Below are 114,932 nucleotides of genomic sequence, written 5' to 3'. Positions count from 1 at the left end.
TAACTTACCGGCGACAGCTGATTATGTGGATATTGTTAGACTGAATCTTTATGGTGTAGCGTCCAAAATGGGATTTTCTTATGAGGACATTGAGGACATGAAAGTTGCTGTATCCGAAGCTTGTAACAACTCTGTATTGTATGCCTACTCACACGAAGGCGGTATGGTTGAGGTTGTTTTTGAAGTGGACAACGAAACATTGGCTATTACAGTCAAGGACGAGGGTGCAAGCTTCGAAAACGTCAACCCGGCAGTATCACGCGCAGGCCTTCATGACACTGAGCTGACAGATGCCCAAATCGGTGGACTTGGATTCTATCTGATGCAGGCCCTGATGGATGATGTCAGTGTTGAAAGTGAGACGGGCAAAGGTACGAAAGTCGTACTCGTAAAACGTCTTGCAAGAAGTGAGGAGAAAGTATGAACGAAAAAGTGACTCCCCCAGAGTCCATGTCTGAATCCGTAGGTTTGATCTGGGAATACCAGCAGACCAAGGATAACGAAATCGCAACAGTTCTTATCCGCAAATATGAACCGATGGTGAAGATGGCAGCAGGCAAGATTGCCCGGAATCGTCCGGATCTGTATGAAGATCTATATCAGACTGGCCAAATGGCTCTGATTCGCCTTCTACAGCAGTACGATATTAACCTAGGCATTCCGTTCGAACCTTATGCCATGAAAAGTATGATCGGTCATATGAAAAACTACCTCCGGGACAAATCCTGGTATATTCAGGTACCTCGACGCATCAAGGAAAAAGGCGCATTAGTTCAGCATGCCATTGATGAATTGACGGTAAAGTTTGAACGCTCACCAAGTGTGGATGAGATTGCTGAATACCTTGACCTGACCCCAGAGGAAACCATCGAAGTATTAGCTGGTCGGGAATGTTACCACTACGTCTCACTGGATTCTCCACTATCTCAGGATGAAAGTGCAGCAACGCTTGGTGAACTCATCAGTGCAGACGTAAACGACTTTGATTCGGTGGAGAAACGGATGGACTTGCAGCAGGCATTGGGACAGTTGAAGGAACAGGAGCAGAAGGTGCTGATTTTGGCCTTCCAGGATGGTCAGTCTCAACGGGCAATAGCTCAAAAATTGGGTGTATCCCAGATGAGTGTGTCCCGAATTCAGAAGAGAGCTACTGAAAAACTGAAACAGATCATGTCTAATGCTTCAATGTTATGAGATGTAAATCGCTGATGTTGTTAAGTACGGCCTAAGAAGGACACGTGATTCCACTGGAATACATACGTGTCCTTTTTTGAAATTTGTTTTGGATGTGCTGTATATTATGAATCCAGGAGTGATGTTGTGACGGTGGATCGGGTCAAGCTTGCAGCCAGGCGTGACAAATTATCATTTTCGGAGCAGTGGGATTGGTGGGACTGGGTTGCACCAGAAGATGAGGAGATGGCCAAAGTAATAGAGGGTCTCACTGAAGAGTTTCCAGAGATGCAATACTTTCTTCGCAAGATCCCAGAGGTGCATTCCAATTACCTGTCTGTACGATATATGAACGGGACAGATCCGGTTATATTTGGTTCACTTCTATATGCAGTCAAAAATGAGAAAGATAGTACACGCAAAGATAATCAGATGTTTTTTTATGTCGACCAAAAAAGTTTGGTAACGATCAATTTGGATGATAACACCAGAGGTATTATGAATACAGGAGAACGTTCGGCCATGCTGCACCAGTGTGACACTGCCCGTGATGGGATGTTTGTTCTGTTCAGGGCCATATTGCATTATTATCATGTGGGCATGGATCAGTTCGAGATGCATTTGCGTGAACTGGAACGGAAGATGGAATCGCGTAATGCTCGGACATTGATGGACCAAATTCTCGAAGCTCGGTTTGAGCTTTTGTATTGGAGCAACCTGTTTATCCCTTATTCTGAATTAATGGCTGCAGCGCGGGAGGCCTATCTGGATGATATTGAGGACAGTCGTTTCTTCAAGCAGCTGCAGCATCGGATTGAGCGGATGGAACGTCTTTTTCAGCACTATGAAAAAGAAATCGATACACTCATTTCTATAGATAATGCGACTTCCGGTGTGCGTGGTAACGAGATTATGAAGACACTAACCATCGTTACTTCAGTCTGTACGCCCGCAACGGCTGCCGGTGCAATCTGGGGAATGAACTTCGAGAACCTGCCTTTGATAGACAAGACATGGGGGGTTGTATTGGTCATCGCACTCATCCTCGCCAGCATGGCTAGCATGTATGTATGGATGATGATGAAAGGCTGGACCGGAGATCTGTTGAAGTTGAAACCCACGCAGCGACCGGCTGATGACCCCGGGAAACGGGGCAATTCCGTGCGGAAGGGATGAAGGCTCTTCGCCTAACTTTTGTAATCGTCAATATATCCGAGCAGATCTGCAATGTATTGCCCCACAATCGGCATGTTTACAAATTGACTGAGTATAAGACCTAAAAGACCAAGGACAACAAAGGTTCCGAGGGTAAGTCCAAGTCCTCTCGCCATACCTGCAGTAAAATTGGTGATGATCCGTTTTTTGGGACTGGTGTAATTCTCGATAATATCCTTGATCTGTGCCTTTTCCAAACTGTCCGCAAGCTGATCCAGGCGTGTGTTCAACTTTTTGACTTCGTGGCGCAATTCAAAAGGATGCTCTGCCGTATCATACTGCTGCGATGGTTTGCTTCCAGTAACGGGGGTATTTCCGTTTAATGTGACTTTGCTCATGTGAGTCCTCCTCCTATTACAATGGATGAAAAATAGCCAGCTGAAACTCAGCTGGCTATTGACCATTCGCTCAAGCCCTTACAGGCTGGTCGAATTCAGCTCTTTTCGTGCATCTTCCTTGGCTTCCTCAGAAGCGGAAGCAACCTCGCTAGTTGCTTTAGTTGCTTCATCCGCTACATCCGCGGACGCTTTTCTTACCGATTCCATGACGTCGTTACGGCCTTGGTTCACCGTTTTTGCGATATCGGCAGTTTTCGTAGAAACAGTTTTAGCGAGTTCGGTAGCCTTGTCACTGACAACGGCAGCAACTTCTTTGGTGCGGTCGGTAACCATACCAACCTTCTCGGTAAGGTCGCCGCGAAGTTCGCGTCCTGGTTTAGGGGCGAAGAGCAATGCTGCTGCTGCTCCCAGCAAGCCACCGATGAAAATGCCTTTTGCGAAAGTCGAACCGCTTTGTACAGGATATTGATCTTCTGCTTTATTCATGTCTAATCACTCCTTCTTTGAATTAAAAAACGTTTACGAAACAACGAACACCTTGTTGACCGATCAGGCAGCCTGTCTGAACAGCCTGGACACAAGCCCCAGCAAAAAGACAAAGAGTGCTGTACCGATAATGGCAGGGATCACGGCGAAATTACCGATAACGGGTCCCCAATTACCAAGCAGCAGTGCACCCAGCCAGGCTCCCACAAAACCGGCAACCATGGCTCCAATGACGCCTCCAGGCATATTGTGACCGGCAAGTGCATCTCCGATGAGGCCAATGATAACTGCCAAGATGATGCTGAGAATAATGCCCCACATAACAACCGCCTCCTTTACACTTGATGCAGGATGTTGTCTGTTCGCGTTTGCTTACTTCGTATATAAACGTCGTGCATCAAGCTGAAACAACTGAAGCAGATATGGGCATCCTGGAATTTGGAGGAAGTTCAGATCATTCGTTTGATTGCACCAATCATGCACACAAGCCAGGCCAGTCCGGCAACGAATCCGGCAAATACATCTGTAGGATAGTGCACGCCGAGCATAATTCGGCTAATTCCGATGAGACCGATAAACCCTACACCGCACAGAATAGGCAGCATAATGGAGGCAGACTGCGTTTGTCGTTCAATGGCCCAAATGACAAAAAACATGCCGTAAAATCCCATGGAAATCATGGCATGACCGCTGGGGAAACTATATCCATGAACCACCATTAAATGATCAAGTTCAGGCCGGCTTCGACGGAAAATTTCCTTCAATCCTATGTTAAGCAGCCACATGACTGCAAAGCTGCCCAGAACTACATAGCCATAGATGGAGTATCGTGAATTACGGTGTATAAAGAAGAGGGCCGCTGCACAGACTGCGGCTAATGCCGAGATCTTGAAAGAACCAATAGCAGTAATGAAGGTAATGACAGGCAGAAGGGCAAGGCGAGATTCAGAATGGAGATAAAACCAATGTTGAATTCGATCATCTAATTGAATAATAAAATGAGTCCCCAGCCAGGCACCTAATATGGCCAAAACAATGACTAGAGCAGAACTAAACAAAACGCCTAGCCCACTCCAGACAAATAGGGAGCGCCAAGGTAAACGCGGAGAATTTCTGAACAAAGAGGAATTGCTTTCACGCAGCATAAATGATATCTCCTTCAAGATAAGTTTGGTTAAACATTCCAGATTGCTATAGACTTACCCGAAAATCATGTCGAAAAAACTGAAAAAACATTGCATTTGTACTATAATTTAAAGATATCCCATGCGGCGTATTGACGCAAAGCAGAGATGAGACTGGGAGCATAAAGGAGAGAACTCGCATGGAGAGTGCGTTGTTAGTTAAAGAATATCGTGCAGGCGTGATGGAATGCGCCCACTTTGGACACATAAGCATCACGAATGAAAACGGAGATGTTGTTTATTCGGCAGGAAATCCACATTTCAGAGCATTTACCCGCTCATCTGCCAAGCCTTTTCAGGCCATTCCAGGCATTCGTGCAGGCATTGCCGCACACTATGGGTTAACCTCCCAAGAAATTGCGATTATGGCATCTTCCCATCGTTCGGAGCCAGAGCATATTAAAGTGCTGGAGAAATTATCGGCCAAACTTGGATTGGGTGAAGAGTGCCTGATTTGCGCGGCAAGTTATCCATTGAATGATGATAGCCGAAATCAATGGCTGCGCAATCAAGGAGAGAAGCGAAGAATACTGCATAATTGTTCGGGGAAACACCTTGGCATTCTGGGTTACAGTCAGATGAAAAACTTCGATCTGGACAGTTACGCGGAGCGGGAGCATCCGGTGCAGCGTGAAATTCTGAAAACGATGGCTGACATGGCTGGAATTGAGCAGAAGGAAATTGAACTCGGGACGGATGGCTGCGGCTTTCCGGTATTTTCGTTGCCTTTATCGGCGTTGTCGAATGCATACCTGAAGCTGGCTTGCCCGGATTTAATTGAAGATGAACCGACACGCTCGGCAGTGGAAACCATTACGTCTGCCATGAATGATCAGCCTCTTATGGTTGGCGGAACCGGACGGGTGGATTCGGTGCTTCTGGAAGACAGCAATATTGTTGCTAAAGGCGGCTTCAAGGGTGTATTCGGTTTTGCACTGAAAAAGGAAAGGCTCGGGATCACCTTTAAAGTGCTCGACGGATCAGAAGATGAATGGGCATGGATTGCTAAATCAATCCTTGAGCAGATTGGATATTCCAATCGGACAACCATTGAACGACTGGCGCAAGTGTTCCCTCCTGAGATTCGCAATGATGCCGGAAATATGGTGGGACATGCCGATTGTGAATTCGTGCTTCACTCACCTGAAGAAAGCGTATAACCATAAGCTAGGGGCGTGATTAGAATCCCCGGACCCCGGGTAAAGATGAGATACCAACAGGTATTTATCTAAGCATTCATATACACGCAAGACCTGCTGTCAGATGTAGATAGCAGCTCTAAACCCTTGGAGGTGGATGAACATGATTAAAGTAGTGACATCGGAAGAAAGGCACACGTCGGATCGAGGTTGGATACACAGTGAGTTCAGCTTTTCTTTTGCAGATTATGACGATCCAAGCAATGCGCATTTTGGTTGCCTGCTGGCTCATAATGACAACACGCTGATGCCGCAGGAAGGCTTTAAACGACATCCACATCATGACCTGGAAATTGTAAGTTATGTAATATCCGGTAGGCTTAAGCATACAGACAGCATGGGAACGGAACAGATACTTGAGCCGGGAACGGTACAGGTGATGAGTGCAGGCACCGGTGTGGAACATTCGGAGACCAATCCGTCCGAGGATGAACCGGTACGTTTCCTGCAAATGTGGTTCCTGCCATCCCAGCGCATGCTGAAACCATCGTATACGAATCGGCAATTTGATCCGCAGGAGCAGCTGAATCGACTGTGCCCTGTTGTATCCGGACAGGGAGTGGAGGGAGCCGAAGGCGCACTTCCAATTGCACAGGATGTGACCTGTTACCTGACCCAACTGGAGTCCGGTAAAAAAATCATGTATCCACAGCATGAAGACAGACGTACACATCTTTTTCTAATCAGTGGTCATGTGGATATCACCTGTGCGGATGGGAATTTCAATCTGAAGCCAGGGGATGCGGCCCGTATTCGGAAAAGCTGCGATCTGCAGATTACGAGTACAGGCAGCGAAGTAGCGGAATTCGTACTGGTAGACTTGCCTTAACTTGCTTAAATGACAAGTCATGCTAAGTAAATGAGGGTATCAACGTAACACAAATAAAAAGGACCTGTGCTCCATGTGGTGGTCAAGACCCCATTTTGTAGACATTGAAAAAAGACCCTAGGCGGCAAACTGACGTCGGTACTCTACCGGCGTCAGTTTTTTTAGTTTCCGTTGTGGCCGCCTTCTGTTATAAAAACGGATGTATTTTTCGATTTTGCTTTGTGCTTCGGTAAGCGTTCGGATATGATAAGGGTAGAGTCCTTCCGTTTTGAGATGCGAGAAGAAACTCTCCATAGAGGCATTGTCATAACAATTTCCTCGGCGAGACATGCTGATTCGGGCGCCAACCTTTGGCAGCATGTCGTGATAAGCATGAGACGTGTACTGGAACCCTTGGTCGCTGTGAACGACCAGTCCGGTCACGTCTTTTTGCTTCGCAAACGCTTTTCTGAATGTACTGAGCACCAGTTCATTGTCGTTGCGTTCGCCTATTTCGTAAGCCACAATTTCGTTATTATACAAATCTTTTATGGCTGAAAGATATACCCAGTGCTCGCCTACACGATACTGGGTAATGTCAGTTACCCATTTCTGATTGGGTTTTTCTGCACTGAAGTCCCGCTTCAAGTGATTCTCTGCTACGCGCTGAGCAGGTGCATACGAACTGCTGGAGCGCCGTTTACGACGAATTCGAGATTGGATACCGAGCATTTGCATGAGGCGGAGCACCTTCTTGTGGTTCATCCAAATGCCTTGATCTTGCCAAAGGAACAACTGGAGCTGTCGATAGCCATATTTGCCTTCATATCGTTGATACGTTTGAAGGACCTGTCTCTTTGCCTTTGCATCGCGATCGAATCGTTTACGTTTTACATAGGCATAAAATCCACTCCGAGACACGCCAAACACATGGCAGAGTTTCTGGATGTCACCGTATCGGGCTACCTTTTCCATGATTTGAAATTTTTCTTGTTTGCTTCCTCCTTCCAGATGACCAAGCACTTTTTTAGCAACTCATTCTCCCGTTTCAGTTGTTGCACATAGCGATCTTGATCCAAGTATTCTTTCCGTCGACCTCGCTGATCCATCAGTCCAAACTCGCCTTGTTCCCGGTGTTTTCGCATCCAGCGCTTCATTCGTCCTGGGTCATGAATTCCCAAATGTTCATTGATCTTTCGGTAAGTCCACCCCTCAACCGTATGCAGACGAATAGCTTCTTTTTTAATCTTGTCCGAATACGTTTTATACTTTTGCCCTTTAATCGCCATAAAAAATGCACCCCCTAGAATTTCATCGGCTAAACCCAGGGGTTTTTCCAATGTCTATTCTAAGGGGTGCGCTTCATGTGGTGGAGGCAGGCCCTTTTTATTTGTGCGAATGAAGATGGGTGCTTTTAAGCTTTACGCAGGTTCCCCAGTTCGGAAGCAACAGCTTCCACTTCGGAAATACTGAGATGCTCCTTGCTCATCACCATCTCATACAGATCATGCAGATCCTCGTATTTGTCGAGGGGGAATGCCGAAGCCTGCATAGCCGCACCGCTGGCCATACGCAGCTTGGTTTTGATCGCTTCAATCATATATTCCATGTTGGCCGCGTTCGGTTGTGTCAAATCCATCGTTATGTCCATCCCTTCCGTATCGGAAACTGTTGTCATTGTATCATGATTGGACAGGCACAGGCTAATGTTTTGCGGGAATCCCCCTGTATCGGATAAAATGTAAAAAAACAATATTCATTCACATCGCTTCTGTGCGTGTAAAGGAGGGAGAAAGATTGGCAGCATATAAGCGTGAGATGGTGCGCCACCAGAGTCGGGGAACTCCAAAAGGTGTGCCTGGAGAAGACCTGGTTTTATTTTTCAAACACATTTATGAGCAGCATTCACCTGATGAAATAACATTTGTCTGCATTGGAACGGATCGTTCATCGGGAGATGCACTCGGGCCTTTGACAGGAAGTCTGCTGGAGGAGCACGGAGTGGGTCATGTGGTAGGAACGCTGGCTGCACCTTGCGATGCAGATACACTGGAGAAACGGATGTCTCAGATCCCGGCACATCATGCCATTGTTGCGATTGATGCCTGTCTGGGTCCAAAGCATGCCACAGGTACATATTATCTTTCGCATCACGCGTTGAATCCGGCACAGTCCGTAGGGGGGAAGCTGCAGCCTGTTGGACATTATAGTGTGGCAGCTGTAGTAAACGTCAATGGTCCCAGGCCTTATTCCATCCTGCAGATGACTTCGCTTCACCTCGTCATGAACATGTCCCGAACGATCGCTGACGCAGCGTTTGCGGCGAGGAAAATGAGATAAACGTTTCATTCATGAGATGAAAGCTTAATAATATACAACTTGAATGACAAGAAGTTGGTTATATACAATGAATATAATCATTTCAATTCGCGCAGAGAGAGGGATTCATTATGGAAAAAGTGATATGTGATGGAACGACGATATGTTACGCCGAACAAGGCAAGGGAGAAGCACTTATTTTGCTTCACGGCTACTGCGGCAGTTCATCCTATTGGGATGAAGTTGTGCCGGAGCTTGCACGTCATTATCGCTGCATCGTACCCGATCTGCGTGGACACGGTAAGACGGACGCTCCTATGGGAACATACACTATAGATCAAATGGGCAATGATGTACTGCAATTAATGGATGAGCTGAAGGTAGACAAGGCTGTGCTGCTTGGACACTCCATGGGAGGATATATCGCCCTTTCCATCGCTCAGCGTCATCCGGAACGACTAAAAGCCTTTGGTTTGATCCATTCTACCGCCTATCCGGATAGCGAAGAGGGCAAGGAAAAGCGTCTTCGTGCAGTATCGGCTATTCAGACGGATGGTATTGTAAGCTTTGTGGATGGATTGGTTCCAGGATTGTTTGCTCCTGAACATGTAGAGCAGTTATCTGCAAAAGTATCACGTGTCAAGGAAATCGGGTACCAGACCGCACCTCAAGGTGCAGCTGGAGCCGCACTGGCTATGCGGGAACGTCCGGATCGCCGTGATGTTTTATCGGCTACACCATTACCGGTTTTGCTGGTCGCAGGTGAAAAAGACCCTGTGATCCCGCCGGAACGCACATTTACGAGCGATAAACCGCATATTGTACAAGCGGTTATTGCCGGGGCGGGTCACATGAGTATGTATGAAGCACCCGAACAATTGATTCAGATCATTACTCAATTCATGAACGGTTTACCGAAGGCGTAAATCTCGAAATTCATTATTTTCAGCAAAGTCCATCATTCAGCATATATCGTTAGCCTAGGAAACCCCCGAGACGTCTCTACAAGACGACGGGGTTTTTTTGGCATCCTGGAATTCAAGAGGAGGTCCTTTTTTGGCTTTTTGTTAGGGCATGAATTAAACTAGCAATAATGGATGATGATCCGAATGAGCGAATGAGGGGGCATATTGGATGTTCAGAAAAGACTATCTGCTCCGCATGATGGAGGAAATGACCGAGGCGATTGGCAAAGCATTTACACTCAGACAACAGCGGAAACATACGGAGGCACTTTCGGAATTGGACGAGCTGCTTCGCAGGCAGTTTGGCATGAATTTGTCTTTGCTGAATTCTCTCCCTGCAGAGGATGTCATTGAAATGTTTCGTTTTCGCGGAGTCATTGAAGTGGACAATCTGCAGCAAGCCGCGCGTCTGATCGAAGAGGAAGCTTATATTTATGGAGAGAAGGCCAGAGTGGAAGGCATTGATGACCAGGAGAAGCAGGATTCAGAGGATGAAGGACTCATCCGGTTAATGAAATCATTACACTTTTATCTGTATGCCCTGAATCATGGTGCCAACCCGAAGCTGCTGGATGCACCGGAACGCGTGCAATCCATATTGGAACAAACGAAAGAATATGAACTTCCTGCCCGTACGGAGAAACAGCTTGCACTGTATCAAGAACAGCATGGGCGATATGATCTGGCCGAGAACAGCTGGTACCGCGTTCTGCGGGTAGGCGAGGGGCAGCTCGTGAATTATCGCGAAGATGTGAAGGCCTTTTACGAACGATTGAGCAAGCTTGAAGATGGGCAACTGGAACAGGGCGGCCTGCCACGTCAGGAAGTGGAGGAAGGTCTGGCTGAACTCATCCGCTAAGCGGAGAACCAAACAGGACATAAATGAATAAGGCTTGTTAGGTGTCTTCACTTGGAGCGGCACCGGAATTGTGGTATGGTTACGGTTGACCAAACCAAATCGAAAGTGAGATGTACCCCGTGGATTCATTGCGAAAGCTTATACAAGACATCTTTGAGCAGAATTCGCTGATTACAGCGACCTGGAGCCAGCTGCGCAGACGGGACAATGTCTCGTATACCAAAGTGCAAGTCAAGCCGGTAACGCTGAAGAATCAGCTGCATTATCAATTCGCATTTCATTATAACAATAAAGTGCTGCACGAGAATTTGACTCCGGCTGAAGCGATAGAACGCATGACTGTGCTGTGCGAAGAGACGTTTCGTCAAGGGCTCCTCTGTACGACAGAGGCAGATTATCAAATTTTGATCAGCAAAAAATATAAAGTATCCATTCTGACCAAATCTCCATCCAAGACGTCAGTGGATCTCTCGCATAACCGTAAGAAGCAATATGTGCTGGAAGAGGGAGTCCCTGTCTCGTTCCTGGTTGAGCTGGGCATTATGAATGAAGAAGGCCGGGTATTGGCCCGCAAGTACGATAAATTCAGACAGATCAATCGTTTTCTTGAAATGGTACAGGATGTCATTCCGTATCTGCCTGAGGGACGTCCGCTTACCATCGTTGATTTTGGCTGCGGGAAGTCCTATCTGACCTTTGCCCTCTATCACTACTTGTCGGTACAACAGCGCAGATCACTGAAGATCATCGGTCTTGACCTGAAAGCGGATGTCATTGAACATTGCAACGCTCTTGCACAAAGGCTGCACTATGGTGATCTGAAGTTCCTGGTTGGTGATATTGCTGACTACGACGAACTGAATGAAGTGGATATGGTCGTGACACTGCATGCCTGTGATACGGCTACCGATGCGGCATTGGAGAAAGCTGTCCGCTGGGGCGCTTCAGTCATACTGTCCGTACCGTGCTGTCAGCATGAGCTGTTTGACCAGATTGAATCTCCGGTAATGAATCCGCTATTGTCCCATGGAATTCTGAAGGAACGCTTCTCCGCCCTGGCAACAGATGCCATTCGTGCGAAGCTTCTGGATCTGATGGGTTACAAAACACAGCTGCTGGAATTCATTGATATGGAGCATACACCCAAAAATATTCTGATTCGTGCTGTGCGTGGACAGGCGGGTCAAACGGCTGATATGTGGAAGGAATACACGGAGTTCCGTGATTTCATACATGCAGATCCCTACTTGGAACGGGCTTGTGCAGACCTGCTGCCAGGTGGTGCCAATCCGATTGAAGCAGCAGAGGGCGATGTAACGGAACTTAATTCAGATCGTTCAAACGGGAAATCGACAGCCAGCCTAGATTCTTGTGACCACTGCTAATGTCGCAAAGCGCTAACCCTAGCTCGCGGATGGTCTGCCATGTCCAGGAATGGACATACTGGTAGGAGGGTCCCGTTATGGAAACGAATAAACGATTGTGCTTAGATGAATGAAAAGGATGACGGCGAGACATAAGACAGGAGACCCTATGAGGGTCTTCTGTCTTTTTTTGTATGTCATGCGTGCTACGTGCGAATGAAATGCAGCATGAGATTTGCAGTGTTTGTTCGATCAAAGAAGATGGGAAGGAGGTAGGCAGTTGCAGCAGCAGCGAAACGGTGATCACATGATTGAGCATCAGCAGGGTAAGAATCCAGCGGAAATAAATATGAATGTATGTGGCGCTGTGCCGATATCCGGTACGGATGCAGGAGATCTGAACTTGAGTTGTGAGTTTAAACAAGCAAAGAAAAAGACGTTTGGCTTGGATACATCGGTAGTAACGATGATATTGGGCGTGATCGGTACGATTATGTTGTTGGCTGCATGTCTGGGTCGGGGGCTATATTTTCCTTCCGATGTATACAGGATTATTTTGCTCTCTTCGGGGAGCCTTCTCATGGGAGTGATCATGCTTCTTCTGTTATATATACTGCGGAGTAAGAAAAATAACGCACTGAAAAATGGCTTAAGTTACGATATTTACAGTAATGAAGAAATGAAAATAGGATATTGGCATATGAATCTTAATGGCTGGATCATCTGGCCCATCCTCATGATGGTTTGTTATGGCCTGCATGCCTGGTTGGGTTCTGTAAGCACACAGGGCAGCATGGATGAAATGCAACGGTGGAGTTTGCTGGCTATCTTTGCCCTGCTCGCAGGGATGCTGGCTTCGTGTGCACACGGCGTGCGATGGTTCGCTGCCGGATGGCAGGCTGCAGGCAGCCTGCTTGTGTTCAGCGGCCTGCTTGCGGTGTGCGGCGTGCTGCCGCTGCCTTTCGCGGTCATGCGAACCGCTGACCCCGAGATCAGCTCCGCCGGTGCGAGGCTCGGCGGACTGCTGCAGTACCCCAATGCGTACGGCGCCGTTGTCGGCATGTACGCCTTGGAGCGGCTCGCTGCAGTCGCGCGTGCCATGGCCCGTCCCGTGACGGCCTGGCGCCTTATCGCGGCAGCGCTGCCGCTTATGCCCGCGCAAGCCGCGCTCCTGCTGAGCGAGTCGCGCGGCGCCTGGCTGGCGACAGGCATCGCCGCCGCCAGCGCTTTCGTTTGGCAGCGGCGCGGAGACCGCCTGCCGCTGCTGCTGGCCATGGCCGCGCCCCTGGCGAGCGCGGCCTGGCTGTACCGCCAGCTGGCTGCTGCCCAGCTGGCGCCTGCACCCGTGCCCGGCCTGCTGGCCCTGGCCGGGGCATGGGCAGCTGCGCTGCTCGGCACGCTGCTGCTGTGCCGCCTGTGGCACAGCGGCGCCAGGGCACGCGCCGCTGCCTTGACGGCCATGGCACTGGCGGTTACCACCGCCGCCATGCTGGCCGTGGCCTCCACCGCCGAACGACTCGCGGCAGGTGTCGGCACAGGGCTGTCCCGCCTCCGGATGTGGCGGGACGCCCTGGAGATCTGGTCCGGGGCCGCATGGCTTGGCCACGGAGGAGATACATGGCGCAGCATGTTCCGCGCCATTCAATCCTCGCCTTATGTCGGAGGCGAGGTCCACAACGGCCTGATCGATATTGCCCTTGATACGGGCCTGATCGGCCTAATCATGATCGGCGCCTGGTTTGCTTTTACCATTCGGAATACCGTGAAATACGCAGCAGGCTTAATGCCCTCCGTGCTTGTTTTTGTTTTGCATGGGGCCATGGATTTTGACTGGAGCTTCACATTGGTATGGATGCTCTTTATCTGGCTGGGAGCATGGTCATACGCATATACTAATGAACAGCGTACAGCCGCAGCGGACGAGCATGCCGTAATCCAGGCAAGACAGGGACCAGCAGTTATTACGAACGAACGCACAGTACAACCATCGCTTCTGTCCAACGAGTTTTCATATCAGGCGATCCGAACAATGCGGACCATACCATGGTTGACTTCCCTGGCCATCCTGATTTGGTTTGGGGGGACTGTCTGGCTTGCGGGGCGTAATGTCTTGGCGGAAGTAGAGTATCGTTTGGCTGGATCTGCACCACAAGAAATGATTCAGCATAAGACAGAATTAGAAGCTGCATTTCACGCAAATCCATACCGACCGGAGATCGCCATCTCTCTTTCCCGTACCCTTTCAGCCCATGATGCAGAGAAACTGCTGCTGAGCAGCTTGTCCCACTCCCCGGCAGAGCCGCGGCTCTACCAGGAGCTGGGGAAACGAGCAGCCCAAGCAGGGCAGGGAGCACAGACTGGCAAGTACTTTGAACAAGCAATTGCATTGAATCGATATGATACCCATATTCAGTCCGCAGCGTTGTACTGGATGATTCATGCATCCCGTCAGGAATGGGCTGCCGGTTACACGGACCGAGCCAGGCAGACTGCCGCTGCAGGTGTGCGAATGTATGAGCTTTACGAACAGTTGAGTGCCACAGTGGCTGCAGGAAAGGCACGTAATGATCGCCAGTTTATCTTAGATGACGATGCTGCCGTTTACATCACTCATTTACGTATACTTGCATCGACTGCCGTTCCTCAGCAATCGATCAGACAGACCAACAAACCACCTGGGTAACACCTGCTTCTAGCTTCTCTTGAACGTGAATAATGGCGGGTTGCTCAAGGAACGTTTCCTTGTTTTTGTGCGTGCATGTTCCTGTAGGAAATGCTCTGAATCCTCTGTGTTCTACAGACGATATCCGCCAAACGCCTGCTGGAATGCTGCCTGAAGCGGTTCAATGTCCGCATTCCATAGAGAAGCTATATCCGCACTGACGTCATTGTTCCACCACTCGCATAATTTCTTTCGATTGTCCCGGTTTTCACCGATCCAGAGCAGATTGGCAATCACCTTTCCATAATAGAGTTCTTCCGCCTGTTTCATCTGATCGGGAGAAATGTAGACTTTCAGCCGTTTCGCTGTCCGGTACAGCTCCTTGCTGCAAGCTCTGCGGATCCCTCTCGCGGAAGGTAACTTCTGGCTAGGATTGCTATGTTTGACCGGGGGAGTACCGGGTGTTGATTTGGGTGACATCTTCTCACGCTCCTCTCCCGATACCATATGCGAAGGATGACTTGCAGGACACTAACCCGGGTCGATGAAGTAGCAACAAACTGTAGCCCTGTGCTAAAATAGGGACGAACATCCATGGTGCTGCGGAGCACCGCCAATCAGGATGAAGAAAGAGGGTCGAGATGGACGTTATTCATAACATTGTCGGTCAATTGTTCGAATGGATTCAGAGCCTTGGATACTTTGGAATTATGCTGGGATTAATGCTCGAAGTCATCCCCAGTGAAATTGTACTGGCATATGGAGGGTTTCTCGTTTCACAGGGCAATATCAATTTCTTAGGTGCAATGATATTCGGTACCGTGGGCGGTGTAGTAGCCCAGCTCTTTATTTACTGGATTGGCCGTTATGGCGGCAGACCTGTGCTGGAACGTTACGGAAAATACATACTGATCCAGAAAAAACACATCGACCATTCCGAGGAGTGGTTTCGCAAGTATGGAACAGGTGTCATTTTCACGGCGCGTTTTGTCCCGGTTGTGCGTCATGCCATCTCGATACCTGCAGGCATATCTAAAATGCATACAGGCAGGTTCATACTGCTGACAACACTTGCTGTTATACCTTGGACTGCATTGTTTATATATTTAGGGATGGTACTCGGAGACCAATGGGAACATATTAACGAAAAAGCAGCACCTTACATTATGCCGATTCTGCTCGTTGCACTCGCACTTATGATTATTTATGTACTTATTAAATGGATGAATGTTCGAAAAAAGAGAGGAAGTGTCTAGTGATGGGTAAACCAAACTTGTCTCACAAATTCGGTAAGGGTCTGCCGCCGAAGGACTTCATTGAGAGCATGACCAAGAACCAAAGTGAATTTCAAAAGAACTATGACAGCTTCTCCTGGCCAAGCGAAGAGGATCGCGAGTTTTTCGAGAGCTTGAACCACCGCGATGATCTGCGCGTTTTGATTTTGGCTGCTGACTGGTGTGGGGATGTTGTTCGCAACATACCTGTGGTATTCCAGGCGCTGGAGATCTCGGGCATTCCAACCGAAGTTTTGATTATGGAAAATCATCCTGAAGTGATGGATGAATTCCTTACGATGGGCGGCCGTTCCGTACCTATCGTTATTTTTGCCGATACAGGCGGACATGTGCTGGGTCAATGGGGACCACGCCCTCAGCATGTACAGGAAGTGATGGTTGAATTTAAACGCGAGAACCCGGATCGTGATGCAGCTGATTATCAGGAGAAGATGGCTGTCGTACGTCAGGAGATCGGTAAACGCTATGGGGAAGGAACGGAGTCGCATGCAGTCATTATTCGTGAGCTGCGTGAACTGATTTCGGGTTACTAATAGAGGATGCTGAACATTCGTACATTTACACTCGGTCCGCTCCAGACGAATGCATATCTGCTGCAAGGGGAAGATCCGGGGAAAGCTGTTATCATTGATCCGGGCATGAACCCGGGCCCGCTGCTCAAAGCCATTCAAGACTTGGAGATTGAAGCGATTTTGCTGACACATGCGCATTTTGATCATATGGGCGGTGTGGACGAAATTCGCAAATTGAAGGGCTGTCCAGTCTATTTGCATGATTTGGAGAGTGACTGGCTCACCTCTCCGAAACTGAATGGATCGTTGAACTGGCCGCAGGCTTCACCGCCTCTTTCGACTGATCCTGCAGAATATGCGATGGATGAAGGACAGACCCTCGAGTTTGTTGGGCATACATTTAAGGTATATCATACACCTGGACATTCCCCAGGCAGCGTAAGCCTGCTGTGCGGTAATGATTTGTTTGCAGGAGACGTTCTGTTCCGCATGGGCGTAGGGAGAACAGATCTGACGGGTGGACGGGAACGAGACTTGATCGATTCGATTCAAAACAAGCTGTATACCTTTGCTGATGAAGTGAAGGTATACCCCGGTCATGGCCCTAAAACAACCATCGGTTATGAGAAGCAGAATAATCCTTACGTTTCCGCAAGATAATCGACATTTAAGTGAAGAAAGTCTGGACAAGTGACAATTTTTTCATTAGAATAGCAATTAGTTGTTACAAGCGTTAAGGCATCATCTAACTAAAGCTTTAAATAGCAGTACCCTAACTTGCGAAGCACGCAGACTGTGGTCTATACCCGGTTTGCGTTCTTTTTTTGTTTTCAGCAATATTGGCAAGGGAAGAGTCATCGAGATACAACTTACATAAGGAAAGTATTGTAATGCAGACAGCTTAGAATCTGAATAGCAAGTACATGGAACGGAACCCTAGAACGTAGTATTTAATTGGTGAAGCATGAGGAACAAGAGAGCGGGGAGAAGAAGTGGAGAAAAAGCGCGTTATACCTTTTGAACGCCGTGCCAAGTATTCAGCAATGGAAGAGACTCGCCGGGTGATGGATACTGGCAAGCTTGAGTTAGCAACGGATCGTCCTCAACTACATAGCTACAGAAGCAAGGCAATGAATGAACCTTTGGAACAGCAGCAAAATATATGGAGAAGTCGAGTTTTGAGCAGCGGAGCCCGCAACCAGCCCTGGTTCGACAAGCTGCAGGAATACCGGAATGAAGTCTGATTGCCCGGGAAATTGTCGGCTTCAGATTTTTTTGTAATTCATTTGAACGTTTATGCAGAGACTGTCGTATTAACACAAGAATGAACGGGAAGCAGAGGTGAAGAACCAGATGGAAGCAGCCGAACTGGAAGAGGTCCGCAGGGCAGCAGCAGGAGATGATGCTGCGCTGGCGGCGCTGCTTCAACGTCATTATGCTTTCGTGTACAAATACTTGGTCAAGGTTACGATGGATCCTAACGCTGCTGAGGAAACCGTTCAGGATACGATGATTCGATGTATGGAAAATATTCATCGTTATGACGGTTCGTCTGCCTTTTCATCCTGGATGATTACCATTGCTACACGCATCTATATTGACAAGACAAGGCGTAAGAAAAGAGAAAATGGCTGGTTGGATATGATCCGTAGTGAGGCCGTTAGACGATTTCGATGGCAGTTTGAGAGCCGGGATGAAGAATGGACGGACGTCATGGATGCCATGACCAGGTTAACACCGGAACACCGTGTTGCTGTACTGTTGAAGCACTATTATGGCTATGGTTATGATGAGATTGGAGAAATGCTCGGTATTCCAGCCGGAACGGCGAAATCACGAACGGCCTATGGCCTTCGTCAATTGAGAAAGGAGTTGGGATAAGCATGAGCAGGACGGATGAACAAGATGAGCAAGAGCTCCTCGAACGACTGCAGCAGCAGATGAAAGTGCTGGATGACGCATATGAGCCAGTGAGTGTACCTTCATTAGCCTCGCTGGAAGTGCAGGTCAGAGAACGTAGACGAATCAAACGCCGCAAGAATCTGATCGAGATGATTTTGTTCTGGGTGATCGGGCTGATGGTCATTGCTTCCGGGGCGCTGCTGTTCCTGTCTGCTCCAGCTCTTTATGTGGGTATCCAGGCTGTTGGGGTAGCGGCAGCAGTGACAGCAGCAATCGTTTGGGCGGGCAAACATCGGAAGGAGGAGGCTTCTCATGAATAATATGCATTATTCATTGAATGAGATCTCTCCAATCTGGATGATATTGATTGCAATCCTTTTGTTCGTGCAAGGAACATGGATTTTTCAGGATGCACGTAAACGTGGGCGTTTCCCCTGGTTATGGGGATTATGGGGAATCACCGGATTCCCGACACCACTTATTGTATATTGGTTCGTAGTTATTCGTTCAGGTCGCAGACGGTCTTAACCTATAGGATAGACGATTGATAATCTGGTGATAAAAAAGATTTTGCACAAATATGTTGTTTAATTCTAGTAATCGTAGACATCGTTATTCTTTTCTAGTAGACTATAAAAATAAATATGAAAGATAGACTACCAGGAGGTTAGACGATGCTGCGATTAGGAGAAAAGGTTGTCATCGTCGCGGATGCGTTTGAGCAGAATCTTCCTGTGGGGGAATATGGTTACATCATCGCTTATGACCGGAATCCGGACAATGCGTTCGATTACGTGCTTCGAGTGCCGCAGGTGAACCGGAACTTTTTTGTTCCATCCGGCGACGTCGATCTGGAAGAGGTTCTGCTGAAGCAGGAAGCTGAGCGGGTCGAGCGAGAAGCGTTGATAGATTACGCCCTTGCGACACACAACGAGAAACTGTTTCATCACCTGATGAACGGAGATATTCAAGCTGTGGAAGAGGAAGAGGAAACCGCGAACGATGTTATGTCACAGGCGGATTTTATAAAGCAGGTTAATCTGCGTGCATGGATTTAAGATCTAGAGAGTCGGCTGATGCCGGCTCTTTTTTGATGATTGCATGGACTCCGATGATTGGGGTTATTTTGCTTATTAGACAAGTCAGGTCATTTGCATTGAATTGTCGAACCATCTCCCCTATAATGAAAAAAGTTATCTTGGGACTTTAGCCCGTTAAACGAGCGATTCGTTTCAGGCAGTTTCGGGAAGGTGAACGAAATGAAGGAGGCATCCGGAAATGAGTATTTCGAATAATGACGTTCAGCATGTGGCCAAGCTGGCCCGGCTCAATTTGACTTCTGAAGAAGAACAGACGCTTACAGGACAGCTGAACGCAATTTTAAAATATGCAGAGAAGCTGAATGAGCTGGATACTGAGAACATTGAGCCAACGACTCACGTTCTGCATGTCAGCAATGTGATGCGTGAGGATGAAACGAAGGAAAGCCTGCCAATCGAACAGGTGATGCGCAATGCACCGGAAGAAGAAGACGGGCAGTTTAAAGTGCCTGCTGTAATGGAATAACGGATAACCGGAAGGAGGACGAAATACCGTGAGTTTATTTGAACAATCGTTGCCTGAGTTACATAACAAGCTGCACGCCAAGGAATTGTCGGTCAGCGACCTGGTGGACCAAGCATATCAGAACATTAGTGCACGTGAAGACAAAGTTAAAGCATATCTTGCGCTGGATGAGGAACAGGCTCGTTCCCGTGCGCGTCAGCTGGATGACCGGCTCGTCAGTGGCGAGGAGAAAGGTTTGCTCTTTGGATTACCGGTAGGTATTAAGGATAATATCGTTACGAACGGACTGCGCACGACGTGCGGCAGCCAGTTTTTGCGCAACTTCGACCCGGTGTATGATGCAACGGTTGTCGAAAAGCTGAGAGCTGCAGATACAGTGACAATCGGTAAACTGAACATGGATGAATTCGCCATGGGCGGCTCGAATGAAAATTCAAGTTTCTATCCTGTACGCAACCCATGGGCGCTGGATCGTGTTCCAGGTGGCTCAAGTGGTGGTTCTGCGGCTGCAGTGGCTGCAGGCGAAGCGTACTTCACGCTTGGATCAGACACGGGCGGTTCCATTAGACAACCTGCTTCGTATTGCGGCGTTGTCGGCATGAAGCCGACTTATGGACTCGTTTCGCGTTTTGGATTGGTTGCATTTGCTTCCTCATTGGATCAGATCGGACCTCTGACGAAAAACGTTGAAGATTCTGCTTATGTACTGCAAGCAATTGCTGGCTATGATGCCAAAGATTCGACATCTGCAAAAGTGGAGATCCCGGACTACTTGAGCGGACTGACAGGTGATGTCAAAGGACTGCGCATTGCCGTACCGAAGGAGTACATTGGAGAAGGTGTTGATCCGCAAGTGAAAGAGACCATTCTCTCTGCCTTGAAAGTGCTTGAGGGACTCGGTGCTACTTGGGAAGAGGTATCCCTTCCGCATACCGAATATGCGGTGGCTACGTATTATTTGCTCGCTTCTTCTGAAGCTTCTTCCAATCTGGCCCGGTTTGACGGCGTGCGTTATGGCGTACGTGCAGATAACCCGGACAACCTGCTTGATCTGTATCACCAATCCCGCAGCCAAGGCTTTGGTCCGGAAGTGAAGCGTCGTATCATGCTTGGTACGTATGCGCTCAGCTCGGGTTACTATGATGCCTACTACCTGAAAGCTCAAAAAGTGCGGACATTGATCAAACAGGATTTCGATGACGTATTTGCCAAATATGATGTCATTATTGGACCTACTGCGCCTACAACCGCATTTAAACTGGGTTCCCAGGTGGATGATCCACTTACCATGTATCTCAATGACATCCTGACCATTCCGGTCAGTCTGGCCGGCGTACCTGCAGTGAGCATCCCGTGCGGCTTCTCGGATGGATTGCCTGTTGGCATGCAGATTATCGGTAAAGCCTTTGATGAAACGACTGTACTGCGCGTTGCGCATGCGTTTGAACAAAATACAGAATTCCACAAGCAGCGTCCGCAGCTGTAGACTGCCCGGAACGGAGGAATATTGAAATGTCTGCATCTAAATATGAAACGGTCATTGGACTTGAGGTCCATGTGGAGTTGCATACCAACTCCAAAATCTTTTGCGGCTGTTCTACGGCCTTTGGAGCACCACCAAACACCCATACTTGTCCCGTCTGTCTCGGACATCCGGGCGTATTGCCTGTACTGAACCGTCAGGCTGTGGATTATGCCATGAAAGCAGCGATGGCCCTTAACTGTACCATTGCTGATGTCAGCAAATTCGATCGTAAAAACTATTTCTACCCGGATTCACCAAAAGCCTACCAGATCTCACAATTCGATCAACCGATCGGTGAGAACGGGTGGATTGATATTGAAGTAAACGGAGAAACGAAACGAATTGGCATTACCCGTCTTCATCTGGAAGAGGATGCAGGTAAGCTTACTCACGTGGATGGCGGCTATGCTTCATTGGTTGACTTCAACCGTGTGGGTACACCTCTCGTGGAGATTGTATCCGAACCGGAAATTTCTTCGCCGGAGGAAGCACGTGCATATCTGGAAAAATTGCGTGCGATCATGCAGTACTGCGATGTGTCGGACGTGAAAATGGAAGAAGGCTCCCTCCGTTGTGACGCCAACATCAGTTTGCGTCCGCATGGGCAGGAGAAGCTGGGAACAAGAGCTGAACTGAAAAACATGAACTCTTTCCGTGGCGTTCAGCGCGGTTTGGAATATGAGCAGTTCCGTCAGGCTGAAATATTGGATGACGGCGGCGAAGTGGTTCAGGAGACACGTCGCTGGGATGAAGCGCAAGGGAAAACGCTGACGATGCGTGGCAAAGAGCAGGCGCACGATTATCGCTATTTCCCGGATCCGGATCTGGTCAAGCTGCATATTGATGCAGCCTGGAAAGAGCGAATCAAGGCTTCGATACCGGAGCTCCCTGACGAGCGCAAAGCACGTTATACGGCTGATTACGGATTGCCTAATTATGATGCAGAGGTGATCACCTCATCCAAAGCGGTTGCTGATCTTTTTGAAGACAGCCTGAAATATACGCAGGATGCCAAAGCCGTATCCAACTGGATTATGGGCGACCTGCTTGGTTATCTGAACAACAGCAACCTGGAATTGTCTCAGGTGCCTCTGACGGGTCAGGGACTTGGTGAGATGATCGGATTGCTGGAGAAGGGCACGATTAGCAGCAAAATTGCCAAAACCGTCTTTAAGGAAATGCTGGAGAGCGGCAAGCTTCCACAGCAGATCGTTGAGGAAAAAGGTCTTGTGCAAATCAGTGACGAAGGTGCCATTCTTGCCATTGTAGAGCAGGTTGTTGCGAACAACCCTCAATCCGTGGAGGATTACAAGGCAGGCAAACAGAAAGCGATCGGCTTCCTGGTAGGACAGGTTATGAAAGAAAGTAAAGGCAAGGCTAATCCGGGTCTGGTTAATCAACTGCTTGCAGATGTACTGAACCGCTAATCCATCCGGTAAGGCCGGACAGAAAGAGGCTCGTCCCTGTGACAGCCTCTTTTCTTATTTTTATAAGGCAAACACATGTGGTAAATAATCATGTACAGGTGTAATCGAATTCAGTTGCGTACGAAGGAGATGAGGGCGAGAATGAAGATTCAATTACTGTCGCTGAATGATCTGGAGACCACAGGACAGCTATGGCGGCTTCAGCATGTAGCCTATCGACTCGAAGCGGAGATGATTGGTTTTCAGGATATTCCGCCTTTGATGGATACGATCGAATCTCTGCAGAGCTGCGGGGAGACCTTTTACGGCTGCCTGGATGATGAAGAAGAACTCCTGGGTGCTGTTGCAGTGGCGGAGGAAGAGAAGGGCACATTGACGATCACACGTATGATGGTGCACCCTGAGCATTTTCGCAAAGGTATCGCAGCCGCATTAATGAGGCATGTATTCGAGCAGTACCCGGATCTTCCGCGGTATATCGTATCAACAGGTACATTGAACCAACCCGCTGTCAATTTATATACCAAATTCGGTTTCATACCTGTAGAGGTTACGTCGATTGCACCAGGTGTGGAATTAACGACATTTCATAAGAATAAACATTAATTATGTGAATTTTTTGAAGGAGGAATACCAGTTTTGGGCAATCCTTGGTTTATCGATGAGTGGCACATTTTATTGCGATTATTACTAGCCATGCTGCTTGGAGGACTTGTAGGTCTGGAGCGTGAACGTTCCAATCATGCTGCTGGTCTGCGTACCCACATTCTGGTCTGTCTCGGGTCTGCACTGATCATGATGTTGTCTGTTTATGGTTTTAAGGATTTTGCCAATGAATTAAATGTGCGGATTGATCCGGCTCGTCTGGCTACAGCGGTTATTACGGGTGTCGGCTTCCTGGGAGCGGGTACGATCCTGTTTACAGGAAAGTCCATTACAGGACTTACCACCGCCGCTTCGATCTGGGTTGTAGCAGCCATTGGGCTGGCAGCAGGTGCGGGATTCTTTTTCGCCTCCATCGTATCAACGGTACTGGTACTGCTTAATCTGTGGGTGTTCAACAAGCTGGAGCTCAGGTATATACGAGGAAACAAGCTGCATGTCGTCACCCTGCATACGTTGTCTGAACCCGGCTTCTTGGAGCAGGTGTCTTCATTCATGGAGCAGGAGAAAATTAAAATTCGCAAAATTACAGTCAATGAGCAGGATTTGGCTTTTGCCGAAGTCATTTCGGTTGAACGAAAGATTGAGATTGTCCTCCACGTACATGTACCACATGAACTCAATACAGTGCAGCTGGTAACTAAGCTAAGGCAGTGGGAGCATGTGACCAAAGTATCCATTGAATAAATCGTGAAACCCTCCTTAGGCCTGTTGTGCCGGAGGGTTTTTAATCATATCCATATTTCTTCCAGTTACTCTCCGCGCTCTTTAGGGTACTATCTAACCAAATGCATGTAGAGCGGGAATGCTATTTTATAAGAAAGGAGTATGTCATGAAAAGTAAACATCCGTCCGGAAAAAGGAGACAAACGGCCAAAACCAAGCCGCTCCGAAATCGGACACATAAATTTATTGCCGGATTGCTCAGTGCAATCATTCCTGGCCTGGGTCATATTTATTTGCGGCTGTATATGAGAGGTCTGACGTTTATGCTGCTTGTCTTACTCGACCTGTCAGCGCTTTTGTATTTTTCATCTATTGGCATACAGATTAATGTGCCCCTGTTAATTTTGCTCGCTTTGTTCATTCCAGTGATCTACTTTTATAATGTATTCGATGTACTGCAATCTGCGGATTGGGTCATGATGCGGAGGCGCAGAGCTGCAACGCATGGAAATACGGACAAGCCACTAATGAACGAGCGGGCTGTTGGTGAGGCCTTTATGGCATGGGAGCGAGGCATTTCGTTTGGACTGCTGCTTATTGTTGGTGGCGGGTTGATGGTGCTCTTCTTCCGCAAACCTCGCTGGTTTCAGGAGATGCTTGCTCTGTATGGTGGATATGTTTTTGCCGGTGTACTCATTATTGTAGGGCTGATCCTGTTCGGCCGTGAGATCTGGGTCATGCTGCGCAAGAAAAAAGGTTAGATTCGGAGAATGGAGGAGGGAAAATAATGAACCGTAAAGTCCGGGTCGGTCGCTATACGGCTGCCGCCTTAATCGTAGCGGTCGGTGTGCTGTTGATTTTGGATAAACGGTGGGGAACTGACTACGTATATGAAATGGTTGACTGGTGGCCATTGCTGCTAATCGCATTGGGTGTGGAATACATACTGTTGTTCCTGTGGACGCGCAGCAAGAAAAAGACATCCGCTGATGAGCTGCAGGATGAGAAAGTGAAGATGCGCTTCAGACCGGATGCCAAAGGCATCTTGGCTTCACTTGTGCTAACGGCTGCGGTATTTATTGTGACAGAACAGGACCACTATATGCACTTATGGAACAGGGTGAGCCTTAATTTGGGAGCAGCCTCCATGGACTATAGCCAGGCAGCAGGGTACATGCAGGACAAGGGGACGATCCGCGTACCTGTCGGTATGGATACTTCCGATCTTGTCGTGCAGGGGGTTAATGGAGATATTTCGGTACAGCGCGGAGATACGGAAGAGATAGAGGTGCGCACCGTAGTATGGGTAGATAAGACATCCGAGGTAGAGGCAAAAGCTGTGGCAGATGCATCGTTTGTTGAAACAGACGGCACCAAGGTTATTCATATTACCGCAACGGGCAAGACTTATGGAGATAACGATAAAACACAGCCTCGCATGAATATGACGATTACGATCCCGGATGACCGGCGTTTTAATCTGGACATTCGTACTTCCAATGGAGCCATTTTGTTAAATCGGCCGGAGGCAATTAGCACTATTGTTGCTGAAACGGGGAATGGACGTATCCGGATTACGAATGCGGTAGGTGACATTACGGGCAAAACGTTAAATGGCGATGTGATTGTGGCCAATGCGATGGGGAATGTTGATCTGGATAGCAACCGGGGAGATATGAAGGCCCGCGGAGTTTCAGGAGATGTAGATTTGACCACACAGGTGGGGAGCATTAGCATTACGGATTCAATTGGTGATTTTACCGCTGAAACACGGAACGGAAATATTACGCTGGATGGCGCAAATCTCGCAATCAGGGCTCAGTCGCTGAATGGCAGCATTAGCATCGTTTCCTCCAAAATAGGTGGGGATTGGGATGTATACAGTGCGGTTGGTGCAATCAGCATTTTGTTGCCTCATCAGGGTGATTACAGTCTGAGCGGCTCCAGCAGTTACGGTGATCTGAAGACTGACCTGCCATTTACAGTGCAAAATAAAACGATTGAAGGCCAGCTTGGTGAAGGGGAATACACCGTTAAAATTGAAGGGAATAGCGACCTTACCATTAATCGCAACCCGGATGTGCCTTCGGCTGATACGAACAGTTCAAATCCGGAAGACATGGATGGCGATTTGGAGCAGAGCGAAGATAACGGGGAGAATTCCCAGGATAATACCTCTGAAGTTCCGTAACTGCCGCGTTGACAATAAACTTACAATCGCCGTACAATAAAATAATAAAGGCAAGGTTACATGGAAGGAAAGATTAAACGTCCTGTTCTTTGTCAAGAATCAACTCTGATGGATAAGATGGTATTGGATCTTGTTTATTCAGGAGAATGAAAGGTAAGGCGGTGGGTTTTATGGCAACACGTGTCCAACATGCGTTGGAGCATCTGAAGACGACCGGTGTCCGTATTACACCCCAGCGCCATGCCATATTGAATTATCTGATGGAATCCATGGGGCATCCGACTGCCGATGAAATTTACCGTGCGCTTGAACCCCAATTTCCCAGTATGAGCGTGGCGACTGTATATAACAATCTGAAGATGTTTCTGGAGGCCGGCATGGTTCGGGAATTGACATACGGAGATAACTCCAGCCGCTTCGATGCCAATGTGACGGATCATTACCATGTCATTTGTGATAAATGCGGTAAAATTGAAGACTTCAGTTATCCTTCGCTCAAAAGCGTTGAGCTCCAGGCGGAATCAAGTACCGGATTTGAAGTCCACGGACACCGATTGGAAGTTTATGGTGTTTGTAAAAGTTGCAGGGATTAAGAGAGATGAATTACAATATTAACGTGCAGAATTCAGTTTGAATTCTACACGTTTTTTGTTTTTTTAATCAAAGATTACATGTATGATTTTTACGCGGCAATGATATCTTCATGATTCAGCATGATTAACGGAGGTAGGCGTTTGAGTAGAAAAAGAAAAAGCAGATATACAAGGCAGAAGAAGAGGCGTTCGTTCTGGCCTGGTTTTTTGGGAGCTTGTCTTATTGCAGGCGGTGCTTACTGGTTTATAACGAATGTATGGCTGAACCAGGTTCACGAGGACCCCGATTGGATCGGAATGAATCAGCCTATTTTTGTGGATGGTCAATTGATGGATGGTGAAGCTTCAGGAACGGGGGAGGAGCTTAAACTGCCAGTGAACGTACTGCAGGAGGCAATTGATCCTGGTATACGTTACGAAGCGGACACAGGCGATATCATTATTGCGATTCCGCAGCGTGTGCTTCATATGAAGGAAGGCAGCACCAAGGCCGAGCTCAATCATAAGGACTATCCAATGTCAGTTGAGCCTGAGGTCATCGGAGGAGAGGCATACATTCCTCTTAAGCCCTTGAAGGAAGTTTACGGGATTGCCGTACAGGAAGATACATCTACGGGTGCAGTTATATTGATGCGTGGAGGAGACACCATTCAATATGCGGAGATTGATACCTTGTCATCCAAAGCGGATAAAACCATTCCTTTGTACAAACGTGGAGGAGAGTCTTCCCCGATTATTGCGGATATGGAACAGAACGCCCGGGTACGGGTATGGCAGACAGGTGATGCGCAGAGTTTTGTTCAGCTGGATAACGGCTATGCCGGTTATGTGGATAATAAGTACGTTTCCCTGACAGAGAAAAAGGAGCTGGACAAGCCCAAATTCACTCTGACGGCTGCTGAGAAGAAGTGGCAGAATAAAACGGTAAATCTGGTGTGGGAGGCGGTATACAACCGTCAGCCTGACGTCAGTTCCATAGGCAAGATGCCGGGTGTGAATGTGGTCAGTCCAACGTGGTTCCATATTACGGACGGCCAGGGCAATGTGAAGAGCAAAGCCGATAAAGCGTATGTTAACTGGGCTCACCGTTCCGGAATGGAAGTATGGGGACTGATGGATAACAGTTTCGACCCGGATATTACAAAAGAGGCCGTAGCCTCATACGAGACCCGTACGCATATCATCGAACAGATGCTGGAATACGCGCAGACCTATCAATTGGATGGCATCAATATTGATTTCGAGAACGTATATACCGATGATGGACCCAACCTTACTCAATTTGTTCGTGAGATTAAAGCGATGGCACGCATCCACGGACTCATGCTCTCCATTGATGTAACTCCAAAATCCAATAGTGAAATGTGGTCCGCTTTTCTGGATCGACGTTCACTTGGTTCCTTTGTCGATTACATGATGGTTATGGCGTACGATGAGCACTGGGCTGCCAGTCCGAAGGCTGGTTCTGTCGCTTCGCTGCCTTGGACGGAGGCCGCTATGAGAAAAATTCTTGAAGAAGATGAAGTGCCTTCTAACAAATTGATTATGTCTGTTCCGCTGTATACACGAATCTGGACAGAGGAAGCAGACGAACAGGGAGAGATTAAAGTATCTTCCAAAGCAGTCGGAATGGATACTGTTGCTGATCTGATCAAGGAGAAGAAGCTCAAACCTGCGTTGGACTCTCAAACTGGACAGAATTATGTGGAATTTACTGAGGATGGGGCGACCAAGAAAATCTGGATAGAAGATGCCGTTTCTTTACAGGCTCGTGTAGAACTCATAGAATCACTCAAACTGGGTGGTGTAGCTGCCTGGAATCGCAGTTTTGCTAACGCATCAGCATGGAAGACATTACAACAGGTAAGTCGTTAGAGATAAACGGTTACTGAACTTATCTTTTTTATATGATTCGAATCCATTCATTTTTTGAAAAAAACGCAAAAAAGGCTCGGTCTAGATACCGGGCCTTTTTTGTTGTTTACTCGTTCATCTTAGATGTGAAGTGAATGAGTGATACTAGCCTTTTGGACTAATACGGTGATCCGTATCAGAAATAGATGGAGAAGGCGCTTTCAGATGAGGACGGTTTGTGTTCGCTTGATTAGGATCCAGAGTGAGGATGGTATGGCAGAACATACAACGATCCGTCTTGCCGAGCATTTTGGTCATTTTACCGCATTCAGGGCAATCCACTTGAACAGCGCTTGTAGACAACATTCCAGCCCAGAAGTAGATGGCCAGACTGGCCATCATGGCAACGAGTCCGATGACGAGTCCCACGGCTGCAAACACTTTGCCTGCATGTCCCCAAAACACAATTCCGGCAGTTCCCAGTACCATTAGCCCCATGCCTAGCATGGTGAGTAACAATCCCCAAGTGCGAAAAGCATTAATTTTAGCTGATTTAAAAATCATGAAAAATGCTCCTATCGTATGAGTAGTATCGGACCTGGAAAAGAAGGAAACTTTAGTCTGCATGTAGAATTACATTATAACTGACTTGGCGTTGAACTGCCATGAATTGTATGGAGGGAATCGTGGAATTAATGAACCTAGCTTTTTTATCCGGACAGTCGGAAGAGTCGGGGGCAGTTGGGGCTATCGCTTATTCCCATCCGGGTGAGCGATTCCACGGCTCCCTGATTCAGGATTTCGAATTGCTTGTTCTCATTGTCTGTGATACGGATCAAAGTATGTCGGACGTTGGTCATTACCGCTATGGGGACTTGCGCTATCAAATCATCTACGCGGGCCGTAACCAACTGCAGAGCAGCGTAATTACGGGGGATAATAACAATCTCATGCAATGCTTGATTGAGGGCGAGATCATATGGGAATCAGAAGGCGCCTTGAGTGCCCTGAGGGAAGAGCTATCCGCCTTTGGATTGGAGCTGCGGGAACAAAAGCTGCTGCATGAATTCGCAAGTTTTTTGAGAATGTATGTGGAGGCCAAGCGGCACATTCAGGAAGGACACGTCGTTGATGCTTATTACAGTGTACTGGAGGCTTTGGGTAACTGGGCCAGAATTGTATTGATAGAACATGGAGTATACCCTGATCACGCTGTTTGGACACATGTGCAGAGTATGGATCGAGCGCTTTGGAAGCTCTATCAGGAGCTTACGGTAAGCTCGGAGACGTTGGAACAGCGGGTGGAACTTGTTCTTCTTGCCTGTGAATTTTCGGTCATGTCCAAAATGGGTGATTGTTCGGAATTGCTTCTGCGGGTAATTAGAAGCCGAAAAGAAGCATGGAGCGTGGACGAGCTGGTCCATCATCCTCAATTAAGATTTGTAGGAGAAGATCTCCCTTTAATTCTGCGAAAACTAGTTCTTCGTTCTATTGTAAAGGAATCGGCTGGCTGGCCATCCCTGATAGGAGGCGAAGGGCGGGAGATTCGATATTGGATCGAAGCCTGAACAAGGCCGTATAGTTGAATGAATTGGTTTGGCAAAAGGAGGGGAAACCTTCCTTTTTTGTTTGTCATATAAATTATTAAAAACAGGTTGACTCGTACTTATGGAATGTGATACATTATATTTCGTTCCCCAAACGGGCTTTTAGAAAAAAACCTATGAGGGACATGTTGAGAACGTAATGATTTGAAAAAGAATCAAAAAAACTTCTTGACGAAAAGATACTGAATGTGATACATTATTTAAGTCGCCGCCGAAAACGCGGTTGACAAAAAAAGATGAATCACAAACAACGTTTGATCTTTGAAAACTGAACAACGAGTGAGTAACGATCTTACTTTGTAAGATCGATGCTGAGAAATTGGTACAAGTCATCTGACTGTATGATTTTGAAGCGAAAATGAGATTTTTAATCTCGTCAGATTCAAAATGAGCTAATCGCTCTTTTCAATACTTTATTGGAGAGTTTGATCCTGGCTCAGGACGAACGCTGGCGGCATGCCTAATACATGCAAGTCGAGCGGAGTTGATAGGAAGCTTGCTTCCTTGATGCTTAGCGGCGGACGGGTGAGTAACACGTAGGCAACCTGCCCTCAAGCTTGGGACAACTACCGGAAACGGTAGCTAATACCGAATACTTGCTTTCTTCGCCTGAAGGAAGCTGGAAAGACGGAGCAATCTGTCACTTGAGGATGGGCCTGCGGCGCATTAGCTAGTTGGTGAGGTAACGGCTCACCAAGGCGACGATGCGTAGCCGACCTGAGAGGGTGATCGGCCACACTGGGACTGAGACACGGCCCAGACTCCTACGGGAGGCAGCAGTAGGGAATCTTCCGCAATGGGCGAAAGCCTGACGGAGCAATGCCGCGTGAGTGATGAAGGTTTTCGGATCGTAAAGCTCTGTTGCCAGGGAAGAACGTCCTTGAGAGTAACTGCTCAAGGAGTGACGGTACCTGAGAAGAAAGCCCCGGCTAACTACGTGCCAGCAGCCGCGGTAATACGTAGGGGGCAAGCGTTGTCCGGAATTATTGGGCGTAAAGCGCGCGCAGGCGGTCATTTAAGTCTGGTGTTTAATCCCGGGGCTCAACCCCGGATCGCACTGGAAACTGGATGACTTGAGTGCAGAAGAGGAGAGTGGAATTCCACGTGTAGCGGTGAAATGCGTAGAGATGTGGAGGAACACCAGTGGCGAAGGCGACTCTCTGGGCTGTAACTGACGCTGAGGCGCGAAAGCGTGGGGAGCAAACAGGATTAGATACCCTGGTAGTCCACGCCGTAAACGATGAATGCTAGGTGTTAGGGGTTTCGATACCCTTGGTGCCGAAGTTAACACATTAAGCATTCCGCCTGGGGAGTACGGTCGCAAGACTGAAACTCAAAGGAATTGACGGGGACCCGCACAAGCAGTGGAGTATGTGGTTTAATTCGAAGCAACGCGAAGAACCTTACCAGGTCTTGACATCCCTCTGACCGTCCTAGAGATAGGGCTTTCCTTCGGGACAGAGGAGACAGGTGGTGCATGGTTGTCGTCAGCTCGTGTCGTGAGATGTTGGGTTAAGTCCCGCAACGAGCGCAACCCTTGATCTTAGTTGCCAGCACTTCGGGTGGGCACTCTAAGGTGACTGCCGGTGACAAACCGGAGGAAGGTGGGGATGACGTCAAATCATCATGCCCCTTATGACCTGGGCTACACACGTACTACAATGGCCGGTACAACGGGCTGTGAAGCCGCGAGGTGGAACGAATCCTAAAAAGCCGGTCTCAGTTCGGATTGCAGGCTGCAACTCGCCTGCATGAAGTCGGAATTGCTAGTAATCGCGGATCAGCATGCCGCGGTGAATACGTTCCCGGGTCTTGTACACACCGCCCGTCACACCACGAGAGTTTATAACACCCGAAGTCGGTGGGGTAACCGCAAGGAGCCAGCCGCCGAAGGTGGGATAGATGATTGGGGTGAAGTCGTAACAAGGTAGCCGTATCGGAAGGTGCGGCTGGATCACCTCCTTTCTATGGAGAATCGTTTCCCGTAGCGGAAACATTCAAATATGCAGCTTAGCTGCAAAACTTACTCACTCGTTGCTCAGTTTTGAGAGCTCAAACTCTCAAAACAGCTTGCTTTTGCATGGAGCTTGTTCTTTGAAAACTAGATAACGAAACGAAAATTGCGAATTAGAACATTCCTTTTAGCTGAACTTGTGTTAAACAAGTTTCAAATAATAGTGATAACTGCATTGCTCAATTTGAGCAGTTGGTTAAGCTACTAAGAGCACACGGAGGATGCCTAGGCGCTAGGAGCCGATGAAGGACGTGGCGAACAACGATACTGCCTCGGGGAGCTGTAAGCAAGCTTTGATCCGGGGATGTCCGAATGGGGAAACCCAGCTGGGGTAATATCCAGTTACTCATAACTGAATAAATAGGTTATGTAGAGGCATACCAGGGGAACTGAAACATCTAAGTACCTTGAGGAAGAGAAAACAATAGTGATTCCGTCAGTAGCGGCGAGCGAACGCGGAACAGCCCAAACCAGGGAGCTTGCTCTCTGGGGTTGTGGGACGTCTCACATGGAGTTACAAAGGAGCCGGTTAAACGAAGAGGTCTGGAAAGGCCCGCCAAAGAAGGTAAAAGCCCTGTAATTGAAAGTCTGTTCCCTCCGAGACGGATCCCGAGTAGTGCGGGGCACGTGAAACCCCGTATGAATCCGGCAGGACCATCTGCCAAGGCTAAATACTTCCTAGCGACCGATAGTGAAGCAGTACCGTGAGGGAAAGGTGAAAAGCACCCCGGAAGGGGAGTGAAATAGAACCTGAAACCGTGTGCTTACAAGAAGTCAGAGCCCATTTTAGGGGTGATGGCGTGCCTTTTGTAGAATGAACCGGCGAGTTACGTTCCCGTGCAAGGTTAAGGTGAAGAGCCGGAGCCGCAGCGAAAGCGAGTCTGAATAGGGCGATGTAGTACGTGGACGTAGACCCGAAACCGGGTGATCTACCCCTGTCCAGGGTGAAGGTGCGGTAACACGCACTGGAGGCCCGAACCCACGCACGTTGAAAAGTGCGGGGATGAGGTGGGGGTAGCGGAGAAATTCCAATCGAACTCGGAGATAGCTGGTTCTCCCCGAAATAGCTTTAGGGCTAGCCTCGGAAAACAGAGTCGTGGAGGTAGAGCACTGATTGGGTGCGGGGCCCGCAAGGGTTACCAAGCTCAGTCAAACTCCGAATGCCATAGACTTACTTCCGGGAGTCAGACAGTGAGTGCTAAGATCCATTGTCAAAAGGGAAACAGCCCAGACCATCAGCTAAGGTCCCCAAGTGTGTGTTAAGTGGGAAAGGATGTGGAGTTGCACAGACAACCAGGATGTTGGCTTAGAAGCAGCCACCATTGAAAGAGTGCGTAATAGCTCACTGGTCGAGTGACTCTGCGCCGAAAATGTAACGGGGCTAAACACACCACCGAAGCTATGGCTTGATCGTATGATCAGGGGTAGGGGAGCGTTGTATAAGGGTTGAAGGTGTACCGTAAGGAGCGCTGGACATTATACAAGTGAGAATGCCGGTATGAGTAACGAAAAGATCAGTGAGAATCTGATCCGCCGAAAGCCTAAGGGTTCCTGAGGAAGGCTCGTCCGCTCAGGGTAAGTCGGGACCTAAGGCGAGGCCGAAAGGCGTAGTCGAAGGACAACAGGTCGAAATTCCTGTACCACCGTAAATCGTTACGAGCGATGGGGGGACGCAGTAGGGTAGTGACGCAGGCTGATGGATGCCTGTCCAAGCAGTAAGGCTGATGTGTAGGCAAATCCGCACATCGTAAGGCTGAGCTGTGATGGGGAGTGAAAATTACAGTAGCGAAGGTCATGATCTCACACTGCCAAGAAAAGCCTCTAGCCAGATGAAGGTGCCCGTACCGCAAACCGACACAGGTAGGCGAGAAGAGAATTCTAAGGCGCGCGGAAGAACTCTCGTTAAGGAACTCGGCAAAATGACCCCGTAACTTCGGGAGAAGGGGTGCCCCGGTAGTGTGAATAGCACGAGGGGGCCGCAGTGAAAAGGCCCAAGCGACTGTTTAGCAAAAACACAGGTCTGTGCGAAGCCGTAAGGCGAAGTATACGGGCTGACGCCTGCCCGGTGCTGGAAGGTTAAGGGGAGCGGTTAGGAGCAATCCGAAGCTGTGAACCGAAGCCCCAGTAAACGGCGGCCGTAACTATAACGGTCCTAAGGTAGCGAAATTCCTTGTCAGGTAAATTCTGACCCGCACGAATGGCGTAACGACTTGGGCGCTGTCTCAACGAGAGATCCGGTGAAATTTTAATACCTGTGAAGATGCAGGTTACCCGCGACAAGACGGAAAGACCCCATGGAGCTTTACTGCAGCTTGATATTGAATTTGGGTACGATCTGTACAGGATAGGTGGGAGCCTTTGAAGCGTGAGCGCCAGCTTACGTGGAGGCACCGTTGGGATACCACCCTGATCGTATCTAGGTTCTAACCTGGTGCCCTTAGCGGGTACGGGGACAGTGTCAGGTGGGCAGTTTGACTGGGGCGGTCGCCTCCTAAAGAGTAACGGAGGCGCCCAAAGGTTCCCTCAGAATGGTTGGAAATCATTCGAAGAGTGCAAAGGCATAAGGGAGCTTGACTGCGAGACCTACAAGTCGAGCAGGGACGAAAGTCGGGCTTAGTGATCCGGTGGTACCGCATGGAAGGGCCATCGCTCAACGGATAAAAGCTACCCTGGGGATAACAGGCTTATCTCCCCCAAGAGTCCACATCGACGGGGAGGTTTGGCACCTCGATGTCGGCTCATCGCATCCTGGGGCTGAAGTAGGTCCCAAGGGTTGGGCTGTTCGCCCATTAAAGCGGTACGCGAGCTGGGTTCAGAACGTCGTGAGACAGTTCGGTCCCTATCTGTCGTGGGCGTAGGAAATTTGAGAGGAGCTGTCCTTAGTACGAGAGGACCGGGATGGACGTACCGCTGGTGTACCAGTTGTTCCGCCAGGAGCACCGCTGGGTAGCTATGTACGGACGGGATAAGCGCTGAAAGCATCTAAGCGTGAAGCCCCCCTCAAGATGAGATTTCCCAGTATGTAAGACCCCTTGAAGACGACGAGGTAGATAGGCTGGGGGTGGAAGTGCAGTAATGCATGGAGCTGACCAGTACTAATCGGTCGAGGGCTTATCCAAATTGCAGGTTCTAGTCGCAAGTTTCGTTTCGGATCTAGTTTTCAGAGAATAATCTCTGAACAATATTCCCTGATAGCTCAGTTGGTAGAGCACTCGACTGTTAATCGAGTTGTCACAGGTTCGAGTCCTGTTCGGGGAGCCATATGGAGAGGTGTCCGAGTTGGCCGAAGGAGCACGATTGGAAATCGTGTAGGCGCCACAAGCGTCTCGAGGGTTCGAATCCCTCTCTCTCCGCCATAGTAAGGCCCGTTGGTCAAGGGGTTAAGACACCTCCCTTTCACGGAGGTAACAGGGGTTCGAATCCCCTACGGGTCATAGCTTTACTTTTTAAAGCATCAAGGGGATGAGAATCCCAAAGGTTCGTCGGAGGATAAGCTTCGTTAGCAATTGCTACGCAGTCTCGAACGAAGTGAGAGTATCCCCTACGGGTCATTATTTTCACCTCAAAAAAGAGGTTGATTTTAACAACAGTTTTATGTTAAGATCATAAATGTGTTGTTCGGAGGCTTAGCTCAGCTGGGAGAGCATCTGCCTTACAAGCAGAGGGTCGGGGGTTCGAGCCCCTCAGCCTCCACCATATAATTTTATAACGACGCGGGGTGGAGCAGCCCGGTAGCTCGTCGGGCTCATAACCCGAAGGCCGCAGGTTCAAATCCTGCCCCCGCAATTATACTTTCTTTACAGAAAGTGATCTGGAACCGTGGTGTAGTTGGCCTAACATGCCTGCCTGTCACGCAGGAGATCGCGGGTTCGAATCCCGTCGGTTCCGCCATTTTTACCTACATGAGGAATCTGTTCACTAAGTCTGTTATATGGCACCGACGCCCTGGATAAAGTGCAACATTCATGATTAGACTTTATTATGGCTCGGTAGCTCAGTCGGTAGAGCAGAGGACTGAAAATCCTCGTGTCGGCGGTTCGATTCCGTCCCGAGCCACCATTATCACTACAATTTAATACGCCGGTGTAGCTCAACTGGTAGAGCAACTGACTTGTAATCAGTAGGTTGGGGGTTCAAGTCCTCTCGCCGGCACCACTATGGAGGATTAGCGAAGTGGCCAAACGCATCAGACTGTAAATCTGCTCCCTTACGGGTTCGGTGGTTCGAATCCATCATCCTCCACCAGTTTTTAGGGGCATAGTTTAAAGGTAGAACAACGGTCTCCAAAACCGTTGGTGTGGGTTCAATTCCTGCTGCCCCTGCCAATTAATTTTCTAAGTAAATAATGAACATGGCGATTGTGGCGAAGTGGTTAACGCACCGGTTTGTGGATCCGGCATTCGGGGGTTCAATTCCCCTCAATCGCCCCATTATTTTTGGGGATTAGCCAAGCGGTAAGGCAACGGACTTTGACTCCGTCATGCATAGGTTCAAATCCTATATCCCCAGCCATTTGCGGACGTGGCTCAGCGGTAGAGCATCGCCTTGCCAAGGCGAGGGTCGCGGGTTCGATTCCCGTCGTCCGCTCCAAAAATATGGCGCCATAGCCAAGTGGTAAGGCACAGCTCTGCAAAAGCTTTATCCCCAGTTCGAATCTGGGTGGCGCCTCCAGTATATTTTAAGAAAATATACTATAACATGATATGCCGGCGTGGCGGAATGGCAGACGCGCTCGACTCAAAATCGAGTGGGAAACCGTGGAGGTTCGAGTCCTCTCGCCGGTATAACGCATAACCCTGTGGATTGCTTAGACAATTCACAGGGTTATTTTTATGATTTTGGTGGTTTTCGCAATTGATGAATAGATCAATATATGAGGTTGACGTTTGTATAAATTAAATATATTGTAGATAAATAAAGTCTATAATCTGGAACGGTATGGACTATTGCGATATCACTACACGGTATTATTGAGATACTTCTGTTTGTTTACAAGAGAAGATCCTTTCTGGTGAACTTTTGATTTTATTACATAGAACGGAGTGAAACGTAATGCTTGAGCAAAAAGTGTCTGAGGAGAACAATTCAGTTAATTATTCAGAACTATTATTTGATCTATCGATCTGGGAAGAGGCATGGAAGCAGCGGCCAAGAAGTCCAAAATATAAGAAGAAGAGTGCACCATTCGAAACGGAAGAAGCATTTGAACGCTGGGCACGTGACTATCACCGTCAATCCTTTACAGAAGAAGGTAAGCAGCGTTCCGAGCGCATCATGAGCTGGATTGAGAATCAGGGTGTAGATTTTAGTGAATTATCCATATTGGACATTGGTGCGGCTTCAGGCATTTTTACAATTCCTTTTGCAGAAAAGGGGGCTACTGTCACTGCAGTCGAACCTTCTGAACTGCTTATTTCTTTGATGAAAGAGACGATACCGAGCACATTAGCGTCCAAAATCGAGATTGTTCCTGAACGCTTTGAAGAAATATCGATTCAGGAGAAAGGCTGGGAACAGAAATATGACTTTGCCTTTGCATCCATGTGCCCCGCAATGTCTGATTGGGAAACCGTTGAACAGGCAATTCAAAGTGCACGCAAATACGTTTATATCAGTGCCATGGCCGGTCCGAGAGTGCATACGTTAATAGACGAGTTAAAAGAGGTACTTCATGTTAATCCGCCTTACCGTTCGGGAGATATGGGATACATACAGCAGCTGCTATTCTTGAAAGGTTACGCGTATACGTCTTTAATAACAAATGAAGTCAACAGCATTGAGATGCCTGTTCAGCAAGTTGTAGATCATCTACAGGAATGGCTAAACACCTATGGATTGCCTACGGATACAGACTCACTATACAAGGCTGAGCACTATATCCGAAGTGCCTATCCAGATGGCGTGGTTAACTTCCTACGTGGTGGCAGGTTCGGAAAAATACTAATTCAGCTGGACCAGCAGAATATGAAGATTGTTCGTAAGAAGGAAGCTAAGAAATAAAACAAGAAATAAAACAAGAAATAAAACAAGAAATAAAACCGAGCGTGAATCATTAAAAGGAGCAGATCATCTGCTCCTTTTTCATTTATCATTACAATCAATTATTTCATGGAAGAGCGAAGAGGCTTCTGTCTACGTTCCCGGTACTGACCTGGAGTAATTCCCTCCCATTTTCGAAACGAACGGATAAAGTTCTGCGGGTTATTGTAACGAAGCCGAGCAGCAATATCCTTAATGGTTAGCTCGGTTTCATCCAACCACTTTCGGGCCATCTTGAACCGATACTGTGACAAATATTCACTGAATGCGTAGCCTGTTTCTTTGCTAAACACAGTACTCAAATAGCTCGCATTATAATGGAGCCGACAAGCACACTCTTCGAGTGTTAGATCGGTATCGTATTCCTGATGGATGATGGCAATCATTCTTTCCGAGATCTGCTGATGCTGTGCATATTGCCTTTCTCTGAAAATGCCAACACCCGGCCTAATAATACGATGAATAAACCATTGCTCGATATCGGCAGCCGTTTGCAGAGCGAGCAGTTCGTTGATCAATGGGCTGTGCCCTGAAGAGATCTGTGCAAGTCGTATACCGGACTCCTGCATCATTTGTAATATATGCATCAATAATCGTGTTAAAGCAACCTGGTATTCTTCCTCGGTCCATTCCATATGATATACACGCTGAAGCAATTGTTGTAATAGTACGGAAGCTTCTGCCTCATCTGCAGATTGAATGGATTGCATAAGACGATATTCGAGTGACTCAGGGTAAGGTAGCGTCCACAAGGAAGAATAAATTGAAGCTTCTTCATTTTGTTTGACGCTAGCTCCTGGTATGGTCTGCTGCTGCAACATTTTCATAGCTTCAATATAAGCCAGGTGTATTTCTGAAAAGGAAGAGTATGGTTGACTGAAACGGATATTCAGCTGAAGATTCAAAACTTCACTCACTCGATGATGCAGCAGCTCAGTCATTTCGTAAAGTTCATTTGAAAATACAGAGTTGTCCATTTTGATAGAACCTATTACGGTTACTACAGTCTGTTCCACAATGATCGGAAGGAGTTGTCGATCCTTATCGATGGACTCCTCCACTATATTTTGAACGGCAAATAACAGGAGATCGAGATCGTGATGATCATATTTCGTTTGACTTGCCAAATCGGTCTTTAGGGTCAATACGGCTATTTGTTGCCACTGAATAAGATGATCTTTGTAACCTAGTTCGATCAAGTTTTGGTGCAGCATGCCGGGCGAGCACTTACCTAGAAATATATCTATCATATACTGAGTGCGTGTCTGCAAAACGTATTGATTTAATTTATACTCCATCTGGGACCGAGAAGCTGACAGCTGGTTAATATGGGTCTTGATCTGCTCGAATTCATTTTGAAGCGAAAAAAGGGATTGTGGCAGTTTCTTATTCGATAAAACTCTGTCAGTAATTCCTAGCTGCGATAGCAGGTTCCGTATGGGGATATGCAAACGCCTTGAACCTAACCATACGAAGAATATGGAGAGTAGAAGGAGTATTACGCCTACAGACAAAGTGTACAGTCCAATCTTGACATACTCTTGGGATAGGACATTCATGGGTGTAATTAAAATATAAGTCCAGCCCTTTAACGGTGTCTTGGCGAAGGTTAAGGAATATTCCGTATCAGCCATTCGAACCTCGTGGTATTCCTTTGAAGCAGCAGACGTATTCGGAGAGAGCAATTCGCTCAGGTCCATTTTAGATTCAATGTCTTCTATGTTCATTGCTGATAAGGGTTGTCCAATATACATAGGATCGGGGTGAACAAGAATGCGCTGTTCCCGGTTCACAATAATCAATTCTGAAGAAGACATATCCAGGTCAACGGATTCAGATACAATAGAATGATGCAATGAGCATGCAGGAATTCCACCAATTAAAGCTGAGTCAGCGGATGCATTCATAAGTGAGATGGATCTGCCGAGCACGATATGATAATTACATCCGGACGGGAAATCCTGTTCATTATGCTTAAATACAGATGATGGAATCAGCTGCCAGCCAGAGGTCAGGGTTTTGGACAACAAATCTCGCATGGGAAGAGCCAAAGGGAAGTCCGTGTTAAGATATAACCCCACATGATCGACCAGCCAATCCTGAGCTTCGTTAACTAGCGTAATATCCATTAAGGGCTCCCAGGATCGCATATGTTGAAATTCGGATTGAAGCTGGTTTGCTGTCGTTAATGTACCTGGAAGTGTGGCTGAAAGGGACTGAAGTGTAAGAGGAGACCGAGTCGCCTGATCCAGCATATAACTGATGGTGTTAAGCTTATGCTCGACGCTCGTCTGCATGTGTAAAAGAAGTTGTTTATTCGTTTGCATGCGATGCAGCTCCGTTTGATTCATGGAATACAGAATTGCCGCTATTCCGGCCAGCAGAATAGGCAAGGTACTGAGCAGAATGCCAAACAAAATCATTTTATGAAGATAACTGATGGACCGCACAGCCCCCACTCCTAACTTAAGAATTAGGATCAATACTGCTTCTATTTTAGTAAACGCTTACATTAATAACAACATTAATTTGTTTATATGGATAAAAAAGTATTTATGTTTGGGGTTTAGAAGAGCTTCTCATTCAACCGTACATCATTCGGGGGAAACGAAATCCTTTTGTAAACGTACATAAGGCTTAAGGGAAGATCATATCAATGGCGATTGCAAGCTCAGATGAGGTTATGTCTCTCTAGTCGGATAAGGGGATATGAGGCATCCCAATCTCAAGCTCATTGTATGTCGACAGAGGTCTGATGTAAGGACAGACGGAGGTCCAACACCATCCCCGACCTGAGTCTAGGATGAAAAACCGTCCGCGGTCTGTTTTGAAAAGTCCCCGTTTCCCCTAGAATAAAGACATAAGGTTGAACAAGAAACAACAAACACAAACGAGCAAATAAACAAATCAAAATACAAACCGAAAGGGTGGTGAAAAAATTATGAGATGGAATAAGGGGAATGGCTGGGCGATTGTCCTGATTGCGCTGGGAGCTCTAATCCTTTTCGGAAAGTTAACTCCGCTTCTTGGACACCTGATGGGGTATCTGATTCCGATTCTGATGATTGCACTTGGTTACTACGGGGTTAAACGAGGAAATGTAATGCTGGGGTGGATCGTCTTGATCATCGGTATCTTGTCACTGATGGGTAAACTGGCTTGGTTGATCGGACCAATCATCGCCATCGGATTAATCATCTTCGGTGTCTCGATGCTCAGCAACAATCGCAGTCGTCGTGGCCGCTACTAAATGATCACGATCTTGAAAAGGAGGACAGAACATAATGAGTGTATTTCGTCGAATGCGGGATATTACCGTAGCTACATTAAATGAACATCTGGAGCAAAGTCAGGATCCAGTCAAACTGATTGATCAGTTTCTGGTCTCGACCCGCCAAGACATTGGCGAAGCCGAGAAGCTTCGTCATCAATATGCAAGCCATACTAGACAGATGAAGCAGCAAGCCGACCAGGCAGCAAGTATGGTGCACAAACGTGAAGAGCAGGCTTCAATGGCTCTGAAAGCAGGAGAAGAGCATCTTGCGAAACTTGCCCTGCAGGAGAAAATTCTCCATGAAGAAAAGATGGAACAATACAATGAACTGTATGCCCAGAGCAATGCAGCATTACAGGAACTTGATGAACAGATTGACCAGCTGAAAGTGGAGTATCAGAATGTGTACAGCAAACGTCAATATTACTACGCTCGTATGCAAACCATTCAATTGCAGCAACGAATGAATCAAAGAGGTCACTACAATAATCAGAATGTACCTCGAATGTTCAATCGCCTGGACGACCAAGTCTCTGATCTTGAATATGAGGCACAGAGTCTGAGAGACATTCGCCGCATGAGCCAGGATGGTTCAGGAACAGCAGGCAGCATGTCCTCCTCTACCTTGGATAAAGAGCTGGAGCGCCTGAAACAGAAGCTGAACAATGAAAGGAAGGAGTAGTCACATGAATAGATTATACCGCTCGACGCGTAACCGAAGGCTGACAGGTTTGATCGGTGGCATCTCTGAGAATCTTGGATTTAGTTCGATGCTGCTGCGTCTCATCTTCTTCATCAGTATTTTCGCTACGGGGGGTACATCATTGCTGATCTACTTCATCGCTGCATTAGTGGTGCCGAAGGAACCCTATCCTGCAGATCCATACGGATATGATTCCGTAACAGGATATAAGTAAACGAAAGGAGCAAGCACATGAGCAAATTATACCGCTCAACGCGTGACCGGATGCTAACAGGTTTGATCGGCGGGATATCCGAATCCATCGGAATGGACTCCACGCTGCTGCGGATCATCTTCGTCATCAGTATCTTTGTAACAGGCGGCACAGCGTTGTTAATCTACTTTATCGCAGCCTTGGTGGTACCGAAAGAACCGTTTCCACCTTATGATCCGTATGGTTACGGTCCCGGCCCTGGTCCAGGTCCTGGCAGAGGATACAACAGCTATGATCACGACCCGAACAGAGGACCTTTCCGGGGCAACAATCAAGGTCACGGTGGCTTCGGCCCCGGCCCAGGTTACAATAACAGACCGCATTCGGGCCCACGTTCTTACGATAATAACAGCTATGGAGCAGGTGCACCTCAAGAGAGTGAACTGGATTCCATGATGAAAGATATTGAGAAAAAAGCATTAAAAAAAGAAGTTGAAGAGCTACGCCAAAAATTATCTCGTTACGAGAAGGGAGAAAAGTAAAATGGGAGTATTTAAACGGATTAAGGATATGACTAAAGCGTCGGTAAATGATATGTTGGATAAAGTGGAAGACCCGATTGTAATGTTGAACCAGTACTTGCGTGACATGGAGGCCGAGATTCATGAGGCTGAAGTAACAGTAGCCAAACAAATGGCAAATGAGCGTCGCATGAAGCAGCGTCTGGACGAAGCGGAGCGTACATCGGTACAACGCGAGTCCCAAGCTGAAGCTGCGCTGGCTAATGGTCAGGAAGAAGTAGCGCGCAAATTGCTGGAAGAGAAAATCTACTTTGATCAAAAAATTACGGAGTACAGTGAACTGCACGCACAATCTGAAGCACAAGCCAAAGACCTGCTGCAACAGCTTCATGACATGAAAGACGAGTTCTACAAAATGCGTAACAAACGCAATGAGCTCGTATCCCGTGCCCAAATGGCGAAAGCCAAAAAGCAAATGTCCTCCATCAACAGCCTGCATTCAATCGAAAGTGGTAGTGCATCGCTTGGATTCCATCGTATGGAAGAGAAAATCATGCAGCTGGAAGCTGAAGCAGACGTATCCCGTGCTCCTTACCGGAACACACAATCTACGTATACCAATCCTGTAGATGTTGAAAAACAGTTCAAAGTAGATCAACAACTGCAAGCCCTGAAAAACAAACTGGGCAACGGGTCCAAAAATGAAACAGGCGGCACTTCTAAAGAATAACTGTTCGCTCAGCAGACAATATGATATTCTATAAATCGTGAATAAAGAACGGTTTGTAGAACAAAGGTTAAGCCATACAGGTCATTATCGCCTGGTATGGCTTTTCCAACGAATAGGGAAAATCAACTTGCAGAGGAGGTGCGGCAGAGATGAACAAAAAAGAACAATGGCTTGCATTTGCGATCATTATTATCGGTATAATCATGCTATTGAATCAGCATATTAATCTGCTGACAGCTGCCGCACTGATCCTGTTAACGATTGGAATGGTTCAGGTTCGTAAAGGAGATACGCACAAGGGTCACCGCTACTTGGCGATTGGTGGATGTCTTCTGCTGCTTGGGAACCTGATGATTGTATTTTTAATTGTACTGGCTTCACTGGCCTATTTTTATTCCAAAAACAAAAAGATGCATCTGCATGGCGATGTCATGCGCAAACAGAATTTTTTGGCTCGTTATTATTGGGACCAGGTGCCTTGGACGTTACGAAGCATGAGCTTATGGCACGCTATTGGTGAAGTCAATGCAGATCTGTCTCTCTCCATTCCGGAAGAAAAACAGACCATTGTATTGCTGCAAGGAGTTATGGGAAATGTTCGTTTGACACTGCCTGAGGATTACGGAGTAGAGATTGAGGCTTCGGTCATGTTTGGACGTATTAGTCTGAATGGGGAAAAAGACAGTGGCATGATGAACAAGTTGATATGGAGAACACCTGGTTACGAAACCAGTGAACATAAAGCAAAATTTGTTATTTCTTATATTGTTGGCGACCTAAGCATTCGTAATCCGTAATAAATCAATAAGTGAAGAAAAGGAGGAGACCCGGTTGAAGACAAAACGACATACCGACATGGTAACCCGAAGTATGGGTGAAGGGATCCTCCTTGTTTTCATTGTTCTCGCTGTGATCTTATATGTGCTGTATACATATGGTTATCTTGCTCCGTTTGCTGGATGGAGGCATCTGATTCAGTCTGGCTTAGCGCTGGTTTTATTGCTGATAGGCATCGGAGCGTCTTTTGGCTTCTATCAGAGTTACCGGGTCAAACGCAGGCTTGAATTGCTGCGGGAAACCCTTTTACAATGGGAAAAAGGATCTCTATCGCGCACCGTACCCGATCTGGGGATCGACGATGTAGGCCGTTTAAGCGAACAGCTCGGGCGGATCGGCAAGAAGTGGGAAGATCAGGTTACCTCACTGCAACGACTATCGACCAACAATGCACAGCTCGCAGAGCAAGCCAGAATAACGGCAATTGTGGAAGAGCGGCAGCGATTGGCACGAGAGCTGCATGATGCCGTTTCTCAGCAGTTGTTTGCCATTTCGATGACTGCCACAGCGGTTGGACGAAAGATGGAGAAGGACTTTGCACGTGCCCAGCGGCAGGTGGCGTTGATTGAGGAGATGGCTTCGGTAGCCCAATCGGAGATGCGCGCGTTGCTTCTGCATTTGCGACCGGTTTATCTGGAAGGCAAACATTTAGAACAGGGCCTGAAAGATCTTGTCATGGAATTAAAAACCAAAGTACCCATGGACATTGTGCTTGAGATGGATGAAGATATCCATTTGGTCAAAGGCATTGAGAATCATCTGTTCCGAATTATTCAGGAAGCGATGTCCAATACACTGCGCCATGCCAAGGCAGAAAAAATGGAGATTCGGCTGCAGCGCCGGACCGATGCAATTCGTGTGCTTATTCGTGATGATGGTCAGGGCTTCGATCTGGATGACCAGAAGCAGGCTTCCTATGGTCTGGCCAACATGCGGGAACGCGTTACGGAGATCGGGGGAGCCATTCAATTTGTAACGGCACCAGGTAAGGGAACACGAATTGAGATAACGATACCTTTGATGAGCGATGAAAGTGAGGAAGAACATGTCAATGGAACCGGAAGTAGAAACGGAGACGGAAACGTCGATCAAAGTGTTGCTCGTGGATGACCATGAAATGGTACGGATCGGCCTCGCGGCCGTGCTCGATACAGAGGACGGGATCGAGGTTGTGGGTGAAGCGGGAAGTGGCGAGGAAGGTATTCGACTGGCACAGGAATATAAGCCGGACGTTGTTCTGATGGATCTAGTCATGGAAGGCATGGACGGGATCGAGGCTACACGGCAGTTGCTCAAAATGTATCCGGAATGCAAAGTCATCGTGCTAACCAGTTACCTGGATGATGAAAAAATGTATCCTGTTATTGAGGCAGGGGCCTTCAGCTATCTATTAAAGACATCAAGAGCCAATGAAGTGGCAGATGCGATTCGTGCTGCGGCACGTGGACAATCGGTTCTGGAATCACAGGTGGCCTCCAAAATGATGAATCGATTCCGGCAGCCACAGGCAGCAGCCCCGGCCCATGATGAGCTTACTGACCGGGAGATGGATGTGCTTCGTTTACTCGCGAAGGGCAAGTCCAATCAGGATATAGCTGATGATCTGATCATCGGTATCAAAACAGTCAAGTTCCATGTAACGAATATCCTGGCCAAACTTGGTGTGGATGACCGGACACAGGCAGCCATCTATGCCTATAAAAATGGTCTAGCAGAGTAGGAAGAAGTGTAATGTGAACGACTTTATTTAGCAAACTTCATTGAGCAAGAAAACGTACTTAACGAATTTGAATAGCATAGATAGTCAAGTGGAAAGGTCTGCTCTACCATGCACATGGTGGAACGGGCCTTTTTTTGTGATGTCCAAAGGAGTTTAGCAAATGGGGAAAGGGGGCATGCTGTTGATAGATTCATAGAATGAAAGAGAGAGCGGAGGATAACCATGTTAAATCGTTGGATGTCTGCAGGTATAGTGGCTTTGGCACTTATTATTGTTATAGGTATGACGACGGCGTATGCAGAGAGAAACGAGTCAGAAGGCGAGAAGCTGGAACAGTTGATACATACTTCGAACGCAGCGATGGATCAGGTGGAACGCATGATTATCAAATGGCAGGGACAAGGGACAGGGAGTGCAGAGGAACAAGCAGCACGTTTGTCGGAACAATTGGGACTGCCGCGACCAGTTTTGGGAAGCCAGACGGGTCATGATGTGTATCGCAGTGAGATTCAGGCTGAAGGAAGTCGTGCAGGCATATTGGTAAATGCCGTCGTGACTGGAGAGAACGGATACTATGTTATTGTACAGTTGGCGGGGAATCATTCCACTGGATTAAGCGAACTCGTTTCTTTGCATGAACAGGTAGATCAGCTGCTTGCAAATTCTGAGGTGGAAGCGGCATGGAACCTTTCAGTTCAGGGCAGAGGAACAACCGATGTATCGGTTAGCAATCAACTAGAAGAGACAGAGGCTAAGCTGTCTGGCCAACTGAGTATGCATGCAGCTGAGCGTTATACGGATGACAACACTGCAAGCGTGTCCTACCGTGTCCCTGAACTCCCGACTGCCATCCAGAGTGGCTCGGATGTTCTGAACATGCAGATTGCTGTACATCAGGACCATGATAAGGAAAGCAATCGTGTTACGTTAGGTTTTCCGGTAATCACTATAGAGTATTGAAATGATATTAGGTGAATTTATAGGCTTGATCATGGATATTTATAGATCAATTTTTAGGGAAATGTTTGAAGGAATATGGGGCTCCTTTATCAGGAAAATTAGTGCAACCCTTCAGGCAATATGCTAAAATGGCATCACATCCAAGAGGAAGCTACTGGTAATTGTCGGTTGTATGTTGTGCATATATAACACCATTACATAGCTCGGGAAGAGCAGAGAAAAGAGTCTTCCCGGAAGGAAGAGGAGCCCATGGTCGAAAAACAAATGCGAGATGAAGTGCAGACGCCAGGCGCAGTATTTTTCATTTTTGGAGCAACGGGTGATTTGGCCCGCCGGAAGCTGTTTCCGGCAATCTATAGTCTTTACCGCGAAGGCAAGCTAGCCGAAGACTTTGCGGTTATTGGTGTAGCCAGACGTCCGAGGACACCAGAACAATTCCGGGAAGACATTCATGAATCCATTAAGGAGTTCTGCCGTTATCCGGCAGGTGAACCTGATGAGTGGAATGCGTTTGTCGAACATTTTGAGTATAAATCTCTTGATATTAATAACGTGGATGGCTTCAGAGAGTTACGGGATCAAACAGAAGGCCTGGAAGCAAAGTTTAACACGCCAGGCAACCGGCTGTTTTATCTGGCACTGGCTCCAGAGCTGTTCGGCAGTGTCTCTTATAGCTTACGTGATGGCGGAATGCTGGAGAGCCGAGGCTGGAACCGGCTTGTCATTGAGAAGCCGTTCGGGTATGATCTGCAGTCTGCCGAGCAGTTGAATGAGCAGATCCGTGAGGTGTTCCGTGAAGAGGAAATCTATCGGATTGACCATTATCTGGGCAAGGAAATGGTGCAAAATATTGAAGTGATCCGCTTTGGTAATGCATTTTTTGAGCCGCTCTGGAATAACAAACATATTGCGAATGTTCAAATCACACTTGGTGAGACCGTTGGTGTGGAGGAACGTGGGGGTTACTACGATCATTCCGGTGCGCTGCGGGATATGGGGCAGAATCATATGCTTCAGATGCTGACGATGATTGCCATGGAGCCGCCAAGCCGTTTATTTCCTGAAGATATCCGGGACGAGAAGGTTAAGGTGCTGCGTTCCTTGCGACCATTCACATCCGATGAAGAAGTGAGCCATAACGTTGTCCGTGGACAGTATACAGAAGGGGAGTACCGTGGCAAACAGCTTCCGGGATATCGTCAGGAGGACAAGGTTGATCCAGAGTCGAATACCGAGACTTATTTTGCTGCCCGTGTATTCGTGGATAACTTCCGATGGGCGGGCGTACCCTTTTACATTCGGACAGGCAAACGTCTGCCGGTGAAAACGACCGAGATTGTGGTTGAATTCAAGTCCATGCCGAACAATGTATATCTGGGAAAAAAATATAAACTGGAACCGAATCTGCTCGTCATTCGGGTGAATCCAATGGAAGGCATTTATATTAAAATCAATGCCAAGAAACCGGGCTCGGATTCCGAAATTCAGCCGCTCGCAATGGACTTCTGTCAGAGCTGCATGATCGGAATCAACTCGCCAGAAGCATACGAGCGTCTGCTGCATGATGCAGCAGAAGGGGATTCCACGTACTTCACCCGCTGGGATGAAGTGGCGACCGCATGGTCTTTTGTCGACCGTATTGCTTCCGCATGGGCGGGGAATCATGGAGAACTGCATACGTATCCTGCAGGCACATGGGGACCGGAAGCGACAGGGAAGCTGCTGGAGCAGGATGGTTTCCACTGGTGGCCGGTGAACGGGCAGGACGAAGACAGTGTTATTTGGCAAGTGAACAACTAATCCGATAAATCATGTGTGAAGAAGCCTTGGATGGGACGTGAGTGCGCGTTCTTCCGGGCTTTTTTTGCGTAGGAGAGAGAAAGAATAATAAGGAAATAAATAAATAAATAAAAATAAGTTGTTGACAAAAAGTAAGTGAATAACTTATACTCAACTCAAGAGTTAAAGAAATTACGCAAAAAGAAAAACGGACGAAAGAGTTCTAAGGAGTTCTTCGAACCGATAGATTATTCATGAGATGAAATTTGAACCAGGTGAAGGGGTTACGAACACATTCATGAAGGAACATTTTAGCATAATATCTTTAATCTAAGAATACTATTTTGTAACTATTTGAATGGAGGAAAAGGACATGTTGGATGTAGGACTTTTGTTGATTCGATTGGTGATCGGTTTGTCGTTTATGGCTCATGGTGCACAGAAGTTGTTTGGTTGGTTCGGGGGTTATGGGATCAAGGGTACAGGCGGATGGTTTGAGTCCATGGGGATGAAGCCGGGCGCACTTGTTGCACTGCTGGCAGGTTTGGCGGAATTCGGTGGCGGCTTGCTGCTGGCTCTGGGTCTGCTGACTCCAGTAGGTGGCATTCTGATTGCACTGACCATGTTGATCGCGATTGTAAAAGTTCATGGTGCAAATGGATACTGGTCTACACAAAACGGTTTTGAGTATAATCTCGCGATCCTGGTGATCGGTGTGGCGTTGGCTCTGATCGGTGGAGGACAGTACGCACTTGATGCATTGATTTTCTAAGTAAGCTAGGAACGTGAATTAGGAGTACCTGGATGCCATTCTATTGGCTGAAAGGTGCTCTTTTTTTGTGATTGGAAAAGTGAAGAATCCTTTGCAGGTAATCGGTTATTTTCGGTAAAGATTATGGTACAATAGGAGAGTTGGGTAAGAAGCAGGTTAACGGTTTGTTAAAGCAACACAGGAATAGGGAGGATGAACTCCGTTGTAAATGTGTAAAATTAAACCTAATGTGCAAAAATCGAAGAAACAATCAACCGGTATCGCCGGATTGCATAAAAGATTGAGATTAGACCGGCCAGGCCGGTAATTAACGTTGAATGAACGGATGAAAGGGATAGAACCTATGAGCAAAGCAGATAACATTCTTCAACAGGAAGTGGACAAACGCCGGACGTTTGCCATTATCTCTCACCCAGATGCGGGTAAAACCACATTGACCGAGAAGCTGTTGCTGTTCGGGGGCGCGATTCGTCTCGCCGGTACGGTCAAAGCGCGGAAAGCAAGCAAGCACGCTACAAGTGACTGGATGGAAATCGAGAAACAGCGGGGGATCTCGGTTACATCTTCCGTAATGCAGTTCGATTATCTGGGTCATCGTGTAAACATTCTGGATACTCCGGGTCACCAGGACTTCAGTGAAGATACCTATCGTACACTAACAGCTGCAGATAGTGCAGTCATGCTGATTGACGTGGCCAAAGGGGTCGAGGCACAAACCATCAAGCTGTTCCAGGTTTGTGCGAAGCGCGGCATTCCGATCTTCACATTCATCAACAAGCTGGACCGTGAAGGGCAAAGCCCGTTTGATCTGATGGAAGAGCTCGAAAACGTACTGGGTATTCGCTCCGTACCGATGAACTGGCCGATTGGTACAGGACGCGATCTGTGCGGCGTGTATGACCGGATGAAAAACCAGGTGGAATTGTTCCAAGGGGACGACCACTCTACGATTAAAGTGCAAAAAGTAGACGGCTACGAAGATCCGATTATCCGTGAGATGGCGGGAGAATATCTTCATGATCAGCTGTGTCAGGATCTGGAGCTTCTGGATGTAGCGGGAGATCCATTCGACATGGAGAAGGTACAGCGTGGTGAGCTGACTCCGGTATTCTTCGGCAGTGCCATCAACAACTTCGGTGTGCAGACATTCCTGGAGAACTTCCTGCAGCTCGCTCCTAAGCCGGAGCCACGTCACAGTACCGCGGGTGAGATCGAGCCGACGAATGAGAAATTCAGCGGATATGTATTCAAAATCCAGGCAAACATGAACCCGGCACACCGCGACCGTATCGCGTTCCTGCGGATCGTGTCTGGTAAATTCCAACGGGGGATGAGCGTTAAGCATAACCGTGTGGGGAAAGAGATTAAGCTGTCCCAACCACAGCAATTCCTGGCTCAGGACCGGGATATCGTAGAAGAGGCATATGCTGGCGATATCATCGGATTATTTGACCCGGGTATTTTCCGGATTGGCGATTCGCTTAGTCAGGGAAGTGAGGTTGTATTTGATGAAATGCCAACCTTCTCGCCAGAGATTTTTGCCAAAGTAACGGTCAAAAATGCATTGAAACATAAACAGTACCAAAAGGGTATTGACCAGTTAACGGAAGAAGGAACGATCCAGGTATTTAACACCGTGAGTTTCGATGAAACACTGCTTGGTGTTGTAGGTCAGCTCCAGTTTGAGGTATTCGAATACCGGATGAAAGGCGAGTATGGGGTAGATGTACAGCTGCAGCGCATGCCTTATCAGTTTGCTCGCTGGATCGTGGATGAGAATCTGGATCCGAGCAAATTCCGGATTAACTCAACCCTGGTGAAGGATAAAAAGGGGAATTACGTTGTCCTGTTCGAGAATGAGTATGCGATGAGAACAGCAATGGACAAAAACCCGACTGCCCAATTCCTTGAGACAGCTCCATAAGTTTAGCTTAAAATAAAGCCATTATAATAATGGCATTAATAGTAATACAGCAACGGTAAAGATCCCTCCGCCTTCTGGCGGGGGGATCTGTTGCTTTGCACCTTACTTTGATGGCAGGTATGATCCAGCCGGATAAGGGAAAGCTTTCTTTTGCAGGCAGAACAAACGTGATGACGGTTACCGATCCCTTTCAATACCTCGATTAGCGAAGCGGTTGAACGGGGATGGTGTGCAGATGCTCCTGCGCGACTTGAATCAACTCATCCTGCTTCGCAGAATCAGTGTTCTTCCAGATCATTTCGAAAATGGCACCAAGTCCGGGCAATGCGGCTTCCGGTCCATCGACAGAGCCTTCAATCATCTCCCGGAGCTGATCATCACTCTTGTCATGAACTTTATGAACAATCGCTTCACGCAGGCTTAATGTAATTGGCATCGCAATTCCCTCCTCGTATATTCGGCTGCTCCTATACTGTTCCCTGGGAAGCGTGAGCGCATTCAAGTTTATCCGGCTTTGTGGTATACTACGAAGGATATTTAAGTAAGCATTGACATCTGAAAGGATGCGCAAGAGCTGAAGTGCAGCGGGAGGTTAAGACCCTAATGGCTAAGAAACAGTATGCCGTAATTGGCATGGGGCGGTTCGGATCAAGTGTGGCCAATGCGCTGAGTGGTATGGGATTCGACGTACTGGCAATTGATGCGGACGAGCAGCGGACCCAGGAAATGTCCAACGTGGTGACCCATGCTGTATCGGCAGATTCAACAGATGAAGAAGCGCTGCGTGCGCTGGGCATACGAAATTTCGACGTTGTCGTTGTGGCAATCGGTGAAGATATTCAGGCGAGCATTTTGACGACCCTGATTTTGAAAGATATGGGTGTACCGGTTCTGATCGTCAAGGCACAGAACGAGTTGCATGGTAAAGTGCTGCAAAAGATTGGAGCAGACAAGGTTATTTACCCTGAGCGGGATATGGGGCTGCGTGTAGCCCATCATTTGACCTCTCCGAACATACTGGATTACATTGAGCTATCTGAAGATTACAGCATATTGGAGATGAGAGCCTCCGAGCAGATGATCGGCAAAAACCTGTTGGAGCTCAACATTCGTGCACGCTTCGGTTGTAACGTCATGGCGATTCGCAGCGGAAATTCCATGAATATCTCTCCGTATGCGGAAGATCGGATTGAAGCTGGGGATGTATTGATCATAGTGGGCCATAAAGACCATTTGACGAAAATGGAGCTTGCCTATCCGAAGTGATCTCTCGGAGTCACCCGGAGTAAATTGAACGGCAGACGGGAAGGATGGAAAGATGGATATCGTATCACCGCAAAATTCACGTGTGAAGGAATGGGCACAGCTGCTGGAGAAGAAGCACCGTACCCGTCAGCATAAATATATCATTGAAGGCATTCACCTGGTTCAGGAAGCGCTACGTGCACAGGCTGATCTGGAATGCATCGTTTACGATGGTGAGCAAGGAGTACCTACAGAACTGGCTGGCCTCGAAGGACCCCTTCAACGTATAGAATGGATCAGCGTATCGTCGGCTGTGATTGCCAAATGTACGGATACGATGACACCGCAGCCTGTTTTTGCCATTGTACGTAAAGGTCGTGAGCCGCTGGAAAGTCTGCTCTCTGGAGAGCGAGGGCTTGTTGTGGTGCTGGATGGGGTGCAGGACCCGGGGAATGTGGGAACGATCATCCGCAGTGCTGATGCAGCCGGAGCAGCCGGTGTAGTGCTAGGTGCAGGCTCTGCCGATGTGTATAATCCGAAGACGATTCGTTCAACGATGGGATCATTGTTTCATTTGCCCATTGTTGAAGGGCAGCTCGAATCTATGCTTACAGAAGCGAAAGCAGCGGGCGTGAAGCTCGTAAGTACCTCTTTGCAGGCAGAGTATTCATGTTATAGCTATGATTTTACGCAATCCGTTTGGCTAGTGATCGGCAATGAAGGCAAGGGGATATCTGAGTCTACGGCAAGGCTTGTGGATGATGCGATTACGATCCCGATGCAGGGACAAGCTGAATCGTTGAATGCCGCAATGGCGGCGACGATTCTGATGTTCGAAGCGATGAGACAGCGGATGGTTTAAATTATAGAGATATATAAATAGTAAGTACGATATAGACAAGGATTCAAAAAAAACAAATTAAGCTTATTCCTACTTATGTGAGAGATAGGGGTGAGCTTTTTTTCTTTTGGGATAGAAAGATTATCGACCGATCAAAATAATGAATTGGATTAGAGAGAAACTCTATAGCTATCTGGAGAAACTGGGACATGAGATCAGGGAATCCAGTGGTAGAGAATAGTGGGAAGAATCTGAACGCTGCGTGTAACCTTATTCTGACATTCTAGTATGATTTGGATAAAAAATAATGTTGAAAATGAGTGAGTAAAGGCGGAGGACATGTTCCTTCGCTTTTTTTGGGTGCTTCTGAATTTATGCCCTCCCTTGCACGTTCAGCCGATATTGATGCGGAGTTGTACCGGTAACGGAACGGAATACTTTGCAGAAGTAGGAAGGCGTGGACATGCCTACACGATGACCAATTTCTGGAACGCTGTATGAATTACGGGCAAGTAATACGCAAGCATGACGAATACGGGTAGCTTGAGTATAGGCGATAATGGTCGTTCCCGTGGCCTTTTTGAATACATGAGACAGATGATAAAGAGACATGTGCAGTTCTGCAGCGAGATCTTTGAGTTGAAAGGGTTCATGGTAATGTTCCTCAATCCACTTCATGATGGCTTCAGCGTGAGGATGAAGGAGACTGTTGAAGGTTGGACGCACGGATTGGGAGAGGGCATGTTTGTCTTCTTCCCATATGTATTGAATCTGTACGAGCAGGTTCAGTAAAAAGAGCCGGGCAGACTCCTCTTCTTTTTCTCCATGAAGTCCGTTGGAATGAATCTGCGCGAACTGTTCTATGAATTGCACCAGCATGGAAGAAGAAGGAAGAGTGAAAGGGGCAATAGGTGAAGCTTGTCCCAGAAACTCCTGTACAAAATGATGAGTAGCCGTAAAATGCCGCCAGGTTTCCTTCAGCACATCCAGATCATACATAAGTACACTACGGACAAAAGGATGCTCATCCGTAACCTGAATCTGTACCTGATGCAGCTGAAAAGGACGGAAAATCATCAGTGTGCCCGGTTTAAGCGGAAAAGCTTGGCCTTCCGTAATTAACTGGCCATACCCATCATGAATGTAGGTCACTTCCATTTGGGCATGGCCATGAAATATTTCACGAAAAGTCGTGTTGGATGTACGTCGGCAAGCCAGATCGAATTGCTCCTTGTCTAACATGGACAATGCCTATTCCTCCCTCAACATGAGCACAAGATCCTTTTATTTTAACACAAGATACACGCATAAAAGCGCTTAATAATTGTGTATTGTGAAGGGAACAAGGGAGGTATGTTCAGATGTTAAAGGTAGCGATTATTGGAGCTGGAGCAATTAGTGGAGCACATATCTCAGCCTATTTGGCCTTTCCCGATCGATGTCAGATTGTAGCTGTGGTTGATATGTACCCTGAGAAAGCACAGAAACGAATTAATGAACATGGACTGGAGAATGCACAGGCAGTAGCGGATTATAAAGAATTGCTGAGCCAGAATATTGATGTGGTCTCTGTCTGTACTCCGCCGTATACACATGCTCCCATTGCATGTGACTTTTTACTTGCCGGTGCTAACGTGCTGGTGGAAAAACCGATGGCTTCCTCTCTGGAAGAAGCAGACCAGATGCTGAAAGCAGCCGAACAGAGCGGCAAACTTCTGTCGGTCGTAGCACAGAATCGGTTCACTACACCAATGATGAAGCTTAAGGGCGTGCTGGACAGTAAGCTGATGGGCCCGATTGTACATGTTCAGGTAGATTCATTCTGGTGGCGGGGTCATAACTATTATGATCTGTGGTGGCGCGGTACTTGGGAAAAAGAGGGCGGTGGCTGTACGCTTAATCATGCCGTACATCATATTGATGCCATGCTCTGGATGATGGGTCCACCCGTGGAGCTGCAGGCCATGATGGCTAATACGTCGCATGATAATGCGGAAGTGGAAGATGTGTCGATGGCCATGCTTCGGTTCCGTGAAGGGGCACTCGGCATGATCACGAGTTCCGTTGTACATCACGGAGAGGAGCAGCAGTTAATTTTTCAGGGAAAAGAAGCCCGGGTATCTGCACCGTGGAAAGTGGTTGCCTCAACGGCACGTAGTAATGGATTTCCAGAGCCAAATCCGGAGCTGGAACAGCAGATACAGCAGAAGGCTGACGCATTGCCGGATGTCCTTCACGTCGGTCACGCCGGTCAGGTCGAGAATGTGCTAAACGCCATCGAGATCGGATCACCGCTTTTGGTGGATGGACGGAGTGGGCGGAATACACTTGAACTGATTGTAGGCATATATAAGTCCGCGAGTACGGGGGAGAAAGTTACCTTTCCTCTGGAATCAGGCGATGCGTTCTACACACGCGAAGGTATAATGCAGCATGCGGTGCACTTTTATGAAAAGAAGACGGCAGTGGAGAACTTCGAGGATCTGAGCATTACGCTGGGGACCCAGTTGGAGTCAAAATGATTAAAGGAATGTATAACAAAAAGATGCCAATGTCTCAAGATAAAAATGAGGCGGCATCTTTTTTGCTAGACCACAATCTCACGCATATATGTTATCAAATTTATCATATAAATGGACGATAATTGGACTAACTACACTCCCTTGGACAATCCTATCCTACATATTGGAACAACCGAGATGACATGTAATGTAACTTTTACTGCAAGATTTACTGTGCTTTTGTAGGGATTTAACCCAAAATAATCCGGTTACCTGCCACTCTCCTCACGAAAAAGGGAAACGTATTTGCAATCGTAAGGGAACGTTATTGAGGGGTTGAACCAATTAGTGTAATAGTATTACAGCCATTTGTCCGCCCATCGCTCCACGGCACTTAATGCCCTTCCCAGCTCCGTCCCTTTGCGGGACAACATATATTCTGTCCGAACTGGTCGCTCTGTAACCACATGGCGCACGACCAGACCTTCTTCCTCCAGTTCTTTCATTCGTTCATTCAGTACGCGTTTGCTCAAGTCAGGGATATAAGCGTGAATTTCACTGAATCGTTTGGGCTCTTCCATCAACGCATGAATAATGAGGGCAACCCACTTCCGGCCAATGATCTGATAAGACTGTTCCACCTTTTCGCATATTTGCTTGGCATTCTCATCATCGCTCATAATTGTACTCCTTTGAATTAGTTATGCTTATTATAGCACTAGTATACTTATTGTAACCTGGATGTCTACAAGCGTTATGTATAAAATATCACATACCAATTGTTTATAATCTTACCACATAAAGCGTTAACAATAAACAAAAACCCTGTAAACACTGGTGTTCACACGTTAGACATGATTGTTGACGAATTGTGACGACAGGTGTAATATGGGTAACGTTAATTCAAATGGTTACAATTTATAACCTTGGTTTAAGGTTGTGGAGAGAAGGAATGTTCCATGGTTAAATTCGGGTATGGTATATAAACGGAGGCAAGGCGGGTCACGCACCCACTTATTCCGTCTTTTGTCATGCTTGGATTTGAACATTTTGCACCATCATATACTATACTGCACAGATCACAGGAGGCACTCCAATGGACGCAATGACATTTGTCCTGTTCGGGGCAACAGGCGATTTAGCCAAACGCAAGATTTACCCTGCATTATATAACTTGTACATTGATCAAAAAATGCCGAAATCCTTCTCCGTTATCGGTCTTGGACGGCGTGAATTGTCGGATGCTGACTTCCAGGCGAATGTCGAAAAGTCACTGCATGAATTCTCACGGCAAACGCCTGAAGAAGAATCCCAGGTACGTGATTTCATTGGGGCTTTCCGTTATTGTTCACTGAACAATACGAAGCTTGAAGATTACACGAAATTGCTGAAAATCGTCGAGCAGCGTGAACAGGAACTGAGCATTCCGGAAAATCGCATGTTCTACATGTCGGTTGCACCAGAATTCTTTGAGCCAATCGCACTGAATATTCAGGAAAGCGGCTTAGGTAACACCAAAGGCTGGAAGAAGCTGATTATTGAAAAACCATTCGGACACGATCTGCAATCTGCACGTGAACTGAATGAGAAACTCAGCAATACCTTTGCTGAGGAAGAAATTTATCGCATTGACCATTTCCTTGGCAAACCGATGGTGCAAAATATTGAAACCCTGACGTATGCCAACCCGGTTATTCAGGCATTGTGGTCCAACCGTTACATTGCCAATGTACAAATCACGGCTAGTGAAACTGTTGGTGTTGAAGAACGTGCTGCGTATTACGACCAAAGTGGTGCCGTTCGCGACATGTTCCAGAATCATATGCTGCAATTGCTGATGATGATTGCTCTGCATCTGCCAAAACGCTGCACACCGCAAGAAATTCAGTTTAAAAAGCAAAAAATTGCTGAAGCTCTTCGACCACTGACCAAAGAAAACATCGCTTCTGAAGTGGTACGTGCTCAATACGGCCCAGGCGAGCTGCAAGGGAAATCCGTTGTCGGCTATCTGGACGAGCCTGGTATCCCGGCTGGTTCCCAGAACGATACGTATGTTGCGGCGAGATTGTGGATCGATGATCCATTCTGGAGCGAGGTTCCATTCTACATTCGTACAGGTAAACGCTTGGCTGAGAAATCCACACGCATCGTAGTTGAGTTTAAGGCGCCGCTCAAAACAGGTCATGAATCCGAAATTACGACCGAGCCTAACCTGCTGACGATTGAAATTGGTCCTGGGGAAAGCATCTCACTTCAATTGAATGCGAAGAACCCATTGAACCATGGTGAAGTGGAGCCAATTAACATGACATTTGCTTCAGGCAAACGCAATATTCCGGAAGCTTACGAAAACCTGATTTTTGACGCTATGCGTGGAGATTCAACCTTCTTTGCTCACTGGAACGAAGTGGAGCTGGCATGGCAGTGGGTACAACCAATTCTGGAAGCCTTCCAAGATGGCAGTGTACCGCTGGATACGTACAGCGCAGGATCGCAAGGACCTGATTCCGCAGATCGTTTGATTGCAGAAGATGGCTACCGTTGGTGGTAAACATATTTAAGGCTAACTGATTATACCGTTCCAATTTTGCATAAGTCCTTCCGGCAAATGGCCGGAAGGCCGTAAAAATTTTTGATATAGATGTTGCTGAACATGGTTTTGTTTAAGCGGTGTAGTGCAGGGGACGGAATCGATTCTGCAGAAGCGAAGCGTTCGCCTTTGTATCCAAATTTCAACTATATATAGTGGAATTAAGAAATTTGGATACAACAGCGATCGGAAGAACGATCCGTAACCGGAACGGTTACCGCGGAATGCAAGCATGTTGGATACAGTATGGAAAAAATGCATTAATAATTGTTCATAACAGGAGGATTTATCATGAAACTTGGACTTATTGGATTGGGCAAAATGGGATTGAACCTGGGCAGAAACCTGATTGACCACAAGCATGAAGTGGTTGCTTTTGACTTGAACGCTGAAGCGGTTAACGAAATGAAAGAATACGGAGCAAAAGGCGTTTCTTCTTATAAAGAAATGGTTGAGTCTCTGGAATCTCCACGTGTACTGTGGATCATGGTTCCTCACAATGTGGTTGATGCTGTACTGGCTGAAGTAAGCCCGCTGCTCTCCAAAGGCGATATCATTATTGAAGCAGGTAACTCCCACTACAAAGAGTCGATCCGTCGTTACGAGGAATTGAAACCATCCGGTATCCACTACATGGATGCAGGTACTTCCGGTGGTATGGAAGGCGCACGTAACGGTGCTTGTTACATGATCGGTGGAGACCCTGAAGCTTGGGCAATCGTTGAGCCGGCATTCAAAGACACTGCAGTAGAGAACGGTTATCTGTATGCAGGTAAAGCGGGTAGCGGTCACTTCCTCAAAATGGTGCACAACGGTATTGAGTACGGTATGATGGCATCCATCGGTGAAGGTTTTGACGTACTTGAGAAAAGTGACTTCGACTTCGACTTCGAAAAAGTGGCTCGCGTATGGAACAACGGTTCCGTTATTCGTTCTTGGCTGATGGAGCTGACTGAGCGTGCATTCTCCAAAGATGCAAATCTCGATGAAATCAAAGGTGTAATGCACTCTTCCGGTGAAGGACGCTGGACTGTGGAAACAGCATTTGACCTGCAAACTGCTACACCAGTTATCGCTTTGTCCTTGCTGATGCGTTATCGTTCCCTGGAGACAGATACATTCACAGGTAAAGTGGTAGCAGCGCTGCGTAACGAATTTGGCGGCCACGCTGTAGAAAAAAATTAAGTTAATATATAACTGTTAACATATAGGGTTGTTCGGGTAATGAATATCATCGTGTTTATAAATTCATCAAGTGGAGGGAACATATCATGAAATTTTTCTTGGATACAGGGAATGTTGAGGAAATCAAACGGATTGAACGTCTTGGTCTGGTGGATGGAGTCACGACGAACCCGTCTTTGATTGCCAAAGAAGGCCGAGTATTTAAAGAAGTGATTCAGGAGATCTGTGGCGTTGTCAAAGGCCCAGTCAGTGCTGAAGTCATCGGTCTGAAAGCCGAAGATATGTTGAAGGAAGCTTATGAAATTGCTGAATGGGCACCGAATGTAGTCATTAAACTACCGATGACCGAAGATGGGCTGTATGCTTGTCATGAGCTTACGCAAAAAGGAATTAAAACCAATGTAACGCTGATCTTCTCAGCAGCGCAAGGCCTGATGGCGGCGAAAGCCGGAGCGACTTACATCAGCCCGTTCGTTGGCCGTCTGGATGATATTGCGGTGGATGGCATGAAGCTGATTCGTGACCTGCGTCTTATCCTGGATACGTACGATATGCCGTCCGAGATCATTGCAGCAAGCATCCGCAATATCAAACATGTTGAAGATGCTGCCCTTTCCGGTGCACACATTGCGACGATTCCTGGATCGCTCCTGCCGACCTTGTGGAAACATCCACTGACAGACAGTGGCATTGAGCGCTTCCTGAAGGACTGGGAAACTGTTCCTAAATAATGTTGCGAAAGATCTATACATTGTTATAAAGCATATGGCATAAATGGATCAAAGCCTTCACCTTGCAGAGTAATCTGCAGGTGAGGGCTTTTTTTATTATGAAGAAAAAAGAAAAGCTGGCCACTCTGAGCGAACCGCCCATTTAATAAACGGATGTTGTCGCTGTCAGAGGGGTGCTGTCCTTCTTTTTCGGGACAACGGTGCATAAGGATAACATATAACCCTAGAGCTCATCCCGCAGGGAGAGGGGGACAACCGATGATGAGAAAAAGATGGCGGAGCCGAAGACGACGGAAGCCGCCAAGCGGCAAACGCAAGATGTGGCTGATTATTTTACTGGTAGCGGTATTTTGCCTGATGCAGGGCTTTGCGTATGTCGATAAAAAAATGAAGCCTCCAATTATGCATTTGGCCAAAATACGGGTAAAGCAGATTGCTACGGAAGCGATCAACAAGGCCATAACGGCCCAGGTGGCGGAAGGTAAATCGACCGAAGGGCTGATTGACTGGAAAACCGATACTGCCGGTAAAGTGTCCGGTTTCATGTTGAACTATGATGAGCACATGCGCATTACGGCAAGTACGATGAACATTGTGCAGTCCACGTTACAGAACGTGCATATGTTAAAAGAGAAAATCCCCCTTGGTCAGGCTCTGGGTAGCCCGGTCCTGGCATCCTTTGGCCCGAATATTCCCGTTCGTATCGAACCACAGGGGGCTGTGAAGGTTGATCTGAACACCAGGCAGCAGAATGCCGGAATCAATATGATCCTGGTAGAAGTGTACATTCATATCATTGCCGAAGTAGCCGTGGTGGTTCCCTTTGATATGGAGCCAGAGACGGTAGATACCGAAATACCGATATCCTACCTGCTTGTGGTCGGGGATGTGCCCATGTATTACTACGATAATCAGGGTAAGCCGGTAGGCAGTAACGGCAGCAGTGCACCATCCATTGCATTACCATCAGGCCAGGCTGGCGTATCCGGTGGTGCTGGCGTGACACCGAATCCTTCCGGTCAGAACCAGCAGCAGACACCAGGCGGTCAGATGCAGGGAGATGAGCTGGAGCTTGAGCCTGATCTTACAGGAGAAAATGGTGGACTACCGCTCGATACAGACGTGAATCATTGAATGGATTTGAATTGAAACGAACTAAAGACGTTCAATCAACAAAAAACGGGATCCTCTCTCAAGAGGTCCCGTTTTTTTATTTGTTTTTCGCCTTGGCCTTCTTCTGCTCGCGTTCTTCCCGTTCCCAATGCTTCAAGAGCGGATAAGGGTCAAACGACCATTCCGTCAGTCCGGTATCCCGGTAGATTCCGTAATGCAAATGGGGAGGGAATTTGCCCTGGGTACCTGGTTTACCATAACCGGAGCTGCCTACCCAGCCCACAACTTGACCAGGGGTAACGACCTCACCTATGTGGGCATTCTTATCAAAACCGGATAGATGAGCGTAATAGTGATAGTGATTGTTCAAATCACGGATACCAATCCGCCAGCCGCCAAAGGGATTCCAACCCTTAATCTCCACGACGCCGTAACAGGTGCTGCGCACGGGAAGTCCGTGGGGAGCGAAAATATCTGTTCCTTCATGGATACGATAACCCCCCCAGCTGCGTTTGGTCCCCCATGTGCTGCGATAGGAATAATTGGTGCCGAGCGGAACAGGAAACGCATGGGTAAACAAATCAATGCTGTCAAAATGCTCATATAATTTCGCAAACTGCTGAATGCGCTGCACGGCCCGGGTATTGTGATAATACTCCCACAGGGCAATGCTGAAGTCCTCCTGACGGGCCCCGAATCTCTGGATGACGTTCGCCATACTGTACAGCACATCCAAGTCGTTGTTGGCATCCGCCAGGCCATCTCCCGATCCATCACGGCCGTATCCATTAAAAAAAACGATGGAGCCGGGCTGTTGGTCCGTCTCATCCGGGTTAAGCCAGCCTCTCCAGGCCGGAGATGTCATAAAAATCCCGGTCAGCCGCTCCGGGTGCTTGCGGTCTTTGGGATGAGCACGCGTCAGAGTTCGTTCGTATTGGTCGATAGCTGCGAGTCGGAACCAGGGAATGCCGGTTATTTGTTCAATGCTCTCATATAAACTTCGGCGAGCTTTTAAAATCTCCGCTGGTTTCATATCGGCAGGTTCCGTTTTGGATGGCGCAGCCGAGGATTCACCATGAACATCAACAGGCAAGAATGGGAGAAGCAATGTGCCTGCAAGTAGGGTTTTCATCCAAAAAGAGTGAGTGAAGCGCATTTTGATGCGTTTTTGCACAGGGAAGCAGCCCCCTTTCCATTGAGATGATGCACAAGCGTGCCCGGTGAACCAAGCTATAACCTAGCGTTCTTCAAAAGCCCTTATTTTATCCGTGTAAGGGTGGATTGCACAAGATGTGACAAATGGGGGTTTTTCCAACGCTTTCATGGTATAATATGTTCCGAGCAACAGCCTAACTTCATTAGAAAGAGGGTTTACGCATTGGCTAAACGTGTTAAGGAACCGAAACCGGACTGGATTCGGATTAAATTGACAACCGGCGATAACTATCAGGAAATGAAAACGATGATGCGTTCGAAAACGCTGCATACAGTATGTGAGGAAGCAAGATGCCCAAATATTTACGAATGCTGGGCCAATCGAACAGCTACTTTTATGATTTTGGGCGACATTTGCACACGGGCATGCCGCTTTTGCGCTGTGAATACCGGCTTGCCGACGGAACTTGATTTGCAGGAGCCAGAACGGGTCGCAGAAGCTGCGGAGCAAATGAACCTGCAGCACTGTGTTATTACCAGCGTCGCTCGTGATGACTTGAAGGATGGCGGAGCGACCATTTTTGCCGAGACGGTAAAGGCCGTTCGGCGCCGCTTGCCTTTATGTAGTGTAGAAGTATTGATTCCGGACTTCCTGGGTGATCGGGATTCCCTGAAAATTGTTATGGATGCCAAACCTGACATTCTCAATCACAACATTGAGACAGTAGAGCGGCTATCGGACAAGGTCAGAGCCAAGGCCAAATACAAGCGTTCACTTGAATTGCTTGCTCGTGCCAAAGAAATGCAGCCCAACATTCCGACCAAATCCAGCATCATGCTGGGTGTAGGTGAGGAATATCAGGAAATTTTGCAAACCATGGATGATCTGCGTGCTGTGGATTGTGATATCATGACAATTGGTCAGTACCTGCAGCCATCCGAGAAACATCTGTTTGTTGAGAAATATTATCCGCCAGAAGAGTTCGCAGCATTGAAGCAGGAAGGATTGAAACGTGGATTCAGCCACGTTGAATCCGGACCGATGGTACGCAGTTCCTATCATGCACATGAACAGGTTAAATCTGCTGCAAAACATGCGGAACAGGCGGCAACACACGCATAATGGAGGACACTGGATTGGAAGAAGAAAAAAACACTGAGAAGGTTCAGGACACGGTCCAGGATCAGCCTCAGGATAAACCGGAAGAGAAAGTACAGGAAAAGATCATCGTTCAGGTGAACGGTAAAAATTATGAAATTGTGCAGAACCATAAAGAGGGCTGGAACCCGGAAGTTTTCCGCGACCGGTACAGTGAAGTTCTGGAGCGTTACGATTACATTATCGGGGACTGGGGCTACAGTCAGCTGCGGCTCAAAGGCTTTTATCGTGATAATCATCCCAAAGCCACGAAAGATTCCACCATCTCAAGCATGGTGGATTATATCAATGAATATTGTAACTTTGGCTGTGCTTACTTTGTTCTTCAGAAGAGCAAAGAACAGCCCCAAGCCAAAGCAAAAAGCGGCTCCTGAGAAGGGCCGCTTTTTTTGTGCATGTTTTTATAGCCGGGAGTATTCTTTGGTGAACACCAATCTGCTTGTTTTTGAACCAGGCTAGTCCAAAAAGGCCGTGCGAACCCGGTTCCAAAACGGATAGGGGCGATAACGGGCAAAGCTTACCTTGTGACTTGCAACCTGACAACGTACGGAGATCAGATCCTCCACCATGACATTGACATGATCGATGGTCAGCAGCAGCCTTTGGTCCTTACGTGAGAAGATGTCACAGTGATGGTGCTTGGGCAAAATAACCGGTGAACCCAGCGTCCGATAGACACGGTTATTGATTGAAGCAATTTCAGCAATCTGAATTGCCTCAATGGTCGGATGCACCATGGCACCACCCAGGGCCTTATTATATGCTGTACTGCCTGAAGGCGTGGATACGCAGATCCCGTCACCCCGGAACATCTCGAAGGTCACGTCATTAATGTCGACTTGGGCTACGACCGTACCATCCACACCTTTTAACGTAAATTCATTCAAGGCAATATAGGAGGTGTTACCCGATTTTTTACGAATCTCAAGCTCCAGCAGCGGGTATTCTACAATTCGGGGTTTGAGTCGTTCAGGATCCCCTTTTCCGCTCATCAATCGTACCAATTCCTGTAATTCGTCCTTCTTCCAGTCGGCATAAAAACCGAGATGGCCTGTATGAACCCCAACAAAAGCAATGTCCGGGATCCGGTCGATGAAATTGTGAAATGCCTGCAGCATTGTACCATCGCCTCCGATGGAGATAACAATCTCCGGCGATTCTGCATCCAGCTTGAACCCTTCTTCTTTTGCCAGCGCATGAAACTGCTGACTCAGATCAATCGATAACTGGTCTCCGCGGTCTTGAACATAGTATCTCAAGATGAAAGCTCCTTTGTGGTCATTATATTACCGATGATAATCAATTCCAGAGCAGAACACAACGTTGGATTGATATTCATTCGAAATATAGGTGCGCATTAGGGCTTATTTTTGGAACCGTCCCGGGAAAAGCAGGGCACGAAGCAGAGAAAAGAACAGCAGCAAAATCAGCACGCCGCCAAGGATCATGAATCCGAACCATATAATTTGTCCCGCATCTGGTGAGTATATAGCTGTAGCTACAGGTGAAGAGCTGGTCTCACTTATGGCGGGCCATGCGGACTGCCCCATTAAAGGCACCCAAAGTAATAAAACAAGTACAGGTGCGATTAGAGCATGTATGGCTCTCGCAAACAGAAACGGCCCATATCGCATCGGTGTGTTGCTGAGTATGCTCATGATCTGGGCATGTACCGACAATCCTCCCCAGGACAACACAAATGCAGCAGCTGCTGCCTTATAAACAAGAGGGACGGCTGTACCTGCTCCTCCAGCTTCCTTGGCTCCAAGAGTCACTTCAAACAAACCACCTACAAGACCCTGTGATAAGGCAGGCGGCAGGTTCATGAAGGTCAGCAGCCGCTCTGTCATTTGATATAGCACGCCAAGTGATCCGGTCTGTACAAGTAACTCCATCATGACAGAGAAGAATACAACAAGCCCACCTACGATAATAATAAGGCGAAGGGATGAGGAGACAGCCTGGCGCAATAGTTCTCCAAATGCACGCCCATCTGCCATTCGTGCCTCATGCATGGCATGGATAGCCTGTATGAATCTGCCTCCCTTTGGCTTCATGGTTGAGCTTGAAGGCGTAGGGGATGGAGAAGATGAGCTAGCTGCCCTTCCATGGAATCGCATGAGCAGACCAACAATGAACGCAGCGGCATAGTGAGAAGCGACCAGAACCGGAGCAACGGCTACATTGTGAAAAAAACCAACGGATACCGCACCGATCATGAAGATGGGATCGGATGAAGTAGTGAACGCCACGAGCCGCTCACCCTCTTCCCGCGTGACCAGCTTTTGATCCCATAATTGAGCGGTTAATTTCGCTCCTGTCGGATAGCCGGAAGCGCAGCTGACCGCAAATACAAAACCTCCGCTTCCTGGAACACGAAACAGGGGGCGCATGAGTGGATTTAACAGGGTCCCGAGAAAATGGACGATGCCGAAACCGAGCAGCAGCTCAGAAAGAACTAGAAAGGGAAAAAGCGAGGGGAATAACACATCCCACCAGATGGAGAGCCCTCTCACACTTGCATGCCAGGTCTCTGCAGGGAACAGGACCATTAGAAAACAGAGAACGAGGAGAGCGAGTGTAATCAGAACATGGGTAAGTTTGTATGAAGCTGCCATGCATACCTCTCCTTTATATAATAATGGTTGTTATGTCTGCTGCAGTGAGTGTCGCTTGTGCCATCAATATATGAACCAAGGCGGACAAACAGTACAAATTAATATCCGGAAAGCGCTTGCAAAAATGGCTGTATTTTTAAACGATGTATGCTAAAATGATAAAAACGCCTGAACGTCACCTATTTGTCCAATAGGGTGAAATTCAAATCGGATGGAGTGATGATTATGAGTCTTGTCACCGGAATCCTGGTCTGTGCTTTTGTCTATGTGATACGTGCCTCGCTTGTACGCTCTGAAGAAGAGGACTGGCGAAGTTATTAATGGAATATATGGTGCGCCAATCTCGCGATTGGTGCTTTTTTTGTGTCTTCCGAAGTGAAGAGGCTCTAGAGGAAAAGGATCAAAGACATCTTGACTTGCTGATGTTAGATAGGACTTTTGGGATTTTTTTGATAGAATGAAGATTAAGGTGATGGCAACCTGATCTCGATTTTGTTTTCACATTTAAGCATTGATGTGTAAGATATGCCAAAATTCGACACGACTAGTGAGGGTTAAATGAATGAATCCCAATCTGAGTATTTATGAAAATCTGGGCGGAGAACAGGGTGTTCGGGCATTAGTTGAAGCCTTTTACCCTATAGTCCAGCAAAACGAACAACTGGCTCCTCTATTTCCGGAAGATATACAGCCGGTTATGGACAAGCAATACATGTTTTTGTCGCAGTTTTTCGGTGGACCTGCGTTGTTCTCTGAAGCGTATGGCCATCCGATGATGCGTGCCCGCCATATGCATTTTGAGGTGACCGTTGAACGGGCACACGCCTGGCTGGCATGCATGGACCAAGCGTTGACACAGATCGGTGTGGAAGAGCCGCTGCATTCTTTTATTCTGCAGCGTTTGTCGGGGCCGGCACATCATTTTGTGAACACGCCGTAACTCCGAATACAGGTAAAACGGGAGAGGGATGGAAACGAGTGGAATTAGAGCCTCTATATAAGGTGAAGGTCACATGTCATTATTGTGAAACCGAGTTTGAAACCTCCAGAGTCAGACCGAGCTTGAAGCGGCCCTATCGGACAGATTCCGATTTTTGTGCCTACTATAAGCTGGAGAATCCGGATTTCTATGTTGTGCGGATCTGCCCCGAATGCGGGTTTGCATCGACAGAGAACTCGACAGATAAACTGACGGACAAGCAGCGGCTTGCATTCAAGGAACAGATCGGTAATCGTTGGGAAAAACGGGATTACAGCGGTGCACGGACGCTGGACCAGGCACTGGCCACATACAAGCTCGGTCTATTCTGTGCTCAGGTGATCCAGGAGAAGGATCGCATTGTAGCAGGACTGCTGCACCATATCGCCTGGTTGTATCGTTACCGGGAAGATCATGAGCAGGAACGGCGCTTTCTGGAGTTTAGTCTGGAAGCTTATGTTAGAGTGTTCGAGCGGGAAGGTGCGGGCAGTAATGAAGCGAGGCTGCTGTACCTGCTGGGTGAGCTGAATCGCAGAGCAGGCCACTTCCACGAGGCCGTCAAATGGTTCGGGCGTGTCATTCACGATAAACGGATCACGGATGCGGCCATGATTCGGGCATCCAGAGAGCAGTGGGCCCTGCTGAGGAAACAGATGATATCGGGCAAGATGGAACTGCCTGAAGAAATGATTGAAGCAGACAAAGAGGCTGCTAAGCGCAGCCCCATCTAATTAAACTTTGATTATTTGCGGACAGGTTTACTGGAGAGCAGATAATCACTGTCGTTATCAATAACGGTCATGCTTCCATTGCAACAAGGAAAGACCAGCAATTTCTTTTTGCCTTCACGAATGCGTACAAGCTCTCTCGGTTTGAGGGGCAGCAGCACATTGCTTGCTTGGCAGAACGGACATTGCTGTACATAGATGTCCCCCATGACAATATCATAGGGCCAGCTGTTTTCAAAAGGGATCATTCCTGCTCGCCTTCCGAAGGGGCTGGTTTCGATGCTTCTTCTTTGGCCAATTCGGCAATCTTCTGCAACAGGATGTGCTGGGGCATGTGCATCAGGTGCTCAAGCGGTACGCCAAGGGATTCTGCTAATTTGACGGCTGTGTCAGCCGATATTTGTAAAGGTTTCATCACATTTACCTCCTGAAAAAGTGGCTTAAACTATTTCTCTAGTATAGAGATAGAGCACTCATAAAACCAGTTTTTAATTGAAGTATTTTAGTTTAAATCCTTGAATTCCAAAAAGAGAGGTGCCTTATTAAATGAAAACACCATTAAAACCTGTATGGGATCTGGAGTCCATTTTTAGTGGAGGTTCTTCCTCCGAATCGTTCGCTGCGTACCTGGTAGAGCTGGAACAGGATGTACGCAAACTTCAAACCCTGTTGATTGAAACCGCTGCACCAAAGACACTTGAAGAAACTCATGCATTCGACGCCATTCTGGAATTGCTGCAGAGCTGTTACATTCGTATTTCGGAAGGCTCTGCATTTGTATCTTGCCTTTCATCGCAAAATCAGCAGGATAAAAAGGCTACGCAGCTGCAAGGCTCTGTTAGTACGCTCGGGGCCATGCTGAACAGCAGCAAGTCCCGTTTTGACAACCTCCTTAGTCAGACAGCAGATGACGTATGGGAGAAGTGGATTGCTCGCGAAGATATCAAGCCTCTGGCATTTGTACTGAATGAGAGCCGGACACAGGCTCGTGAGAAGCTGTCTCCTGAACTTGAAGGATTTGCGCTGGATCTGGGCGTGGATGGTTATCATGGTTGGGGCAAGTTCTATAATACGATCGTAAGTAAAGTGAACATTCCGTTTGAACAAAACGGTGAAACGATCATGCTCTCCGCCGGACAGGCTGCCAACAAGCTGAGTGATAGTAATCGCAATGTGCGTGAAACGGTATTTGCGAGCTGGGAGAAGGCTTGGACGGATGTGGAGGACTTCTGTGCCGATACATTAAACCATCTAGCCGGATTCCGTCTGAAGTTATATGAGAACCGCGGCTGGGACGATATTCTCAAAGAACCATTAGCCATCAACCGGATGTCTCGCCAAACGCTCGATACGATGTGGGACGTTATCAACGGAGCCAAACCGGCACTCGTGAAGTATCTGGAACGTAAGGCGCAGCTGCTGGGTGTGGATAAACTCAGCTGGAGCGATATTGATGCACCTGTAGGCAAGTCGGGTGGCAAAGTGACTTATGATGAGGCGGCAATCAATATCGCTGAACAATTCGCCAAATTCAGCCCTAAGCTCTCGAAATTTGCTGAGATGGCATTTGAGAATCGCTGGATTGAAGCGGAAGATCGCCCAGGCAAACGTCCAGGCGGATTCTGTACTTCTTTGCCGCTAAGCAAGGCTACCCGCATATTCATGACGTTCTCCGGAACGCCTTCCAACGTTTCTACACTTGCGCATGAACTAGGTCATGGCTACCATCAGCATATTATGGAAGAGCTGCCTGCACTGAATCAACGTTATGCCATGAATGTGGCAGAGACTGCATCCACTTTTGCCGAACTAATTGTTGCTGATGCACTTGTACAGTCTGCAACGGATGAACAGGAGAAGCTTGCTCTGCTGGAAGATAAGATTCAGCGCAGCGTTGCCTTCTTCATGAATATTCATGCCCGTTTCCTGTTTGAGAATCGCTTCTATGAACAGCGCAAAAAAGGCTTGGTTAACGCAGATGAGTTATCCAAGTTGATGGTGGAGGCTCAGCAGGAAGCCTTCTGTGGTGTTCTTGCATCGAATCATCCTCACTTCTGGGCATCGAAGCTGCATTTCTATCTGACAGGTGTACCGTTCTACAATTTCCCTTACACCTTTGGCTATATGTTCAGTGCGGGCATCTACGCCAGAGCACAGCAGGAAGGTACGGCCTTTGCAGACAAATATGATGATTTGCTGCGGGATACCGGGCGAATGACGGTGGAAGAACTTGCACAGAAACATCTGGGTACAGATCTGACACAGCCTGACTTCTGGCAAAATGCTGCGAATCTGGTGATTGCCGATATTGAGCAATTTCTTGAAATGACGGCAACCGCGAAGTGACAAATACAGGGAGTAGTACCCAGGCATTTTGAATGAAATGCTTCGTATACTCGTTTGTGAGAAAGAGAGCTGCACCACATGTTAACCAGCATGTAGTGCAGCTCTCTTTGCTTATTCTAGTCGTAGACCTGGTTTATATAATTTGTCGGATTATCAAGAATTTACTCGTTTTAAAGCATTGGATTGGCAATTAATTGTGCAAATTATAGTAATAAATACCCAAGTTTGTTTCATTTTGTTGAATGAGTATATTTGTTGTCATATAATGAGTCGTAAGTCCTTGTTTTAAAGGATGAAGTGCATAAAGGAGGAGCAATAATGGTAAATATTGACCAGCTTTCATTAGCAAGACAGTTGGATTTGGTGTTTAAAGAACTTGATAAGGAACTGTCAGGGTTAGACTCAGGTGTAGTTTTTGTGCAAATACGCAATAATGTAATTGGAAAGTTCGGTATTCGACATAATCCGATTTCTGGACGGAATGGACAAATGGAAACAGAGGATCAGGGGTTAACTGGAAGTCAGCGCTCCTCATTCCGCGCTATGGCACTTGAGACTTTAAAGTTTAAGCAGAACTGGACACATGGAGAAATTTCGTATGACTTCACCGTAAGACAAGGCGTGATTTTGGTGGACGCCACGATGGAATCCAATTACAACATGGCTAACCTTATGATTCGCTACCCTAGAACAAATACATACAAGGATTCAGGAATGGAGTCGACATCTTAATTGTGCAGACATGCACAAAAGCGGCGCTTCCGGAGAAGGCCGCTTTTTGGCTTTAAATCATCCAAGCATTAGTCCGAACTTAAGAACGACCAGACAATTGTTGCTCAGCGATTTGTACCAGACGTTTAGTAATGTATCCACCCAGAGAACCTGTCTCACGGGAAGTGTAGTTACCGTAGTAACCGTCTTGTGGAATTGTTACACCCAGCTCTTGCGCAGCTTCCACTTTTAATTGTTGCAACGCTGCGTTTGCTTGAGGAACAACCAGATTGTTGGAACGGCTTCCGCTACCTCTGTTTTGACCTCCGTACATGTGTGTCACCTCCTTATGGCTTGGTGATGTTAGTATGGTTAGAGAATGAGGAAATATACGTGATATGGCGTAAGGGAATAATTGGGATTTAATTGCAAAGAAACACATGAAAAAAGCCGATCCAGACAGGATCGGCCTCTTTGTTCATAAGGTAAATATTATAGGTGTGTTGTACTCCCCATACGAGATTGAAAGGAACTACTCCTTAGTAGGAGCAATAACTTCAATCCGGGTGAGAAGTTCAACGGGTTGTTCAGGTTCAAGACGAATTAACCCGGTTTGTTCATCCGTCAGAGGCAGGTTCGGGGCATCGGAGAGCCAGGTGTAGGGCTCAATGCACAGAAACTGATCGGATTCACCCTTGGTAAAGAGCACCCAGTGTTTAAAATACTGTTCATCTGCTGAGTAGTTCAGCATATATCCATCCTGACGACGGAGCTGGGCAGTCGCTGCCTGACCTTCCGTAGCTTTGAGAATTGTATCCCAGTTGCGTCCCTGCATACTTACACCTTGATTTAAGGCGTTCCAATCTCCAAGAGGCTCAAGCTCACCCGTAGGCAGCTGTTCCTCGTTCTGAGCATATACGCCAGAGACAGGTAGTTGAAGTGTCCAATCGGCAGGCTTGCCGTCTAGCAGGAACCATGTATGATATCCCATTCCAAACGGAGCGGGAGTCGAACCCAGGTTGGTCACACGAAGACGCTGGCTCAGTACGGAGTTTTGCAACCTAAACGTCATTTCGAGCTTCAGAGGCACCGGAAATTGTTCCATCCAATGCTCTTCATTTGCAGTCAGCAATTCGGTTGTAATGGCACAGCCTTCTTCATCTTCTTCAATGTCGCTGACACACCAGGATTGGGTACGATGGAGACCGTGAATATGGTTGTCATTTGCCGTATTCTGATCGAACTGGTACTGAACCCCTTCGTATTCGAAGCGCCCACGATGTATGCGTCCTGGCGGAACCAATAGAGGTACACCGAAGTGATAAGGTTTCTGCAAATAAAATGCTAAATCATCTTCTTCTGGACTGCGGACGACATCACGATCCTGCACCAGATCACGAATCGAGATGATATTGTTTCCTAGACGCGGCAGCAGGGTGATCTCCAATTCACGGCTATGTAGGATATACGTGTCGTAACCATTCCATTGGCCTTTGGTCACTTGTTTCATATCGATGCTCCTTTTCCCACTTGAAATCTGTCTGCAAGCGGCTTAGAATGCTCCGCTGCAGGCGTGTCATTGAGTACATGCCAGCAATCCCATACAGCCTTCCGTGGGAGGGCTAAAACAGGATAAGCAATTCCATCATAACAGATTTCGGCTTGGCGGGTAAAAAAAGCTGATTCCATTTTTGACAATCTGCGTGAAGCGGATTAAGATGGAATGCAGAAGGAAATAACATATGAATTGAATCAAAGCGATGACAGGGACAAGTAAGTCAGGAGAAAACTCTTCAGAAAGCCGGTGGGTGATGCGAACCGGTGTGAACTCTTTACCGAATGGACCCTTGAGTGCCGATTGGAACAGGTGCGTTGCAGAAATGCAAACCGTACCTCAGTAGAATTGGACGTCTATTCCACGTTACGGGAAAATGAAGGTGTTTTTCGCATGATTGAAAAACACGAATAAGGGTGGCACCACGGTCTCACGTCCCTTGCGGATGTGAGGCTTTTTTGCGTCCGCGGAGAAGAAACAGGCGAACAAAACATGAGGAGGCGCAAAACTTATGAAAACTGTATTATCTGGAATCCAGCCGAGCGGTAAACTTACGCTGGGCAACTATATTGGTGCAATTAAGAACTTTGTCAAGCTGCAGCATGATTACCAATGCCACTTTATGGTGGTAGATCTCCACGCAGTAACCGTGGCTCAAGAGCCAGCTGCACTGCGTGAACAGTCCGAAGCTGTGGCTGCACTGTTTCTAGCAGCGGGGATCGATCCAACCAAATCAAATGTGTTCCTGCAATCCCATGTTCCTCAGCACGCTGAGCTTGGATGGTTGATGACGACACTGACATCGATGGGTGAACTGGAGCGGATGACCCAGTTCAAGGATAAATCTTCAGGCAAGGACTCGGTTGGGGCAGGCTTGTTCGTATATCCTTCATTGATGGCAGCCGACATTTTGCTGTACAATGCGGATCTCGTTCCTGTAGGAGAGGATCAAAAACAGCATTTGGAACTCACCCGCGATCTGGCAGGCCGTTTCAATCATCGTTATGGTGAATACTTTACCATTCCGGATCCATATATTCCGCAGGTGGGCGCACGTGTGATGTCTTTGGACGATGCTTCCTCAAAAATGAGTAAAAGTAATCCAAATGCGGGCAGCTACATTGCTCTCTTGGACCCACCGGATGTAATCCGCAAAAAAATTAGCCGTGCCACGACGGACTCCGGGCGTGAAGTGGTTTACGATCCGGCCAACAAGCCAGAGGTCAGCAATCTCATGAGCATCTATGCAGAGTGTGCAGGCATTACGCTGAATGAAGTAGCAGAGCGTTACGAGGGTAAAATGTATGGTCCGTTCAAAAAAGAGTTGGCCGAAGTGGTTGTCTCTGTTATTGAACCGTTACAGGAACGATATCGCGAAATTCGTGAATCTGGCGAATTGGCCGAGATTTTGGAGACTTCAGCACGTCGTGCTGAAACCGTCGCTGCCAAAACGCTTCATGATGTGAAAGAACGCATGGGCTTTGTTCCTAGACGTACCGTGTAGGCTATCACGAACATCGTTCAACAATGTTAAAACTTCACGATATAAAGTGATGAAAAAAGAGAGGAGCCAACTGCTCCTCTCTTTTTTTGTTCAAATAGAAATCTGGAACCTTCTAGGTCAGGATGTCGATTCGGTTGTAGAACGCAATTCCTGGCGCTCTTTCTTGGCACGAATGACGAAACCCCAGCCGATATTGGCAATGGATAGGATGAACAGCAGCGAGGCTAACCAGCCGTTATAAGAAATCGATATGGCTGAAACCGTTAACAAAACAATCGACGAAAATGCGAACCATAAGGACAAACCTTTACTCATTGGGAAAAACCTCCATCACAAATTTAATGAATCTCCGTATAACTTGAAGCGTGCGAGCCATAATAATCTTGCAAGCTTGCAATACATTACAGACACAGATTGAAAGGAGATTTTAAATATGGCTCAAGGATCTCGTTCTAACAACTTGGTGGTACCTCAAGCAACTGCAGCACTGCAACAATTGAAAATGGAAGCTGCACAGGAACTGGGTGTAACAATCCCGCAAGACGGTTACTACGGTAACTACACTTCCCGTGAGACAGGATCTCTTGGTGGTTACATCACCAAACGTCTGGTACAAATCGCTGAGCAACAATTGTCTGGGTCTGGCAAATAACTTATCATAAAAAGCAAGCAACAAAACAAAAGCCCGGAGCGGAAACGCTCCGGGCTTTTCATCGCGCAACAGTTCCTTACTTGATTGTGCCTTTCCCGGTCCTTCTCGTCAAGACCGGGCGGATAAAAGTTTTTTATCCATTTTCTCATCGCTTAACCAGCCGACATACGTATCAATCGTTTCAAAATTACGGTCCATCACGACCACGGCGACAAACGGATACTGCTTGCGGTGTCGATACCGCACATCCGCCCAGCGGACCTTGTATCCTGCAGGCAGCTCCTCTACCTCGGCAACCGCATAGGAGGTGAAGTAGAGAAAAGCATTTACCTCTGGTGATTTCCGTGAGGCGGCGACAGCCGCATGAGTGGAAGACGAGGCATGCAGATGCCAGGTCAGCTCTGCTCCATCCATTTTTCCGATTTCGTAACTGTTATCCGCAAAATGCTTCACCACATGCCAGCGGTTCCAGGATATCGTTGGAATGACGATATAGCGAAGCGCCGGTTTGTTGTTATCCAGCCCTTTCACTTTGGCTACAGCTTGGGCATGGGCAATGATTCGCCATACATAATAGAGGGCTATAACGATATACAGTGTGACAAACAACGGGGCAGGGGCGATCAGATCAAAGGCCCACAGCAGGATTGCCACCACGTGCGAAGCGAACAGAAACGGATCGAAAATATGAATGATATTCCAGGCAATCCATCGTTCCGAGAATGGCCTTACTGCCTGGGTTCCATAGGTGTTGAACAGATCGGTAAAAACGTGAACGCCCACGGCGACAGCTGTCCAGGCAGCGACGTGTCCAATGGGAACATCCGGGAAAATCAGTGCAATGACGCCCGTGATGAGCAGAACCCATAATAGAAGAAAGGGCGGCGAGTGGGACATACCCCGATGATTTCGAATGTACAATGAGTTGCTTTTGAGACGCAGCGCCGTATCAATGTCAGGGGCCTGGGAGCCAGCAATGGTACCCACCATCACCGCAGCCGCGAGCATGGGACTGGAAGCCACGACAGGATCGACATAAGCCAGACCTGCCAAACCAATACCCATGACAAAATGTGTAGAAGTATCCATAAACGTCTCCTTTGTGGTGTAGCTCAATTTCATCATATTAATGATTCTATATCTAGGTGATACCCATATATAGTGTATATTATCCGCCTGTCTTGACGCAAAACAGCCAAAACCCGAAAAAGTTGTCATAAGAAGTTCATTTCACCCAACATTTGTACGAGCATTGTCATACTCTTGGCCATTTACCTATGATAAACTTTATATCGGAGACAAAGAGAAAAACCTCCAAACCGAGAATTAAGGGGGATTAACCAAGCGTGGACAATCAGTTGGGATACCAGGCTTCTTCCGATTCTGCAACATTGACCTCGCCTCCGACCAAGTCGGGATCGTGGAAAGACTTTATTCATATCACCAAACCGGGAATACTTCGAACCAATCTTATTGCCGTTTTTGGAGGGTTTTGGCTGGCATCCCAGTGGGATATCAACTTGGTAAAGATGCTGCTGACCTTACTTGGGACTGCGCTAGTTATGGCTTCTTCCTGCGTATTTAACAATTATTTTGATCGTGAACTTGATTTGAAAATGGAACGTACCCGCAACCGCTCCTTACCGACAGGAAGGTTAACACCGAAGGTGGTTTTGTCGTATGCGATTATTTTAGGCGTGCTAGGCTTAACTGTTCTTTTTTCTTTTTCGGGTATACTTGCCGGATTATGCGGCATTTTTGGCATGTTTGTCTATGTTGTTATTTACACGCTTTGGTTAAAACGATCCTCAACATGGAGCACATCCATCGGTGGTTTGTCAGGTGCCATGCCGCCAGTTATCGGCTATGTCGCTGTAACGGGACGTTTGGACCTGGGTGCATGGCTGCTTCTTGCCATGTTGTTCCTGTGGCAGCCTCCGCATTTCTGGGCGCTCGCCATCCGTCGGGTAGAGGATTATCGGGCCGGTGGATTTCCGCTGCTGCCCGTAGTGAAGGGCATTGAACGGACCAAGATTCAAATGATTCCTTATCTGGTGCTGCAGATTTTTGTTCCCATTCTAATGTATGCATACGGGTATGCCGGTATTTTTTATCTGACGGTGTCACTGGTGCTGTCGGTACTGTGGCTATATTATGCCCTCAAAGGATTTCGTGCACAGGATACGGACGTCTGGGCCAAAAAGGTATTTATTTATTCCATTAATTATCTGTCTCTAAGCTTCGTACTGATGATTCTGGATACGGTTCATAAATAATGGAATGCAGTACTGTGAAGGTGCAAAATAAATGCTTGGGCATCTGCATCAAGAACGGTTACAATAAGAAAGGGTCCCATCCAGAGTGGGGTTCTTCGTATACATATGCAATTTTTAGCAAAAGAAGTTACTTATTTCTTCATAACGTGACATCCCGGGCAAGAAACGATAGCCGTGTAATTCAAAGTAAGATATGTATGCGTATTCATATCGAGAGTACAAGAAAGGACGAGGATGATGCTGAAAAAGTACAAATGGACCTGGATGCTGCTGGGTCTCGCACTGATTATGGCAGTATACCTTATGTGGGGCACCGTCTTTGCCAGCAAGGAGAAATTACCCGAGATTCGGGAGATCCAATCCTTCTCCATGGAAAATGTGGATGGGACAACCGTTTCGCTCGATGATACCAAAGGCAAGGTGCGGCTGTTCTATTTTTATTTCACCAGTTGTCCTGATGTATGCCCAATTACGACGTTTACGTTGTCCCAGGTGCAGGATTTGTTGAAGGAAGATGGCACATTCGGCAAGGATGCTTCCTTTGTTTCGATTTCATTTGATCCGGAAGTCGATACCAAGGAGAAAATTAAGGAATTCGCGGACCGTTTCCACGCGGATTATGACGGGTGGTATTTCCTACGAGGGGATATGGACAAAACAAAGCAACTCGCCAAGGATTCATTTCAGATTCTGATTGAAGGCGAGAGCAAGGATGATTTTGCTCATATGAACATGATCGGTCTCGTCGATCAGAACAATCAGCTGCGCAAGGTGTATAACGCATTTAATACAGAAGATGTTGAGCCTGCAGTCATCGCAGAGGATATCCGCAATCTGATCAATGAATAATCTGTTCTAATTATATTAGAATCATATTAGTATCCATAAAAAAAGGCTGCTAGCCGGTTGGTAAATAACCGCTAAGCAGCCTTTTGCAATTGTTTTACGTTTAGAATGACGGGTACTCGGGGTATTGAATATACTCTTCCAATCCGGCCTTCTCCAACTGGGCAATGATGTATTCATCAGGGGTTCCTTCCACACCCGCATAACCACGTCTGGTATACATCTGCACTGCATCTGGGAAGGCGTCCCGCAGCACACCTCTGATTTTTTTGCCTGAACTGTCATTATCCATAAACAGATATACTTCATCGTAACCAACCTGTTTGCGCAGGGACTCCAGCTTGAGCGAATTCAGAGTGCCGAATGTACATAAAATGTTGATTTCCGGTCCAACGAGACGTTTCAGCTTGCTGCGATCATTCTTACCTTCCACAATGACATGAATAGGCATGATATTCACCTCTTGTTCGAGAGCTAGTGTCGACATTCCCCGGGAAATGTTGCAGCGAAAATCGACTGGATTATATATAGTTTAGCTGTAAATGGGGGAATGATGCAAAGCAAAGGTAAATACAAGCCATTTTAATAAAAAATGGACTTACATCATGGATCACGTCTATCCCAGTACGCTATTTGGATCTGTTGAAGACAGGGATGCCTCACGTCTGCTGGTGAAGTAAGGAAGGAGCAGAATGCCGACCATTAATAGAATAAACGCGATAAAATACGGCGAGACACCTACACGCAGCTGACCTGCGGCGATGGGACCAATGAAGGACCCGATGGAGGTAGCAATGGATTGTAGTGAAAAAATACGTCCCAGCTTGCTTCCGCCGCTTAAACGGATAAACAGGGTCGCCATGGCTGGAAAAGTAATCCCTTTGGACATGCCCAGTACAAAGAGTGCAGCAGCCAGAGGGATGTCCGGGAAGGCAGCCAGCGTGAAGAAACAGAGAGACATTAGCAGGACCCCAGCAGTTAAACGCAGCTTGGGCGAATAGCGATTAAGAAAAAGCATGCTGAGCGTAAGCAGTGCCCCGATACTAATGACCGAAAACAATAGCCCCGTAGACATCATGGACGAGTGTCCTCCGCCCCGGAGAGGTAATTCAAAAAACAGGATCCCCTGTGCACACGCAATGACCAGCGGCAATGCAAAATAACGCCAGGAGACAGGTATGAAGGTATTCGTACTTCCTCCGAGGTTAGCAGGCTTGGGAGGTACGGTTTCTTTCTCTCGCTGAACATCGACAAGCCCCTTCGGCATGGACAACCAGGCAATCATGCCTGACAGAATGAGCAGGTATCCAAGACTCGCAAATGTAGCAGAGAACCCCAAAGCACCAACAATCAGTGCTCCGGCAGCCGGAGATACAACAGACGCCAGCGTGTGTACGACACCATGTCCGGACATATACTTGCCCTGAGTGACCGGGTTGGTCGACAGCTGTGCAAGCAGGGCAAGACAGGCCGGAGACAGAAAAGCGAGCACAAAGCCGCTGATGGAACGAAGTGCAAGCAGCTGCCATGGCGTGTGAATGTGGGCTTGCAGCAGCAGAATAATGCCTGCCCCCAGTAAACTGAACACGATATAACGCCGACTGCCATGTTTATCGATTTGTGTGCCGGCAATTAAATTGCCGGGAAGATGAGTCAAGGAGTAGATACCCATCATCCACCCGATGAAGGTGGGTGCAGCCCCGAGCGAGATGGCAAAGGGGGTCAGGATGGGATATTGGGCGTGCAGGTCAAAAACAGCAAGAAACAAAAATAGATAGAGCCAGATGGCCGTTTTCACAAAAGCCCCTCCTTGTTAAACGATGCATGTTCATGCCAGGTCGTCAAAATGCGTTCCCGATTTTTCATGCAAAACCTCATGGTACTACTTGTACGTTCAACTGGACGAACTTAGACCTTTATTTTTACGAGAGAGTGCTTAGCTGACAGCGGGTTCGGAAATCATGTATAATATTCGGGAAGTGTGATTTCTTAACTCTAATACGGAAGGTGTAATCATGAACATAGAAGTGATCAAAGAGTTTGTGATGCAGAACTGGCTGGTGATCGTCGTTGCACTGATCATTTTGTTCTTTGTTCTGAATGTGGTCAAAACCGTATTGAAATGGGCGATTGCCATCATCATTATTGCGGCTCTGTTGATATACAGCGGCATCTCCATCGATCAGATTAAACAGACGGTTTCGGATGTGCAGTCCAGTACGATGGACACATTGAAAAAGGAAGCCACCAATATGATGGTGAAAGAAGCTTCCAAGGCCACCTACGCCAAAGGACAGGATGGGCAATTTACCATTACGAGTCCCAATGTGGAAATTAAGGGGACAGCTGGATCGAACAAGGTCAATGTGACCTTGCGCGGAATTTCACTTGGCGAATGGAATCTCGACAATGAAACGATACGGACGTTTGTCGAACAGGCCAGAGGAAATGGAACTGTACCAGCTTCTTAGCAAAGGGGGAGTGAATACGTGTTGCAGAATTGGCTGGACAGCCTGAAGGAATTCAATGGCATCACGATCATGCTGTTATTGATTGTGGCAGCTTCATTGCTTCAGGGATGGTCCAGAGGCGCTTCGCATTCGGCAGGAAGACTATTTGGATTCCTGATGGATGGCATTATGGCGGTCATTGGCATTCTGCTGTCCATTGGTTTGACCCTTTGGCTGGCACCGTATGTGCAGCAGTGGTTGTCTGCGCATGCTTCAGCCATGCCGAATCGGGATCTGAACCGATGGGAGCAGATGTATTATACGTTGGTTACGGCGATTGCTGATTTTCCATTGATGCGGTTTGCCGTGTTGTTTGTGCTTAGCTATGGAATTATTCGTATGGTGCTTGGCTTGTTCTCTTCCCTTTTCTTCAGAAGGAGATATCATTCTGCAGAGCAAGAGAGTACTCCCAAGGGTATTATTAGCCGCTTCATGGGTGCAATCATAGGCGCGGTCATTGGATCTGCCCGCGGGATGATTGTCATCGCCGTTCTTTTCATGATTGTCAGCCTATATCCTGGAAGCATGTTTAGCCGATATGTAGAGGCTTCGCCGATCTACATGCAGGGAGCAAAGTCCGTTATTGAACCGTTATCCGGCAACCTGATCAAGGACAAGCTGCCAGTATTTACCCAAGCAGTTCAGAAGGAACTGGGCGGAATTTTGCAGCGGAAGTATGAGGTCATTGACCACAATATTCCTGCAGATATTGAATCTGCAGCCAGTGAAATTGTGAAAGGTCAAACGACGGATGAAGCGAAAGCACGGGCCTTGTATGATTGGGTTGGTTCCCGCATTCAATATGATTACGGGAAAGTGGATGATTATGAGCAAAAAGGCATATGGCATGAACAGACACCACAGAACACGTTTGATACGCGTAAAGGGGTATGCATTGATTACGCACGTCTTTATGCAGTCATGGCCCGTTCACAAGGTCTGGATGTTAAGGTCGTTACAGGACTTGGATACAACGGCCAGGGCGGATATGGCCCACATGCATGGAATGAAATTTATTTGAGTGATTCCCAGAGCTGGATTCCGCTTGATCCGACATGGGCGGTGAGCGGTGACTGGTTCAATCCTCCGAATTTTGCCGATACCCATCTGAAAGATCAGACAGCATAACATTACACCGGACAGGGTTCCGGATTATGACGACGTTGCCAGGTTATCATGCCGCGGCTGGACTTATAAGAGCGGTATGCATCAAGTCATGAAAGAGGTAGGATGAATGAACAATCATTCAAAAGAGAAGGATGAACTTACCGACAAACGGCGCTTCAGTTACCGGATGAACGTATTTTTCTTCGCTTCCTTTGTTATTTTTAGCGTTATTATTGTACGGCTGGCGTTTCTGCAATTCGTGGAAGGGCCTGAGCTCAGTCAGGAAGAGGCCAGTAACATAACCAAGGATGTGCCGCTCGCTCCGGTGAGAGGAACAATCTATGATTCAACTGGTGAGGTGAAACTCGCGTATTCCAAACCGATTCAGTCTCTATACCTGACGCTCTATAAAAACTATGGTGATGTAAACGGACAACCAAGTCCAAACTTCCCGGAAGCTCAGGATATTGCGACAAGGCTGCATGATGTATTCGAACAATACAAAACCAAGGAGTCGGAGTCTCTTACTGTAGATCAGATCATTGAAGCAATGGACCTGAATTCCCGCAAGGCGAATGGTTTCATGCCTCGACTTATCAAGAGCGATCTGTCGGAGGAAGAAGTGGCTTATTTCCTTCAGCATAAGGATGAATTCACGGGAATTCAGATAGTTGAAGAAAGTGTGCGTTATTATGATCCGGACACCGTGGCTGTTCAGACCATCGGATATTTGAAAAAATTCAAAAGTTCCAAAACGTTGAACAAATACAAAGAGGTTGATGAAGCCAACAAAACACAAACGGATCCTGGGCTGGTATATACGGAAAATGAGTTTGTTGGATTTGATGGACTTGAATTGCAATATCAAGATGTCCTGCGCGGTAAAAGCGGTTATAACTCTGTCGACGTGGATTTACGGAATTTGCCTGAAGGTGTGGCAGGCTCCACTCCACCTGAGAAGGGTTATGACCTGATTACGAGCATCAACAAAAACGTGCAGGTGAAGACAGAGCAGGCGATCACAGATCAACTGAGCTGGCTGCATACGCACCCAGTTTCCGGCAAGCTGCATCCTAATGCCAAGACAGGTTTTGCGGTAGCGATGGAAGTGGATACAGGGAAAATTGTTGCTTCTGCCAGTATGCCTGACTATGACACGAACGTATGGAAAACCGGTGGTATCAGCACTGAAGATTACGATAAAATCAAATATATTTACCAGAATGGTACGATTCGTGGCTTCCCGCCAGATGACTCCGGTAAACGGGCAGAATCCGTTGTATTGCTTGGTTCCACGATCAAACCTCTGAGTGTATTGATCGGTCTAAAGGAAGGTTTCTTTACTACTAATACCGTATATCCAGACAGGGGTTCTACAACTTTCGGTGGGGATAACCGCAGAGTACAGAACTCTTCCGGTCACGTATACGGTCTGTTGACTCCACATGATGCGATTCGTCATTCCTCAAACGTGTTTATGATTGATGAAATCGGTAAGAAGTTATACACGACGTATGGTGCAAAGGGCGTTGATGTATGGGATGAATACATGGAGCAATTCGGCCTTGGTGTACTTACAGAGGTAGATTTGCCTAATGAGCGGCCCGGTCTCAAAGAATACAAGGAAAGCTCCGAGAGTTCCTTGACCAAGTTGGTATATGCCTCCTTTGGTCAGCAAGGGAAATATACAACGATGCAGTTAGCACAGTACACTACAATGCTGGCCAACAAGGGTAAACGGATGCAGCCGCAATTGGTAAATGAGATCCGAGATTCCGAGGGTAATGTTGTTGAGAAAGTGAAACCAAAAGTGCTAAGTACGGTCGATTTCAATGACGCTTATTGGAAAGAGGTACAACGAGGCATGGCTACGGAGGTTACGGCATTTAGCGGCTTCCCTTATGATTTTGCGAGAAAAACAGGAACATCGACGCAGCTAGTCGGCGGGAAATTGGTCGACAACGGGGTATTTATCGCTTATGCGCCGCGGGAAAATCCAAAACTGGCTGTAGCCGTGGTTATCCCTGAAGGGGGCTTCGGTTCCAACAGTGCGGCTCCAGTTGCACGTGCGATCTTCGATGCGTATGACGAGGAGTTCGGCTTGGACGGTGTTCCGAAGAAAGATAAAACGGAAGAAACAGATGAAACAGCAGCGCAGTAAATTCATATGGTTAAAGAGAGGGCCCTTTGAGGGCCTTCTTTTTTTGTGTATGGAGCTAAGAGTGGACCAGACATTTACATATTCCCTGTAACTTCATAGGGAGTTAACACGTTTAATTAAATGACTGAATCAATATACAAATATTCCAGATCAACAACGGAGAAGGGGCTCTCTCTAGTTTACGAAAATGTAACCAAAATTAGGAAGACGTGTCAATCAACCTTTGATAGACTTATATAGGGAAAATATCTGAGCTGTACGTTAATTAATTTAGACTGTTAACCATTATTTATAGAGAACGGAGAGGCTTATACATGTTTAACCGATGGAGGAGCAAGAAAGCATCCGATGAAGACACAGCTGTCAACAAGCCGTCTGCAGCAAGAATCAACCTGTTCTTTTTCGCTGCATTTGTCATCTTCAGTATCCTTATTTTTCGATTAGCTTTTGTGCAGTTTGTCGAGGGACCTGAATTGACGTATATGGAAACGACACGTAATACAAAAGACATTCCGCTGGCACCTGTGCGTGGACCGATCTATGATGCCACGGGAAAAGTGGCGTTAGCATACTCTGAGCCTGTACAGTCTCTGTATGTATTGTTGTATGAAGATTATAGTAACGGTTCCCGGCAGGAAGAAGCTCAAAAACTGGCAGATGATCTTGCGGCAGTGTTCAAGGAGTTTAACCCTGGAGACAAGGAACAGCCGGATGCAGCAGAGATCATGAAACGCCTCGATCTGGATTACCAAAAGACACACGGGTACACACCAAGGTTGGTAAAATCCGATCTGAATACGAAAGAAATTGCTTATTTCATGGAGAAAAAGGCTGAATATCCAGGGGCTATGGTACTGGAGGAAAATGTAAGAAAGTATGACCCTGATCGGGTTGCTGTCCAGGTCATTGGCTACACTAGAGAGTTCAAGGGTCAACAAAATAACTTGGATAAGTATAAAGAAATTAGTAAGTCGCTGGCAACGGAAAGGGATCCGGGCCTTCGCTACACTCAGCAAGAAATGGTTGGAGTAGGAGGGCTGGAGTTTCAATATCAGGAGGAACTTCGTGGAAGAAGCGGCTATCAATCTATCGATATTAATGCTCGTAATCTTCCTGAAGGAACAATCATGCAGACTCCGCCTGAGAAAGGCTACAGCATCGTCTCCACAATCAATAAGGAAATTCAGCTAGCAGCTCAGGAAGCGATTACAGATGAACTGCGCAAGCTGCCCAAGGCCATTACGGGGTATGCAGTGGCGATGGAGGTAGATACCGGAAATGTGGTGGCCATGGCAAGCATGCCGGACTACGACCCGAATGATTGGGATTATGAGAAAATCAAATACGTGTACCGGAATGGGACAATCGCCTCTTTCCCACCGAATGATTCCAAGCCTAGGCATGCCGAATCCGTGGTATTGCTAGGTTCCGTCATCAAACCTCTTAGTGTGCTTATCGGCCTGAAAGAAGGCTTGTTTACAGCAGGGCAGACTTATCACGATCAGGGATATGCGATTCTGGGGAAAGACGGGCGGCAGGTGAGAAACTCCCACTCTGCTTATAATGGTCATATCACTGCAAGACGCGCCATTGAGAAGTCTTCCAATGCGTTTATGATTGATATGGTGGGCAAACGTTTGCTGAATAAATATGGCTCAGAAAAAGGAATCAAAGTTTGGGACGAATACATGAAAGACTTCGGCTTGGGTGTCTCTACAGGCGTGGATCTTCCGGGGGAGTACCTGGGTACGCTTGAATACAACGAGGATCATGAATCGGCCTTGACACGTCTGGCGTTTGCCTCGTTTGGTCAACAAGCGAAGTACACGACACTTCAGCTCGCACAATATACTACGATGCTTGCCAATAAGGGCAAACGGATGGAGCCTCATTTGGTGAAAGAAATCCGTGATGCAGAAGGCAATGTCGTTAAAAAAATTAAACCTAAAGTTTTAAACGAAGTGGATTTTGCGGATGCATACTGGAATGAAGTACACCGCGGCATGGTCACCAAAGTAAGCTCGTTTGACGGATTCCCTTACGACTATGCCCGTAAAACAGGTACGTCCGAGCAGGGAACAGGACCGAATAAAAAGGAGAACGGTGTGTTTATCGCATTTGCACCGCGTGAGAATCCAAAACTGGCCATCGCGGTTGTTGTACCGGAAGGTGGATTCGGGTCTGTTAGTGCGTCGCCGATTGCACGCAAAATCTTCGATGCATACGATGAGGTCTACGGTCTGGATGGGACGCCAAAAGGGAAAAAGGGTCAGGAGAAGGACAAAGAGTAAAGCAAGATTTTTGAGGAGAGGTACCAAATTAACGGAGATTAACACACATGTGCAGGGGGTTATTCCATATCATGATTCCGCGAAACAACCAGTGAAAAGGCTAATATACGGTACCGGACAGGCAAGGGAAATTATCCCTTGCCTTTTTATTTTGCATCGGCTAAAATTTGCACAAGGGAAACATTATTAGTCGTGTATAAATTTTAATACCTTGTACAACAAAATTAGATGTGGACAATTATGTTAGGAGAGGGAAAGGAGAGGTTGGAATTGTTAATGGTTAAAATGAGGAGTATTCAAAGAGGGTTCATGACGCTATCAGCCCTTGTCTTGATTGTGGTTTTGACTGCGTGTTCCAGCACAGCTGAATCGGGAAGCACGGAAGGGAAGATGCAGGTTACAGCAACCACAGGCATGATTGCAGATGTAGCACGTGAGATCGGAGGGGCATACGTTGACGTTACCGGGCTAATGGGTCCAGGCGTAGACCCCCATCTGTACAAGGCTTCACAAGGGGATATCCGCAAGCTGGAGCAAGCTGAAGTCATTTTCTATAACGGGCTGCACCTGGAAGGGAAAATGACTGATATTTTGGAGAAGATGTCCAAGAGCAAAACAGTAACTGCTGTCACAGACGGCATCCCAGTAGAAGAATTGCATTCGGGTCAGGAGACCGGAGGTACGGAATATGATCCACATGTCTGGTTTGATGTGAGCCACTGGATGCATGCAGCAGAAGCTGTACGCGATACACTTGTGGAGGCAGATCCGGATCATGCTGAGGCATATCAGGCTCAAGCGGAAGCGTATTTGGCAAAGCTTGAAGAGCTGGATAACGAAGTGCGCACAAAAATTCAGGAGATCCCTGAAGCGAGCCGGGTACTTGTGACCGCACACGATGCTTTTGGGTATTTTGGTGAGGCCTACGGCATGAAAGTGATGGGACTTCAGGGTATCAGCACAGCAGCCGAATATGGTGCGAAGGATGTCAGTGAACTGCGGGATTACCTCGTGGATAACAATATTAAGGCGGTATTTGTGGAATCGAGTGTGCCGGCAAAAGCGATGGAGGCCATTATTGCCGGAGCCGCTGAAAAAGGCCATACGGTCAGCATTGGCGGGGAACTCTTCTCGGATGCCATGGGTGCTGAAGGAACAGAAGAAGGTACCTATATTGGCATGATCCGTCACAATACCGAGACGATTGTAGAGGCGTTGAAATAATAATTTTAGCGAGAGAGGAGTGGAAACAGCATGAGCAAGACAACGTTATCTGAGAACATGCTTACGTCCGTTTATCCGAATGAATTGCAGGGAATGCAGCCTACAATGGCCCCTCTTAGTGTTCGGGATCTGGCTGTAGCCTATCATAAAAAGCCAGTCCTCAGCGGGGTTTCCTTTGATATACCGGAAGGACAGCTCATCGGCATTCTCGGTCCAAACGGGGCCGGGAAGTCTACTCTAATCAAGGCTGTACTCGGACTGGTGCCGAAAATGCACGGTGAGGTGCGGATATTTGGTCAGTCCTACCGTGAGCAGCGGCGCCGGATCGGCTACGTTCCCCAGCGGGAATCAGTCGATTGGGATTTCCCAACCCATGCGCTGGATGTGGTGATGATGGGCAGGTACGGTCACCTGGGCTGGTTCCGTCGTCCAGGCAAGAAGGAGCGTGATCTGGCTGCACACTGCCTTGAGCAAGTGGGTATGGGAGACTATATGCATCGACAGATTAGCCAGCTGTCCGGCGGACAGCAGCAGCGGGTCTTTTTGGCTCGTGCACTGGTTCAGGATGCAGACCTGTATTTCATGGATGAACCGTTTGCAGGCGTGGATGCCACAACGGAAAAGGCCATCATTTCCCTTTTGGAACAGTTGAAAAAGCAAGGGAAGACGGTACTCGTAGTTCATCACGATCTTGCGACGGTGGAGGAATATTTTGACCATGTGCTGCTGCTCAATGGGCGACTGGTTGCCGGCGGACCGACAAGCGAAGTGTTTGTACCGGATACGCTGCAGGAAACTTACGGAGGACGGATTGCGATGATCGGAAGCCGGACGGAGAAGGGCCAGGTGTAATGATGGGGAACTGGATCTTTTCCATTCTGTCTGACCCCAACACACGCTGGATTTTGCTTGGCTGTTTGTTGCTCGGGTTCAGTAGTGGCATTATTGGTTCATTTACCTTTTTGCGCCGCCAGAGTTTGATGGGCGATACATTGGCACATGCGGCATTGCCAGGGATCTGTATTGCTTTTATGTTAACGGAAACCAAGTCCGTAGGTCTCTTTCTGTTTGGTGCACTCGCTGCAGGAATCATTGCGACCTTCGGGATATCCTGGATCACCCGGTATTCACGGATTAAGCAGGATGCAGCGATGGGGATTGTGCTGACGGTATTCTTCGGTATCGGTGTAGTCATGCTGACCCGCATCCAGCATGGGGCCAGCGGAAGTCAAAGTGGGCTAGATAAATATTTGTTTGGTCAGGCGGCCTCGATGGTGATGACGGATGTATACGTCATGGGCGGTGTCTGTCTCGTTTTGCTCATTGCCTGTCTGGTCTGGTTCAAGGAATTCAAGCTTGTGAGCTTTGATCCCGGATTCGCCCGGGGCATGGGGCTGCCTGTAGCCATGCTGGAACAGCTGATCTTGCTGCTGACAGTCATCGCAGTTGTAGCGGGAATTCAGGCGGTCGGAGTTGTTCTTGTTGCTGCCTTGCTTGTGACTCCTGCGGCAGCAGCGCGCTGCTGGACCGATTCACTTGCACTTATGGTGCTGCTCGCAGGCATATTTGGTGCTCTGAGTGGTGCCACGGGCACCATCTTCAGTACGCTCGTTCCTAATCTGCCGACAGGACCCGTGACGGTCCTCGCGGCTACGGTATTGTTTGCCGGCTCGGCGCTGCTTGCTCCGCGTCGGGGGTTACTGGCTCGCCGTTTGCGAAGCATGCAGGCCAAATCGGCTTATCTTCGAGAAGAGCGTGCTACGCTTCAGACACTTTCCGCCCAAGGAACACAGCAGGAACGGGGGGAGCTATAATGGCTACATTTTGGATCATATTAACGGCTGTATTGGTTTCGTCCGCATGTGCCATTCTTGGATGTTTCCTTATCTTGCGGCGAATGGCATTGGTTGGGGATGCCATCAGCCATGCTGTGCTTCCCGGGATTGCCATTGCTTTTCTATGGAGCGGTTCCAGGGATTCCTTATGGATGCTGCTTGGAGCCACTATTTTCGGTCTATTAACGGTATTCTTCATTCAAAGCCTGCAGGCCGGGGGACTGTCTTCCGATGCATCCATTGGCATTGTATTTACGGCACTGTTTGCCGTCGGTGTTATTCTGATCAGTCTGAACGCCCAGCATATCGATCTGGATCTGGACTGTGTGCTCTTTGGTGAGATTGCCTACGTACAGTGGGATACGTTAACACTTGGAGGTACGGATGTCGGGCCAAGGGCTGTCTGGATGCTGGGTATTACGCTCCTGGTCATCCTGATTGTTATCGGACTATTCTATAAACAGTTCAAACTGTGCGCCTTCGATCCGGCGCTGGCAGCTGCCTGCGGTATTCCGGTCGTATTGTTCCATTACCTGCTCATGGGGCTTGTTTCCATGACATCCGTGGCTTCCTTTGAAAGTGTGGGGTCCATCCTCGTGGTAGGCATGTTGATTGTTCCTGCGGCGACAGCTTATCTGCTCACGGATCGATTGGGAAAAATGATTTTGTACAGCGTACTGGTGGGCGCTGCTTCCTCTGTTGGGGGCTATATGATGGCCTATGCATTGGATGCTTCCATTGCAGGCTGCATGGTGGCGGTAGCTGGAATTCTGTTTGTTCTGGCACTCCTGCTGTCTCCGAAACATGGCATTATCCTCCGCTACGCTCGTCGTAAATTCGCGACACGCTAAGAACGAGATTATAACCGTCTGCATACGCAGGCGGTTTTTGCTGTTTGGAAGGTGTGATATCGGGTATGACATCCATATAGATGAGGATTTCCCTTGATCTGCTCCAGCAGATAAGTGCATATGATCTTGTCTGCCTTCATATCGTTATTTGGATTGACCGTTATTTTGTTGCATCTGGATGATCTGTGGTAAAATGTCGTTAGCTGTGACGTCCGGAGCGTCCGCCCCTGCGGATACCGGGCGGTCTTTTTGTGAGAGAATCGATGGATAGAGAGAAGTAGAGAGACAACCGAGGAGGAATACTGCATGAGTGAACTTAAATACAAATTGCTGGCGCTGGATATGGACGGGACATTGCTCAACGATAATCATGAAATTACCCAGGAAACCGCCAAGTGGATACAGATCGCCATCCGGCGCGGGGTGCATGTGTGCCTGTCCACAGGAAGAGCCGTATTCCATGCAATGCCGTACGCGGTACAGCTTGGTCTGGAAACGCCGATGGTTACGGTGAATGGAAGTGAAGTTTGGAAAGCTCCACATGACCTGCACATTCGTCATCTGATGGACCCGGTTTTAATCCGTACCATGCAGGAGATTGGTGAGAAATATAACAGCTGGTACTGGGCATATTCGGTAGAGGAGCTGTTCAACCGTGAGCGTTGGACAGAAAATATTGAAGATCTGGAATGGCTGAAGTTTGGTTTCAATACGGAGGATGATGAGGTTCGTCATCAGATCATGATGGAACTGCAGCAGCTGGGAGGCCTTCAAATGACGAATTCCTCACCTGTTAATATCGAGATTAACCCGGCTGGCATTTCAAAAGCGAGTGGCGTGGCTGAGGTCTGCAAACTGCTGGGCATAGAAATGTCCGAAGTCGTCGCAGTGGGAGACAGCCTGAACGATCTGGCCGTGATCGAGGCGGTAGGTCTGGGTGTTGCCATGGGGAATGCACAGGAACAAGTGAAGGAAGCCGCCGATCTGATTGTGGCGAGCAACAATGAAGATGGAATCGTGGAAGTCATTCGTGAACACATTTTGAAGGGGGAATAACCTTTGCTTGCAACCGTTGGCTGGATTTTAATTGTGCTTTTGTTTGCAGTGGGAATGGCCGGAACGGTATACCCGATACTGCCTGGAGCTATAGCGATCTTTTTCGCGTTTCTGGTCTATGGCTGGTTCTTCAGCTTCGATCCGTTTGGTGTATGGTTCTGGATTTTCCAGATTCTAATCGTGGTGGTTCTGTTCGTAGCGGATTATGTGGTTAGTGCATGGGGCGTCAAGAAGTTCGGAGGCTCCAAGCTATCTACAACCCTGAGTACGATTGGTGTCATTATTGGTCCATTTGTCATCCCTGCATTCGGGTTGGTACTGGGACCGTTTATCGGTGCATTTATCGGGGAATTAATCGGCGGATCATCACCTTCCAAGGCTACAAAGGTTGGGTTCGGTTCCGTCGTTGGCCTGTTCACCAGTACGGTAATGAAAATTATTTTGCAAATTGTCATGATTGTTCTGTTTATTATCTGGGTAGCAAGATTCGCATAGACGTTCGGGATGGGCTTCAACCAGATGCACGTCCGTGTGGGGGAAAGAAGGGGAATTAGTTTGTCTAAGAAGGAAACATTCATTAAGGGTACGCTCATCCTGGCGGCCGCAGCACTCATTGCCAGAGTACTTGGTCTCGTGCAGCGGGTACCGCTAGAGCATATCCTTGGCGATATCGGTAACGCATCGTTTACCATCTCCAATACGGTATACTTAATGCTGTTAACCGTCGCAACAGCGGGAATTCCCAGCACGCTCAGCAAGATGGTGTCTGAACGCTACGCGCTGGGGCGCGCGGGAGAAGCACAGCAAATTTATAAGGCTGCCTTGATCTTTGCCGCGGTAGCCGGGGTTGTCATGTCAGCCTTACTGTGGTTTGCAGCGCCTTATTATGCAACATATGTATCCAAGGTACCGGAGGCTGTTAGTGCGATTCGGGCCCTTGCTCCGGCGCTGCTGCTTTTCCCGGCTATTGCCATGATGCGTGGTTACTTCCAGGGACGCGGCAATATGACGGCAGGCGGTATATCTCAGATTGTAGAGCAGTTCGCCCGGGTAGGTACAGCCATCATCGTGGCATATGTCATGCTGCAATGGAATTATGATGACAGAACGATTGCTGCAGGAGCTTCATTCGGTGGGGTGCTCGGCAGTATCGGTGCGTTTGCCGTCATGCTGTACTTCACCTTGAAGCTGCGCCGTAGTGATCGTGCAGCCCAGCTGGAGGTTGTTCGTGCAGAGCAGCTGCCGATGCGAGGGATATACAGTGATATCTTCAAACTGTCGATTCCCATTGTGTTATCGTCCCTTGCGGTTCCGGCGATTAACTTCATCGATTCATCACTCGTGGTTCCGCTGCTCAGTGGCCGTATTGGGCTAGAAGAGGCAACAGGGGTGCTGGCGATCCTCGGTGCGAAGGCGCAAAGTATTGCGGGAATCCCGCCAATTCTGGCCATTGCGCTTAGCCAATCGCTTGTACCTGTCATTTCGGCAGCCTTTGCACGCAAAGATGAAGCCCATCTCCAGAATCAAATTACGCTGGCCATGCGCATTTCGATTTTGACAGGCATGCCAATCGTCATTGCCCTATGTGCGGCAGCCTATTCGGTGAATGGATTACTGTTCAGTACGCCAGATGGGACTCCAATCATTACCCTGCTGACCTTCGGTACCATTTTCCAAATTACGATGATGACGACAAACTCCATTCTGCTTGGAGTAGGTAAACCGCGGATTACAATGATCAGTGTAGCTGCAGGGATTATCGTTAAATTGGTAGCAAGCTTGATCCTGGCTCCGATCTTCGGCATCTATGGGATCATTATTGCAACAGCATTATGTTTCCTGGTGATTACGTATCTGAACCTGCGCGTACTGAGAAAAATCGTAACCTTCTCGATCATGGGTGATCGCTGGGTTGGTTTCGTGGTAACTGTCCTGCTTGCTGCAGGTATTGGTTTTGGTGCAAACTGGGCTGGCAATTGGATCTTCGGTTTATTCCTGCCAGCACGTGTATCCTTCCTCATGACTTGCCTGGTTGTCGGTGCTCTCGTTGTGGTCGTATACCTGGTCATGCTCGTCATTCTTCGCGTATTGCGCAGAGATGAACTTGGCAGCTACCCGCGTATTTTGCAAAAGGTACTGCGGCCGCTCATGCGTCTTCAGCGTGGTTCGGGTCAGCGGGCATAGGTTGATGCCAAACATTCTTATAATAAGTACAAGCTCTGTCTGCTGCTTAAGCGGGCAGGGCTTTTTTATTCTGAAATCGTACAAGATGAACAGCTGACAGCCGATTCGAGAAAACCGTACTCTAGGTCGCTTAATGCAGCAATGTCTTGGCATCATGGGCAACGGCCGTTTTGAGCATCCCATATCGGTGTTCATGGCTCATTTCGAACAACCAGGGACGACGCGGTGCACTGAGGTGGCCAAGACTATCCCGATTTTGCAGCCAGTCCTGTCTGGTGATCGGTTCATATGGTGTGTCTTTCCATACGGCGAGCAGCTCTGGGCTGTATAATCGCCTACCTTCTGGCATCCATTCGTGTTCCAGCAGTTCCTGAGTATAGAATTTCGAATCGGCTGAGCCCTCCAAGCTCGTTGTGAATAGACCCGGCCAATATTCGGCACGTGAGCCCCTGTGGGGAACCGAACGGGCAAAATCGAGCACTTGTGTGTACACCTGCTCGGTGCCAAACAGCATGGCGTACAGGCTTTTGCCAAACATGATTCGTTCATCCAGCTTGCCAAAATGTTCGATTACCCTCCCGGCGAGTCCTTTTCCGCGCCCAAGTGGAAACACAATATGATTAAGCCCCGCGAGGTTGTGAAGGTGAAATGCAGGCTTGGAGAGTACTTCTTTTTGAAAATAAGGATGCTGTACGACCCGGCTCTCAATATAGTTCTGCTCATTAATAATTAATGCCACACTAAGCAGGGAGCTGCATCGTTCCAACCAGAATCGCTCCCAGATGGGTGTCATGAACGCCGATACGTGAAAATGCGATAGCAGGTGGAAGCAGCTTCGCCCGATTCGCCTGCTGTTCATGTAGAGCAGAAGCTGAGGATAGGCATCCTGGAAAATGAGTGCATTACAGCGCTCGAGCAACCGATACATATGCTCCCGATCTGTCTGGTTTTGCAAATTATGCATAAGGTTGCTCTGCAGATCGGTCATGTGATAACCACCGTTGCGGGAAACCATGTGGGCAAGCAGGGCCCAATGCAGTTCGGGATATTGGTCATAACATGCCAAATAGGCTGCTGTACGTGTGATGTTGCTTCGATTATTTTCCACCGTTAGCGTTTTAATTTCTTCCAGAATGATGCAATCCTCTTCACATAATGGGGCGCTTTTGGCATGGCGGGCAGAAGCCGTCTCCGTTCCGGGTAACAGGCGTTCGATTTCTCCCTTTAGCGTCTCAGCCATATCAGCTTCCCAAGCCAAATCTCGTGAAGGATGACGAAGCTGCGCCGAAGCCTTCCAAGCGGCCTGTTTACCACGCCATACTTCTCTGGCTGCTCCAGGAATGGAACGAACAATACGAAAGAGCGAATCAGGGGATACAGCTTCGTTTCGGGTGGAAGTCATCGCCTGTCATCCTTTCATCAGGGTTGGTTTTAAAATAAGTATGTGCTGAATATTTGACTTCCACTCGGCAATTTGCTTCACTAAGGATAAGACAAGGTACAGAAAGGAAGATGTTGTCATGGAACAGATTACATCCAAGCCTGCGTTTGATGTGGCCATTCAATCTCCTCGGCTTACCGTAGCGGTATTTAAGGCAGATTGGTGCGGAGACTGCAAGTACATTGATCCGTTTATGCCTGAGGTCGAGGAAAAATTTGCTCGCGATTTGACACTGATTGAGGTCGATGTGGATCAGGTGGGCACCGTTAGTGAGGAACAAAATATTTTGGGTATTCCAAGCTTTGTTGCATACACCGATGGTCGCGAACTTGTTCGCTACGTGAACAAACTTCGCAAGTCGAGAGAAGAGATTGAACAATTTTTGCAGCGTGCGGTTGAAGTTTACAATACGATTCATAAATAAAGGAAGGCACGGGCGAATTCGTCTGTGAATTCTAATTGGCGCCGTTCCTCTTCAAAAGGGGAAATGGCGTTTTTATTTTTGCTTTTTCAGGGGACAATATAAAGGTACATATAAGGTGATGACTTATTGGTCATTCTGTCGACAGACGTTAACATTTTGTCACAAAGCGAGGCGTCAATGACACTTTTATCCGGTATAATGAATTTAGTTGTGTTAGTTGTGAAATAAGTGTCAAAGTATCGAAACAAGCGGAGAGATCATTCTTCGCCATCTTAAACCAACAGCGGGTGAGAAAAAATTGAAGCACTTAACCTTGTTTAAATGGTTAACCGTATTAACTTGTCTTGTTATGTTCCTGGCTACGTTCGGCGGCGGGGTCGTTACCAAGACGGAATCCGGACTGGGGTGCGGCACGGAGTGGCCTTTATGTAACGGTAAACTCGTTCCTGCACATACTGTAGCCTCACTGATTGAATATTCGCATCGCGCGGTCAGCGCATTGGCTGGATTACTTTCCATTGCCTCTTTTGTTGCATTTCTACGATATGGCAAATCACGTCGTGATCTGCAGTTGTTTTCCTTCTTAACGTTGATCTTTGTCATTATCCAGGGGATTATGGGGGCTTTTGCCGTTGTCTTCTCCCAATCATCGGCGGTCATGGCGCTGCACTTCGGTTTTGCCCTGATTGCCTTTGCCAGTTCCCTGATGATGGCTCTCGGGATTAGGCAGGAGGCTCGTCATGGTGGTCTCGAAAGATTGAACAAATACCCGCGGGTCAGCAAAAGCTTCCGCAACCTGGTATGGTTCTCAACCATCTACACGTATCTTGTGGTATACACAGGGGCCTTTGTAAGTCATACCGACTCAGCTGGGGGATGCTCAGGCTTCCCGCTCTGTAACGGACAGATTATACCTGAACTGTCTGGTGGCGTGGCCGTAGCATTTGCTCACCGTGTAGCCGCTGCTTCCCTTGTTATTGTGATTGCAATCCTGGGGCATTATGCATATCGCAAACATCCGGATAATACGGAACTTCGGGCATTGGGCGTTGTATCTGTGGTGCTCATTCTGCTCCAAGTCCTGATCGGTTTTGGCATGATGCTTACCATCAGCCGTCCGGAAGTGTACATGTTCGTGGCTCTGGCTCACATGCTTGATATCGCCATTTTGTTCGGGATATTAACCTATATGAGTTTCCTGGTGTACAAGCTTCATCGACCAGCTGATCGTTTCTAACATTTAATTGTACAGAGTCGTTCATGGTTTCCAAATGCAAAGTCCGCCATCCAATGATGCACATCATTGGGCAGGTGGGCTTTGTTTGATGTCAGGCGGGGCAGGGCACCCTAATGTAAGCAGCGATCATACGTTTACTCTGATTCCGATTAGGTTTAATATTATAAATCATCTTATTGATCAGCAGAGTGGAAAGAGGAGGCTGTATATGCTGCGAACGTTGCTGGGTGAATTGCCGCGTCAGAATGAGGGCGTATTGGAAGAAGCGATCGAGTCCATGGTGGAGACACTCGGACTGTTACAACGACAGCTGGATTTGAATCAGGACCCGACTCACGATTATCGCAAACTGTACGTATGGACGCAGGGATTAATTTCTTCACTGGACGAGCTGGAGCAGGCCTGCTTCGCTGCTTCCCACTTCCGCCAGAAGGTCAGGGCTGGCTCCACCGATGACATGACCATTGAGGAGAAGGCCGAGTACGCCCGATACGTGTACTTCTACAAGGATGGGTTCATTCGTTGTTTTGCAATTCTGGATAAGACAGGCACGGTATTAAATGAAATTTTTAATCTGAACACCTCCAAGGTAAAATCCCATTTTTCGTATTTTACCGTGATGAGACAGTTTGGCTATTCGAAAATGCATAATGATCTTGCTGTTGAATTAATCAAAATTAAGGATGCATATCGGGAACCGATGAGCAAATTGCGCAAACGTCGGAATATGGAGATTCACTACATGAATTCCGAGATGCAGGATGATCTGTGGCAGCTTCATCAAACGTTGCAGGGGAAAGTGAAGCTTGAAGATCTGGATCAGCACCTGGAGGAATTGCGTCAGGGTGTGGATATGGTTTGCGAAACGCTAAAAGCATCTTATGGTTACATTAATAAAATGTGGCACAAGCAGGGCATGTCAGAAGTGGCAAAATAATTGTGTAATATTTACCTTTGACAAAGCGGAATACTTGGATTATACTGAGTTTCTAATTAAGCGTTACATGACATTAACATGCATACCATTTACATTTTACCACTGAACTTATAAATTTAATATTTCTTATCGAGAGCGGCGGAGGGACAGGCCCGATGAAGCCCGGCAACCGATTTATAACGACATGACAACCAGTCATACTTTATAGATGTTAGGTGCTAATTCCTACAAAATGGTGCACAGCACGATTTTGGCAGATGAGAAGGTATATTCTTTCGCGTGAAGAGCCCTTTTTGTTTCTGCAAAAGGGCTCTTTTTTATATGTCAGAGGGGAGTTTTCCTTTCATTCGGGTAAAGATACATGTAGGCGGTGGGAAGGAGAAGTCATATTGATCGAATTAAAAGGATTAACCAAGACGTATGGCAGAGGTTCAAAACAAACGACAGCCCTAGCCGATTTGGATCTAAAGATCGGTAAAGGTGAAATATTCGGAGTGATTGGACACTCTGGTGCAGGGAAAAGTACATTGATCCGTTGTATCAACCTGCTCGAAAGACCAACATCTGGTGAGGTATGGGTAGATGGAGTCAACCTAATCGGTCTCCATAAGACAGAGCTGCAGAAGCAGCGACGCAAGATTGGCATGATATTTCAGCACTTTAATCTGTTATCCTCGGCTACAGTATATGACAATGTAGCTTTTCCACTAAAGCTCGTGAATACACCTAAAGCTGATATTGACCGCAAGGTGAAGGAGATGCTAACTCTCGTTGGATTGGAGCATCATAGCAGCAAATATCCGGCTCAGCTGTCAGGTGGACAGAAACAAAGAGTTGGTATTGCCCGTGCACTTGCCAGTGATCCTTCCGTTCTGCTGTGTGACGAAGCAACATCTGCCCTTGATCCGCAGACGACAGCTTCGATTCTGAAGCTGCTGCTGGACATCAATCAGAAATACAATCTCACGATTGTTTTGATCACGCATGAGATGCATGTTATTCAGAGCATTTGTGATCAAGTTGCTGTCATTCATCAGGGGGGAATTGTGGAGCAAGGCCCAGTAACAGATGTCTTCCTTAAACCACAGCATGCCATCACGCGTGACTTCATGCAGCGTGATCACGATTCTGAGCTTCTTCTAGAAGAAGCAGCAATGGCACATGCGGGAGGAACAGTACTGCAGGATGGCCGATCACAGTTGGTCAAAATTTCGTTCTTGGGTGAGAAAACGTATGAAGCCATTCTGTCGAGAACCGTTCGTCAGACCGGAGTGGACTTCGCCATTCTGCAAGGTACGATCTCAAGGATCAAACAGATCCCATATGGCCAGTTGACCGTGCGGTTTGAAGGCGATGCAGATGCGATCAGCCGGACTGTGCAGGAATTGAAGGAGCAAGGGCTTGATGTGGAGGTGCTTCGTTAATATGGATTTTTCAACTGTACGTTGGGAAGAGATCGGTAAGGCCTCCATAGAAACACTGCAAATTCTGGGAGCTTCCGGTTTGTTCACCATCATTATCGGGTTGCCGCTGGGTGTGCTGCTATTCATGACAGCAAGATCGGCTTCCATCCAGTCACGTACAATCTACACCGTGTTATCCATTATTGTTAATATACTGAGATCAGTACCATTTATCATTCTGATTGTTGCCCTCATTCCGTTTACACGTTCACTCGTGGGTACAGCCACTGGGGTGCTTGGCGTCATACCGCCGCTCGTCATCGCAGCTGCTCCTTACTTTGCAAGGTTGGTCGAGACAACGCTGCGTGAAGTAGACCGTGGTGTCATCGAGGCGGCTCAGGCAATGGGAGCATCCACCGGACAGATTGTAAGACGTGTACTGCTTCCCGAGGCACTGCCTGGTCTGCTCGCTGGGATTACAATCACAATTGTAACGCTGGTTTCGTATACAGCCATGGCGGGTATGGTCGGCGGAGGCGGACTGGGTACGCTAGCAATTAACTATGGGTACTTCAGATACCAATATGAAATTATGATTATTTCTGTTGCATTTATGGTTATTCTCGTACAAGTTCTGCAAATGTTTGGCGATCAACTGGTTAAACTGTTCACCCGGAAATAACACATATATAGCATACTGCATCCATTCCATATCGAATGAATGCAAAGATGCAACAAAAAAATTTATTGGAGAAGGGGTTTTACTCATGAAAAAATGGTCTTTTGCACTGCTAAGCTTGATGCTGATTGCGGTACTGGCTGCATGCGGAAACAACAAGGATTCCGACAGTGGCGCAGATAATGAGGCAGGTGCACCGCGTACGGTGGAACTGAAAGTGGGAGCTTCTCCTACACCTCATGCTGAAATCCTGGAGAGCATCAAACCTGAGCTGGAAGCTCAAGGCATTCGTTTGCAGGTTGTAACATTCAACGACTATGTTCAACCAAATCAACAGCTTGCCGATAAACAACTGGATGCAAACTTTTTCCAACACCAGCCGTACCTGGACACAGAAAACAAAGAACGTGGTTTTAACCTCGTTTCGGTAACGCCTGTTCATGTTGAGCCTTTTGCTGGATACTCCAAAAAGATCAAATCTTTGGATGAACTCCAAGACGGCGCCAAAGTAGCCATTCCTAATGACCCATCAAACGGTGGTCGTGCACTTCTGCTGCTTGCAAAAGAAGGAATCATTACGCTGAAAGACAATACCAATATTGCATCCACCATTCAGGATATTACAGCTAATCCGAAAAACCTGGATATTATTGAGCTCGATGCAGCCATGATGCCTCGTCAGCTGGATGAAGCCGATCTGGTATTCATCAATGCCAACTATGCCCTTGAAGCTAACTTGAATCCGGAGAAGGATTCCTTGCTTATCGAGGATCTGCAAGGCAACCCTTACGCAAACATTCTCGTTGCCCGTGAAGACAACAAGGATGCAGATGCGATCAAGAAGCTGGCTGCTGCCCTGAATTCCGAAGCAGTTAAAACCTTCATCAAGGAACGTTATCAAGGTGCAGTTGAACCTGCATTCTAAATAGTTCTGTATTTTCATACTAAAAAGCATGTTAAAAGCCCCGCAATCTATCAAAGATTGCGGGGCTTTTATGTGCAAAACGTTATGAATGTCTATTAGGATCATGCTCTGAATTTCGATCAGATGTTGTACCTGTTTGCCTCGGGGACTCTTGTCCAGCGGCATGTTGCTGATAGGATTCCTCTATAGGTGATATGATATCCCGTTCGTTTGAATGGGAATCAGACTTATTTTTTCTTCCTGTCAGTTTTCGGCGTAACCAACTGAATGCGCCAACAATAGCAGCGACGATCACGAACCAACCCTTTTTGAGCAGAAGCAGCAGACCGACTTTCTTTGCCACGGCTACTCCAGCGCCTCCCAAAATAAGTCCAGTCAAACCAAGCTCCGATTTTTTATCTACAGATGCATTAAATTCTTCGTATTTGTACCCCTTATTTACGGTAAGGTTGCTGAGTACACTATCTTCGAATTGCTGGCGATTTTGTTCAAAATTCGCGCTGTCTGTTACCAGGATAACTCCGATATATCCTTCACGCGTCAGGACATTAACATTGTAATTCACAAGCTCTTCCTGCTGGGCATCCTTAAGGCCGAGGGAATACAGCAGTTGATGTGTATTATTGTCGTACGCAGGTTCGATATCCCATCCGGTGACAAATAGCTGATTGTCCGGAGTGGTTTTCTCATTCTGATCTTCAGTACCTCGTTTGTAGCTATCCAGAAGTTCGTCGGCATCCAGATCATCTTGATCACCGTCGTCGATATGTCCGGTATTATTATATTCAAACACGACATACCAGTTCGATTGTTCTCCAGCTCCATATATACTACCGATTTCAGTACCGTTTGGGAAAGAGTCACTGTCTTCCATAAAACGCTTGGTGTTGGAAGCGTCAAGATAAGTTAGATTTTCGGCAACTTGTAGTGTGGCCTTATCATCCAGGGAAACAGACGCTGGTCCATCAATCCATTCGTAATCTTGTGAGTTGCCATCATTGCTGCTTTCTGCGAATGCTTGTGGAGTAAAGGGGAGATGGAGCGCAGTTACGAGAAACATTGTCAAAAGTGCAGGTAACCATCTTTTCATTATGCTATTCCTTTCGAATGCATCATATAACGTGGAAATTACATGATTATATGTATTATGTCGTTATCATCATAAGAAAATAATGACTTATCGACATTACCATATGCGGTTACCACTGACAAGGTATTTATGGTGAATAAGGGTTATTTTTACTTCTTAGGACCTAGTCCAGTTCATTTTGGTAATTTTAAAATTAAGTATATAGTCCTCAATTTACACTTTTTTGCACATGGAACAGATTGGCGGGGTGTTGCAAGTTGTGAGGGGATGATAAATCTTTTATACTGGATGAGTGACTGCTCTTTGAAGAGGGGGATGGACGTGAAGGGGAAGATTGCCCTCATAACGGGAAGTGCCAAAGGTCTTGGAAAAATGACGGCCCTCCGTCTGGCAGATCAGGGATGCCATATTGCCTTGAATTACGTGCACAGCCGTATCGAAGCTGAAGCACTTCAGGCCCAGATCACAGCAAAAGGTGTACAGTGCATCGCCATTCAAGCAGACATTTCCAAAACGGAAGACATCGCCAAGTTGGTAGAACAGGTTGAAGTCGAGCTGGGCAGTATTGATATACTGGTGAATAATGCGGGACCTTTCGTTCGCGAACGAAGATTGTTTGCAGACTATACCGAGGCCGAGATTCAAATGTTGGTACAGGGGAACCTGCTGGGCCCCATGCTTCTCGACCAACGCGTGCTTCCGGAGATGCGACGCAAAAAGTGGGGCCGAATTATTCATTTTGGTTTCAGTCATGCGGGAGAGGCACGATCCTGGCCTCATCGTGCAGTTTACGCTGCTGCGAAGGTAGGTCTGGTATCCTTTACGAAGACGCTTGCTGTGGAGGAGGCTCCTTACGGCATTACGGTGAATATGGTGTGTCCCGGTGATATCCGGGGGGCCAATAAGGAAAAAACGATTGATGAATTAGCTGGCATAACCGATCAGGAGACGCCGAGAGGCCGTCCTGGGAGCGGTGAAGATATTGCTCGGGTGATTACGTATTTGTGCCTGGATCACTCCGATTTTATTACAGGCAACATTATGGATGTTTCGGGCGGGCTCGATCCTATACGTCCAACCATCCAGCGTGAAGAGGGACATTAGAGAAACGCACAAAAAAAGAGCCCTCCGCTTCGATTGAAGCGAAAGGCTCTTGAGGTTTATTTCGTGAAGGATTGATTAGAATACTTGTACGACTTCTTCGACACCGTCAACTTCTTCAAGAAGGGCGCGTTCAATCCCGGCTTTTAAGGTAATGGTGGAGCTTGGGCAGCTGCCGCAGGCACCGACCAGTTTCAGCTTAACGATGCCGTCCTCCACGTCGACCAGTTCCACGTCACCGCCATCGCGTTGCAGGAACGGACGAAGTTTGTCAAGCACGTCAGATACCTCATCATACATGGTGCTTTGTGCGTTTTCGCTCATATTTTTCAACTCCTTTCCTCTATATATTATATTACAATTGGCCGTAAATTAAAATGGTCAAACAAAGCAGGTGAACCTACATGAGACCGATTATTGAATTTTGTGCCAACAATATGCATTTTGGCACAGATGAAGTCATGGAGCAACTCGAAGAGAATCCAGACTATGACGTGATAGAATACGGCTGCCTCAGCAACTGTGGCCAATGTTATATGACTCCTTTTGCACTGGTCAACGGTGAAGTTGTCATCACGGACAAAGTGGAAGATCTATATGACGCCATTTTGGCCAAAATTGCCGAAGCCGATGCCTGGGATGAGCTGGATCTCGACTAACCGAGATGACGCTTGGACATCCAGAGCACGCCGCTTTTCAAGATACGAGGTACACGTCCCATCATGGACGTTTTGCCCATTAGCCCAAACCCAGCCTTCTTGCCGAGTGCACCTAGCGTGCCGCGGAGCTTGAGCGGCTGCGGGTTGGGCTTTTCGCCTTTCCAGAGGGCATGCTGAATATGAGCGATCTGTTCACCCTGTACTTCTGCAGCCTGACCACTTGGTGCATAAGGTACACTGGCACAGTCACCGACCACATAAACATCTGTGTATTCAGGAATTTGGTAATATTCATTCAGTACAACCCGGCCCTGAGGGTCTTTTGTAACGTCGAGATCCTGCACGACTTTAACGGGCTGAATGCCGGCAGTCCATACTACAGCATCCGTCAGGATTTCTTCATCCCGGTTATAGATAGCGTTCCCTTCAAGACGAGAGATGGCGACATGTCCGCGTGTCTCTACCTGATGTTCGTTAAACCATTCATGCACGTAAGCGGACAACCGCTGCGGGAATGCGGATAATACGCGCTCACCACGGTCCAGAATACTAATGTTGAGATCTGGTCTGCTCTCTCTCAGTTCAGCAGCCATCTCGACACCGCTCAAGCCACCGCCAACAATATGCACATGTCCGTAAGCTTTCACTTCGTTCAGACGGAGATAGGTTTCCCGCGTTTTGCTAAAACTTTGAATGGTACAGCTGTATTCTTCAGCTCCCGGAGTATTGTGGAAACGGTCTGTACAGCCAAGTCCGATGACAAGCTTGTCATACTCCAAAGGATCCTGGCCTTCAAATTCAATCTGACGCTGTTCCAGATCAATCGAAGTGACTTCTCCATAACGGTAAGTGACTTTCTCATGGACTGGAAATTGGATGCGCAGGTCATAGTCCGATACGGTACCTGCTGCGAGTGCGTAATATTCGGTCTTCAATCCCTGAAATGGGCTTCGGTCCACCAACACAATTTGTGTATCTGACGGTATTTTGCCTTCCAGAAGTTCCTTGATGATCGTGAGGCCGCCATAGCCGCCCCCGAGAATGACGAAATTTTTCATGACTCGGCTTCCTTTCTGCATCAGTCCCGTATGATCGGGGCTGTAACCTGTGGAGCAGCTATGCTTTCACATAGCTGCTCCTTTTGTTTTATTGTAATTATTATATCGAAAATTGTGGAGTCTAAAATTAGAGGTATTATACCCACTTGATGCATCGATTCGAGTGGTCGTTCTCCTGTTATGGATGAAAGAGGTTATCGAGACGATGCAGCAGGTTTATTCGTATACTTGGATTTCGTTGTAGAAGGTGTCGCGTTCAACAGGAATGCGACCAGCGCCCTTAATCAGCCATATGAGCTCTTTGCGGGTGAGGCCTTCAGGCGTCAAGGCTCCTGCGGCATGACTAATCCGTTCGCGAACGATGGTGCCGTGTGCATCCGAAGCACCGAATCCAAGGGCGACTTGAGCCAGCTGTGGGCCGATATTGATGAAGTATGCTTTAATGTGGTCAATGTTATCCAGCATGAGGCGGCTAATCGCAATGGTTTTAAGATCCTCGTACGCCGAGTTACGGCGCATAATGCTGGCATTTTTGCTCTTAGGCTGCATGGAAAGTGGAATAAATACCATAAAACCGTTGGTTTCATCCTGCAGTTCGCGAATTTGTGCCATGTGGTTAACGCGATCCTCGTAAGATTCAATCGATCCATACAGCATTGTAGTATGCGTACGCATGCCCAAATTATGAGCGGTACGATGTACCTCAAGGTAGCGATCCACGTTTGCTTTGTCGACACGCATTTTTTTGCGGTACTCATCGGACAGAATCTCTGCTCCGCCGCCCGTCAGTGATTTCAGGCCTGCTTTTTGCAGTTCCTGCAGCACTTCCTTAATGCTGAGTCCGCTGATGCGAGTGAAGAAATCAATCTCTGCCGCCGTATAAGCTTTCAATGTTACATTCGGATATTTTTCGTTTAAAGCACGCAGGGAATCGACATAATATTGAAAAGGCACATGGTTATTATGTCCGCCTACAATGTGGAACTCACGTACGCCCGGGTGTATATGCTGCTCTACGTACTCGATCATTTCCTCTCCAGACAACGTGTAGGAACCTTCTTCGCCCTGGTCTTTGCGGAAGTTACAGAAAGCGCAGTGTGCTTCGCAAACGTTAGTGAAGTAAAGACTCATGTTTTCGATAAAATACACTTTCTTGCCGTTCTTGCGCAGGTTGGCCTCATTGGCCAGTTGGCCGAGAGTCAGCAAATCATCCGTTTGATACAGATAGACGCCGTCTTCTACGCTCAGCCTTACGCCGTTCTGCACTTTCTCAACGATTTCCGCCATTCTTTTGTCTGTGAATGGTGTTACCAATGTAGACATTTGGTTTCCTCCTGTTCTTAACCGGATTTGAGTTAAATGTAGGTCTTGTTTACAGAACTACATAAAAAAGATGCGGTCATCTGCCGCCTCTTTAGAGGACTAACCCTCCATTACCCGGTGCAGCATATGCTGCATGTGTAAAGCTGAATTTTTCTTTAAGTTTTTGGCCGAATGGTTGTAAAATCTAAAAGTGAGTCTGATGACTCTATATGCATTGGGGACTGCGTGGCAGTCTCGAAATGTGAAAAAAATTACAACTCCATATATGATCATCGTTTGAATAAGTCATGACAAAATATCGACATTTCAGAGCGATCACCTATCCATTATAAACCTCGTGTCCCGGGGGTTCAATACACTGGCAAGAAAAAGGAGCCAGGACAGACACAGAATAGGGATAAACATGGCTTGAGCCTCTTGACGGGGTGGAGTATAATTTAAGAAGAGTTAACGAAAAGGAGAGTGACCTGGCATGATTAGCATCAGCGAAACAGCTGCCGAGCGATTGAAAGAGATGCTTTCACAGCAAGAGACACCTGACATGTTCCTGCGTCTGGGCGTTGCACCGGGAGGTTGTACCGGATTTTCGTACGCCATGGGCTTTGATGATAAAGAATCCGATGAGGATATTTATATGGATATTCACGATATGAAGGTTGTAGTCGAGAAAGAAAACCTGAAATATCTGAATGGTCTTGAAATTGATTTTGAAGAGTCCGGTATGTCCGGCGGCTTCACCATCCATAATCCGAATGCGGTTGCGACTTGCGGCTGCGGATCTTCTTTCCGTACGAGAGAAGAAGCTGGGGTACCGGATAAGGATTGTTAGGACTTCAACCGTTCGGCGTTACTTTTTAAACATAAAATGAACTATTGAAATCAGGCCTCTATAGCGTGATAGTCTCGACTAATACGTTGTAGGGGTCTTTTTGTCATGTTCTCTGAGTTCTCGCAAAAGTTCAGACTTTAGAAAATAACAAAAAATTCAATATTTACTAAATCAATTCATAAGTGATACAATTTGTATCAAATTGAAACGGAAGGGGAATTTTGCATTGAAAAAAGAACTGGTCCCTGAAGTTATTTGGCTTAGGTGTCTTGCCTGTCTCACTGTTGTCGCCATCCATTGTATTAATATGACCTTTACAAACTATGAGGGAGTACTTTCTAACCCATCCGTAACGTCCCTAGAGGTAGTAAAACTTGCTCTCTTGTTTGGGACACCCACGTTTGTTTTTATTTCTGAATTTCTTTTGGCGAAATCATATCCTAATCACATTCCTAATCAATTCCTATGGAAACGTGTTAGGTACATCCTGATTCCCTACATAACGATGGCAGTGGTTTACGCATTATATAGTTTAAGCAGATCAGGGGACTTAACAACTATAGCCTTGCTTGTTAAAATTGTTAGAAACATTGTTGCAGCAGATTATATCGCCTACTTCATTATTGTTATTTTTCAATTCTATGTCCTGCACATCATATTTACGAAGTATTTCCAAAAGATATCACCGAAGCTCATGATTTTTCTGTGCTTAGTGGTTAATCTAATTTACCTCGGCTTCTTCAATTTTGTCCCCCCGCTTTTCTTAATCCCTGGTGCGGAGTATTTATGGAACCGTTTCTACTGGATACCTTTCCCTGGATGGTTATTTTATTTCTCGGTAGCTTACTATGGTGGTAAAAATCATACTGCTTTTCGGGAATTCCTGGCTCGATACATCAAATGGTTCGTTTTATCCTCAATTGTCAGTTTCCTTGTCATATTGAGTTTTCGTTTTTCAGATTTGTTACCTGAAGGGAACTCCAAGCGAATAGACATGTTGTTGTATACGATAAGCGTAATCTTTGTTGCCTTTTATCTTACATCCAAAATAAAACAGATACCTTGGATTATTGATCTGGTAAGCAGGTATTCCTTTGGTATCTACTTATTACATTTGATATTCGTGCAGAACTTTAGCGAGATTTTCGATGGGCTGAGTCCATGGATTAATATACCTTTAACTTTTGTTTTGAGTATTGGGGTATCCATATTGCTCACTTTTGTGCTTCATAAATTGAAGATTGGAAATTATTTTGTGGGTAAGATAGGGGTCAGGTTTAGTACGAAAACAAAAAATATACAGAATGAAAATTGGGTTGAGAAGGAAGTGAAGGTTTGAGGTAATCCTGACATCCCTGACAGTTGTTAAACACCATGGTTCCATAAATTGGAGTGAACGTAATAAAGGAAGATTAAAGACCCGTGCCAAGACTAATCATAGAAATGAAAATAAATAATGCGCAGTTTTCAGTTGGGAGGTGCCTCTGGAGCTGCGTATTATTATGTTTTAATCACCAGAGAGGAATAGTTGACAAAGTTAGTTGTAACTAATATAGTTACAATATAAGTTATCCCACAAAACAAACTTAAAGGAGAGATGATGATGAAAATCGGAATTATTGGCGCAACAGGCAAAGCAGGCAATCTGATCCTGAAAGAAGCAGCGAGCAGAGGCCATGAAGTAACTGCAATTGTACGTAACGCATCCAAGGTGGAAGACAAAAGCCTGAACGTGTTGGAGAAGGATGTATTTGATCTTACTTCGCAGGATGCCCAAGCGTTTGATGTTATCGTGAATGCATTCGGCGCACCTGCTGGAAAAGAACATCTGCATGTGGAAGTGGGACAGGCTCTGATCAACATCCTGAAAGATGCTCCTCAAACTCGCCTGATCGTGATAGGCGGGGCTGGCAGTCTGTTCACCGATGAGACGCACTCCCTGCGTGTCGTTGATGCGCCAGGGTTCCCTGATGCATACAAACCAACAGCGACAAACCAAGGAAAAAATCTGCAGGACCTGCAAGCATCCTCCGGAATTCAATGGACATTCCTTAGCCCGGCAAGCTTCTTCAATCCCGAAGGTGCACGCACTGGAAAATATCAAACGGGTAAAGATCACATCATTCTGAACAGTGAAGGCAAAAGTTATATCAGCTATGCAGATTATGCCATTGCCTTGGTGGACGAAATTGAGAATGCAAAACACAAAAACGAACGCTTTACTGTCGTAGGCGAAGCGAAGTAACCCTGTTTAGCCATAAAACTAAAACGGACGCCGATCATTTCAATAGATCAGCGTCCGTTTCATTTAAAATAGAGTTAGGGATGTAGTTAATGCTGCAAAAGAATTAAGTATACGTTTTACCGAATTTTCAGTGGATTAGGTGATATCTGGGGACTCCGCAATGCTCACTGTATCCATACCATCAGCACCATCAGCACCATCAACGGCATCGATGACACCCACAGCAAGAGTAGTCACTGCGGCCGCCGCCAGAAGATGCTTGGCGCCAAGCTTCACTCGGTCCATATCTTCTTCTTTCATGCCTACGACAACATCCTTGCCGCCGTTATATACATATTTGGCTGAAACTGCAACGCCCTTTGCCGTATTGGTCACGGCATCTCCCAAATCGGCAAGTCCTGCCTCGACCGCAGCATCATCTTTTCGAATTGCACCGCTGGCCAGATCATATGTACCACTTGCCAATTGACCTACCGTTTTCCCCGTGTTAATCGTAGCTTTCTCTACGCCGTTGCCAACCTCCTTAACGAAGGAGCTGCCTGCGATCTCACCGATAACCCTAACGCTGCCACCAAGTACTTTTCCGGTAACTTCCCCTGCGAACTGCCCTAATCCTTTTAAAAAGCTCATCCCTAAACCTCCTCTAGAAACGATAAGTTCTCTTGTAGCTTATTATATTCGTATGCATGCCAAAAAACCAACGGTGACAGCCCAGGCATCGTAAAAAAAGGCACTGCCCCACGGAGGTCAGTGCCTTTTTTGCATACTCGACCGGGTCTAGTCGATAAATCCTTCCATGACCACTGTCGGCATCATATTGGATTGCCAAGCGCCTTTGCCGTAACCACCGTTATACCCTGGAGTAGCTTGCGGCTCCCAGTAAAATACGCCTTTTCCTTTGCCGTTTGGCAGGTTGCGGATTTGATTTTTCATGGCGGCCACGAAGCTTTTGCCTGCAGCAGCCTGGTTGTTGTCCATGCCGATCTCGGAGATGATGATTTCTTTGCCGTAGCGATTGATCAGGTCTTTCGCATTGTTCACCGTGTTCGTCACCGCTGTGTTCCAGCCGGAGGCTGAAGGATAGAGGGACATGGCGATCATATCGAAGTTAGCCCCATTATTGATTAACCCACCAATATTCCATACATACAGTGCGTTATCGTCTCCACCTGCCAGATGCACGATTGTTTTGGTTCCAGTGCTCATGGACTTAACGGCATTATGGCCTGTGTTCACCAGCCAAGCGTAATTTTTCATGTTCGTGGAAGCTTTGCCATCCTCCCATAACATGCCGTTGCTGGTTTCGTTTCCGATCTGCACCCAGTCAGGCGTTACCCCTTTGCTCTGCATGGCCGTCATCACGTCACGTGTATGATTCCATACCGCATCCATCAGCTGTTGGAAGGTGTAATTTTTCCAGGCAGCCGGTTTGGTTTGTTGACCAGGGTCAGCCCAAGAATCACTGTAGTGTAAAGTCAACATGACGCTCATGCCCGCATTCTTGGCCCGCTGTGCCAAAGCTGCCGCGCGATCCTTATTCATATATCCGTTGCCATAATCATTGGACGGATTAACGAACACTCGAATACGAACGGAATTGATCTGATAATCATTTTTCAAAATATCAATAATGTCACGCTGTACACCATTTTTGTCCTTCCACTTGTAACCTTGCGCTTCCATGCCCGGTACCCAGCTGATATCTGCCCCTTTGGCGAAGCTGGGAGCTGCGCTGGCATGCTGACCTGCAGGCAGCATAATCGAAGTGAACAGCAAAATGAGAACAAGGACAATTGAAGTTTTGTAACCCCTTACAAATCTGGCCATTAAAATATTCCTCCCTGAATATTAGAATGAGTTGCAATCTAATTATAGGCGGGAGAACTGTGCCGCTACAGGGTTCATTTCCAATATTTTGGTTGTTTTTTAAACCACTCCTTGATGGATTTATCAGTAATATGCATGGGGGCTGCCCCCGCATGGGGACAGCCTCTTGATATGTTCTGTAAGAACCTAAGTAAGCATGGTTGTTCAAAAGCAGCAGCTTCTGCTTCAGCTAACCGGAGTTGTCTGTGGGGCTGGAGTGGGTACATGAGGTGTAACAGGACGTTTTTTGCGTTTGAGATAACGATTGGTAAAGCGATTTTCTATGACTTCATAAGAAATATGAGAGATTAAGGTTGCGATAATCAGACCAGCCACAAATGTGATGGTTAACGATACATAATCAGGCAGATTGAAGCGTGCCATTACACGCTGGAAGGGAAATAGGGCAAAGGGATGCAGGAGATAAAAGCTGTAGCTTATCGTTCCGAAGTACTGGAAAAAGCGAGTACTCAACAGATTCGATAAAACCCCATGTTCCTTGATGATCAGATAGAAGAAATACACGCCGAAGATGATGGAAAAATAAATATCCCCGAAGTATGTAGCCAGATAAATTATGATTAAGGCTAAGAGTGAGTGCAGCTTGGAGGGGAGAAAATTAAACCTTTCACTAGCGTAATAGGCCAGAACTCCTGTGAGAAAGAACAGTGCTCGCGGCATGCGAATGACGACAGCCAAGGTGATGGCAAGACCCAGTATGATTAAAAACCACTTCATGTATTTATTGTTTAGGGGTCTGAGCGATACGAAGAAAATGACGCTGACCAGGTAAAAAGCAAATTCATAACTGAGTGTTCTTGCATTACGAACAGCTTCTTCAAGTGGAAAAACACCTGGAAGCATGAACAATCCATAAATGAAATTCAGAATGTATTCCGAAGCCGTCAAGTTGGCCAACCAATCAAATTGAATTACAGGCCCTGCCACAAACATAATAACCAGCAAGGGGAGGTACACAGGATAGATTCGTATGATGCGATTATAGACAAACTGTCCAATCTTCCCGTGTTTCACTAAACTTTGCACAATAAGATAACCACTAATCATGAAGAAAACATCAACACCGATTTCTGCCAAGACCAAGGTAGCGTGCTCGTTTATGGTAAGGTAACCGCCGTTAATCGACATGGATATAACATGTCCGACAAAAACCATTAGAGCACATAATCCACGCAGTCCGTGAATTGTATGGTTCTTACTCACGTCTACACCATCTCCAATTTATAAAATGATTATTTGTCTATTGAGGCAAGCGTATCGTGTATGTATTCACAACCCACCTTTCGTTACAGCCTTTGAAATAAAACCAAGGTTAACAGCCAGTGTGCTCCGATTTATGATACAAAATGTATCATTGTGTTATTTGAATCATAACACTTGATAAATTAATTGACAATAAGTTAAGAAAAATTTGAAAATTTCATTTTCTTTTCATTTCATTCTATTCAATCTTACCCAAAAAAGGACAAATAAAAAAAGCCGTCCGAAGACGGCTTTTCTACCCGTGGCGCTTATTAAAACCTTGATCCGTATCCCGCGCCTCCACCAGTCTCATTTAATTTGAGCTAGTGGATCGGGTAAGGGACACGTTCAACATGTGATTAGAAATGTTGACGCACCTCCTTTCCTTGTGGCAAGAGTATACAACACATGGTTTCGGAAAGCTAGTCTTTTTTTCATATTAATGCAAATTATTTTTCGGTCTGGAACATCGTAATATCTCGTGCATAATGACTCTTCGTTCCGTTCTCGTTACGAATACGCACGCTGTCTTCGCTGATCCGCTCCACAATCCCGCGACCCACTTCGCAATACACACCAGCCGGGTCTTCTTGCCATGCCGTTACGACACATTGGGACAGGGCGGCGGTGAAAAATTCTATATTTTTTTGTAACGTTCTAGGTTTATTTGATTTCATTATATACTCCTTTAATAACGACGTATTTGGAAGAAGAACAGCAACCGGACCAAATCGCACTGTACCTCACTTTACTCTGTCTATTGCACTTTGTAAAGGGATGGAAAAAGTTATCGTCATGAGGTATCATTTACATAAATTTTACACTGCTTTTACACTGCGATGACGCTTGTATCCAATCACGGATAGTACAATTAAAGTAGGACCAACTAAACAAGGATTGATATGCAACACATTCGGAGGCCATACATGCATAGAGATATTAAAACAGGCAACTATGTTAACCGTGACTTAAGCTGGGTTGAATTTAATCGGCGTGTGCTTCAGGAGGCGCAGGATTCTACCACACCTCTATTGGAACGGTTGAGATTTCTCGGAATTGTAGCCAGTAATCTGGACGAGTTCATGAGTGTAAGGGTAGCAGAGACAAAAGAGAAAATTAAAGCAGGATTTACCCAAAAGGACTTTTCAGGATACACCCCGTCCGGTTTATATCGGAGATTAATCAAACGAACAGGTGCCATGGTGGCTGAGCAATATAAAACGTATCGGGAATTGATTCGCCTGCTCGCCAAAAAGGGAGTTGTTCTACAAGAGTATAACGAGCTTAATGGAACACAGCAACGGGCAATGGATCAATATTTTCATGATATTATTTTCCCTGTATTGACACCCATGGCCGTGGATCAGAGCCGACCATTTCCGTTGGTGCATAATAAATCGGTCTATCTCGCCGTGATGCTTCAGAAGGAAGAGGAGCAGGAGGATGAGCCGTTTTTTGCAATTGTTCAGGTCCCCTCGAATCTGCCGCGTGTCGTTCCCGTACCTCTGCGTGCAAACAGCAAAAAGAAAACATTCATATTAATAGAAGATTTGATAAAACATCATACACATACCCTGTTTAGCGGATATATTCCGCTGGCTGTGCAGGAATTCAGGCTGACCCGTAACGCGGACCTCTCCATTAATGAAGAGGAAGCGGAGGATTTGCTGGAAGCCATCGAGAAGGAATTGCGTCGTCGTCGCCGGGGAGCTCCCGTCCGGCTGGAAGTGCGTAAGGATTTTCGTTCAGATGCACTGCTTGAATTGCAGGAGGAATTCGAGATTCAGGATCCGGTATATGAAATTGATGGTCCGCTGGATCTGAGTTTCCTGGCTGGATTTGTAGACAGCATCGAAGGCTTCTCTCATTTGAAATATAGCCCGGTTCAGCCGGTGTATCCACCGGAATTTTTACCGAGGGAGAGCCATTTTGAACTGCTGCGCAAACGGGACGTTCTCGTTCATCATCCATATGAATCGTTTGAACCCGTCACAGATTTTGTCCTTGAGGCATCGGAAGATCCACGAGTCATGGCGATCAAGATGACATTGTACCGGGTCAACGGGGATTCACGTCTCATTCCGGCTCTGGCTCATGCAGCAGAGAGCGGCAAACAAGTGACCGTTGTGGTGGAGTTGAAGGCACGCTTTGATGAAGAACGCAACATTGCGTGGGCGCGCAAGCTGGAAAAGGCAGGCTGTCACGTTGTATATGGTTTGGTTGGTTTGAAGACCCATGCAAAAATCATTCTTGTTGTGCGCAGGGAACAGAATGGCTTAAGACGCTATGTGCACGTTGGAACAGGCAACTATAACGAAAGTACGGCGAAGGTCTACACTGACGTAGGACTGTTCACCTCCAATCCGATCATTGGTGAAGATGCATCGGAACTCTTTAATGAAATAACCGGTTATTCGGGACCGAAGGCCATGCAGGCATTCCGCGTTGCTCCCGATGGCATGAAGGATGAACTGTTTTCACTCATACGGAGGGAGACAGAGCATGCGCTTAAGGGGAAACGGGCTCGCATTATTGCCAAAATCAACTCGTTATCTCACCAGGATATGATTGATGAGTTATATGTTGCATCCCAGGCTGGTGTACAGATCGATTTAATTGTCCGCGGGGTGTGCTGCCTTCGCCCAGGTGTAGAGGGACT

Annotated in this window: 114 protein-coding genes, 15 tRNA genes, 2 rRNA genes, 1 riboswitch and 1 other annotated feature (2 of these 133 running past the window's edge); of the genes, 98 read left to right on the top strand and 33 right to left on the bottom strand. The window is 47.2% G+C overall.

The window, feature by feature from the left end; genetic code table 11:
* The 3 genes from rsbW to F4V51_RS24540 all read left to right on the top strand — a co-directional run.
* Positions 1-424, top strand: partial view of an anti-sigma B factor RsbW gene (gene rsbW, locus F4V51_RS24550; RefSeq protein ID WP_095361786.1) — the 3' portion only. 29 nt of this gene lie to the left of the window's left edge; 424 of the gene's 453 nt are visible here — the last part of the coding sequence; the start codon falls outside the window, past its left edge; the stop codon is at positions 422-424.
* Entirely contained in the window at positions 421-1,194 is a 774-nt protein-coding gene (locus F4V51_RS24545) for a sigma-70 family RNA polymerase sigma factor (RefSeq protein WP_095292462.1), read from the top strand. Before rsbW ends, F4V51_RS24545 begins: the two co-directional genes overlap by 4 nt.
* Before the next feature lie 126 nt (positions 1,195-1,320).
* Positions 1,321-2,349 carry a magnesium transporter CorA family protein gene (locus F4V51_RS24540; RefSeq protein ID WP_236146641.1) on the top strand — a complete coding sequence of 343 codons (1,029 nt, stop codon included), beginning with the start codon at positions 1,321-1,323 and terminating at the stop codon, positions 2,347-2,349.
* An 11-nt stretch (positions 2,350-2,360) separates the two neighbouring features.
* Here the strand turns inward: F4V51_RS24540 and F4V51_RS24535 are convergent, their stop codons facing one another.
* From F4V51_RS24535 to F4V51_RS24520, 4 genes are all read right to left on the bottom strand, one after another.
* A complete protein-coding gene (locus tag F4V51_RS24535; protein ID WP_095361788.1) occupies positions 2,361-2,726 on the bottom strand; it encodes a DUF5665 domain-containing protein in 366 nt (121 codons plus the stop codon).
* 78 nt (positions 2,727-2,804) lie between these two features.
* Complete coding sequence (locus tag F4V51_RS24530) at positions 2,805-3,212, bottom strand: YtxH domain-containing protein (RefSeq protein WP_153979946.1); 408 nt, start codon at positions 3,210-3,212, stop codon at positions 2,805-2,807.
* A 63-nt stretch (positions 3,213-3,275) separates the two neighbouring features.
* Positions 3,276-3,533 (bottom strand): GlsB/YeaQ/YmgE family stress response membrane protein, encoded by a 258-nt coding sequence (locus F4V51_RS24525; RefSeq protein ID WP_153979945.1) that lies wholly within the window; start codon positions 3,531-3,533, stop codon positions 3,276-3,278.
* Positions 3,534-3,661: 128 nt separating this feature from the next.
* Positions 3,662-4,357 (bottom strand): phosphatase PAP2 family protein, encoded by a 696-nt coding sequence (locus tag F4V51_RS24520; RefSeq protein WP_153979944.1) that lies wholly within the window; start codon positions 4,355-4,357, stop codon positions 3,662-3,664.
* Positions 4,358-4,536: 179 nt separating this feature from the next.
* Here F4V51_RS24520 and F4V51_RS24515 point away from each other — a divergent pair, with 179 nt between their 5' ends.
* Together F4V51_RS24515 and F4V51_RS24510 are read left to right on the top strand one after the other, a co-directional pair.
* A complete protein-coding gene (locus F4V51_RS24515; protein ID WP_153979943.1) occupies positions 4,537-5,556 on the top strand; it encodes an asparaginase in 1,020 nt (339 codons plus the stop codon).
* 142 nt (positions 5,557-5,698) lie between these two features.
* Positions 5,699-6,424, top strand: a complete 726-nt coding sequence (locus F4V51_RS24510; RefSeq protein ID WP_153979942.1) for a pirin family protein — start codon at positions 5,699-5,701, stop codon at positions 6,422-6,424.
* Between the two features lie 117 nt (positions 6,425-6,541).
* Here the strand turns inward: F4V51_RS24510 and F4V51_RS24505 are convergent, their stop codons facing one another.
* From F4V51_RS24505 to F4V51_RS24495, 3 genes are all read right to left on the bottom strand, one after another.
* Positions 6,542-7,378 carry an IS3 family transposase gene (locus F4V51_RS24505; RefSeq protein ID WP_236146640.1) on the bottom strand — a complete coding sequence of 279 codons (837 nt, stop codon included), beginning with the start codon at positions 7,376-7,378 and terminating at the stop codon, positions 6,542-6,544.
* A complete protein-coding gene (locus F4V51_RS24500) occupies positions 7,366-7,692 on the bottom strand; it encodes a helix-turn-helix domain-containing protein (RefSeq protein ID WP_153977309.1) in 327 nt (108 codons plus the stop codon). Before F4V51_RS24500 ends, F4V51_RS24505 begins: the two co-directional genes overlap by 13 nt.
* Positions 7,693-7,817: 125 nt before the next feature.
* Entirely contained in the window at positions 7,818-8,042 is a 225-nt protein-coding gene (locus F4V51_RS24495) for a DUF1128 domain-containing protein (RefSeq protein WP_095292560.1), read from the bottom strand.
* A gap of 158 nt (positions 8,043-8,200) precedes the next feature.
* Between F4V51_RS24495 and yyaC the strand changes: the two genes are divergently transcribed.
* The 5 genes from yyaC (at position 8,201) to F4V51_RS24470 (ending at position 14,593) form a co-directional block, all read left to right on the top strand.
* On the top strand, positions 8,201-8,743 hold the full coding sequence (yyaC, locus tag F4V51_RS24490) for a spore protease YyaC (RefSeq protein ID WP_236146639.1): 543 nt from the start codon (positions 8,201-8,203) through the stop codon (positions 8,741-8,743).
* A 110-nt stretch (positions 8,744-8,853) separates the two neighbouring features.
* Positions 8,854-9,648, top strand: coding sequence for an alpha/beta fold hydrolase (locus F4V51_RS24485; RefSeq protein WP_153979940.1), 795 nt, complete (start codon positions 8,854-8,856; stop codon positions 9,646-9,648).
* Between the two features lie 208 nt (positions 9,649-9,856).
* Entirely contained in the window at positions 9,857-10,546 is a 690-nt protein-coding gene (locus F4V51_RS24480) for a DUF6483 family protein (RefSeq protein ID WP_153979939.1), read from the top strand.
* Between the two features lie 110 nt (positions 10,547-10,656).
* Complete coding sequence (locus F4V51_RS24475; RefSeq protein ID WP_227779946.1) at positions 10,657-11,931, top strand: class I SAM-dependent methyltransferase; 1,275 nt, start codon at positions 10,657-10,659, stop codon at positions 11,929-11,931.
* A 259-nt stretch (positions 11,932-12,190) separates the two neighbouring features.
* Entirely contained in the window at positions 12,191-14,593 is a 2,403-nt protein-coding gene (locus tag F4V51_RS24470) for an O-antigen ligase family protein (RefSeq protein WP_153979938.1), read from the top strand.
* A gap of 111 nt (positions 14,594-14,704) precedes the next feature.
* Here the strand turns inward: F4V51_RS24470 and F4V51_RS24465 are convergent, their stop codons facing one another.
* The gene (locus F4V51_RS24465; RefSeq protein ID WP_153979937.1) at positions 14,705-15,052 is read right to left on the bottom strand and encodes a dehydrogenase; all 348 of its coding nucleotides are present in this window, start codon (positions 15,050-15,052) and stop codon (positions 14,705-14,707) included.
* Between the two features lie 161 nt (positions 15,053-15,213).
* Here F4V51_RS24465 and F4V51_RS24460 point away from each other — a divergent pair, with 161 nt between their 5' ends.
* The 17 genes from F4V51_RS24460 to F4V51_RS24380 all read left to right on the top strand — a co-directional run bounded on the left by F4V51_RS24460 (position 15,214) and on the right by F4V51_RS24380 (position 28,787).
* Positions 15,214-15,828, top strand: a complete 615-nt coding sequence (locus F4V51_RS24460) for an undecaprenyl phosphate transporter UptA (protein WP_153979936.1) — start codon at positions 15,214-15,216, stop codon at positions 15,826-15,828.
* Between the two features lie 2 nt (positions 15,829-15,830).
* Positions 15,831-16,400, top strand: coding sequence for a thioredoxin family protein (locus F4V51_RS24455; RefSeq protein WP_095361800.1), 570 nt, complete (start codon positions 15,831-15,833; stop codon positions 16,398-16,400).
* A gap of 6 nt (positions 16,401-16,406) precedes the next feature.
* Positions 16,407-17,039: an MBL fold metallo-hydrolase gene (locus F4V51_RS24450; RefSeq protein ID WP_153979935.1), complete on the top strand. Its 633-nt coding sequence runs from the start codon at positions 16,407-16,409 to the stop codon at positions 17,037-17,039.
* A gap of 332 nt (positions 17,040-17,371) precedes the next feature.
* On the top strand, positions 17,372-17,623 hold the full coding sequence (locus tag F4V51_RS24445; protein WP_153979934.1) for a hypothetical protein: 252 nt from the start codon (positions 17,372-17,374) through the stop codon (positions 17,621-17,623).
* 97 nt (positions 17,624-17,720) lie between these two features.
* Entirely contained in the window at positions 17,721-18,260 is a 540-nt protein-coding gene (sigY, locus tag F4V51_RS24440; RefSeq protein WP_416226492.1) for an RNA polymerase sigma factor SigY, read from the top strand.
* Between the two features lie 2 nt (positions 18,261-18,262).
* Positions 18,263-18,601 (top strand): DUF5345 family protein, encoded by a 339-nt coding sequence (locus F4V51_RS24435; RefSeq protein WP_153979933.1) that lies wholly within the window; start codon positions 18,263-18,265, stop codon positions 18,599-18,601.
* Complete coding sequence (locus F4V51_RS24430; RefSeq protein ID WP_227779943.1) at positions 18,594-18,809, top strand: hypothetical protein; 216 nt, start codon at positions 18,594-18,596, stop codon at positions 18,807-18,809. Before F4V51_RS24435 ends, F4V51_RS24430 begins: the two co-directional genes overlap by 8 nt.
* A 146-nt stretch (positions 18,810-18,955) precedes the next feature.
* Entirely contained in the window at positions 18,956-19,339 is a 384-nt protein-coding gene (locus F4V51_RS24425; RefSeq protein WP_095292512.1) for an ATPase, read from the top strand.
* A 220-nt stretch (positions 19,340-19,559) separates the two neighbouring features.
* Positions 19,560-19,847, top strand: coding sequence for an Asp-tRNA(Asn)/Glu-tRNA(Gln) amidotransferase subunit GatC (gene gatC, locus F4V51_RS24420; RefSeq protein ID WP_095292515.1), 288 nt, complete (start codon positions 19,560-19,562; stop codon positions 19,845-19,847).
* Positions 19,848-19,875: 28 nt separating this feature from the next.
* Positions 19,876-21,333, top strand: coding sequence for an Asp-tRNA(Asn)/Glu-tRNA(Gln) amidotransferase subunit GatA (gene gatA / locus F4V51_RS24415; RefSeq protein ID WP_095292518.1), 1,458 nt, complete (start codon positions 19,876-19,878; stop codon positions 21,331-21,333).
* Positions 21,334-21,359: 26 nt separating this feature from the next.
* On the top strand, positions 21,360-22,799 hold the full coding sequence (gene gatB, locus F4V51_RS24410) for an Asp-tRNA(Asn)/Glu-tRNA(Gln) amidotransferase subunit GatB (RefSeq protein ID WP_095292521.1): 1,440 nt from the start codon (positions 21,360-21,362) through the stop codon (positions 22,797-22,799).
* A gap of 141 nt (positions 22,800-22,940) precedes the next feature.
* Complete coding sequence (locus F4V51_RS24405) at positions 22,941-23,405, top strand: GNAT family N-acetyltransferase (RefSeq protein WP_153979932.1); 465 nt, start codon at positions 22,941-22,943, stop codon at positions 23,403-23,405.
* Positions 23,406-23,438: 33 nt separating this feature from the next.
* Positions 23,439-24,149: an MgtC/SapB family protein gene (locus tag F4V51_RS24400; protein WP_127539905.1), complete on the top strand. Its 711-nt coding sequence runs from the start codon at positions 23,439-23,441 to the stop codon at positions 24,147-24,149.
* 146 nt (positions 24,150-24,295) lie between these two features.
* Positions 24,296-24,889: a hypothetical protein gene (locus F4V51_RS24395; RefSeq protein WP_153979931.1), complete on the top strand. Its 594-nt coding sequence runs from the start codon at positions 24,296-24,298 to the stop codon at positions 24,887-24,889.
* A 26-nt stretch (positions 24,890-24,915) separates the two neighbouring features.
* Entirely contained in the window at positions 24,916-26,319 is a 1,404-nt protein-coding gene (locus tag F4V51_RS24390; RefSeq protein WP_153979930.1) for a DUF4097 family beta strand repeat-containing protein, read from the top strand.
* A 170-nt stretch (positions 26,320-26,489) separates the two neighbouring features.
* Positions 26,490-26,912 carry a peroxide-responsive transcriptional repressor PerR gene (gene perR, locus F4V51_RS24385; RefSeq protein ID WP_024631328.1) on the top strand — a complete coding sequence of 141 codons (423 nt, stop codon included), beginning with the start codon at positions 26,490-26,492 and terminating at the stop codon, positions 26,910-26,912.
* 120 nt (positions 26,913-27,032) lie between these two features.
* Positions 27,033-28,787 (top strand): glycosyl hydrolase family 18 protein, encoded by a 1,755-nt coding sequence (locus tag F4V51_RS24380; protein ID WP_153979929.1) that lies wholly within the window; start codon positions 27,033-27,035, stop codon positions 28,785-28,787.
* Positions 28,788-28,931: 144 nt separating this feature from the next.
* Here the strand turns inward: F4V51_RS24380 and F4V51_RS24375 are convergent, their stop codons facing one another.
* Positions 28,932-29,330: a DUF2614 family zinc ribbon-containing protein gene (locus F4V51_RS24375; protein WP_095292538.1), complete on the bottom strand. Its 399-nt coding sequence runs from the start codon at positions 29,328-29,330 to the stop codon at positions 28,932-28,934.
* 131 nt (positions 29,331-29,461) lie between these two features.
* On the opposite strand from F4V51_RS24375, the gene F4V51_RS24370 reads away from it, so the two are divergent.
* The 19 genes from F4V51_RS24370 (at position 29,462) to F4V51_RS24280 (ending at position 38,387) form a co-directional block, all read left to right on the top strand.
* Positions 29,462-30,334: a nucleotidyltransferase-like protein gene (locus F4V51_RS24370; protein WP_153980847.1), complete on the top strand. Its 873-nt coding sequence runs from the start codon at positions 29,462-29,464 to the stop codon at positions 30,332-30,334.
* Positions 30,335-30,786: 452 nt separating this feature from the next.
* A 16S ribosomal RNA gene (locus tag F4V51_RS24365) occupies positions 30,787-32,338 on the top strand.
* A 243-nt stretch (positions 32,339-32,581) separates the two neighbouring features.
* A 23S ribosomal RNA gene (locus tag F4V51_RS24360) occupies positions 32,582-35,506 on the top strand.
* Together the 16S and 23S rRNA genes with 15 tRNA genes alongside form the textbook arrangement of a ribosomal RNA operon.
* Positions 35,507-35,572: 66 nt before the next feature.
* Positions 35,573-35,648 (top strand) — tRNA-Asn (locus F4V51_RS24355).
* Between the two features lie 3 nt (positions 35,649-35,651).
* Positions 35,652-35,743 (top strand) — tRNA-Ser (locus F4V51_RS24350).
* A gap of 6 nt (positions 35,744-35,749) precedes the next feature.
* Positions 35,750-35,821 (top strand) — tRNA-Glu (locus tag F4V51_RS24345).
* 186 nt (positions 35,822-36,007) lie between these two features.
* Positions 36,008-36,083 (top strand) — tRNA-Val (locus F4V51_RS24340).
* Between the two features lie 16 nt (positions 36,084-36,099).
* Positions 36,100-36,173, top strand: a tRNA-Met gene (locus F4V51_RS24335).
* A gap of 27 nt (positions 36,174-36,200) precedes the next feature.
* A tRNA-Asp gene (locus F4V51_RS24330) sits at positions 36,201-36,278 on the top strand.
* A 92-nt stretch (positions 36,279-36,370) separates the two neighbouring features.
* Positions 36,371-36,446, top strand: a tRNA-Phe gene (locus F4V51_RS24325).
* 20 nt (positions 36,447-36,466) lie between these two features.
* Positions 36,467-36,542, top strand: a tRNA-Thr gene (locus F4V51_RS24320).
* A 4-nt stretch (positions 36,543-36,546) separates the two neighbouring features.
* Positions 36,547-36,632 (top strand) — tRNA-Tyr (locus tag F4V51_RS24315).
* Positions 36,633-36,638: 6 nt separating this feature from the next.
* Positions 36,639-36,712 (top strand) — tRNA-Trp (locus tag F4V51_RS24310).
* Between the two features lie 29 nt (positions 36,713-36,741).
* A tRNA-His gene (locus tag F4V51_RS24305) sits at positions 36,742-36,817 on the top strand.
* Between the two features lie 7 nt (positions 36,818-36,824).
* Positions 36,825-36,899, top strand: a tRNA-Gln gene (locus F4V51_RS24300).
* 3 nt (positions 36,900-36,902) lie between these two features.
* Positions 36,903-36,977 (top strand) — tRNA-Gly (locus F4V51_RS24295).
* Between the two features lie 7 nt (positions 36,978-36,984).
* A tRNA-Cys gene (locus F4V51_RS24290) sits at positions 36,985-37,058 on the top strand.
* 34 nt (positions 37,059-37,092) lie between these two features.
* A tRNA-Leu gene (locus F4V51_RS24285) sits at positions 37,093-37,171 on the top strand.
* Between the two features lie 268 nt (positions 37,172-37,439).
* Positions 37,440-38,387 (top strand): class I SAM-dependent methyltransferase, encoded by a 948-nt coding sequence (locus F4V51_RS24280; RefSeq protein ID WP_153979928.1) that lies wholly within the window; start codon positions 37,440-37,442, stop codon positions 38,385-38,387.
* A 101-nt stretch (positions 38,388-38,488) separates the two neighbouring features.
* Here F4V51_RS24280 and F4V51_RS24275 read toward each other — a convergent pair whose 3' ends face one another.
* On the bottom strand, positions 38,489-40,876 hold the full coding sequence (locus tag F4V51_RS24275; protein ID WP_153979927.1) for a helix-turn-helix domain-containing protein: 2,388 nt from the start codon (positions 40,874-40,876) through the stop codon (positions 38,489-38,491).
* 491 nt (positions 40,877-41,367) lie between these two features.
* Here F4V51_RS24275 and F4V51_RS24270 point away from each other — a divergent pair, with 491 nt between their 5' ends.
* The 12 genes from F4V51_RS24270 (at position 41,368) to F4V51_RS24215 (ending at position 51,839) form a co-directional block, all read left to right on the top strand.
* Positions 41,368-41,676, top strand: coding sequence for a LiaF transmembrane domain-containing protein (locus tag F4V51_RS24270; protein WP_095292221.1), 309 nt, complete (start codon positions 41,368-41,370; stop codon positions 41,674-41,676).
* 34 nt (positions 41,677-41,710) lie between these two features.
* The gene (locus F4V51_RS24265; RefSeq protein WP_110756943.1) at positions 41,711-42,382 is read left to right on the top strand and encodes a PspA/IM30 family protein; all 672 of its coding nucleotides are present in this window, start codon (positions 41,711-41,713) and stop codon (positions 42,380-42,382) included.
* Between the two features lie 4 nt (positions 42,383-42,386).
* A complete protein-coding gene (locus tag F4V51_RS24260) occupies positions 42,387-42,617 on the top strand; it encodes a PspC domain-containing protein (protein ID WP_095292218.1) in 231 nt (76 codons plus the stop codon).
* 17 nt (positions 42,618-42,634) lie between these two features.
* Positions 42,635-43,138, top strand: coding sequence for a PspC domain-containing protein (locus tag F4V51_RS24255; protein WP_153979926.1), 504 nt, complete (start codon positions 42,635-42,637; stop codon positions 43,136-43,138).
* 1 nt (position 43,139) lies between these two features.
* Positions 43,140-43,847: a PspA/IM30 family protein gene (locus F4V51_RS24250; protein WP_095292215.1), complete on the top strand. Its 708-nt coding sequence runs from the start codon at positions 43,140-43,142 to the stop codon at positions 43,845-43,847.
* Between the two features lie 149 nt (positions 43,848-43,996).
* Positions 43,997-44,644 (top strand): cell wall-active antibiotics response protein LiaF, encoded by a 648-nt coding sequence (liaF, locus tag F4V51_RS24245; RefSeq protein ID WP_127538880.1) that lies wholly within the window; start codon positions 43,997-43,999, stop codon positions 44,642-44,644.
* Between the two features lie 34 nt (positions 44,645-44,678).
* Entirely contained in the window at positions 44,679-45,794 is a 1,116-nt protein-coding gene (locus F4V51_RS24240; RefSeq protein ID WP_153979925.1) for a sensor histidine kinase, read from the top strand.
* Positions 45,736-46,404, top strand: a complete 669-nt coding sequence (locus F4V51_RS24235; RefSeq protein ID WP_153979924.1) for a response regulator transcription factor — start codon at positions 45,736-45,738, stop codon at positions 46,402-46,404. The genes F4V51_RS24240 and F4V51_RS24235 overlap by 59 nt, the downstream gene beginning before the upstream one ends.
* A gap of 222 nt (positions 46,405-46,626) precedes the next feature.
* The gene (locus F4V51_RS24230) at positions 46,627-47,364 is read left to right on the top strand and encodes a YwmB family TATA-box binding protein (RefSeq protein WP_153979923.1); all 738 of its coding nucleotides are present in this window, start codon (positions 46,627-46,629) and stop codon (positions 47,362-47,364) included.
* Between the two features lie 249 nt (positions 47,365-47,613).
* Positions 47,614-49,164, top strand: a complete 1,551-nt coding sequence (zwf, locus tag F4V51_RS24225) for a glucose-6-phosphate dehydrogenase (protein WP_153979922.1) — start codon at positions 47,614-47,616, stop codon at positions 49,162-49,164.
* A 352-nt stretch (positions 49,165-49,516) separates the two neighbouring features.
* The gene (locus tag F4V51_RS24220; protein WP_153979921.1) at positions 49,517-49,915 is read left to right on the top strand and encodes a DoxX family protein; all 399 of its coding nucleotides are present in this window, start codon (positions 49,517-49,519) and stop codon (positions 49,913-49,915) included.
* Between the two features lie 343 nt (positions 49,916-50,258).
* Entirely contained in the window at positions 50,259-51,839 is a 1,581-nt protein-coding gene (locus tag F4V51_RS24215; protein ID WP_153979920.1) for a peptide chain release factor 3, read from the top strand.
* 202 nt (positions 51,840-52,041) lie between these two features.
* Here F4V51_RS24215 and sspI read toward each other — a convergent pair whose 3' ends face one another.
* Positions 52,042-52,275: a small acid-soluble spore protein SspI gene (sspI, locus tag F4V51_RS24210; RefSeq protein ID WP_095292206.1), complete on the bottom strand. Its 234-nt coding sequence runs from the start codon at positions 52,273-52,275 to the stop codon at positions 52,042-52,044.
* A gap of 167 nt (positions 52,276-52,442) precedes the next feature.
* Here sspI and F4V51_RS24205 point away from each other — a divergent pair, with 167 nt between their 5' ends.
* Positions 52,443-53,105 (top strand): potassium channel family protein, encoded by a 663-nt coding sequence (locus F4V51_RS24205; protein ID WP_127538885.1) that lies wholly within the window; start codon positions 52,443-52,445, stop codon positions 53,103-53,105.
* A 52-nt stretch (positions 53,106-53,157) separates the two neighbouring features.
* Positions 53,158-53,946, top strand: a complete 789-nt coding sequence (locus F4V51_RS24200; protein WP_153979919.1) for a TrmH family RNA methyltransferase — start codon at positions 53,158-53,160, stop codon at positions 53,944-53,946.
* 351 nt (positions 53,947-54,297) lie between these two features.
* On the opposite strand, the gene F4V51_RS24195 is transcribed toward F4V51_RS24200, so the two are convergent.
* Positions 54,298-55,167: an AraC family transcriptional regulator gene (locus tag F4V51_RS24195; protein ID WP_236146843.1), complete on the bottom strand. Its 870-nt coding sequence runs from the start codon at positions 55,165-55,167 to the stop codon at positions 54,298-54,300.
* A 119-nt stretch (positions 55,168-55,286) separates the two neighbouring features.
* On the opposite strand from F4V51_RS24195, the gene F4V51_RS24190 reads away from it, so the two are divergent.
* Positions 55,287-56,447 (top strand): Gfo/Idh/MocA family protein, encoded by a 1,161-nt coding sequence (locus F4V51_RS24190; RefSeq protein ID WP_153979917.1) that lies wholly within the window; start codon positions 55,287-55,289, stop codon positions 56,445-56,447.
* A 338-nt stretch (positions 56,448-56,785) separates the two neighbouring features.
* On the opposite strand, the gene F4V51_RS24185 is transcribed toward F4V51_RS24190, so the two are convergent.
* Positions 56,786-57,106 carry a winged helix-turn-helix transcriptional regulator gene (locus F4V51_RS24185; protein ID WP_095292196.1) on the bottom strand — a complete coding sequence of 107 codons (321 nt, stop codon included), beginning with the start codon at positions 57,104-57,106 and terminating at the stop codon, positions 56,786-56,788.
* 416 nt (positions 57,107-57,522) lie between these two features.
* Between F4V51_RS24185 and zwf (F4V51_RS24180) the strand changes: the two genes are divergently transcribed.
* The 4 genes from zwf (F4V51_RS24180) (at position 57,523) to yunB (ending at position 62,066) form a co-directional block, all read left to right on the top strand.
* On the top strand, positions 57,523-58,977 hold the full coding sequence (gene zwf / locus F4V51_RS24180; RefSeq protein ID WP_153979916.1) for a glucose-6-phosphate dehydrogenase: 1,455 nt from the start codon (positions 57,523-57,525) through the stop codon (positions 58,975-58,977).
* A 330-nt stretch (positions 58,978-59,307) separates the two neighbouring features.
* Positions 59,308-60,201, top strand: coding sequence for a phosphogluconate dehydrogenase (NAD(+)-dependent, decarboxylating) (gene gnd / locus F4V51_RS24175; RefSeq protein WP_153979915.1), 894 nt, complete (start codon positions 59,308-59,310; stop codon positions 60,199-60,201).
* Between the two features lie 86 nt (positions 60,202-60,287).
* A complete protein-coding gene (fsa, locus tag F4V51_RS24170) occupies positions 60,288-60,932 on the top strand; it encodes a fructose-6-phosphate aldolase (RefSeq protein WP_095361223.1) in 645 nt (214 codons plus the stop codon).
* 258 nt (positions 60,933-61,190) lie between these two features.
* Positions 61,191-62,066, top strand: a complete 876-nt coding sequence (yunB, locus tag F4V51_RS24165) for a sporulation protein YunB (protein ID WP_201281170.1) — start codon at positions 61,191-61,193, stop codon at positions 62,064-62,066.
* Positions 62,067-62,142: 76 nt separating this feature from the next.
* Here the strand turns inward: yunB and F4V51_RS24160 are convergent, their stop codons facing one another.
* A complete protein-coding gene (locus tag F4V51_RS24160) occupies positions 62,143-63,201 on the bottom strand; it encodes a M23 family metallopeptidase (protein ID WP_416226543.1) in 1,059 nt (352 codons plus the stop codon).
* Between the two features lie 222 nt (positions 63,202-63,423).
* Between F4V51_RS24160 and lipA the strand changes: the two genes are divergently transcribed.
* A complete protein-coding gene (gene lipA / locus F4V51_RS24155; RefSeq protein WP_110756964.1) occupies positions 63,424-64,323 on the top strand; it encodes a lipoyl synthase in 900 nt (299 codons plus the stop codon).
* 14 nt (positions 64,324-64,337) lie between these two features.
* The gene (locus F4V51_RS24150; protein WP_236146638.1) at positions 64,338-64,733 is read left to right on the top strand and encodes a YutD family protein; all 396 of its coding nucleotides are present in this window, start codon (positions 64,338-64,340) and stop codon (positions 64,731-64,733) included.
* An 81-nt stretch (positions 64,734-64,814) separates the two neighbouring features.
* Here F4V51_RS24150 and F4V51_RS24145 read toward each other — a convergent pair whose 3' ends face one another.
* Together F4V51_RS24145 and ylbJ are read right to left on the bottom strand one after the other, a co-directional pair.
* Positions 64,815-65,618 (bottom strand): NAD kinase, encoded by an 804-nt coding sequence (locus F4V51_RS24145; RefSeq protein ID WP_095292189.1) that lies wholly within the window; start codon positions 65,616-65,618, stop codon positions 64,815-64,817.
* A 105-nt stretch (positions 65,619-65,723) separates the two neighbouring features.
* A complete protein-coding gene (gene ylbJ, locus F4V51_RS24140) occupies positions 65,724-66,977 on the bottom strand; it encodes a sporulation integral membrane protein YlbJ (protein ID WP_153979914.1) in 1,254 nt (417 codons plus the stop codon).
* Between the two features lie 562 nt (positions 66,978-67,539).
* On the opposite strand from ylbJ, the gene F4V51_RS24135 reads away from it, so the two are divergent.
* Together F4V51_RS24135 and F4V51_RS24130 are read left to right on the top strand one after the other, a co-directional pair.
* Positions 67,540-67,917 carry a globin domain-containing protein gene (locus F4V51_RS24135; protein ID WP_153979913.1) on the top strand — a complete coding sequence of 126 codons (378 nt, stop codon included), beginning with the start codon at positions 67,540-67,542 and terminating at the stop codon, positions 67,915-67,917.
* 38 nt (positions 67,918-67,955) lie between these two features.
* Entirely contained in the window at positions 67,956-68,687 is a 732-nt protein-coding gene (locus F4V51_RS24130) for a DUF2225 domain-containing protein (protein ID WP_153979912.1), read from the top strand.
* 11 nt (positions 68,688-68,698) lie between these two features.
* Here the strand turns inward: F4V51_RS24130 and F4V51_RS24125 are convergent, their stop codons facing one another.
* Both F4V51_RS24125 and F4V51_RS24120 read right to left on the bottom strand, forming a co-directional pair.
* Positions 68,699-68,932, bottom strand: coding sequence for a hypothetical protein (locus F4V51_RS24125; protein ID WP_095292183.1), 234 nt, complete (start codon positions 68,930-68,932; stop codon positions 68,699-68,701).
* On the bottom strand, positions 68,929-69,099 hold the full coding sequence (locus tag F4V51_RS24120; RefSeq protein ID WP_095361228.1) for a YycC family protein: 171 nt from the start codon (positions 69,097-69,099) through the stop codon (positions 68,929-68,931). Before F4V51_RS24120 ends, F4V51_RS24125 begins: the two co-directional genes overlap by 4 nt.
* A 131-nt stretch (positions 69,100-69,230) precedes the next feature.
* Between F4V51_RS24120 and F4V51_RS24115 the strand changes: the two genes are divergently transcribed.
* Positions 69,231-71,030, top strand: coding sequence for a M3 family oligoendopeptidase (locus F4V51_RS24115; RefSeq protein ID WP_153979911.1), 1,800 nt, complete (start codon positions 69,231-69,233; stop codon positions 71,028-71,030).
* Between the two features lie 318 nt (positions 71,031-71,348).
* The gene (locus F4V51_RS24110; RefSeq protein ID WP_095361230.1) at positions 71,349-71,762 is read left to right on the top strand and encodes an O-methyltransferase; all 414 of its coding nucleotides are present in this window, start codon (positions 71,349-71,351) and stop codon (positions 71,760-71,762) included.
* 79 nt (positions 71,763-71,841) lie between these two features.
* On the opposite strand, the gene F4V51_RS24105 is transcribed toward F4V51_RS24110, so the two are convergent.
* Both F4V51_RS24105 and F4V51_RS24100 read right to left on the bottom strand, forming a co-directional pair.
* Positions 71,842-72,075 (bottom strand): alpha/beta-type small acid-soluble spore protein, encoded by a 234-nt coding sequence (locus F4V51_RS24105; protein WP_127538893.1) that lies wholly within the window; start codon positions 72,073-72,075, stop codon positions 71,842-71,844.
* A gap of 198 nt (positions 72,076-72,273) precedes the next feature.
* Complete coding sequence (locus F4V51_RS24100; RefSeq protein WP_153979910.1) at positions 72,274-73,251, bottom strand: aldose 1-epimerase; 978 nt, start codon at positions 73,249-73,251, stop codon at positions 72,274-72,276.
* A 241-nt stretch (positions 73,252-73,492) separates the two neighbouring features.
* Positions 73,493-73,739 (top strand) — a binding site (T-box leader).
* Positions 73,740-73,807: 68 nt separating this feature from the next.
* On the opposite strand from F4V51_RS24100, the gene trpS reads away from it, so the two are divergent.
* Positions 73,808-74,800: a tryptophan--tRNA ligase gene (gene trpS / locus F4V51_RS24095; RefSeq protein WP_095361233.1), complete on the top strand. Its 993-nt coding sequence runs from the start codon at positions 73,808-73,810 to the stop codon at positions 74,798-74,800.
* Positions 74,801-74,917: 117 nt separating this feature from the next.
* On the opposite strand, the gene F4V51_RS24090 is transcribed toward trpS, so the two are convergent.
* Positions 74,918-75,115, bottom strand: a complete 198-nt coding sequence (locus F4V51_RS24090; RefSeq protein ID WP_095361234.1) for a hypothetical protein — start codon at positions 75,113-75,115, stop codon at positions 74,918-74,920.
* Between the two features lie 118 nt (positions 75,116-75,233).
* Between F4V51_RS24090 and F4V51_RS24085 the strand changes: the two genes are divergently transcribed.
* Entirely contained in the window at positions 75,234-75,452 is a 219-nt protein-coding gene (locus F4V51_RS24085) for an alpha/beta-type small acid-soluble spore protein (RefSeq protein WP_095292170.1), read from the top strand.
* A gap of 108 nt (positions 75,453-75,560) precedes the next feature.
* On the opposite strand, the gene F4V51_RS24080 is transcribed toward F4V51_RS24085, so the two are convergent.
* A complete protein-coding gene (locus F4V51_RS24080) occupies positions 75,561-76,541 on the bottom strand; it encodes a metal-dependent hydrolase (protein WP_153979909.1) in 981 nt (326 codons plus the stop codon).
* A gap of 257 nt (positions 76,542-76,798) precedes the next feature.
* Between F4V51_RS24080 and cyoE the strand changes: the two genes are divergently transcribed.
* Together cyoE and F4V51_RS24070 are read left to right on the top strand one after the other, a co-directional pair.
* The gene (cyoE, locus tag F4V51_RS24075) at positions 76,799-77,728 is read left to right on the top strand and encodes a heme o synthase (protein WP_153979908.1); all 930 of its coding nucleotides are present in this window, start codon (positions 76,799-76,801) and stop codon (positions 77,726-77,728) included.
* Between the two features lie 237 nt (positions 77,729-77,965).
* Positions 77,966-78,577 (top strand): SCO family protein, encoded by a 612-nt coding sequence (locus F4V51_RS24070; protein WP_095361390.1) that lies wholly within the window; start codon positions 77,966-77,968, stop codon positions 78,575-78,577.
* Positions 78,578-78,677: 100 nt separating this feature from the next.
* On the opposite strand, the gene F4V51_RS24065 is transcribed toward F4V51_RS24070, so the two are convergent.
* Both F4V51_RS24065 and F4V51_RS24060 read right to left on the bottom strand, forming a co-directional pair.
* The gene (locus F4V51_RS24065) at positions 78,678-79,025 is read right to left on the bottom strand and encodes a toprim domain-containing protein (RefSeq protein ID WP_095292165.1); all 348 of its coding nucleotides are present in this window, start codon (positions 79,023-79,025) and stop codon (positions 78,678-78,680) included.
* 165 nt (positions 79,026-79,190) lie between these two features.
* Positions 79,191-80,372, bottom strand: a complete 1,182-nt coding sequence (locus F4V51_RS24060; RefSeq protein ID WP_153979907.1) for an MFS transporter — start codon at positions 80,370-80,372, stop codon at positions 79,191-79,193.
* Positions 80,373-80,589: 217 nt separating this feature from the next.
* Here F4V51_RS24060 and F4V51_RS24055 point away from each other — a divergent pair, with 217 nt between their 5' ends.
* The 11 genes from F4V51_RS24055 to F4V51_RS24005 all read left to right on the top strand — a co-directional run bounded on the left by F4V51_RS24055 (position 80,590) and on the right by F4V51_RS24005 (position 93,793).
* Positions 80,590-81,045: an ATPase gene (locus F4V51_RS24055; RefSeq protein ID WP_095292162.1), complete on the top strand. Its 456-nt coding sequence runs from the start codon at positions 80,590-80,592 to the stop codon at positions 81,043-81,045.
* An 18-nt stretch (positions 81,046-81,063) separates the two neighbouring features.
* A complete protein-coding gene (locus tag F4V51_RS24050) occupies positions 81,064-82,212 on the top strand; it encodes a transglutaminase domain-containing protein (protein ID WP_153979906.1) in 1,149 nt (382 codons plus the stop codon).
* A gap of 106 nt (positions 82,213-82,318) precedes the next feature.
* Positions 82,319-84,352, top strand: coding sequence for a peptidoglycan D,D-transpeptidase FtsI family protein (locus F4V51_RS24045; RefSeq protein ID WP_153979905.1), 2,034 nt, complete (start codon positions 82,319-82,321; stop codon positions 84,350-84,352).
* Positions 84,353-84,666: 314 nt separating this feature from the next.
* Positions 84,667-86,643 (top strand): peptidoglycan D,D-transpeptidase FtsI family protein, encoded by a 1,977-nt coding sequence (locus F4V51_RS24040; protein ID WP_153979904.1) that lies wholly within the window; start codon positions 84,667-84,669, stop codon positions 86,641-86,643.
* Positions 86,644-86,952: 309 nt separating this feature from the next.
* Positions 86,953-87,867, top strand: coding sequence for a metal ABC transporter solute-binding protein, Zn/Mn family (locus tag F4V51_RS24035; RefSeq protein WP_236146637.1), 915 nt, complete (start codon positions 86,953-86,955; stop codon positions 87,865-87,867).
* A gap of 93 nt (positions 87,868-87,960) precedes the next feature.
* Positions 87,961-88,719, top strand: coding sequence for a metal ABC transporter ATP-binding protein (locus tag F4V51_RS24030; protein ID WP_153980843.1), 759 nt, complete (start codon positions 87,961-87,963; stop codon positions 88,717-88,719).
* Between the two features lie 2 nt (positions 88,720-88,721).
* Positions 88,722-89,681: a metal ABC transporter permease gene (locus F4V51_RS24025; RefSeq protein ID WP_095361246.1), complete on the top strand. Its 960-nt coding sequence runs from the start codon at positions 88,722-88,724 to the stop codon at positions 89,679-89,681.
* On the top strand, positions 89,681-90,553 hold the full coding sequence (locus F4V51_RS24020) for a metal ABC transporter permease (RefSeq protein ID WP_153979903.1): 873 nt from the start codon (positions 89,681-89,683) through the stop codon (positions 90,551-90,553). Before F4V51_RS24025 ends, F4V51_RS24020 begins: the two co-directional genes overlap by 1 nt.
* Before the next feature lie 306 nt (positions 90,554-90,859).
* Entirely contained in the window at positions 90,860-91,609 is a 750-nt protein-coding gene (locus F4V51_RS24015) for a Cof-type HAD-IIB family hydrolase (protein ID WP_153979902.1), read from the top strand.
* Between the two features lie 54 nt (positions 91,610-91,663).
* Positions 91,664-92,104, top strand: coding sequence for a DUF456 domain-containing protein (locus F4V51_RS24010; protein WP_095292156.1), 441 nt, complete (start codon positions 91,664-91,666; stop codon positions 92,102-92,104).
* A gap of 60 nt (positions 92,105-92,164) precedes the next feature.
* Complete coding sequence (locus tag F4V51_RS24005; RefSeq protein ID WP_153979901.1) at positions 92,165-93,793, top strand: putative polysaccharide biosynthesis protein; 1,629 nt, start codon at positions 92,165-92,167, stop codon at positions 93,791-93,793.
* A gap of 130 nt (positions 93,794-93,923) precedes the next feature.
* On the opposite strand, the gene F4V51_RS24000 is transcribed toward F4V51_RS24005, so the two are convergent.
* Positions 93,924-95,195 (bottom strand): DUF2515 family protein, encoded by a 1,272-nt coding sequence (locus F4V51_RS24000; RefSeq protein WP_153979900.1) that lies wholly within the window; start codon positions 95,193-95,195, stop codon positions 93,924-93,926.
* A gap of 118 nt (positions 95,196-95,313) precedes the next feature.
* Between F4V51_RS24000 and F4V51_RS23995 the strand changes: the two genes are divergently transcribed.
* The 6 genes from F4V51_RS23995 to F4V51_RS23970 all read left to right on the top strand — a co-directional run bounded on the left by F4V51_RS23995 (position 95,314) and on the right by F4V51_RS23970 (position 100,839).
* Entirely contained in the window at positions 95,314-95,658 is a 345-nt protein-coding gene (locus tag F4V51_RS23995; protein ID WP_095292122.1) for a thioredoxin family protein, read from the top strand.
* A 298-nt stretch (positions 95,659-95,956) separates the two neighbouring features.
* Complete coding sequence (locus tag F4V51_RS23990) at positions 95,957-96,895, top strand: COX15/CtaA family protein (protein ID WP_153979899.1); 939 nt, start codon at positions 95,957-95,959, stop codon at positions 96,893-96,895.
* A 208-nt stretch (positions 96,896-97,103) separates the two neighbouring features.
* Entirely contained in the window at positions 97,104-97,832 is a 729-nt protein-coding gene (locus F4V51_RS23985; protein WP_153979898.1) for a Cthe_2314 family HEPN domain-containing protein, read from the top strand.
* Positions 97,833-97,955: 123 nt separating this feature from the next.
* Positions 97,956-98,096: riboswitch (SAM riboswitch) on the top strand.
* A gap of 125 nt (positions 98,097-98,221) precedes the next feature.
* On the top strand, positions 98,222-99,256 hold the full coding sequence (locus F4V51_RS23980) for a methionine ABC transporter ATP-binding protein (protein WP_153979897.1): 1,035 nt from the start codon (positions 98,222-98,224) through the stop codon (positions 99,254-99,256).
* 1 nt (position 99,257) lies between these two features.
* Positions 99,258-99,917, top strand: coding sequence for a methionine ABC transporter permease (locus F4V51_RS23975; RefSeq protein WP_170948264.1), 660 nt, complete (start codon positions 99,258-99,260; stop codon positions 99,915-99,917).
* Between the two features lie 85 nt (positions 99,918-100,002).
* Entirely contained in the window at positions 100,003-100,839 is an 837-nt protein-coding gene (locus F4V51_RS23970) for a MetQ/NlpA family ABC transporter substrate-binding protein (protein ID WP_153979896.1), read from the top strand.
* 82 nt (positions 100,840-100,921) lie between these two features.
* Here the strand turns inward: F4V51_RS23970 and F4V51_RS23965 are convergent, their stop codons facing one another.
* A complete protein-coding gene (locus tag F4V51_RS23965; RefSeq protein WP_153979895.1) occupies positions 100,922-101,929 on the bottom strand; it encodes a DUF2167 domain-containing protein in 1,008 nt (335 codons plus the stop codon).
* A gap of 321 nt (positions 101,930-102,250) precedes the next feature.
* On the opposite strand from F4V51_RS23965, the gene F4V51_RS23960 reads away from it, so the two are divergent.
* Positions 102,251-103,033, top strand: coding sequence for an SDR family oxidoreductase (locus F4V51_RS23960; protein WP_153979894.1), 783 nt, complete (start codon positions 102,251-102,253; stop codon positions 103,031-103,033).
* Positions 103,034-103,108: 75 nt separating this feature from the next.
* On the opposite strand, the gene F4V51_RS23955 is transcribed toward F4V51_RS23960, so the two are convergent.
* Positions 103,109-103,354, bottom strand: a complete 246-nt coding sequence (locus tag F4V51_RS23955; protein WP_062324083.1) for a NifU family protein — start codon at positions 103,352-103,354, stop codon at positions 103,109-103,111.
* A gap of 80 nt (positions 103,355-103,434) precedes the next feature.
* On the opposite strand from F4V51_RS23955, the gene F4V51_RS23950 reads away from it, so the two are divergent.
* Complete coding sequence (locus F4V51_RS23950) at positions 103,435-103,689, top strand: YuzB family protein (protein ID WP_153979893.1); 255 nt, start codon at positions 103,435-103,437, stop codon at positions 103,687-103,689.
* Here the strand turns inward: F4V51_RS23950 and F4V51_RS23945 are convergent.
* Both F4V51_RS23945 and mqnE read right to left on the bottom strand, forming a co-directional pair.
* Complete coding sequence (locus F4V51_RS23945) at positions 103,686-104,747, bottom strand: NAD(P)/FAD-dependent oxidoreductase (RefSeq protein WP_095292109.1); 1,062 nt, start codon at positions 104,745-104,747, stop codon at positions 103,686-103,688. The genes F4V51_RS23950 and F4V51_RS23945 overlap by 4 nt on opposite strands.
* 216 nt (positions 104,748-104,963) lie before the next feature.
* Entirely contained in the window at positions 104,964-106,070 is a 1,107-nt protein-coding gene (mqnE, locus tag F4V51_RS23940; protein WP_153979892.1) for an aminofutalosine synthase MqnE, read from the bottom strand.
* Positions 106,071-106,542: 472 nt separating this feature from the next.
* Between mqnE and F4V51_RS23935 the strand changes: the two genes are divergently transcribed.
* From F4V51_RS23935 to F4V51_RS23925, 3 genes are all read left to right on the top strand, one after another.
* A complete protein-coding gene (locus F4V51_RS23935) occupies positions 106,543-106,899 on the top strand; it encodes a HesB/IscA family protein (protein WP_095292107.1) in 357 nt (118 codons plus the stop codon).
* Between the two features lie 226 nt (positions 106,900-107,125).
* On the top strand, positions 107,126-108,238 hold the full coding sequence (locus tag F4V51_RS23930; RefSeq protein WP_162009986.1) for an acyltransferase family protein: 1,113 nt from the start codon (positions 107,126-107,128) through the stop codon (positions 108,236-108,238).
* Positions 108,239-108,502: 264 nt separating this feature from the next.
* Positions 108,503-109,144 carry an NAD(P)-dependent oxidoreductase gene (locus tag F4V51_RS23925; RefSeq protein ID WP_153980842.1) on the top strand — a complete coding sequence of 214 codons (642 nt, stop codon included), beginning with the start codon at positions 108,503-108,505 and terminating at the stop codon, positions 109,142-109,144.
* Between the two features lie 135 nt (positions 109,145-109,279).
* On the opposite strand, the gene F4V51_RS23920 is transcribed toward F4V51_RS23925, so the two are convergent.
* The 4 genes from F4V51_RS23920 to F4V51_RS23905 form a co-directional block, all read right to left on the bottom strand.
* Entirely contained in the window at positions 109,280-109,774 is a 495-nt protein-coding gene (locus F4V51_RS23920) for a hypothetical protein (RefSeq protein WP_153979890.1), read from the bottom strand.
* 147 nt (positions 109,775-109,921) lie between these two features.
* Positions 109,922-110,902, bottom strand: a complete 981-nt coding sequence (locus F4V51_RS23915) for a glycoside hydrolase family 53 protein (RefSeq protein ID WP_397332805.1) — start codon at positions 110,900-110,902, stop codon at positions 109,922-109,924.
* Between the two features lie 294 nt (positions 110,903-111,196).
* Complete coding sequence (locus tag F4V51_RS23910; protein WP_153979888.1) at positions 111,197-112,234, bottom strand: acyltransferase family protein; 1,038 nt, start codon at positions 112,232-112,234, stop codon at positions 111,197-111,199.
* A 488-nt stretch (positions 112,235-112,722) separates the two neighbouring features.
* On the bottom strand, positions 112,723-112,950 hold the full coding sequence (locus F4V51_RS23905; RefSeq protein WP_153979887.1) for a hypothetical protein: 228 nt from the start codon (positions 112,948-112,950) through the stop codon (positions 112,723-112,725).
* 249 nt (positions 112,951-113,199) lie between these two features.
* Between F4V51_RS23905 and ppk1 the strand changes: the two genes are divergently transcribed.
* Positions 113,200-114,932, top strand: partial view of a polyphosphate kinase 1 gene (gene ppk1, locus F4V51_RS23900; protein ID WP_153979886.1) — the 5' portion only. Its footprint extends 349 nt past the window's final position; the window shows 1,733 of its 2,082 coding nt (coding positions 1-1,733); its start codon is at positions 113,200-113,202; the stop codon falls past the right edge of the window.

Origin of the sequence: Paenibacillus xylanilyticus (assembly GCF_009664365.1) — a bacterium.
Lineage (GTDB): Bacteria > Bacillota > Bacilli > Paenibacillales > Paenibacillaceae > Paenibacillus > Paenibacillus xylanilyticus_A.
Note: the sequence above shows the minus strand (reverse complement) of the source record. Positions and strands in the feature narration are given on the sequence as shown.

Excerpts from the sequence above, each read along its gene's own strand:
- F4V51_RS24430 (WP_227779943.1), top strand. The coding sequence starts at position 18,594 with ATGAATAATATGCATTATTCATTGAATGAGATCTCTCCAATCTGGATG.
- F4V51_RS24370 (WP_153980847.1), top strand. The coding sequence starts at position 29,462 with ATGAACCTAGCTTTTTTATCCGGACAGTCGGAAGAGTCGGGGGCAGTT.
- F4V51_RS24520 (WP_153979944.1), bottom strand. The coding sequence starts at position 4,357 with ATGCTGCGTGAAAGCAATTCCTCTTTGTTCAGAAATTCTCCGCGTTTA.
- F4V51_RS24500 (WP_153977309.1), bottom strand. The coding sequence starts at position 7,692 with ATGGCGATTAAAGGGCAAAAGTATAAAACGTATTCGGACAAGATTAAA.
- F4V51_RS23955 (WP_062324083.1), bottom strand. The coding sequence starts at position 103,354 with ATGAGCGAAAACGCACAAAGCACCATGTATGATGAGGTATCTGACGTG.
- F4V51_RS24235 (WP_153979924.1), top strand. The coding sequence starts at position 45,736 with ATGGAACCGGAAGTAGAAACGGAGACGGAAACGTCGATCAAAGTGTTG.
- F4V51_RS24485 (WP_153979940.1), top strand. The coding sequence starts at position 8,854 with ATGGAAAAAGTGATATGTGATGGAACGACGATATGTTACGCCGAACAA.
- zwf (WP_153979922.1), top strand. The coding sequence starts at position 47,614 with ATGGTCGAAAAACAAATGCGAGATGAAGTGCAGACGCCAGGCGCAGTA.
- F4V51_RS24125 (WP_095292183.1), bottom strand. The coding sequence starts at position 68,932 with ATGATCCCTTTTGAAAACAGCTGGCCCTATGATATTGTCATGGGGGAC.
- F4V51_RS24480 (WP_153979939.1), top strand. The coding sequence starts at position 9,857 with ATGTTCAGAAAAGACTATCTGCTCCGCATGATGGAGGAAATGACCGAG.
- perR (WP_024631328.1), top strand. The coding sequence starts at position 26,490 with ATGGCAACACGTGTCCAACATGCGTTGGAGCATCTGAAGACGACCGGT.
- F4V51_RS24025 (WP_095361246.1), top strand. The coding sequence starts at position 88,722 with ATGGGGAACTGGATCTTTTCCATTCTGTCTGACCCCAACACACGCTGG.
- F4V51_RS24525 (WP_153979945.1), bottom strand. The coding sequence starts at position 3,533 with ATGTGGGGCATTATTCTCAGCATCATCTTGGCAGTTATCATTGGCCTC.
- sspI (WP_095292206.1), bottom strand. The coding sequence starts at position 52,275 with ATGCCAATTACATTAAGCCTGCGTGAAGCGATTGTTCATAAAGTTCAT.
- gnd (WP_153979915.1), top strand. The coding sequence starts at position 59,308 with ATGAAACTTGGACTTATTGGATTGGGCAAAATGGGATTGAACCTGGGC.
- F4V51_RS23970 (WP_153979896.1), top strand. The coding sequence starts at position 100,003 with ATGAAAAAATGGTCTTTTGCACTGCTAAGCTTGATGCTGATTGCGGTA.
- F4V51_RS24495 (WP_095292560.1), bottom strand. The coding sequence starts at position 8,042 with ATGGATTTGACACAACCGAACGCGGCCAACATGGAATATATGATTGAA.
- F4V51_RS24250 (WP_095292215.1), top strand. The coding sequence starts at position 43,140 with ATGGGAGTATTTAAACGGATTAAGGATATGACTAAAGCGTCGGTAAAT.
- F4V51_RS24135 (WP_153979913.1), top strand. The coding sequence starts at position 67,540 with ATGAATCCCAATCTGAGTATTTATGAAAATCTGGGCGGAGAACAGGGT.
- F4V51_RS24205 (WP_127538885.1), top strand. The coding sequence starts at position 52,443 with ATGGCTAAGAAACAGTATGCCGTAATTGGCATGGGGCGGTTCGGATCA.
- F4V51_RS23995 (WP_095292122.1), top strand. The coding sequence starts at position 95,314 with ATGGAACAGATTACATCCAAGCCTGCGTTTGATGTGGCCATTCAATCT.
- F4V51_RS23920 (WP_153979890.1), bottom strand. The coding sequence starts at position 109,774 with ATGAGCTTTTTAAAAGGATTAGGGCAGTTCGCAGGGGAAGTTACCGGA.
- F4V51_RS24535 (WP_095361788.1), bottom strand. The coding sequence starts at position 2,726 with ATGAGCAAAGTCACATTAAACGGAAATACCCCCGTTACTGGAAGCAAA.
- F4V51_RS24375 (WP_095292538.1), bottom strand. The coding sequence starts at position 29,330 with ATGATTTTTAAATCAGCTAAAATTAATGCTTTTCGCACTTGGGGATTG.
- F4V51_RS24545 (WP_095292462.1), top strand. The coding sequence starts at position 421 with ATGAACGAAAAAGTGACTCCCCCAGAGTCCATGTCTGAATCCGTAGGT.
- F4V51_RS24120 (WP_095361228.1), bottom strand. The coding sequence starts at position 69,099 with ATGAAACCTTTACAAATATCGGCTGACACAGCCGTCAAATTAGCAGAA.
- F4V51_RS24090 (WP_095361234.1), bottom strand. The coding sequence starts at position 75,115 with ATGAGTAAAGGTTTGTCCTTATGGTTCGCATTTTCGTCGATTGTTTTG.
- F4V51_RS23965 (WP_153979895.1), bottom strand. The coding sequence starts at position 101,929 with ATGAAAAGATGGTTACCTGCACTTTTGACAATGTTTCTCGTAACTGCG.
- F4V51_RS24220 (WP_153979921.1), top strand. The coding sequence starts at position 49,517 with ATGTTGGATGTAGGACTTTTGTTGATTCGATTGGTGATCGGTTTGTCG.
- F4V51_RS24110 (WP_095361230.1), top strand. The coding sequence starts at position 71,349 with ATGGTAAATATTGACCAGCTTTCATTAGCAAGACAGTTGGATTTGGTG.
- F4V51_RS23935 (WP_095292107.1), top strand. The coding sequence starts at position 106,543 with ATGATTAGCATCAGCGAAACAGCTGCCGAGCGATTGAAAGAGATGCTT.
- F4V51_RS24020 (WP_153979903.1), top strand. The coding sequence starts at position 89,681 with ATGGCTACATTTTGGATCATATTAACGGCTGTATTGGTTTCGTCCGCA.
- F4V51_RS24070 (WP_095361390.1), top strand. The coding sequence starts at position 77,966 with ATGCTGAAAAAGTACAAATGGACCTGGATGCTGCTGGGTCTCGCACTG.
- ylbJ (WP_153979914.1), bottom strand. The coding sequence starts at position 66,977 with ATGGCAGCTTCATACAAACTTACCCATGTTCTGATTACACTCGCTCTC.
- F4V51_RS24450 (WP_153979935.1), top strand. The coding sequence starts at position 16,407 with ATGCTGAACATTCGTACATTTACACTCGGTCCGCTCCAGACGAATGCA.
- F4V51_RS24160 (WP_416226543.1), bottom strand. The coding sequence starts at position 63,201 with ATGCGCTTCACTCACTCTTTTTGGATGAAAACCCTACTTGCAGGCACA.
- F4V51_RS24380 (WP_153979929.1), top strand. The coding sequence starts at position 27,033 with ATGATTAACGGAGGTAGGCGTTTGAGTAGAAAAAGAAAAAGCAGATAT.
- F4V51_RS24105 (WP_127538893.1), bottom strand. The coding sequence starts at position 72,075 with ATGTACGGAGGTCAAAACAGAGGTAGCGGAAGCCGTTCCAACAATCTG.
- F4V51_RS24195 (WP_236146843.1), bottom strand. The coding sequence starts at position 55,167 with ATGTTAGACAAGGAGCAATTCGATCTGGCTTGCCGACGTACATCCAAC.
- liaF (WP_127538880.1), top strand. The coding sequence starts at position 43,997 with ATGAACAAAAAAGAACAATGGCTTGCATTTGCGATCATTATTATCGGT.
- F4V51_RS23905 (WP_153979887.1), bottom strand. The coding sequence starts at position 112,950 with ATGAAATCAAATAAACCTAGAACGTTACAAAAAAATATAGAATTTTTC.
- F4V51_RS24200 (WP_153979919.1), top strand. The coding sequence starts at position 53,158 with ATGGATATCGTATCACCGCAAAATTCACGTGTGAAGGAATGGGCACAG.
- F4V51_RS24230 (WP_153979923.1), top strand. The coding sequence starts at position 46,627 with ATGTTAAATCGTTGGATGTCTGCAGGTATAGTGGCTTTGGCACTTATT.
- F4V51_RS24455 (WP_095361800.1), top strand. The coding sequence starts at position 15,831 with ATGGGTAAACCAAACTTGTCTCACAAATTCGGTAAGGGTCTGCCGCCG.
- F4V51_RS23985 (WP_153979898.1), top strand. The coding sequence starts at position 97,104 with ATGCTGCGAACGTTGCTGGGTGAATTGCCGCGTCAGAATGAGGGCGTA.
- fsa (WP_095361223.1), top strand. The coding sequence starts at position 60,288 with ATGAAATTTTTCTTGGATACAGGGAATGTTGAGGAAATCAAACGGATT.
- F4V51_RS24475 (WP_227779946.1), top strand. The coding sequence starts at position 10,657 with ATGTACCCCGTGGATTCATTGCGAAAGCTTATACAAGACATCTTTGAG.
- F4V51_RS24465 (WP_153979937.1), bottom strand. The coding sequence starts at position 15,052 with ATGTCACCCAAATCAACACCCGGTACTCCCCCGGTCAAACATAGCAAT.
- F4V51_RS24115 (WP_153979911.1), top strand. The coding sequence starts at position 69,231 with ATGAAAACACCATTAAAACCTGTATGGGATCTGGAGTCCATTTTTAGT.
- yunB (WP_201281170.1), top strand. The coding sequence starts at position 61,191 with ATGATGAGAAAAAGATGGCGGAGCCGAAGACGACGGAAGCCGCCAAGC.
- F4V51_RS24405 (WP_153979932.1), top strand. The coding sequence starts at position 22,941 with ATGAAGATTCAATTACTGTCGCTGAATGATCTGGAGACCACAGGACAG.
- F4V51_RS24030 (WP_153980843.1), top strand. The coding sequence starts at position 87,961 with ATGCAGCCTACAATGGCCCCTCTTAGTGTTCGGGATCTGGCTGTAGCC.
- F4V51_RS24045 (WP_153979905.1), top strand. The coding sequence starts at position 82,319 with ATGAACAATCATTCAAAAGAGAAGGATGAACTTACCGACAAACGGCGC.
- F4V51_RS24100 (WP_153979910.1), bottom strand. The coding sequence starts at position 73,251 with ATGAAACAAGTGACCAAAGGCCAATGGAATGGTTACGACACGTATATC.
- F4V51_RS24530 (WP_153979946.1), bottom strand. The coding sequence starts at position 3,212 with ATGAATAAAGCAGAAGATCAATATCCTGTACAAAGCGGTTCGACTTTC.
- F4V51_RS24190 (WP_153979917.1), top strand. The coding sequence starts at position 55,287 with ATGTTAAAGGTAGCGATTATTGGAGCTGGAGCAATTAGTGGAGCACAT.
- F4V51_RS23945 (WP_095292109.1), bottom strand. The coding sequence starts at position 104,747 with ATGAAAAATTTCGTCATTCTCGGGGGCGGCTATGGCGGCCTCACGATC.
- mqnE (WP_153979892.1), bottom strand. The coding sequence starts at position 106,070 with ATGTCTACATTGGTAACACCATTCACAGACAAAAGAATGGCGGAAATC.
- F4V51_RS24085 (WP_095292170.1), top strand. The coding sequence starts at position 75,234 with ATGGCTCAAGGATCTCGTTCTAACAACTTGGTGGTACCTCAAGCAACT.
- F4V51_RS24215 (WP_153979920.1), top strand. The coding sequence starts at position 50,259 with ATGAGCAAAGCAGATAACATTCTTCAACAGGAAGTGGACAAACGCCGG.
- F4V51_RS24515 (WP_153979943.1), top strand. The coding sequence starts at position 4,537 with ATGGAGAGTGCGTTGTTAGTTAAAGAATATCGTGCAGGCGTGATGGAA.
- F4V51_RS24270 (WP_095292221.1), top strand. The coding sequence starts at position 41,368 with ATGAGATGGAATAAGGGGAATGGCTGGGCGATTGTCCTGATTGCGCTG.
- F4V51_RS24260 (WP_095292218.1), top strand. The coding sequence starts at position 42,387 with ATGAATAGATTATACCGCTCGACGCGTAACCGAAGGCTGACAGGTTTG.
- gatC (WP_095292515.1), top strand. The coding sequence starts at position 19,560 with ATGAGTATTTCGAATAATGACGTTCAGCATGTGGCCAAGCTGGCCCGG.
- F4V51_RS24255 (WP_153979926.1), top strand. The coding sequence starts at position 42,635 with ATGAGCAAATTATACCGCTCAACGCGTGACCGGATGCTAACAGGTTTG.
- F4V51_RS24390 (WP_153979930.1), top strand. The coding sequence starts at position 24,916 with ATGAACCGTAAAGTCCGGGTCGGTCGCTATACGGCTGCCGCCTTAATC.
- F4V51_RS23915 (WP_397332805.1), bottom strand. The coding sequence starts at position 110,902 with ATGCTGCCTGCAGGTCAGCATGCCAGCGCAGCTCCCAGCTTCGCCAAA.
- F4V51_RS24505 (WP_236146640.1), bottom strand. The coding sequence starts at position 7,378 with ATGGAAAAGGTAGCCCGATACGGTGACATCCAGAAACTCTGCCATGTG.
- F4V51_RS24435 (WP_153979933.1), top strand. The coding sequence starts at position 18,263 with ATGAGCAGGACGGATGAACAAGATGAGCAAGAGCTCCTCGAACGACTG.
- F4V51_RS24395 (WP_153979931.1), top strand. The coding sequence starts at position 24,296 with ATGAAAAGTAAACATCCGTCCGGAAAAAGGAGACAAACGGCCAAAACC.
- F4V51_RS23975 (WP_170948264.1), top strand. The coding sequence starts at position 99,258 with ATGGATTTTTCAACTGTACGTTGGGAAGAGATCGGTAAGGCCTCCATA.
- F4V51_RS23950 (WP_153979893.1), top strand. The coding sequence starts at position 103,435 with ATGAGACCGATTATTGAATTTTGTGCCAACAATATGCATTTTGGCACA.
- F4V51_RS24000 (WP_153979900.1), bottom strand. The coding sequence starts at position 95,195 with ATGACTTCCACCCGAAACGAAGCTGTATCCCCTGATTCGCTCTTTCGT.
- F4V51_RS24040 (WP_153979904.1), top strand. The coding sequence starts at position 84,667 with ATGTTTAACCGATGGAGGAGCAAGAAAGCATCCGATGAAGACACAGCT.
- F4V51_RS24015 (WP_153979902.1), top strand. The coding sequence starts at position 90,860 with ATGAGTGAACTTAAATACAAATTGCTGGCGCTGGATATGGACGGGACA.
- F4V51_RS24460 (WP_153979936.1), top strand. The coding sequence starts at position 15,214 with ATGGACGTTATTCATAACATTGTCGGTCAATTGTTCGAATGGATTCAG.
- gatB (WP_095292521.1), top strand. The coding sequence starts at position 21,360 with ATGTCTGCATCTAAATATGAAACGGTCATTGGACTTGAGGTCCATGTG.
- F4V51_RS24185 (WP_095292196.1), bottom strand. The coding sequence starts at position 57,106 with ATGAGCGATGATGAGAATGCCAAGCAAATATGCGAAAAGGTGGAACAG.
- F4V51_RS23925 (WP_153980842.1), top strand. The coding sequence starts at position 108,503 with ATGAAAATCGGAATTATTGGCGCAACAGGCAAAGCAGGCAATCTGATC.
- F4V51_RS24035 (WP_236146637.1), top strand. The coding sequence starts at position 86,953 with ATGACGCTATCAGCCCTTGTCTTGATTGTGGTTTTGACTGCGTGTTCC.
- F4V51_RS24010 (WP_095292156.1), top strand. The coding sequence starts at position 91,664 with ATGGCCGGAACGGTATACCCGATACTGCCTGGAGCTATAGCGATCTTT.
- F4V51_RS24065 (WP_095292165.1), bottom strand. The coding sequence starts at position 79,025 with ATGCCTATTCATGTCATTGTGGAAGGTAAGAATGATCGCAGCAAGCTG.
- F4V51_RS24055 (WP_095292162.1), top strand. The coding sequence starts at position 80,590 with ATGAACATAGAAGTGATCAAAGAGTTTGTGATGCAGAACTGGCTGGTG.
- F4V51_RS24265 (WP_110756943.1), top strand. The coding sequence starts at position 41,711 with ATGAGTGTATTTCGTCGAATGCGGGATATTACCGTAGCTACATTAAAT.
- F4V51_RS24080 (WP_153979909.1), bottom strand. The coding sequence starts at position 76,541 with ATGGATACTTCTACACATTTTGTCATGGGTATTGGTTTGGCAGGTCTG.
- F4V51_RS24280 (WP_153979928.1), top strand. The coding sequence starts at position 37,440 with ATGCTTGAGCAAAAAGTGTCTGAGGAGAACAATTCAGTTAATTATTCA.
- F4V51_RS24425 (WP_095292512.1), top strand. The coding sequence starts at position 18,956 with ATGCTGCGATTAGGAGAAAAGGTTGTCATCGTCGCGGATGCGTTTGAG.
- trpS (WP_095361233.1), top strand. The coding sequence starts at position 73,808 with ATGAAAACTGTATTATCTGGAATCCAGCCGAGCGGTAAACTTACGCTG.
- F4V51_RS24510 (WP_153979942.1), top strand. The coding sequence starts at position 5,699 with ATGATTAAAGTAGTGACATCGGAAGAAAGGCACACGTCGGATCGAGGT.
- zwf (WP_153979916.1), top strand. The coding sequence starts at position 57,523 with ATGGACGCAATGACATTTGTCCTGTTCGGGGCAACAGGCGATTTAGCC.